This is a genomic window from Acidovorax sacchari (genome assembly GCF_042847045.1).
Taxonomy (GTDB): Bacteria; Pseudomonadota; Gammaproteobacteria; order Burkholderiales; family Burkholderiaceae_C; genus Paracidovorax; species Paracidovorax sacchari.
Map to the genome: position 1 here is coordinate 1,563,493 of NZ_AP035783.1, position 113,443 is coordinate 1,676,935.

95 protein-coding genes and 3 pseudogenes (2 of these 98 running past the window's edge) are annotated in these 113,443 nt (G+C 68.1%); 42 read left to right on the forward strand and 56 right to left on the reverse strand.

Annotation, left to right across the window (positions count from 1 at the left end):
* The 6 genes and pseudogenes from ACGHC0_RS07060 to ACGHC0_RS07085 form a co-directional block, all read left to right on the forward strand.
* On the forward strand, positions 1-1,368 hold the 3' portion of the coding sequence (locus tag ACGHC0_RS07060; RefSeq protein ID WP_415267782.1) for a DUF3375 domain-containing protein. Its footprint begins 96 nt before the window's first position; the window shows 1,368 of its 1,464 coding nt (coding positions 97-1,464); its start codon lies beyond the left edge, outside the window; its stop codon occupies positions 1,366-1,368.
* Between the two features lie 4 nt (positions 1,369-1,372).
* Complete coding sequence (locus ACGHC0_RS07065; RefSeq protein ID WP_415267783.1) at positions 1,373-2,080, forward strand: DUF4194 domain-containing protein; 708 nt, start codon at positions 1,373-1,375, stop codon at positions 2,078-2,080.
* The gene (locus ACGHC0_RS07070; protein ID WP_415267784.1) at positions 2,077-5,433 is read left to right on the forward strand and encodes an ATP-binding protein; all 3,357 of its coding nucleotides are present in this window, start codon (positions 2,077-2,079) and stop codon (positions 5,431-5,433) included. The genes ACGHC0_RS07065 and ACGHC0_RS07070 overlap by 4 nt, the downstream gene beginning before the upstream one ends.
* On the forward strand, positions 5,408-6,661 hold the full coding sequence (locus ACGHC0_RS07075) for a Wadjet anti-phage system protein JetD domain-containing protein (RefSeq protein ID WP_415267785.1): 1,254 nt from the start codon (positions 5,408-5,410) through the stop codon (positions 6,659-6,661). The genes ACGHC0_RS07070 and ACGHC0_RS07075 overlap by 26 nt, the downstream gene beginning before the upstream one ends.
* A 161-nt stretch (positions 6,662-6,822) precedes the next feature.
* Positions 6,823-6,969, forward strand: a pseudogene (locus ACGHC0_RS07080) (DUF4236 domain-containing protein); the annotation flags it as partial.
* 114 nt (positions 6,970-7,083) lie between these two features.
* Positions 7,084-7,923 carry a hypothetical protein gene (locus ACGHC0_RS07085; RefSeq protein WP_415268465.1) on the forward strand — a complete coding sequence of 280 codons (840 nt, stop codon included), beginning with the start codon at positions 7,084-7,086 and terminating at the stop codon, positions 7,921-7,923.
* 34 nt (positions 7,924-7,957) lie between these two features.
* On the opposite strand, the pseudogene ACGHC0_RS07090 reads toward ACGHC0_RS07085, so the two are convergent.
* The 4 genes and pseudogenes from ACGHC0_RS07090 to ACGHC0_RS07105 form a co-directional block, all read right to left on the reverse strand.
* Positions 7,958-8,425, reverse strand: a pseudogene (locus ACGHC0_RS07090) (HAD domain-containing protein); the annotation flags it as partial.
* A 187-nt stretch (positions 8,426-8,612) separates the two neighbouring features.
* Complete coding sequence (locus tag ACGHC0_RS07095) at positions 8,613-9,119, reverse strand: HAD domain-containing protein (RefSeq protein WP_415267786.1); 507 nt, start codon at positions 9,117-9,119, stop codon at positions 8,613-8,615.
* A gap of 397 nt (positions 9,120-9,516) precedes the next feature.
* A complete protein-coding gene (locus tag ACGHC0_RS07100) occupies positions 9,517-10,308 on the reverse strand; it encodes a hypothetical protein (RefSeq protein WP_415267787.1) in 792 nt (263 codons plus the stop codon).
* Entirely contained in the window at positions 10,302-10,766 is a 465-nt protein-coding gene (locus ACGHC0_RS07105; RefSeq protein ID WP_415267788.1) for a hypothetical protein, read from the reverse strand. The genes ACGHC0_RS07100 and ACGHC0_RS07105 overlap by 7 nt, the downstream gene beginning before the upstream one ends.
* 136 nt (positions 10,767-10,902) lie before the next feature.
* Here ACGHC0_RS07105 and ACGHC0_RS07110 point away from each other — a divergent pair, with 136 nt between their 5' ends.
* Entirely contained in the window at positions 10,903-11,268 is a 366-nt protein-coding gene (locus ACGHC0_RS07110) for a helix-turn-helix domain-containing protein (protein WP_415267789.1), read from the forward strand.
* Between the two features lie 103 nt (positions 11,269-11,371).
* Here the strand turns inward: ACGHC0_RS07110 and ACGHC0_RS07115 are convergent, their stop codons facing one another.
* A complete protein-coding gene (locus tag ACGHC0_RS07115; protein WP_415267790.1) occupies positions 11,372-12,022 on the reverse strand; it encodes a hypothetical protein in 651 nt (216 codons plus the stop codon).
* Positions 12,023-12,669: 647 nt separating this feature from the next.
* Between ACGHC0_RS07115 and ACGHC0_RS07120 the strand changes: the two are divergent.
* The 3 genes and pseudogenes from ACGHC0_RS07120 to ACGHC0_RS07130 form a co-directional block, all read left to right on the forward strand.
* Positions 12,670-14,418: pseudogene (locus tag ACGHC0_RS07120) on the forward strand (DNA internalization-related competence protein ComEC/Rec2); the annotation flags it as partial.
* Positions 14,419-14,511: 93 nt separating this feature from the next.
* Entirely contained in the window at positions 14,512-16,068 is a 1,557-nt protein-coding gene (locus tag ACGHC0_RS07125) for a circularly permuted type 2 ATP-grasp protein (RefSeq protein WP_415267791.1), read from the forward strand.
* A 1-nt stretch (position 16,069) separates the two neighbouring features.
* Complete coding sequence (locus ACGHC0_RS07130; protein ID WP_368354572.1) at positions 16,070-17,044, forward strand: alpha-E domain-containing protein; 975 nt, start codon at positions 16,070-16,072, stop codon at positions 17,042-17,044.
* 71 nt (positions 17,045-17,115) lie between these two features.
* Here ACGHC0_RS07130 and ACGHC0_RS07135 read toward each other — a convergent pair whose 3' ends face one another.
* Positions 17,116-17,457 (reverse strand): DUF4148 domain-containing protein, encoded by a 342-nt coding sequence (locus ACGHC0_RS07135; RefSeq protein ID WP_107129015.1) that lies wholly within the window; start codon positions 17,455-17,457, stop codon positions 17,116-17,118.
* 259 nt (positions 17,458-17,716) lie between these two features.
* On the opposite strand from ACGHC0_RS07135, the gene ACGHC0_RS07140 reads away from it, so the two are divergent.
* From ACGHC0_RS07140 to ACGHC0_RS07150, 3 genes are read left to right on the forward strand one after another with little or no spacing between them, the layout of a single operon-like run.
* A complete protein-coding gene (locus ACGHC0_RS07140; protein ID WP_107129016.1) occupies positions 17,717-18,301 on the forward strand; it encodes an NUDIX hydrolase in 585 nt (194 codons plus the stop codon).
* Between the two features lie 6 nt (positions 18,302-18,307).
* Positions 18,308-19,450: an adenosylhomocysteinase gene (locus tag ACGHC0_RS07145; RefSeq protein WP_107129017.1), complete on the forward strand. Its 1,143-nt coding sequence runs from the start codon at positions 18,308-18,310 to the stop codon at positions 19,448-19,450.
* The gene (locus ACGHC0_RS07150) at positions 19,447-20,355 is read left to right on the forward strand and encodes an EamA family transporter (RefSeq protein ID WP_368354575.1); all 909 of its coding nucleotides are present in this window, start codon (positions 19,447-19,449) and stop codon (positions 20,353-20,355) included. Before ACGHC0_RS07145 ends, ACGHC0_RS07150 begins: the two co-directional genes overlap by 4 nt.
* Positions 20,356-20,413: 58 nt before the next feature.
* Here ACGHC0_RS07150 and ACGHC0_RS07155 read toward each other — a convergent pair whose 3' ends face one another.
* Entirely contained in the window at positions 20,414-20,683 is a 270-nt protein-coding gene (locus ACGHC0_RS07155; protein WP_368354576.1) for a VF530 family DNA-binding protein, read from the reverse strand.
* A gap of 93 nt (positions 20,684-20,776) precedes the next feature.
* Here ACGHC0_RS07155 and ACGHC0_RS07160 point away from each other — a divergent pair, with 93 nt between their 5' ends.
* Positions 20,777-21,484, forward strand: coding sequence for a methyltransferase domain-containing protein (locus tag ACGHC0_RS07160; protein ID WP_415267792.1), 708 nt, complete (start codon positions 20,777-20,779; stop codon positions 21,482-21,484).
* Positions 21,485-21,554: 70 nt separating this feature from the next.
* Here ACGHC0_RS07160 and ACGHC0_RS07165 read toward each other — a convergent pair whose 3' ends face one another.
* The 20 genes from ACGHC0_RS07165 to ACGHC0_RS07260 all read right to left on the reverse strand — a co-directional run bounded on the left by ACGHC0_RS07165 (position 21,555) and on the right by ACGHC0_RS07260 (position 38,818).
* Positions 21,555-22,805: a beta-ketoacyl synthase N-terminal-like domain-containing protein gene (locus ACGHC0_RS07165; protein WP_415267793.1), complete on the reverse strand. Its 1,251-nt coding sequence runs from the start codon at positions 22,803-22,805 to the stop codon at positions 21,555-21,557.
* 1 nt (position 22,806) lies between these two features.
* Positions 22,807-23,232, reverse strand: coding sequence for a hypothetical protein (locus ACGHC0_RS07170; RefSeq protein ID WP_415267794.1), 426 nt, complete (start codon positions 23,230-23,232; stop codon positions 22,807-22,809).
* 41 nt (positions 23,233-23,273) lie between these two features.
* Complete coding sequence (locus ACGHC0_RS07175; protein ID WP_415267795.1) at positions 23,274-24,500, reverse strand: beta-ketoacyl-ACP synthase; 1,227 nt, start codon at positions 24,498-24,500, stop codon at positions 23,274-23,276.
* Entirely contained in the window at positions 24,500-25,228 is a 729-nt protein-coding gene (locus ACGHC0_RS07180; protein WP_107129022.1) for a 3-ketoacyl-ACP reductase FabG2, read from the reverse strand. The genes ACGHC0_RS07175 and ACGHC0_RS07180 overlap by 1 nt, the downstream gene beginning before the upstream one ends.
* A gap of 55 nt (positions 25,229-25,283) precedes the next feature.
* The gene (locus tag ACGHC0_RS07185) at positions 25,284-25,760 is read right to left on the reverse strand and encodes a beta-hydroxyacyl-ACP dehydratase (protein ID WP_368354580.1); all 477 of its coding nucleotides are present in this window, start codon (positions 25,758-25,760) and stop codon (positions 25,284-25,286) included.
* 7 nt (positions 25,761-25,767) lie between these two features.
* Entirely contained in the window at positions 25,768-26,958 is a 1,191-nt protein-coding gene (locus ACGHC0_RS07190) for a beta-ketoacyl-[acyl-carrier-protein] synthase family protein (protein WP_415267796.1), read from the reverse strand.
* The gene (locus ACGHC0_RS07195; RefSeq protein WP_415267797.1) at positions 26,955-27,566 is read right to left on the reverse strand and encodes a DUF3261 domain-containing protein; all 612 of its coding nucleotides are present in this window, start codon (positions 27,564-27,566) and stop codon (positions 26,955-26,957) included. The genes ACGHC0_RS07190 and ACGHC0_RS07195 overlap by 4 nt, the downstream gene beginning before the upstream one ends.
* Positions 27,563-29,914 (reverse strand): MMPL family transporter, encoded by a 2,352-nt coding sequence (locus tag ACGHC0_RS07200; protein ID WP_368354583.1) that lies wholly within the window; start codon positions 29,912-29,914, stop codon positions 27,563-27,565. The genes ACGHC0_RS07195 and ACGHC0_RS07200 overlap by 4 nt, the downstream gene beginning before the upstream one ends.
* A complete protein-coding gene (locus tag ACGHC0_RS07205; protein WP_415267798.1) occupies positions 29,911-30,546 on the reverse strand; it encodes an outer membrane lipoprotein carrier protein LolA in 636 nt (211 codons plus the stop codon). Before ACGHC0_RS07205 ends, ACGHC0_RS07200 begins: the two co-directional genes overlap by 4 nt.
* Complete coding sequence (locus tag ACGHC0_RS07210; protein ID WP_368354585.1) at positions 30,534-30,959, reverse strand: acyl-CoA thioesterase; 426 nt, start codon at positions 30,957-30,959, stop codon at positions 30,534-30,536. Before ACGHC0_RS07210 ends, ACGHC0_RS07205 begins: the two co-directional genes overlap by 13 nt.
* Complete coding sequence (locus tag ACGHC0_RS07215; RefSeq protein ID WP_415267799.1) at positions 30,956-32,710, reverse strand: glycosyltransferase; 1,755 nt, start codon at positions 32,708-32,710, stop codon at positions 30,956-30,958. Before ACGHC0_RS07215 ends, ACGHC0_RS07210 begins: the two co-directional genes overlap by 4 nt.
* Before the next feature lie 8 nt (positions 32,711-32,718).
* Positions 32,719-33,087 (reverse strand): 3-hydroxyacyl-ACP dehydratase FabZ family protein, encoded by a 369-nt coding sequence (locus ACGHC0_RS07220; RefSeq protein ID WP_368354587.1) that lies wholly within the window; start codon positions 33,085-33,087, stop codon positions 32,719-32,721.
* Positions 33,065-34,429, reverse strand: coding sequence for an AMP-binding protein (locus ACGHC0_RS07225; protein WP_368354588.1), 1,365 nt, complete (start codon positions 34,427-34,429; stop codon positions 33,065-33,067). Before ACGHC0_RS07225 ends, ACGHC0_RS07220 begins: the two co-directional genes overlap by 23 nt.
* 3 nt (positions 34,430-34,432) lie before the next feature.
* The gene (locus ACGHC0_RS07230; RefSeq protein ID WP_368354589.1) at positions 34,433-35,011 is read right to left on the reverse strand and encodes a hypothetical protein; all 579 of its coding nucleotides are present in this window, start codon (positions 35,009-35,011) and stop codon (positions 34,433-34,435) included.
* 4 nt (positions 35,012-35,015) lie between these two features.
* A complete protein-coding gene (locus tag ACGHC0_RS07235) occupies positions 35,016-35,282 on the reverse strand; it encodes an acyl carrier protein (RefSeq protein ID WP_368354590.1) in 267 nt (88 codons plus the stop codon).
* A gap of 35 nt (positions 35,283-35,317) precedes the next feature.
* A complete protein-coding gene (locus ACGHC0_RS07240) occupies positions 35,318-35,584 on the reverse strand; it encodes a phosphopantetheine-binding protein (protein WP_107171941.1) in 267 nt (88 codons plus the stop codon).
* On the reverse strand, positions 35,565-36,347 hold the full coding sequence (locus ACGHC0_RS07245; protein WP_368354591.1) for a lysophospholipid acyltransferase family protein: 783 nt from the start codon (positions 36,345-36,347) through the stop codon (positions 35,565-35,567). The genes ACGHC0_RS07240 and ACGHC0_RS07245 overlap by 20 nt, the downstream gene beginning before the upstream one ends.
* Complete coding sequence (locus ACGHC0_RS07250) at positions 36,344-37,021, reverse strand: beta-ketoacyl synthase chain length factor (protein ID WP_368354592.1); 678 nt, start codon at positions 37,019-37,021, stop codon at positions 36,344-36,346. Before ACGHC0_RS07250 ends, ACGHC0_RS07245 begins: the two co-directional genes overlap by 4 nt.
* A gap of 63 nt (positions 37,022-37,084) precedes the next feature.
* Positions 37,085-37,774, reverse strand: a complete 690-nt coding sequence (locus ACGHC0_RS07255; RefSeq protein ID WP_368354593.1) for a 4'-phosphopantetheinyl transferase family protein — start codon at positions 37,772-37,774, stop codon at positions 37,085-37,087.
* 114 nt (positions 37,775-37,888) lie between these two features.
* Positions 37,889-38,818, reverse strand: coding sequence for a LysR family transcriptional regulator (locus ACGHC0_RS07260; RefSeq protein ID WP_368354594.1), 930 nt, complete (start codon positions 38,816-38,818; stop codon positions 37,889-37,891).
* Between the two features lie 164 nt (positions 38,819-38,982).
* Here ACGHC0_RS07260 and ACGHC0_RS07265 point away from each other — a divergent pair, with 164 nt between their 5' ends.
* From ACGHC0_RS07265 to ACGHC0_RS07290, 6 genes are all read left to right on the forward strand, one after another.
* Positions 38,983-39,831: an alpha/beta hydrolase gene (locus tag ACGHC0_RS07265; protein ID WP_415267800.1), complete on the forward strand. Its 849-nt coding sequence runs from the start codon at positions 38,983-38,985 to the stop codon at positions 39,829-39,831.
* Positions 39,832-40,067: 236 nt separating this feature from the next.
* A complete protein-coding gene (locus tag ACGHC0_RS07270; protein ID WP_415267801.1) occupies positions 40,068-41,324 on the forward strand; it encodes an efflux RND transporter periplasmic adaptor subunit in 1,257 nt (418 codons plus the stop codon).
* A 32-nt stretch (positions 41,325-41,356) separates the two neighbouring features.
* On the forward strand, positions 41,357-44,602 hold the full coding sequence (locus ACGHC0_RS07275) for an efflux RND transporter permease subunit (protein ID WP_415267802.1): 3,246 nt from the start codon (positions 41,357-41,359) through the stop codon (positions 44,600-44,602).
* A 14-nt stretch (positions 44,603-44,616) separates the two neighbouring features.
* Complete coding sequence (locus ACGHC0_RS07280; protein ID WP_415267803.1) at positions 44,617-46,089, forward strand: efflux transporter outer membrane subunit; 1,473 nt, start codon at positions 44,617-44,619, stop codon at positions 46,087-46,089.
* 204 nt (positions 46,090-46,293) lie between these two features.
* The gene (locus ACGHC0_RS07285) at positions 46,294-47,733 is read left to right on the forward strand and encodes an NAD-dependent succinate-semialdehyde dehydrogenase (RefSeq protein WP_368354599.1); all 1,440 of its coding nucleotides are present in this window, start codon (positions 46,294-46,296) and stop codon (positions 47,731-47,733) included.
* 232 nt (positions 47,734-47,965) lie between these two features.
* Positions 47,966-49,228 (forward strand): hypothetical protein, encoded by a 1,263-nt coding sequence (locus ACGHC0_RS07290; RefSeq protein WP_368354600.1) that lies wholly within the window; start codon positions 47,966-47,968, stop codon positions 49,226-49,228.
* Positions 49,229-49,264: 36 nt separating this feature from the next.
* On the opposite strand, the gene ACGHC0_RS07295 is transcribed toward ACGHC0_RS07290, so the two are convergent.
* From ACGHC0_RS07295 to bfr, 7 genes are all read right to left on the reverse strand, one after another.
* A complete protein-coding gene (locus ACGHC0_RS07295) occupies positions 49,265-51,502 on the reverse strand; it encodes a TonB-dependent siderophore receptor (protein WP_415267804.1) in 2,238 nt (745 codons plus the stop codon).
* Between the two features lie 110 nt (positions 51,503-51,612).
* Positions 51,613-52,332: a DUF4198 domain-containing protein gene (locus tag ACGHC0_RS07300; RefSeq protein WP_368354602.1), complete on the reverse strand. Its 720-nt coding sequence runs from the start codon at positions 52,330-52,332 to the stop codon at positions 51,613-51,615.
* Between the two features lie 125 nt (positions 52,333-52,457).
* Positions 52,458-52,814 carry a DUF3325 domain-containing protein gene (locus ACGHC0_RS07305; RefSeq protein WP_415267805.1) on the reverse strand — a complete coding sequence of 119 codons (357 nt, stop codon included), beginning with the start codon at positions 52,812-52,814 and terminating at the stop codon, positions 52,458-52,460.
* 5 nt (positions 52,815-52,819) lie between these two features.
* A complete protein-coding gene (locus tag ACGHC0_RS07310; protein ID WP_415267806.1) occupies positions 52,820-54,508 on the reverse strand; it encodes a PepSY-associated TM helix domain-containing protein in 1,689 nt (562 codons plus the stop codon).
* Positions 54,505-54,813, reverse strand: a complete 309-nt coding sequence (locus ACGHC0_RS07315) for a DUF3649 domain-containing protein (RefSeq protein WP_368354604.1) — start codon at positions 54,811-54,813, stop codon at positions 54,505-54,507. The genes ACGHC0_RS07310 and ACGHC0_RS07315 overlap by 4 nt, the downstream gene beginning before the upstream one ends.
* 19 nt (positions 54,814-54,832) lie before the next feature.
* The gene (locus tag ACGHC0_RS07320; protein WP_415267807.1) at positions 54,833-57,007 is read right to left on the reverse strand and encodes a TonB-dependent siderophore receptor; all 2,175 of its coding nucleotides are present in this window, start codon (positions 57,005-57,007) and stop codon (positions 54,833-54,835) included.
* 341 nt (positions 57,008-57,348) lie between these two features.
* A complete protein-coding gene (gene bfr, locus ACGHC0_RS07325; RefSeq protein WP_013593857.1) occupies positions 57,349-57,825 on the reverse strand; it encodes a bacterioferritin in 477 nt (158 codons plus the stop codon).
* Between the two features lie 252 nt (positions 57,826-58,077).
* Here bfr and ahpC point away from each other — a divergent pair, with 252 nt between their 5' ends.
* The 3 genes from ahpC (at position 58,078) to ACGHC0_RS07340 (ending at position 60,929) form a co-directional block, all read left to right on the forward strand.
* Positions 58,078-58,653, forward strand: a complete 576-nt coding sequence (gene ahpC, locus ACGHC0_RS07330; RefSeq protein ID WP_011794518.1) for an alkyl hydroperoxide reductase subunit C — start codon at positions 58,078-58,080, stop codon at positions 58,651-58,653.
* Positions 58,654-58,809: 156 nt separating this feature from the next.
* Positions 58,810-60,378: an alkyl hydroperoxide reductase subunit F gene (ahpF, locus tag ACGHC0_RS07335; protein WP_415267808.1), complete on the forward strand. Its 1,569-nt coding sequence runs from the start codon at positions 58,810-58,812 to the stop codon at positions 60,376-60,378.
* A 191-nt stretch (positions 60,379-60,569) separates the two neighbouring features.
* Entirely contained in the window at positions 60,570-60,929 is a 360-nt protein-coding gene (locus ACGHC0_RS07340; protein WP_368354607.1) for a hypothetical protein, read from the forward strand.
* Positions 60,930-60,971: 42 nt separating this feature from the next.
* Here ACGHC0_RS07340 and ACGHC0_RS07345 read toward each other — a convergent pair whose 3' ends face one another.
* The 3 genes from ACGHC0_RS07345 to ACGHC0_RS07355 all read right to left on the reverse strand — a co-directional run bounded on the left by ACGHC0_RS07345 (position 60,972) and on the right by ACGHC0_RS07355 (position 63,377).
* The gene (locus ACGHC0_RS07345) at positions 60,972-61,364 is read right to left on the reverse strand and encodes a hypothetical protein (RefSeq protein ID WP_368354608.1); all 393 of its coding nucleotides are present in this window, start codon (positions 61,362-61,364) and stop codon (positions 60,972-60,974) included.
* A 63-nt stretch (positions 61,365-61,427) separates the two neighbouring features.
* A complete protein-coding gene (locus ACGHC0_RS07350) occupies positions 61,428-62,324 on the reverse strand; it encodes a restriction endonuclease (protein ID WP_415267809.1) in 897 nt (298 codons plus the stop codon).
* Positions 62,325-62,555: 231 nt separating this feature from the next.
* Positions 62,556-63,377: a pyruvate, water dikinase regulatory protein gene (locus ACGHC0_RS07355; protein WP_013593864.1), complete on the reverse strand. Its 822-nt coding sequence runs from the start codon at positions 63,375-63,377 to the stop codon at positions 62,556-62,558.
* Positions 63,378-63,650: 273 nt separating this feature from the next.
* Here ACGHC0_RS07355 and ppsA point away from each other — a divergent pair, with 273 nt between their 5' ends.
* The 4 genes from ppsA to ACGHC0_RS07375 are packed head-to-tail and all read left to right on the forward strand — an operon-like array spanning position 63,651 to position 69,128.
* Entirely contained in the window at positions 63,651-66,041 is a 2,391-nt protein-coding gene (gene ppsA, locus ACGHC0_RS07360; RefSeq protein ID WP_415267810.1) for a phosphoenolpyruvate synthase, read from the forward strand.
* 16 nt (positions 66,042-66,057) lie between these two features.
* A complete protein-coding gene (locus ACGHC0_RS07365; protein WP_415267811.1) occupies positions 66,058-66,447 on the forward strand; it encodes a DUF4212 domain-containing protein in 390 nt (129 codons plus the stop codon).
* A complete protein-coding gene (locus ACGHC0_RS07370) occupies positions 66,440-68,533 on the forward strand; it encodes a VC_2705 family sodium/solute symporter (protein WP_415267812.1) in 2,094 nt (697 codons plus the stop codon). The genes ACGHC0_RS07365 and ACGHC0_RS07370 overlap by 8 nt, the downstream gene beginning before the upstream one ends.
* A gap of 49 nt (positions 68,534-68,582) precedes the next feature.
* Positions 68,583-69,128 carry a hypothetical protein gene (locus ACGHC0_RS07375; protein WP_415267813.1) on the forward strand — a complete coding sequence of 182 codons (546 nt, stop codon included), beginning with the start codon at positions 68,583-68,585 and terminating at the stop codon, positions 69,126-69,128.
* A 2-nt stretch (positions 69,129-69,130) separates the two neighbouring features.
* Here the strand turns inward: ACGHC0_RS07375 and ACGHC0_RS07380 are convergent, their stop codons facing one another.
* From ACGHC0_RS07380 to ACGHC0_RS07395, 4 genes are all read right to left on the reverse strand, one after another.
* Positions 69,131-70,219: a TIGR03118 family protein gene (locus tag ACGHC0_RS07380; RefSeq protein WP_368354614.1), complete on the reverse strand. Its 1,089-nt coding sequence runs from the start codon at positions 70,217-70,219 to the stop codon at positions 69,131-69,133.
* Positions 70,220-70,367: 148 nt separating this feature from the next.
* Positions 70,368-70,727: an FKBP-type peptidyl-prolyl cis-trans isomerase gene (locus ACGHC0_RS07385; RefSeq protein WP_368354615.1), complete on the reverse strand. Its 360-nt coding sequence runs from the start codon at positions 70,725-70,727 to the stop codon at positions 70,368-70,370.
* A gap of 61 nt (positions 70,728-70,788) precedes the next feature.
* On the reverse strand, positions 70,789-71,127 hold the full coding sequence (locus ACGHC0_RS07390; protein WP_368354616.1) for a winged helix-turn-helix transcriptional regulator: 339 nt from the start codon (positions 71,125-71,127) through the stop codon (positions 70,789-70,791).
* Positions 71,128-71,279: 152 nt separating this feature from the next.
* Complete coding sequence (locus ACGHC0_RS07395; RefSeq protein ID WP_415267814.1) at positions 71,280-72,209, reverse strand: LysR family transcriptional regulator; 930 nt, start codon at positions 72,207-72,209, stop codon at positions 71,280-71,282.
* Positions 72,210-72,323: 114 nt separating this feature from the next.
* Here ACGHC0_RS07395 and ACGHC0_RS07400 point away from each other — a divergent pair, with 114 nt between their 5' ends.
* The 3 genes from ACGHC0_RS07400 (at position 72,324) to ACGHC0_RS07410 (ending at position 75,728) form a co-directional block, all read left to right on the forward strand.
* The gene (locus tag ACGHC0_RS07400; RefSeq protein WP_415267815.1) at positions 72,324-73,301 is read left to right on the forward strand and encodes a hydroxymethylglutaryl-CoA lyase; all 978 of its coding nucleotides are present in this window, start codon (positions 72,324-72,326) and stop codon (positions 73,299-73,301) included.
* A 52-nt stretch (positions 73,302-73,353) separates the two neighbouring features.
* A complete protein-coding gene (locus ACGHC0_RS07405) occupies positions 73,354-74,577 on the forward strand; it encodes a CaiB/BaiF CoA transferase family protein (RefSeq protein WP_415267816.1) in 1,224 nt (407 codons plus the stop codon).
* A gap of 80 nt (positions 74,578-74,657) precedes the next feature.
* Positions 74,658-75,728, forward strand: a complete 1,071-nt coding sequence (locus tag ACGHC0_RS07410) for a Bug family tripartite tricarboxylate transporter substrate binding protein (RefSeq protein WP_415267817.1) — start codon at positions 74,658-74,660, stop codon at positions 75,726-75,728.
* A gap of 31 nt (positions 75,729-75,759) precedes the next feature.
* Here ACGHC0_RS07410 and yddG read toward each other — a convergent pair whose 3' ends face one another.
* Entirely contained in the window at positions 75,760-76,671 is a 912-nt protein-coding gene (gene yddG / locus ACGHC0_RS07415; protein WP_415267818.1) for an aromatic amino acid DMT transporter YddG, read from the reverse strand.
* Positions 76,672-76,961: 290 nt separating this feature from the next.
* On the opposite strand from yddG, the gene ACGHC0_RS07420 reads away from it, so the two are divergent.
* On the forward strand, positions 76,962-77,402 hold the full coding sequence (locus ACGHC0_RS07420; RefSeq protein ID WP_415267819.1) for a VirK family protein: 441 nt from the start codon (positions 76,962-76,964) through the stop codon (positions 77,400-77,402).
* Positions 77,403-77,426: 24 nt separating this feature from the next.
* Here ACGHC0_RS07420 and ACGHC0_RS07425 read toward each other — a convergent pair whose 3' ends face one another.
* Entirely contained in the window at positions 77,427-78,413 is a 987-nt protein-coding gene (locus tag ACGHC0_RS07425; protein ID WP_368354623.1) for a LysR family transcriptional regulator, read from the reverse strand.
* A 144-nt stretch (positions 78,414-78,557) separates the two neighbouring features.
* Here ACGHC0_RS07425 and ACGHC0_RS07430 point away from each other — a divergent pair, with 144 nt between their 5' ends.
* From ACGHC0_RS07430 to ACGHC0_RS07450, 5 genes are all read left to right on the forward strand, one after another.
* Positions 78,558-79,496 (forward strand): dihydrodipicolinate synthase family protein, encoded by a 939-nt coding sequence (locus ACGHC0_RS07430; RefSeq protein WP_128098698.1) that lies wholly within the window; start codon positions 78,558-78,560, stop codon positions 79,494-79,496.
* A 54-nt stretch (positions 79,497-79,550) separates the two neighbouring features.
* Positions 79,551-80,519 carry a Bug family tripartite tricarboxylate transporter substrate binding protein gene (locus ACGHC0_RS07435; RefSeq protein WP_415267820.1) on the forward strand — a complete coding sequence of 323 codons (969 nt, stop codon included), beginning with the start codon at positions 79,551-79,553 and terminating at the stop codon, positions 80,517-80,519.
* 22 nt (positions 80,520-80,541) lie between these two features.
* Positions 80,542-81,243, forward strand: coding sequence for an SDR family NAD(P)-dependent oxidoreductase (locus tag ACGHC0_RS07440; protein ID WP_415267821.1), 702 nt, complete (start codon positions 80,542-80,544; stop codon positions 81,241-81,243).
* A 55-nt stretch (positions 81,244-81,298) separates the two neighbouring features.
* Positions 81,299-82,468, forward strand: a complete 1,170-nt coding sequence (locus ACGHC0_RS07445) for a mandelate racemase/muconate lactonizing enzyme family protein (RefSeq protein WP_415267822.1) — start codon at positions 81,299-81,301, stop codon at positions 82,466-82,468.
* Between the two features lie 462 nt (positions 82,469-82,930).
* Positions 82,931-86,932: a hypothetical protein gene (locus tag ACGHC0_RS07450; RefSeq protein WP_415267823.1), complete on the forward strand. Its 4,002-nt coding sequence runs from the start codon at positions 82,931-82,933 to the stop codon at positions 86,930-86,932.
* 399 nt (positions 86,933-87,331) lie between these two features.
* Here ACGHC0_RS07450 and ACGHC0_RS07455 read toward each other — a convergent pair whose 3' ends face one another.
* Complete coding sequence (locus ACGHC0_RS07455; protein WP_415267824.1) at positions 87,332-89,101, reverse strand: hypothetical protein; 1,770 nt, start codon at positions 89,099-89,101, stop codon at positions 87,332-87,334.
* Positions 89,102-89,463: 362 nt separating this feature from the next.
* Here ACGHC0_RS07455 and ACGHC0_RS07460 point away from each other — a divergent pair, with 362 nt between their 5' ends.
* Positions 89,464-90,723: an MFS transporter gene (locus tag ACGHC0_RS07460; protein ID WP_415267825.1), complete on the forward strand. Its 1,260-nt coding sequence runs from the start codon at positions 89,464-89,466 to the stop codon at positions 90,721-90,723.
* A gap of 66 nt (positions 90,724-90,789) precedes the next feature.
* Here the strand turns inward: ACGHC0_RS07460 and ACGHC0_RS07465 are convergent, their stop codons facing one another.
* On the reverse strand, positions 90,790-91,770 hold the full coding sequence (locus ACGHC0_RS07465; RefSeq protein ID WP_415267826.1) for a ketopantoate reductase family protein: 981 nt from the start codon (positions 91,768-91,770) through the stop codon (positions 90,790-90,792).
* Between the two features lie 372 nt (positions 91,771-92,142).
* Between ACGHC0_RS07465 and ACGHC0_RS07470 the strand changes: the two genes are divergently transcribed.
* Both ACGHC0_RS07470 and ACGHC0_RS07475 read left to right on the forward strand, forming a co-directional pair.
* The gene (locus ACGHC0_RS07470; protein WP_415267827.1) at positions 92,143-92,640 is read left to right on the forward strand and encodes a hypothetical protein; all 498 of its coding nucleotides are present in this window, start codon (positions 92,143-92,145) and stop codon (positions 92,638-92,640) included.
* Positions 92,641-92,675: 35 nt separating this feature from the next.
* A complete protein-coding gene (locus ACGHC0_RS07475) occupies positions 92,676-93,161 on the forward strand; it encodes a hypothetical protein (protein WP_415267828.1) in 486 nt (161 codons plus the stop codon).
* A gap of 47 nt (positions 93,162-93,208) precedes the next feature.
* Here the strand turns inward: ACGHC0_RS07475 and ACGHC0_RS07480 are convergent, their stop codons facing one another.
* The 3 genes from ACGHC0_RS07480 to ACGHC0_RS07490 form a co-directional block, all read right to left on the reverse strand.
* Positions 93,209-94,855, reverse strand: a complete 1,647-nt coding sequence (locus tag ACGHC0_RS07480) for a methyl-accepting chemotaxis protein (RefSeq protein ID WP_415267829.1) — start codon at positions 94,853-94,855, stop codon at positions 93,209-93,211.
* A gap of 299 nt (positions 94,856-95,154) precedes the next feature.
* On the reverse strand, positions 95,155-97,575 hold the full coding sequence (locus ACGHC0_RS07485; RefSeq protein ID WP_415267830.1) for a glucose/quinate/shikimate family membrane-bound PQQ-dependent dehydrogenase: 2,421 nt from the start codon (positions 97,573-97,575) through the stop codon (positions 95,155-95,157).
* A gap of 223 nt (positions 97,576-97,798) precedes the next feature.
* A complete protein-coding gene (locus tag ACGHC0_RS07490; RefSeq protein WP_368354640.1) occupies positions 97,799-98,590 on the reverse strand; it encodes an RNA polymerase sigma factor in 792 nt (263 codons plus the stop codon).
* 56 nt (positions 98,591-98,646) lie between these two features.
* Between ACGHC0_RS07490 and ACGHC0_RS07495 the strand changes: the two genes are divergently transcribed.
* On the forward strand, positions 98,647-99,246 hold the full coding sequence (locus ACGHC0_RS07495) for an ATP-dependent Clp protease proteolytic subunit (protein ID WP_405045332.1): 600 nt from the start codon (positions 98,647-98,649) through the stop codon (positions 99,244-99,246).
* A gap of 75 nt (positions 99,247-99,321) precedes the next feature.
* A complete protein-coding gene (locus ACGHC0_RS07500) occupies positions 99,322-99,930 on the forward strand; it encodes a LysE family translocator (protein ID WP_368354641.1) in 609 nt (202 codons plus the stop codon).
* Here ACGHC0_RS07500 and ACGHC0_RS07505 read toward each other — a convergent pair.
* Genes ACGHC0_RS07505 through ACGHC0_RS07515 form a run of 3 tightly spaced genes read right to left on the reverse strand, consistent with a single transcriptional unit; the run spans position 99,860 to position 105,770 of the window.
* Positions 99,860-101,413 (reverse strand): efflux transporter outer membrane subunit, encoded by a 1,554-nt coding sequence (locus ACGHC0_RS07505; RefSeq protein ID WP_415267831.1) that lies wholly within the window; start codon positions 101,411-101,413, stop codon positions 99,860-99,862. The genes ACGHC0_RS07500 and ACGHC0_RS07505 overlap by 71 nt on opposite strands.
* Positions 101,406-104,567 (reverse strand): efflux RND transporter permease subunit, encoded by a 3,162-nt coding sequence (locus ACGHC0_RS07510; RefSeq protein ID WP_415267832.1) that lies wholly within the window; start codon positions 104,565-104,567, stop codon positions 101,406-101,408. The genes ACGHC0_RS07505 and ACGHC0_RS07510 overlap by 8 nt, the downstream gene beginning before the upstream one ends.
* Before the next feature lie 12 nt (positions 104,568-104,579).
* A complete protein-coding gene (locus ACGHC0_RS07515) occupies positions 104,580-105,770 on the reverse strand; it encodes an efflux RND transporter periplasmic adaptor subunit (RefSeq protein ID WP_415268390.1) in 1,191 nt (396 codons plus the stop codon).
* A gap of 116 nt (positions 105,771-105,886) precedes the next feature.
* Between ACGHC0_RS07515 and soxR the strand changes: the two genes are divergently transcribed.
* Positions 105,887-106,369 (forward strand): redox-sensitive transcriptional activator SoxR, encoded by a 483-nt coding sequence (gene soxR / locus ACGHC0_RS07520; RefSeq protein ID WP_405045357.1) that lies wholly within the window; start codon positions 105,887-105,889, stop codon positions 106,367-106,369.
* 221 nt (positions 106,370-106,590) lie between these two features.
* On the opposite strand, the gene ACGHC0_RS07525 is transcribed toward soxR, so the two are convergent.
* The 5 genes from ACGHC0_RS07525 to rpoD all read right to left on the reverse strand — a co-directional run.
* Positions 106,591-107,271 carry a TetR/AcrR family transcriptional regulator gene (locus ACGHC0_RS07525; protein ID WP_368354646.1) on the reverse strand — a complete coding sequence of 227 codons (681 nt, stop codon included), beginning with the start codon at positions 107,269-107,271 and terminating at the stop codon, positions 106,591-106,593.
* Positions 107,272-107,281: 10 nt separating this feature from the next.
* Positions 107,282-107,731, reverse strand: a complete 450-nt coding sequence (locus ACGHC0_RS07530) for a hypothetical protein (RefSeq protein WP_368354647.1) — start codon at positions 107,729-107,731, stop codon at positions 107,282-107,284.
* Positions 107,728-109,329 carry an ATP-binding cassette domain-containing protein gene (locus ACGHC0_RS07535; protein WP_415267833.1) on the reverse strand — a complete coding sequence of 534 codons (1,602 nt, stop codon included), beginning with the start codon at positions 109,327-109,329 and terminating at the stop codon, positions 107,728-107,730. Before ACGHC0_RS07535 ends, ACGHC0_RS07530 begins: the two co-directional genes overlap by 4 nt.
* Positions 109,326-110,927, reverse strand: coding sequence for an ATP-binding cassette domain-containing protein (locus tag ACGHC0_RS07540; RefSeq protein WP_368354649.1), 1,602 nt, complete (start codon positions 110,925-110,927; stop codon positions 109,326-109,328). The genes ACGHC0_RS07535 and ACGHC0_RS07540 overlap by 4 nt, the downstream gene beginning before the upstream one ends.
* A 400-nt stretch (positions 110,928-111,327) precedes the next feature.
* Positions 111,328-113,443 carry the 3' portion of an RNA polymerase sigma factor RpoD gene (rpoD, locus tag ACGHC0_RS07545; protein WP_415267834.1) on the reverse strand. The gene runs 233 nt beyond the window's last position, so only the last 2,116 of its 2,349 coding nucleotides appear in the window; its start codon lies off the right edge, out of view; its stop codon occupies positions 111,328-111,330.

Consider the following 113,443-nt stretch of genomic DNA (forward strand, 5'->3'; position numbering starts at 1 on the left):
ATGTTGCAGTCATTGTTCGTTGAGTCTGGGCAAACGCTTCCAAGTTCGGTGCTTCATGAACGCTTGACCCGGGATATCGAAGCGCTACGGGCTGTTGGGGAGGAGCTTCCGCAAACGCCACAGGCATATGTCGCAGAGTGGCTCAGTCAGGGGTGGTTGACGCGTCGATTTCCTGCGGGGGCTCCCGAAGAGGAGTACGAGCTGTCGGTTGACGCGCTGACGGCACTGCGCTTTGTGACAGGGCTTTTGAAGCCTCGTACCACTGCGACGGAGAGCCGGCTATCCGTCGTGATTCACCAGCTGTCACGGCTGGCGGAGGAGACCGATATCAATCCGCAATCGCGCCTGGCTGCCCTGCGCGCCGAGCGCGACCGGATTGACCGGGCGATTGCCGAGGTCGAACGCGGTGGGGTCAAAGCGCTTGCCCCGGACCGCGCCGTGGAACGGGCGCGCGAAGTCATCGCCTTGGCACAAGAACTCGCGGCCGACTTCCGAAGCGTTCGTGATGAATTCGAGAGGTTGAACCGAGGTCTTCGTCAGAGCTTGATGGAAAACGAAGGGAGCCGTGGTGATGTGCTGGAGCAGCTCTTTGCCGGGGTCGACCTCATTGGTGAAAGTGATGCCGGCAGAACTTTCCATGCGTTCTGGCGGCTGCTGACGGACAGCGAGCAGGCCGCGACGCTCCGCGAGTCGTTGGATGAGGTGACTAGTCGGCCCTTCGCGCGACAGCTGGAATCGCAGGAGCGCAAATTCTTGTTGGGACTGACTGGGGCCTTGTTGAACGAAGGACGAGGGGTGCACGATGTCCTGCAGCATTTCGCGCGTAGTCTCAAGAGCTTTGTCCAGAGCCGTGAATTTCTCGAACATCGGCGACTGCATGGCCTCCTCAAAGCGGCGACGCAGGCTGCGCTGAGCGCCAAGGACGACGTGCGGCCAAACGAACAGGTGGGCTTCGAGCTTATGCAGTCCAGCAGCCGTATCAGGTCAGTGTCCCAGTGGGCGCTGTATGACCCGGCGGAGCGCGTGACCGACTCCTCGATGCAGGCGGCCGAGCCGTCCGAATTGGACCTCGAAACGGTGAGCGAGCTGGTTCGGCAATCGGAAATCGACTTTCGAACGCTCAAAGCCCATGTGCGGGCCATCTTGGAGCGGCAGTCTCAGGTTTCCATCGCGCAGGTCCTTGCTGAGTACCCTGCGGAGCAGGGTTTAGGAAGTGTTGTCGGCTACGTTGCCCTGGGCTCCAAGCATGGGGAAGTGACCGACGGGACAGAGCTTGTGGTCTGGGAAGGGGATGACGAGGTGCAGCGCCGCGCCAAGGTTCCCACCATCTATTTCATGAGGGAGCGCTATCTTGAACTCGTTGACTGACGCGATGGATGAGTCCTTCGTAGGCGATGCGGCGGCAGATTCTGCTGTTGCCGAAGCTGCAACCTTCCAAGGGGATACGGGGGCATTGCCCATTGATACCCGACGGGTCCTGGTTCAACTCCTTCTCGGACCCTCGGTAGACGCCCGGCGCCAGTCGAAGCTCTGGCCAGTCCTGCTGCGCGACGAGGTCGCTATCCGTTCGCGTATGCATGACCTCTTTCTTGAAGTCGTCATCGACCATGAGCAGAAGGTCGCCTTCACGAGGCAGGTCGTCTCTGAAGACCTGGATGTCCCTATCTTGTTGCGCAAGGCGTCCCTCACATTCTTGGAAACGGCGCTGCTGCTTTTCCTGCGGCAGCGGCTGACGCAGGCCGATGCGCAGGGCGAGCGGGCGGTCGTGTCGCGCGAAGACATGCAAGAGCATCTGGCGGTGTTCGAGAAAGAGAACAACCCTGACCACGCCAAGTTCGCACGGCAGGTCGTCAATGCTGTCGACAAGGCGAAGAAGCTGAGCTTGCTGCAGTCCATCCGCGGGTCGGGGGAGCGCTACGAGGTCTCGCCAACACTCAAGCTCCTGTTCTCCGCCGAGGAAATTCAGGAACTCACGCGCACCTATGCCACGCTGGCAACCTCTCCAGGAGGAATCGGTCGCGGTGGGAAATCTGATGGCGATGACGACGAACAGCCGGCAGATGAGGAGGAGGCCCAATGAACCCGTTTGCCCAAGCCGACCTGCTGGGCGGCAGCAGTGACCAATTCCGTCTCGCGCGGATTCAAACGTTCAACTGGGGGACGTTCTCGAATGTCTTCGACTTCCCCATCCCGAAGGAGGGCTACCTCTTTGTCGGTCCTTCGGGTTCCGGCAAATCGACAGTCCTGGATGCACATGCAGCGCTGTTGACGCCTCCGAAATGGGTGGACTTTAACGTTGCCGCCCGCGAGGCCGAGCGCAATGGCCGGGACCGCAGCGTCATGACGTACCTTCGAGGGGCTTGGGCGCAGCAGACCGGCGAGGCCGGTGAATATGTGTCGCAGTACCTGCGTAGTGGCACGACATGGTCGGCCATCGCGGAAACCTATCGTGATGAACTGGGGCGTGTGGTGGTGCTCGCCCAAGTTCTGTGGGTGAAGGGAAATTCGACCGCCCCGGGTGATGCCAAGCGTGTGTACCTGACGCTTGAACGTGAGTTTGATGTTCAGGAACTGGAGTTCTTCGCGAAGAACGAGTTCGATGCTCGACGTTTCAAGCACGACTTGCCCGATGCAAAGGTGCATACGGAATTCAGCGCCTACCAAGAGCGTTTTCGCCGGCTGCTGGGCATCGAGAACGAGCGTGCATTGCGCTTGCTGCACAAGACGCAATCCGCCAAGAACCTGGGCGACCTCAACGTGTTCCTGCGGGACTTCATGTTGGATGAGCCCGAAACCTTCGGCATCGCCGCGAGCTTGGTCAATGAGTTCGGGGAGCTCAACGAAGCGCACCAAGAGGTCGTCGCTGCGCGCAAGCAAATTCAGACCCTGGTTCCGGCCCGTGAAGAGCATGCGGAACTGGACCGGGTAAAGCTTGAAAGCAATGGCTTGCAGGCCATACAGACCGCCATCGACCAGTATCGAGAACACCGGCGCAAGCTTCTTCTCGATGAGCGCATTGTCGAGCTTGAAGTGGACAGGGAGGGGTCGAGGCAGGAGGCGTTGCGCCTCGCGTCCATTGTCGATAACGAGTTCCAGAAGCTGACGGACCTTCAACGACAGAAGCTCAACATGGGGGCAGACGTCTTGGTGCGGCTCGAAGATGACATCAAGGCCGCTGAACTTGAAAAGCCCATCCGTATCGGCAAGCGGGACATGGCCGCAGCGGCATGCGAAGCCATGGGCTGGGCTGTCCCGGATTCCGTTGTGTGGTTTGTTCAGCGTGTCGAAGCCGCCAAGCAGCGGGTGTTGAAGGCCCGTGACTTGAAGAACGAGGTCGAGGAACGGAAAGACGGTGTCAAGGAAGAGCTGCGCCGGGCAAATGAGGGCTTTCTGAAGGTTGTCGCTGAGGTCAAGGCGCTCGAGCGCCAGAAGTCGAACTTGCCGGCACGACTGGTCGACCTGCGTGAGCGCATGGCTCGGGACCTCTCGATTCCCGAAGAGAAGCTGCCGTTCGTTGGCGAGTTGGTCGAGGTAAGAGCCGACGAAACGGCGTGGCGTGGTGCCATCGAGCGTGTCTTGGGTGGCTTCGCACGGTCCATCCTCGTGGACGAGAAGCACTACTCTGCGGTGTCGGCTTACCTGAATGAACGAAACATTGGTGAGCGGTTGGTGTACTTCCGTACCATCCCCCAGACCTCGGGGCGGTCCCCTGGGCCCAACTCCTTGGTGCGCAAGCTGAACATGGCATCGGGTAGTTTCGGGGACTGGGTGCGGGAGGAGCTCAAGCATTCCTTCGATTTCGAGTGCGCCGATAACCTGCAGGCGTTCCGCAATGCTTCGCGTGCGGTCACCCGGGAGGGGCAGGTCAAGCACAGCACGATGCGGCATGAGAAGAATGACCGCCACTCGGTCAACGACCGCAATCAGTGGGTTCTTGGGTTCGATAACAAGGAAAAGCTGGCACTCTTCAAGCAGCAGGCTGCGGAAATCGGTGGCCGTATCAGCGAGCTGGAAGAGACCGTTCGCAAGATTGGGAAAGAGGAAGATGCTCAACAGGCGCAGATGCTGCATTGCCAAAACCTGTCGAACCTGACTTGGAACGACGTGGATGTCGGGTCTCTGTTGACGCGCATCAACGACCTGACCGTCCGGTTGAAGGCTGAGCGTGAAGCTCGTCCGGACCTGGCAGCGTTGAACGACAGTATCGGGAAGCAAGAAGGCGTGCATTCCCAGGCTGTTGGTAAGAAGAACGCTGAAGATGGCAAAGGGCAATCCATTGCTGCAGACATCAATCGCTTGAAAGGGAAGCTGGAAGAGCTTGCCCGACTGTGGCCGACTTCGGACCGTTCACCTGCGTTCGCCGAGCAGATTGCTGTCCGGTACGAGGCCACGGAGAAGGTTGTCACTTTGGAGAGTCTCGACCATGTGACCAATCTGGTTGAGCGCGGCCTGAATTCGGAACTACGTGCGCTGGAAAGCCGGCTGTCGGACCTTCGCAATTCCATCGTGCAGCGCTTCGCGGATTTCAACCGCGTGTGGCCTGCGCTTGCTGGCGGCCTTGATGCGACGCTCGAAAGCGCCGACGACTATCTGGCGAAGCTCAAGCGGCTGGAGGACGACAACCTGCCTGCGTTCGAAGACCGTTTCTTCAGTCTTCTGCGAGAGCAGAGCGACCAGAACCTTACGCTGCTCACCACGAAGCTGGACGAGGAGCGCTCGGCCATTCGGTCGCGCATGGAACTCGTCAATGAAAGCCTGCAGACGGCGCCGTTCAATCCGGGGACGCACCTCGTCATCGATACGACCGACAAAGCTATCGAGGATGTGCGCCTGTTCCGTGCGAGTCTCAAGGAATCGCTCAGCCACTCGTTCTCCAACGACCGAGACTTGGCCGAGGAGCGCTTCAAAGCGTTGGCAGCACTCGTCAAGCGTCTCGCGAGCCAGGAAACCGCAGACAAGAACTGGCGGAATTTTGTGCTCGACGTGCGGCAACACGTGGAGTTCGTTGCCCGCGAACTGGACGAGGACGACCTGGAGGTTGAGGTCTACCGCAGTGGCGCCGGTAAGTCCGGCGGCCAGCGTCAGAAATTGGCGGCAACTTGTTTGGCGGCTGCACTTCGGTACCAGCTTGGTGGCCAGGACAGGGCACTTCCCCGCTACTCGACCGTTGTTCTAGATGAGGCTTTCGATAAGGCTGATGCGGAATTCACGGCCATGGCCATGAACATCTTCAAGACCTTCGGATTCCAGATGATTGTGGCGACACCGTTGAAGTCGGTGATGACGCTGGAGCCGTTCATCGGCGGCGCATGCTTTGTGCACATCAAGGACCGAAAGAAGTCGGCGGTCATCCCCATCGAATACGACAGCGAGTCTCATCGACTGAAGCTGACCCAGGACGTGCGCAATGTCGAAGAAACTACTGTCTCCTGAGGCTGCGCGCGATTTCCTGGTTCGTCGCTTCAACAATCAGCATCAGAACTGGCTGGCCGGAGAAGGCATCTGGCCACTGGACGTGACGCTGGGCGTTCCAACCGATAAGGACATCGCGGAGGATGCTTCTGCGGTCAGGGCGTGGGCAGCCGCTTGGCAGTCACGGACTGGCCCAGGAGAGGTCCTGTTCGAAGAACGCCAATTTGCAAGGTTCGGCAAGCATCGACTACCCAGCCGGTTGAGCTTTGAAAGCGCTGCCGTCGTGGCGGATGCGGTTGGACAGTCCAGGCGTTGGGGCATTGCCAGCGAACGATATCAGCGCCTGTCGAGTTTGTGGCCGGTGCTTGCGCAGGGCAATGCCTTGGCGTCTCGGTTCGATGTGCTCGCGGACTATTCGGCCGAGGATTTTGAACGCTTGGTGACCCTGCTGGCTTGGGTGACCACGAATTCCGTATCGGGCTTGTATCTACGGCAACTTCCGATAGAGGGGCTGGACACAAAGTGGTTGGAGAAGCGCACGGGGCTTGTGGCCGGTCTTCTTCGCGCGATACGTGGGATTGGAGATGAGGGCGGTGACTTCCATGCGTTGGTTGGCCTCAAGAAGCCCGCTCATCGAGTGCGCATCCGCTTGCTCTGTCCGACGCTGCGTAGCCTCGTCGGAGGGCTGGGTGACATTGAGGCTCCGGTAGTGGAGCTTGGCAGATTGCCCATTTCTCCGGCAGCTGTCGTGATTGTCGAGAACCTCGAAACAGGGCTGGCGCTTCCAGATGTCGCGAACACTGTGCTCGTCATGAAGCTCGGAAATGCTGTGAGCGCTTTGGGAGCTCTTCCCTGGTTGCAGAGTGCTGACGTTGTCTATTGGGGAGACATCGATTCCCACGGTTTTGCAATCCTGGACCGCGCCCGCAGGGCGGTTCCTCAGATTCGGTCCGTGCTGATGGATGAAGCAACGCTTCTGGCGCACCGACCGCTCTGGGTCCAGGAATCGGCGTTGTGCGCCAGCGGGCCCTACGAAGAGTTGACCTCTGGGGAGAAATCGGTCTACGAACACCTGCGTGCCGGCACATGGGGTGGCCGTGTGCGACTTGAGCAGGAACGGTTGGATTGGAGCGCCTCCTTGAAGGCATTGCTGGAGGCCCTGAAGTGTGGGCTCATCGAAAGCGATGGCGTGGTTCCAAGTGCTGACTTTGGGCCCGCTTGCTCCCTTGAGTCGGTGGTCCCAAATTGACCAGTGTTCGGGTATGCCTCAATCGCTTGAGAAGGCGAAGTCGTGGGGGGCTAGGAAGTGGCGCTAGGATAAATGGCTAGGTCATATGTAGTTCCGGCGCTGTGCTGGAGCTAGCCTCATTTTTATAACTACGGCGAGCGTGACCCTCGTGAGGGGATTTTGTGGGCCTTTCATTTTCCAGGAGCGTAAAGCTCGGCGCAGTTCGATTCAACTTTTCGGGCTCAGGCATCGGGGTGTCGGTTGGCATCCCGGGCCTGCGTATTGGTACGGGTCCTCGTGGGGCATACATCAGTGGGGGCGTCGCGGGCTTCCGGTATCGACAGAGCTTGGGCGGAACTGCACGTGCACGTCAACCCCCACAGGCGCTGCCAAAACTCGTCCCCGATGGTTCGGACGCGCGCTTGCCTGCCGACCCCAACATTGTGGCCACGGTCGACCATGAAACGAAGAGCGTTCTAGAACTGGAAGACTCGACAAGCGACGCACTGCTCCAGTCCATGAACGAGCAGCGCCACAAGTCCGATTTGTGGCCAGTCGCACTTGTGGTCCTTGGTGGGCTATTCTTGTTTCTTCTCAACCTGGGCTCAGCTTGGCCTAGAGCTGTTCTCTTAGGAATTTTTGCAGTCTTCGTCGCAGCAGTGTTGTGGGTGCGCTGGCGCGACAAGATGCGTAAGCTGACGGTCCTTTTTTATGAGCCCGACGCTACGACCAACGAGCTCTACTCTGCGGTAGTTTCGGCGCTTCAGCATGCGGCCGGGGCGGTCAAGCTGAAGGCTATTGCGAACACTTCGCGCTATGGAGACACGAAGTACTCGGCAGGCGCGGCGGAAGGGTTGAAGTTTGCAGGGGCTTCCCTGTTCTTGGGGCAAGCGCCTGGGGTCGTTGCGAATGTTGAAGTCCCGATTCTCAAGGCCGCGAAAACTACGCTGGCGTTCTATCCCGACCGCGTACTGGCTTTCCAGGGCAGTGCTGTCGGCGGAATTTCATACCAACGTCTTGAAGCGGTTAGCGTGGCAACCAGATTCATCGAACATGAAGCGGTTCCATCCGATGCCCGTGTTATCGACCGTACTTGGCAATACGTCAACAAAAAAGGTGGTCCTGATAGGCGGTTCAAAAACAACCGCGAGCTACCCGTATGTGCTTACAACCAATTCAACTTGTCGACACCTGATGGACTCGACGTCCGGTTCATCGGCTCCAAGGAGGGCGGGTTTGACGCGTTGGCTGCCGCTCTCGACAAAGTTCGCCGGTCAAGCTGAAGAGGCGTGCCGCAGCGTGACTTAGGGCGGGCGTTTATGCAGTTCGCAGAGCTTTCAGCACTGCGGGAACTTGGCAAGCGGTGAATCCGGTCTCTGGCTCGCAGAGGAACAACCGTCCTCGCCGGTTGTGGATTGAGCCGAGCAAGCCTGTCCCGCTGCACGCGTCGTCGAGAATCGCATAAGGGCCGGACCAGCGTTGGCTGAAAATCCAGGAATCTATCGCCTGCTGGCGGGTTTGACCGAGTACCTGAGGCGCTTCTCCCAAGGGATGCAGATGTTCCGCCAATGGCATGGCATTTGTCTTGCGGAAGAGTTCGCGGGCGGATGCAAGGTCTAGAAATCGTAGCCAAGTTGTCGTAAGAACCACGTACGGTCGCGCTTGCGCGATGACTTCGAGAACAGCATCCATCGCAGGCTTGTGCCAGAGACGGAGGTGGATGTCGTCTGGCTGCGGTGTTCGTAACAGGTGATGCCCGCCGTATGGTTTCCCGAGCGTAATGACGTCGTCGAAGTCTCATGCGCACCTCGCAAGGTGTTGCATTTGAAAGTTGCTAACTAGACAAGCGGCTGGAACCCTCCAGTTCACTGGATTTAATGGGGCAATGACAGTATTCGCTCCCGGAAAGTGGTTGAGATGCAAGCCGATAAATCACGGGGCTGCGGCTAAGCCTCAGGGCGGTCAGTAACAGTTATCGCAAGTCCGTCGAAAGCCAGGCGGCAAGCTTGGTCTGCGGTGAGGGGTCATTGAGCCCTCGCACCATATCTGTTTTTATGAGGCACGCACGCGCTCTACCCGGCCAGCCCCTCGCGTCATCATCTAGCGCTACCCAATCTGACACCCCGTTGCGCCTCACATGGTCAAGTATTTGATGGCCGCGCGCCACAGAGCCAAATTGCGGTCCGTGTAAATTGGGGTCGAATGTCGCATCCACAACGCGGTTCGCGAGCTCAGGTGGCAGCCGCGCGGCGGCTTCTGCGAGGCCGATGACAGGTACCCATGACGTAGACAGAACAATGCGAACGTCATCGTAAGGCCCCAGTAGGGCAGCCAGGAAATTGGCGTGCTCGAAGAGAGCGTGACGGTCGGCGTAGCCGGCGCCTAGTCGGAATCCCTGCTCCGGGCTGAACCACACGTCCGCCGGATGTAGCACTCCATCAAAATCGAGATACAGAATCCGCAAGCGCTGAGTCGTCATGTAAGCCTTTGGCAAGCGATGGGATACATCACCGCAACGGATGTGTGTGTCGTAGAGGATTCGGGGCGTTGGTCAGCATGTCGGTACTGACACAGGTGTCGGTTCACTACTGTTTTTAAGGCAACATCCGCTGACGGTAGGGTCGCTTTAGACGGCTACACCAACTGCAACACTCCCCGATTTGCAAAGACAACGGCCAACACGTCGTCCCCAGCTAAAACCAAACGCAACGGCGAACAGGTGCGCTTAAAAAATCGAGAAACAGCACCGATTTCCCTGGGACGGCCAACGGGGACATCATGGCTTCCTCAGCCCGTCTGGTGTAAGCGAAGGCTGGTCTCGATGTGTTTGGCAAATGACATCAGGCTTTCGCGGGGTGCGCCAGGCGAGTTGTCTGTCATGCGCCGGAAATCCGAATAAGCAACTCTGGGTCATAGCGGTTGGAGCCTTGAGCGACCGAGTAGGGATGACGATGGTCGGATGGCGCTCCGACAGGGTTGCAGATGACCCGGCAGTCGCGGATGCGGTAGTCGCATGCCACGTGCGCACTTCCGTGGAGCCAGTAGTCGGCTAACTTCATGAGTTCCGTCAGTCGGGTCTGGCTGGCGGCTGCGAAAGGGTCGTCGGCTCCCTGCCGTGGAATGGATTTCGGATGCGGGATGTGGTGGGAAATCACCACTGTGGGGCCATCGAACGGCTCCGCAAGACGCTGGCTTAGCCAAGCTACGGCAGCTTGATGACGCGTCCAAAGCCCCTCGTAGGTCATTGGCTTGCCGTTATCCTGGAGGCTGCCGTAGCCTGCCATTGCTACTTCAATACCGACTCGTTCGGGCTCTCCAGGCGGTCGGGGCGCCCCAAAGTTTGGCCACAGCGTCGTTCCGAGAAGCCGGATGCCGTTGATGACCACTGCATCATTCTGCAAGACGCGAACCTTTGTGCGTGAAGAGTCCAGCTTCATCAGGGGTGCGGCCACTTCCGGCTCGAGCCCCGCGTGTTCGAGAACGCCTGGGACATAGAGCGTCGGCACGTCCAAAGCGCGTGCGAAGTCCATTCCTTGGAGTCCGGTGTCGATGTCACCGGCGAGGATGAGCAGGTTCGTCTGAGGTTGGACGCGAAACGGGATTTCCAAGCCCTCCGCCAGATACTCCCCGACATGAAGGTCCGAGGCCAGCTGGATGGTCGTCAACATGGGAGGGAGTGCAGTTCTGACTTGGCCCCGCGGCGCTCGTAGACCAAGTCGAAGTCTTGCGCGAGATGCGGTAATTCGCGGGTCGCGATGCCGGATTCAGCTATCAGGTGGCCAGAGGATAGGTGATACCAATGTGCCCCGGTGGTGCGGGACCGGTAGGCAGCGCTAAGTTCTTCGTAGGTGAGGTCTTGCTTGGCCAAGTCGCGAAATCGCAAGAAGAGCTGTACTCGGGACCAGCGGCATTCGGGCAAGCTCCTTTCGAGCCGGTAAGCCTCGGCTACATCGGTCGTCAGGAACTGAACGATTTCGATGTCTTTGCGTTGGTCGACGCATGCCTCGATGAGGAAGAACACCCGAGAAGAAAACTGAGCGAAACGCCAGGCCTTCCGGCCGCGTTCCTTTTTCCAGGCAGGGGGCAAAACCTGCGCTCCGCTGTGTGTGCGTATGAAGCTGTCCATGGAACTGTGATGGAGGCCTTCGTCATTGGGGCACGGCGGAGAACCAACCGGGCTCTGCGACAGAAGGCGCAGACTTAAAATGTATGCATCATAAATGATGCTTCATTTTATGTGCTACATAAAAGAGGTGTCTTTTATGAAGTTCCTTAAAAGTAGCATGTGTTCAACACTGCCGGTCATGAGGAAAGATTTGACCGAGCAGGAGGCAGAGTGGGCCGTTGCCGTGGGGCTAGTCCTGCGCAAAGCAAGAAAGCAGGCGAACTTCGTCCAAGAGGAACTTGCCTACAAGTCGGGTATGGGCCGGTTGACCATGCAGCGCATCGAGTACGGCGCGACCAGCCCGAATTTGGTGACTCTGGTACGGCTCTGCGGTGCGTTGAATATCCCACCATCGACGTTGCTCTTGGAGGCCGAGAAGTTGATGCAGCATCCAGAACTGCTTCGTGAGGCCATCGCGGCGAGGGAGGCGGAACTCCCTGCTGCACGGTCTGGCAGCAAGTAGCGGGAGTCCTTGGGGGCGAGCGAGGGGCCGTAGCCCCTTGGCGATTGTCTGGTCTGGCTCGGCCAAATGCATTGACAAAGCACTTGCCGGCGCACCTCCGTCGTCACATGATGACGCGTCCGCGGTCGCCGAACCCCATTGGCCGCACACTCAGCTCAGCAAGTTGGCTTAGAAGACTGCGCCGACAGTGAAACGACGATGTCGTCTGAATCCACGCTCCGTTTCGGCGCTCAAGCCATGTAGTACCGAATGCATCTCCCGCGTCAAACTTCGAGCTGAAATGTCGAACCGCATCGCCTTTCGGATTGACTGCTGCATGTACTGCAAGCTCATCAAACCCAGCCGTGGCGACGGAGCCGCGTGCAGCAAGACCATTGGGGAGCACGAAGTCGAAGAGATGCCCACGGCGTAGCGTGTCATCAAATCGGTCGTCCCCGGCCCGTAGGGTGAAGAGCTTTTGCTGCAGAGCTGCATTCACTGCACAGACCATCAGATTCCGCCAGGCACGGTCTCTGGGGGATTTGTACTCAATCTCATAGGCTGAGGTGGGAACAGTGGAGACGACGCCCTGCAAGTCCTTTCGGCCATGGATGGTCATCTCAAACTCAAACTCTGGGTCGTCGTCATACCCCAACTGAACCAGTCGTTCGACGAACAGCCTGGAGTCGAGAAGGTGGAACGGGCGGTCGAGTTCTGGGCCAACCATCTCTGCACGTAGCGACGCATACGTCTGAAATCCTAGGCTGTGTGCCATGGCTTCAGTTAGATGGGAGGACTTAACGTCCGGAAATTCGTCGCGAAGCGACTTCTTCAATGCTCCTAGCGGAGCCTCGCACAAGGGTGTAGCAGCCATACGGCACTCCAATCTACTTGGTCGAAGGTTCCCGATTACGCATCGACCCGGATTGAAGTCCGTTAGGTCACTAGAAGTCTGTTGTCTGCTTTAACCCGGGAACAGGTTCGGCCCAGACGCCTTGGATAGCATCATAGCTGTGTGCTGTTGGTTCGTGTAGCCCATACGAGGTGCGATGCTCAACCGCCCTCTGTCGGGTGCTACACGGCTTACAGGCAGACGACATGTCTCGGGGTTGAACAGCATGAAGCAGGGTGGAGTAGCACCATTTGTTCAAGGCCGGGTTTGAGCGTAGTAGCCATTGTCTAAACAGCAGAAAAGCGTGGTTTCCATCCGAGCTGCGCCAGCTTTTCGGCCAAGGTTCAAGCAAACGCGTCCCCCAACTGGTGCCCAGTGGCATATCGGATGCTTGTCGCTTCCTTCGAGGGTAGGACCTTTTGTCTCTGGCTACAGGCACGGTTTCTATGCTTTGGCGTAGGACCTATTGATGAAAAGTCGCTGAAGTAGGACCTATTGTTCGGGAGTAGGACTTGTTTGTTCTTTTCCACCGGGCCGACTGGGATGTGTTCCGCGCCACGGGCGTGGCGCATCTGGTGAGCATTTCCGGGCTGCACATCACCCTGTTCGCCTGGGTGGCCGCGGCAGTGGTGGGCTGGCTGTGGCGGCGCTCGGCGCTGCTGTGCCTGGCGGTGCCGGCGCCCTGGGCGGCGCTGGCGGGCGGGGTGCTGCTGGCAGCGGCGTATGCGCTGTTCAGCGGCTGGGCGGTACCGGCGCAGCGCACCGTGTGCATGCTGGCGGTGGTCGGCGCGCTGCGGCTCTCGGGGCGGCGCTGGCCCTGGCCGCAGGTCTGGCTGCTGGCCTGCGCGGCGGTGGTGGCGGCCGATCCGTGGGCGCTGCTGCAGGCGGGCTTCTGGCTCAGCTTCGTGGCGGTGGGCGTGCTGTTCGCGTCCGACGCCGCCACGCCGCCCGAGGTGGTGCCGGCCGCGCGCGCGGCCGGACGCCTGCGCGCACGCGTGCTGGTCCTGTTGCGCGAGCAGTGGGTGGTGACGCTGGCGCTGACGCCGCTCACGGTGGCGCTGTTCGGGCAGATATCGGTGGTGGGCTTCGTGGCGAACCTGGTGGCGATCCCGTGGATGACGCTGATCGTCACGCCGCTGGCGCTGCTGGGCGTGCTGTGGGCGCCGCTGTGGTCGGCGGCGGCGGCCTGCCTGCGGCCGTTCGCGGAAGGGTTGCAGTGGCTGGCGGCCTGGCCCTGGGCCACGGTTTCGCTGCCGGCGGCGCCGCTGTGGGCGGGTGTGGCCGGCATGGCGGGCGGCGTGCTGCTGGTGATGCGCCTGCCCTGGGCGTTGCGCCTGATGGGCCTGCCGCTGCTGCTGCCCGTGCTGTGGTGGCACCCGGCGCGGCCCGGGGCGGGCCAGTTCGAGCTGCTGGCACCCGATGTGGGCCAGGGCAGCGCGGTGCTGGTGCGCACGGCGGGCCATGCGCTGCTCTACGACGCGGGGCCGCGCTACGGCCCGCAGAGCGATGCCGGCGACCGCGTGCTGGTGCCGCTGCTGCGCGCGGGCGGCGAGCGGCTGGACCGGGTGATGCTCAGCCACCGCGATACCGACCACACGGGCGGTGCCGCGGCGGTGCTGGCCGCGCATCCGGGCGCGGACCTGTGGGGATCGCTGGAGCCCGGCCATCCGCTGGAGGCGCAGGGCGCACGCGCCATCACCCGCTGCGAGGCGGGCCGGCAATGGACATGGGACGGGGTGCGCTTCGAGGTGCTGCATCCGCCGGGGGGCGCACTGGACGGCGACAGGGCGGGGACGGGCGTATCGGGCCCGTCGGCCGGCCGCGAGGACCGGACCAATGCGGTGAGCTGCGTGCTGCGCATCTCGGCACCCGGCGCGTCGGCGCTGCTGGCCGGCGACATCGGCCGGGTGGAAGAGGCCGCCCTGGCCGCGCGGGGCGCACTGGTGCCGGCCGACGTGCTGCTGGTGCCCCACCACGGCAGCCGCACATCCTCCAGCCCGGCGCTGCTGGACGCCGTGCGGCCGCGCACCGCCGTGGTGCAGGCAGGCCACCGCAACCGCTACGGGCACCCGGCGCCGGACGTGGTGGGGCGCTATGCGGAGCGAGGGGTACAGCTGGTGGATTCGCCCTCCTGCGGCGCCTGGTTCTGGCACTCCGCGCGGCCGCTGCGCTGGCGTTGCGAGCGCGATGCCGCGCGGCGCTACTGGCACCATGCGCCGCCTTCCGCGGCCTCCGCGGCCTCCGCGGCAGCCGCCGTGGGGGCCGCGGACCCCTTCTGACCGCGGAATCCGGCCGCGCCCCGCCCCCCGCGGGTGCTTCCAGCGGACGAGCAGGCTTGCAACTTGCTATGCTGGCTGCAGGAGGCACCACTGATGCAGAAGTTCGACGAGATGTACGAGATGCTGCCCTTCGATGGCAGCGATGTGCGCCCCCACTACCAGCGCTACGGCCAGTGGCTGTCGCGCCAGCCGGCCGAGGCGATGCAGGCGCGCCGCGCCGAGGCCGAGATGATCTTCCGCCGCGTGGGCATCACCTTCGCGGTCTATGGCGCCAAGGACGAGGACGGGGCCGGCACCGAGCGGCTCATCCCCTTCGACCTGATCCCCCGCATCATTCCCGCCCACGAGTGGGCGCGCATGCAGCAGGGGCTCGTGCAGCGGGTGACGGCGCTCAACCGCTTCATCCACGACATCTACCATGGCCAGGACATTCTGCGCGCGGGCATCGTGCCGTCCGACCTGATCGTGGGCAATGCGCAGTTCCGCCCCGAGATGGCGGGCGTGGACGTGCCGCGCGACGTGTACGCCCACATCGCCGGCATCGACATCGTGCGCGCGCCGGACGGGCAGGGCAACGGCATCTACTACGTGCTGGAGGACAACCTGCGCGTGCCCTCGGGCGTGTCGTACATGCTGGAGAACCGCAAGATGATGATGCGGCTCTTCCCCGAGCTGTTCCGCAACCACCGCGTGGCGCCCGTCGCCCACTACCCCGACCTGCTGCTCGACACGCTGCGCGCCAGCGCGCCGGCCGGCGCGGCCGAGCCCTCGGTGGTGGTGCTCACCCCGGGCATGTACAACAGCGCGTACTTCGAGCATGCATTCCTCGCGCAGCAGATGGGCGTGGAACTGGTCGAGGGGCAGGACCTGGTCGTCAAGGACAACTTCGTCTACATGCGCACCACCCGCGGACTGCAGCGCGTGGATGTGATCTACCGCCGCGTGGACGACGACTTCCTTGATCCGCAGGTGTTCCGCCCGACCTCCACTTTGGGTTGCGCCGGCCTCATGGCCGCGTACCGCGCGGGCAACGTGGCGATCTGCAATGCCGTGGGCACGGGCATCGCGGACGACAAGTCCGTCTATCCGTACGTGCCGGAGATGATCCGTTTCTACCTGGGCGAAGAGCCCATCCTGGCGAACGTGCCCACGTGGATGTGCCGCAAGCGGGACGACCTGCAGTACGTGCTGGACCACCTGCACGAGCTGGTGGTGAAGGAGGTGCACGGCGCGGGCGGCTACGGCATGCTGATCGGCCCCGCCGCGACGAAGGCGGAAATCGAGGAGTTCCGCGGCGCGCTGCTGGCGAACCCGGCGGGCTACATCGCGCAGCCCACGCTGTCGCTCTCCAGCTGTCCCACCTACGTGGAGTCGGGCATCGCACCGCGCCACATCGACCTGCGGCCCTTCGTGCTCTCGGGCCAGAAGGTGCAGATGGTGGCCGGCGGCCTCACGCGCGTGGCGCTGAAGGAGGGCTCGCTGGTCGTCAATTCGTCGCAGGGCGGCGGCACGAAGGACACCTGGGTGCTGGGCGACGGCGATGCCAATGGCGCGCCCGCCACGGGCCTGTCGCAGTCCATGGGCGGCATGACGCAGGCCCTGGGCGCCCCGGGCACCATGGCCATGTCGCAGTCGATGGGAGGGAACTGAGATGCTGAGCCGTACTGCCGATCATCTGTTCTGGATGTCCCGCTACACCGAGCGGGCCGAGAACACCGCACGCATGCTGAACGTCAGCTACGAGACCTCGCTGCTGCCGCAATCGGCCGACGTGGCGCAGGAGAGCTGGCTGGGCCTGCTGTCGATCAGCGAGCTGATACCGGCCTATACCGCGCGCCATGGCGAGGTCACGCGCGAGGGCGTGCTGGAGTTCATGGTGCGCGATGGGAACAACCCCTCGTCCATTCTCTCGTGCCTGCGCGCGGCCCGCGAGAATGCGCGTGCCGTGCGCGGCGCGCTGACCACCGAGATCTGGGAGACGCAGAACCAGACCTGGCTGGAACTGCACCGGCAGCTGCAGGGCAGGGATTTCGAGCGCGACCCGGGGGCGTTCTTCGAATGGGTGAAGTACCGCTCGCACCTCTCGCGGGGCGTGACGCTGGGCACCATGCTGCAGGACGAGGCCTTCCACTTCCTGCGCCTGGGCACCTTCCTGGAGCGGTCGGACAACACGGCACGGCTGCTGGACGTGAAGTTCCATGCCGTGCAGAGCGACTTCCACGGCTCGGCGATGCGCGAGCGCGGCCGGGCGTCGCCGCAGGAGTTCGACTTCTACCACTGGAGCGCGATCCTGCGCAGCGTGTCTGCGTTCGAGGTGTACCGCAAGGTGTACCGCGACGTGATCACGCCCGAGCGCGTGGCCGACCTGCTCATGCTGCGGGCCGACATGCCCCGTTCGCTGCACGCCAGCCTGCGCGAGGTGGTGGACAACCTCGCCGTGGTCGCCAACGACCAGTCGGCGGAAACGCAGCGCAAGGCCGGGCGCCTGCTGGCCGACCTGCGCTACGGCCGCATCGACGAGATCCTGGCCACCGGGCTGCATGCCTACCTCACGCAGTTCCTGGACCGCGTGAACGACCTGGGCGCGGGCATCAGCCGGGATTTCCTGGTGCCGGTGCCCGCCTGAAACGGCCCGCCGGCCCGGCCTGCGCGCGGCGTCCCCCCGTGGGTGGGGCGGCGCTGCTGGCGGGAGCCGGGTCAGCGGGACTGCGGCGTGTCCCCCGAGGCGAGCACGCGCTGCTGCGCGCATTCGGGAACGCTGCGGTCGATGGGCCGGCCCTCGACGCCGTAGCCCTGCAGCGCCATGGACTCCAGTTCGCCGGAGGCCCGGGCGCAGGCCAGTTCCGCGACCACTTCGGCACGCGTGCGGCCCTGCTGCCCGGCCGAACCATCCGTGCCGGCCTGGCTTGCGGCTCTTGTGCCCGACGGCGCGGGGGCCGAGGGTTGCGCGATGGCGAACGTGGCGGCCAGCAGTGCGCCTGTGCAGAAGGTGGCGGTGCGCAGCAGCGTGCGCGCGGGAAGATGAAGGGGGTTGGCCATGGTTCGGGCTCCTGCGGAGAATGCGACATGCTCTCCATGCCTTCACTGTGCGCGGCCGCCTTCGCCCGGGCGAGGAGAAAGCGACGGAACGCCGCAGCCGCGGCGTGAACGGCCCGGATGGCGGAGCCGGAGGTGATGGCGCTGCATCCATTCGCATATTCATAAATTTTGTTTACCGGGAATATGAATGGCTTTCGGCGGTCCCGGCACTGTGGCCTGCTAGATTCCAGGGCTGCTCAAATCTGGAAATGGTCTGCCAATGAACGAGAGGCTGGAAAGCGATGGTCGCCATGGCGTGCCTTCGGATCTGGGATATATCGTCGATGAATATCTCCGGGAATATCCTTCGGAATCCGGCGCGCTGATTCCGCTGACGGAGCAATTGGGCAGGGGCGGGGACATCACCCTGCGCAGCGCATCGCCCGGCCACGTGACGGCCAGCGGCATCGTCCTCTCGCGCGACGCCGTGCTGCTCGTGTTCCACCCCTACCTGAAGCGTTGGCTGCAGCCCGGCGGCCATGTCGAATCCTCCGAGGCGCCCCTCGACGCCGCCATCCGGGAAGTCCAGGAAGAAACGGGCATCTCCACCTTGGCCCATCCATGGCATCTCAGGGCGGGCATTCCCCTGGATATCGACATCCATGCCATTCCCGAAAATCCTGCGAAGGGAGAGCCGGCGCACATGCATTTCGACTTCCGGTACCTGCTGGTGAGGGATGAATCGAAACCCATCCTCCGCAGTGCGGAAAATCACCAGTGCCAGTGGACGGAGATTTCCGCGGTGTCCGGCGAAGGCTTGTCCCGTATCGGGCAGAAGATTTTCCGCCACGGCCTGGCTGCCTGATCCGCCATGGATTCCAAGGCATTCTTCCAGGCGGTTCTGGACAGCAGCATTCCCGGGCGGGCGGGCAAGCTGGTCCTCGTGACCCATATCGTTCCCGGGAGCGAGAATTTCGTCCTCGGCATCCACGGACGCCTGCCCCTGGCAGCGGTCATTCCCAAGCCCAGTTCCCTGCATGCACCCACCTGCCGCATGATCGAGGAGCACGTACCGGTGATCCACTACACGCGTGACGGGATCCAGCAGAACGCGCTCGGCTTCATCGCCCACCTGCGCAGCCTGATCGGGGAGGCGCCTTTCGCGGCCATCGACACCGGAGGCTATTTCTCGGGCATCCTGGCCGCCCTGAAAAAGGCGTTTCCTTCGCAACTGGTGGGCATCATCGAGGACACCGAGAACGGACACCAGAAGTACGACGCCGCACTGCGCAGCATCCGGGCGGGCGGGGGGGCCATGTTTCCCTGTCCCGTCATGTCCGTCGCCAGGAGCAAGCTCAAGGAGCCGGAGGATTTCCTCGTCGGCCAGGCCATCACGTTTTCCGCCGAGGCCCTGCTGCGGGAACTGGGGAACATCCTGACCGGCCGCAGGGCGCTGGTGCTGGGCTACGGGAAGATCGGATCGAGCATTGCCCGGCACCTGCATGCCAAGGGCGTCCGCGTCGATGTGTACGACACCAACCCGATACGCCAGGTGCTGGCGCTGGCGCACGGATACCACACCGGGCCGAAGCACGAATTGCTGAAATCGTCGGAACTCATTTTCGGCGCGACCGGCAACCGGTCCATCGTGACGTCCGACCTGGGCGCCATCCGGCGCAATGCCTACATCTTCACCGCCACCTCGGCCGACGACGAGATCGAGAACCACCAGGACATGATCGCCAGCGCGAGCCCTGGCGGGCACCGGCACGTGCTGCAGGTGAACGCGCAGGGCAACCAGTTCTTCCTCTGCAACGAGGGCAAGTCGGCCAATTTCATGCACGGAGGCGTGGTCGGGCCCTTCATCGACCTCGTGCAGGCCGAGCTGCTCTTCGCGCTTTCCAGGATCGGCGACGCCCCGCGGGACCGGGTGGTGGAGCTGGGAGACGATGCGAAGAAATTCATTTCCGAGCTGTGGATCACGCGCTTCTCGCGCCAGGGCGCGGTGCATTGAACACCTTGTCCGCGCAGGAGGTCATGGCGGTGGCGTGGGCTTCCGCCCTGTGCCGGGCCAGCCTGAACCTGATAGACCGGCAGCAGATCGGCAGGAAGGGCCTGTCGATCGTCCGGGTCAATTTCCTCAACAACGCATTGCCCGCCCTCCTGCTGCTGTGCGCTGCAGGGGTGTACCTGCGTTCCTGGGAGACGCCGCTCGGCTGGCTGCTGGACTGGAAGGCGATCGTCTTCAGCGGGCTGGCCCAGCTCGTCGCGTATGCCTATTCCCATGCGTTCCGTGCACTGACCGTGAACCAGGTGACCGTGTCCGGCAAATTGTCCGACCTGTTCATTCCCCTGGGCATCCTGTGGCTCACCGGGGAATGGAGCGCCGCCACCTATGCCTTCGCCGTGGCGACCACCGCGGCCTGCGTGCCCCTGCTCTGGCAGCACGGCGCCGTCGAGAAGCGGCGCGGGTTCATCGCGAGCGCTGCGATCATCTGTGCGGCATTGACGCTGCAGGCGACCCTGTCGCCATGGCTGTTCTCGGCAGGGGAGGGCCCTTCTGCCCGGACTTCCGGAAACCTGCTCGCGTTCGCGGTGGCCGTGATGGCATGGCGTGCGCTGTGGTCTTCGCTGCCCCTGCTCTTCCTCCAGCGCGCACGGGCCCCGACGGGGCCAGGACAATCGATGGATGTGCTGTTCGGCGTGCGCGCCCTGCTCACGGTGGCCACCCAGGTGACTTTCATCTACGCCATCACCAGTGCCGCATCCGCCGTGGCCTGGCCCATCCTGAACACGACGGGGTTGATGGCCATGGCGCTTTCCTCCCTGCTGCTGCGGGAAAGGCCCGATCGCCTGGAATTCCTGGTCATTCTCGCCATCACGCTGCTGTCGGTGGCCCGGTACCTGACATTGCCATGATGCCTGCGGCGCGCCGTCCCGGGGCACGGCAGGGCGTTGGCCGCCACGCGGCCAGGGTTCAGCGGCCTTTCGCGGGCGGATGGCCACGCTTGCGGTCCCGCAGCATGAAGAGGTAGAGGCTTTCCACCTTCTCGCGCGCCCAGGGCGTCTTGCGCAGGAACTTCAGGCTGGACGACACGCTGGGTTCGCTCTGGAAGCAGCGCACGGGAACGCGCTCTGCCAGGCCCTTCCAGCCGTATTCCTGCTGCAGGGCGATCACGATGGCCTCCAGCGTGATGCCGTGCAGAGGGTTGCGGGGCTGGGCAGGCGGTGTCGCGGGCATGTTCATGCCGCCAAGCATAGTGATTTCGCGGCCGGCGGAAGAGCTTCCGCGGCCCGCATCCTAAAATCCGGGCAATCCGTTAGAAAGAATCTCGATCCCATGGCAGCAAGTCCGGCTTTCGTCGAAGAAACGCGGTTCGGCAACTGGTTCCTGAAGTCGGCCACGTGGCGGGTGCACGTCCTGCGCCGTGCGCTGGACGACCTGCAGCGCCTGATGCCCGCGCCGGCCCCGCGGGTGCGCAAGGTGATGGACGTGGGCTGTGGCTTCGGCCATTCCTTCGACGAGATCGCCGCGCGCTTCGCCCCGGACGTGATCGTCGGCATGGACGCGGACCCGGGCCTCGACGAACGTGCGCGGGAGGCAGCGTCGCAATGCGCGTGCGAGGTGCGCCTGCTGGCCGGCAACGCGGCGCGCATGGCGGCGGTGCCCGATGGCGAATTCGACCTGCTGCTGTGCCACCAGACGTTCCACCACATCGTGGAGCAGGAGGCCGCGATGGCGGAGTTCTTCCGCGTGCTCAAGCCCGGCGGCATGCTGCTGTTCGCGGAATCGACGCGGCGCTACATCCATTCGCTGCCGATCCGCCTGCTGTTCCGCCATCCGATGGACGTGCAGCGCACGGCCGGCGAATACATCGCCATGGTGCGTGCCGCAGGCTTCGACGTGCCGGACGCCCGCATTTCGATGCCTTATCTCTGGTGGAGCCGGCCCGACCTGGGCTTTCTGGAATGGATCGGCCGGCCCGTGCCGCGCGAGCGCGAGGAAACACTGGTCAACCTCGTCGCGACCAGGCCGCGGACGGGCTGAGCGCTGCGGCAGGCACGCCGTTCCCGCGCATGGGCTGCCACCGCGGCGGAGGTGCAGGCCGCCGCGCGGCTCAGTCGCCGCGATAGCGGCGCAGGATGAGGCTCGCGTTGGTTCCGCCGAAGCCGAAGCTGTTGGACATGATGGTGTCCACCGTGCGGTCTGCGCGGTGCATGAGCAGCGGGAAGCCTTCCGTGTCCGGGTCGGGGGTGTCGATGTGCGCGTTGCCGGCCAGGAAGCCGCCCTGCATCATCAGGAGGCAGTAGATGGCCTCCTGCGCCGCGGCGGCGGCGATGGAGTGGCCCGTCAGGCCCTTGGTGGAGGAGAGCGGCGGAATATCCGCGCCGAACACGTCGCGCAGGGCGAGGAGCTCGCCGATGTCTCCCAGGCGCGTCGATGTGCCGTGCGTGTTCACGTAATCGATGGGGATGCGGCCCGCTTCGTCCCATGCGAGGCGCAGGGCGCGGGCGCAACCCGCCTTGTCCGGCGTGACCATGTCCAGGCCGTCCGAGCAGGCGCCGTAGCCCACCAGTTCGGCATGGATGCGTGCGCCCCGGCGGCGGGCGTGTTCCAGTTCTTCCAGCACCAGGATGCCGGCGCCGCCGGCGATGACGAAGCCGTCCCGGTCCTGGTCGTAGGGCCGTGACGCCGCCGCGTCGTTGCGCGCCGCTGCGAGCGCGCCCATGGCATCGAAGAGGGCGGTGCTCGTCCAGCGGACTTCCTCCGCCCCGCCCGCGATGACGCGGTCCTGCTTGCCCCACTGGATCAGCTCGGCCGCATGGCCGATGCAGTGGGCCGAGCTGGCGCAGGCCGAGGTCAGCGTGTAGCTGGTGCCCTGGATGCCGAACGCGGTGGAGAGGTTGGCCGAGGCGGTGCTGCCCATGACGCGCGGCGTGGCGTAGGGCGGTATCTTGGAGGCGCCCCTGGTGCGCAGCGCGTCCATGGCCGCGGCGTGCTCCGCCAGCGAGCCGACGCCGGAGCCCACGATCAGGCCCGTGCGGGGGTGCTCCACATCTTCCGCGCCGAGCGCGGCATCGTCGATGGCCTGGCGGGCGGCGTGGTAGGCATAGCGGGCGGCGTCGCCCATGAAGCGGCCCAGCTTGCGGTCGATCGGAGGCGCGCCAGAAAGATCGGGGATGCCCGCCACCTGGCTCCTGAAGCCCAGTTCGGCGTATTCCGGTACGTGCCGCACGCCGGAGCGCCCGCCGTGCAGCGCCCGGGCGACGGTGGGCAGGTCGTTGCCCAGGCAGGAGACGATGCCCATGCCGGTCACGGCGACGCGGCGCAGGGCGCGCGGGGGCGCTGCGGTGTGCGGGGTCTGCACGTCAGAGCGGAGCGGTTCTGAGCAGTTCCTGGTCGATGGCCGTGCGCAGGTCCTGGGTCCAGCGGTTGTAGTTGGGATGGATCACGGCTTCGCCATTCAGCTGGCTGTATTTCATGTTGGCGCTGTCCCGGTAGAGCAGCGAATAGGACTTGCTGTCGTAGGGAATGTCCACCATCACGGTGTGCTTGCCGCGCACGTTCAGCGTCGCGACGAGCTTGCCGGCCTCCGGTGCGGCGACGGTCCAGCCCTTGGCCTGGGCGGCCATGGTGATGGCCTGCCGGACCTGCGCGTCGGTGCGCTCCTGGGAGGCAGACGCCGGAATGGCGATATGGAGCAGGTTGATGACCGGCACGGGCGTGCGGGCCTCTGCGGGAAGGGAGGCCAGCGCCGCCACGGCGATGGAGGCTGCGATCGCGAAGTGTTTCATGGGAAGTGCAGGAGTGGAGGAAGTGTGGGGAGAAAGGAGGATCAGGCGGGGCGCTTCAGGACGATCGAGGTGTTGATCCCCCCGAAGGCGAAGTTGTTGCTCATGACGTGCCGCGCATCAATGGCTGCGCCCTCGGGTGCGATGTGCCCGAGCGCCGCGCAGGCGGGGTCGGGATGCTGCAGGTTGAGGGTGGGTGCGAACCAGCCCCGGCGCATCATCTCGATGGCCCACCAGACCTCGATGGCGCCGCAGGCGCCCAGGGTGTGGCCCAGGTAGCTCTTCATCGAGCTGATCGGCACGCGCGGGCCGATCACGTCGGCCGTGGCCTGGCTCTCGGCGATGTCGCCGCGCTCGGTGGCAGTGCCGTGCGCGCTCACGTAGTCGATGTCCGATGCCGCGAGCCCTGCGTCCTCCAGGGCCTGGCGCATGGCGACGGCCATGGTGCCGGCCTCGGGCTGGGTGACGTGGACTCCGTCCGAATTGCAGCCGAAGCCGATGACTTCCGCATGGATGGTCGCGCCGCGCGCCTTCGCATGCTCGTACTCTTCCAGCACGAGGGTGGCGGCCCCCTCGCCCACCACGAGGCCGTCGCGGTCGCGGTCGAACGGCCGCGGCGTCTCCGATGGCGCAGCGTTGCGCGTGCTGGTGGCGAACAGCGTGTCGAACACCGCGATGCCGGGCGCCGAGAGTTCTTCGGCGCCGCCGCAGAGCATCAGGGCCTGGCGGCCGTAGCGGATGGCCTCGTACGCATAGCCGATGCCCTGGCTGCCGGACGTGCAGGCGCTGGACGTGGGAACCACGCGCCCCTTGAGGCCGAAGAACAGCCCGATGTTCACCGCCGTGGTGTGCGACATCATCTGGATGTAGCTGGTCGAGGTGACGCCCAGCATCGATCCGGTTTCCAGCATGCGCCCGAATACCCGGATCGGCTCGGTACTGCCCGACGACGATCCGTAGGCGATGCCCATGCGGCCGTCGGTCACGGCGGGATCGGCGAGCAGGCCCGCGTCTTCCAGCGCCATCTCGCTGGCGCGCACCGCCATCTGCGATACGCGGCCCATCGAGCGCAGCAGCTTGCGTGGGTAGTGCGTGGGAGCCTGGAAGTGCGTGACAGGCGCGGCGAGGCGGGTGTGCAGTTCGGTGAAGGTGTCGAGCTCCGGCATGCTGCGCACGCCGCTGCGGCGGGCGCGCAGCGCCGCCTCGATGTCCGTCCAGCGCTCGCCCAGCGCGGTGATGCCGGCCATGCCGGTGACGACGACCCGCTTCACTAGACGATGCCCCCGTTGACGCCGATCACCTGGCGGGTGATGTAGCCGGCCGCGTCGGACATCAGGAACGACACCGCCGCCGCCACTTCCTCGGGCCGGCCGACGCGGTTCATGGGCACGACGCGCAGCGCTTCCTCGAGCGGCAGGTCGCCGGTCATGTCGGTCTCGATGAGGCCGGGGGCCACGCAGTTGACGGTGATGCGGCGGCTGGCCAATTCCACGGCCAGCGCCTTCGTGGCGCCGATGAGTCCGGCCTTGGCAGCGCTGTAGTTCACCTGGCCGCGGTTGCCCATCAGGCCCGACACCGAGGCGATGGTGACGATGCGGCCCCCCTTGCGGGTGCGCACCATGGGCATGCACAGGGGGTGCACGACGTTGAAGAAACCGTCCAGGCTGGTGTCCAGCACGCTGTCCCAGTCGTCTTCCGACATCGCGGGGAATGCGTTGTCGCGCGAGATGCCCGCGTTGCAGACGATGCCGTAGTAGGCCCCGTGCGCTTGCAGGTCCTGCTCCAGGGCGGTGCGGGCGCCAGCGCGGTCGCGGACATCGAAGGCCAGCACCTGCGCCGTGCCGCCCTGCGCCGCGATCTCGTCGATGGTGCGCTGCGCCTGATCCAGGCCGCTGCGGCAGTGCACGGTGACGGCGAAGCCATCGCGCGCGAGCTGCAGGGCGATCGCCTTGCCGATGCCGCGGCTGCCGCCGGTCACGAGGACGCGGCGCGCGCTCACGGCCGGCCTCCTGTGGCGCCGTGCGGAGTCTTCGTGGAGCGTGTCCTGTTGTTTTTCATGCGGGATTTTCCTGGACAAAGGCGTGGAAGTCCTCCGGCTCGAAGACCTTGAGCGTGGCCTCGGCCAGGAGGGTGGGGTTGCCGGGTTGGGAGATCGTGCATTCGTAGGAGCCCAGGCCCGAAGGATCCCGGAACGCCATCGCCGCATGCACCACCAGCGGCACGCCCGCGGGAAAGCTCGCCACCGCGCTGCGGTAGCTGCGGGTGCCGAGCAGCACGCCAGCTTTCTGCGGCAGCCCCTGGTAGTGGTGGGCCAGCCCGACGTGCACGCCCACGGCCTGCGCCATCAGCTCCAGCCCGATCCATGCGGGCATGCTCCCCTGCGCGTCCGCGTACCAGGCGCCCGTCTCGGGCGTGGCCTGCACCGTGGCCGCATCCTCGGTGAAGCCGGTCACGCGATCGAGCAGCAGCATGGTGCCGCGGTGGGGCAGCAGCTCCGCGACGTCCGGAAACGGGAGGGTGGGCGCGTTCATCGGGCGATTATCTTTCCGGGCAGAGGCCCAGCAGCAGGCTCGCGTTGCTGCCGCCGAAGGCGAACGAATTGCTCATGGCGATGCGCCGCGCGCCCGGCGCGAAATGCTCGCCGGGGCCGGCCAGACGCAGGGGCGCGAGCTCCGGGTCCGGCTGCGCGTCCCAGATGTGGGGAGGGATGAATCCGCGCGTGACGGCCAGCCAGCAGAAGGCCAGTTCGGTCGCGCCGGCCGCGCCGAGCGTATGGCCCGTGAGCGGCTTGGTGCCGCTGGCGCAGACCCCGTCCGCGAAGACGCGCGCCACCGCGAGGCTTTCCATCTGGTCGTTCTTGGGCGTGGCGGTGGCGTGCAGGTTCAGGTAGCCGACGGCGGCGGGCGGCAGTTGCGCGTCCGCGAGCGCGGCCCGCATCGCCAGTTCGGCGCCCAGGCCCTCCGGATGGGGCGCGGAGATGTGGTGGGCGTCGCTGGACTCCCCGATGCCCAGGAGTTCGACGGGGGCCGGCTCTCGGGTCATGAGGAACAGCGCGGCGCCTTCCCCGATGTTGATGCCGCAGCGGTGCCGGCTCATGGGGTTGCAGACGTCGGACGAGGTGGATTCGAGCGAGGTGAAACCGTTGACCGTCAGGCGGCAGAGCGAGTCCACGCCACCCACGAGCACCGCGTCGCACAGCTTGTGGCGCAGCAGCCGGCGCGCGCTGGCGAAGGCCTTGGCGCTCGATGTGCAGGCCGTCGAGATGGTGTAGGCCGGACCGGACAGGCCCAGGCAGCGCGCGAGGAAGGGCCCGGGCATGCCGATTTCCTGCTGCGTGTAGGCGTAACCGCGGGGCAGGCCGGCATGGGCGCGGTGGTGGGCCAGGGCCGCCTCGCCTTCGGCCACGCCCGAGGTGCTGGTGCCCAGCACCACGCCGATGCGCGGGCTGCCATGGCGGGCCACGGCCTCGTTCACCGCCGGGGCGATCTGCGCGAGCGCCTGCAGCAGCAGCCGGTTGTTGCGGCAGTCCCAGGCCGCGAGCGACTCCGGGACGGCGGGCAGGTCCTCTGCGCGTGCGCGGCCCACGCGGGCAGGGCGATTGGGAATCCAGCCATCCTCCAGCACCATGCCGGTGGTGTCGCCGCGGAACAGTCCGTCCGCCACGGCGTCCACGGAGTGCCCGAGGGCATTGACCAGGCCCAAGGCCGGGAGGTAGATGCGGGAGGTCATGGCGAAGGCTCCGCGGCATCCGGAGCCGGCAGGGTGTCCAGGGCGAGCGCGAGGCCCGGGCCGGGCAGGTCGATGTCCGCACGGTCGTAGGGCGGGGCGCTTCCCTCGCGGCGCACCGCTACCGCCGTGGCGCCGTCCCGGTCCTGCACGCGGACGTGATGGGGATCGGCCGCATCCAGCGACAGGCCGGCAGACAGCCCGGCCCGCACGCTGTCCGCGGGCCATTGGGCGATCTGCACGAGCGCCAGCAGCAGCCGTGCGTCCAGGCGCCGGTCGGGCAGCGCGTGGACCCGCACGGCGCGGTTGTCGTATTCCACGTCCACCACCTTGTGCCCGAACGGCGTCAGTCCGACGAAGCGGATGCCCTGCGCATCCACTTCCATCTGCACGATCATGGTTTCGGCATGGCCGCGGAATCGCACCGTCGCCTTCTGCTGGACGTCGAAGGGCACCACATCGGCCGTGGGCTGCAGGCAGTACTGCCCGCCGCCGGGCAGCGGTGCGCAGCGGCCGTCGTCCGGGCCGCAGCCGGCCAGGGCCGCAGCCACGGCCGCCAGGCCAGCCAGCCGGGCCGGATTCACGGCGATCCATGCCCTGCGCGGCGTCATCGCGGCCTCCGCGCATCCAGGCTCAGCACCACCGGCGACAGCAGCACGGACATGCCGATGCCCACGAGCAGCGTGGCGCCGAACCCCGACAGGGCGGGCATCGAGCTGAAGGCCAGCAGGCCGAACGAGAGCAGCGTGGTACCCGCGGACAGCAGCACGCCCGAGAGGGTGGCCGCTTCGTTGCCTCCGCCTTCCAGCAGGAAGATCGGGTAGTTGACGCCCACGCCGAGCACCAGCATCAGCCCCATGAGGTGGAACAGCGTGAGCGGCACGTGCGCGTAGCCGAAGCAGGCCAGGGCCAGTCCCATGGCGAGCACGGTCGGGGCGAGCACCCCGGTGGCCTTGCGGGCGCCGTAGCGCAGGCACAGCACGCCGTACACGAGCGCCAGGGCGCACACGAGCCATTGCACGCTGCCCAGCCGGTACTGGCGGAACAGCGCCGAGATGCTGCCGGCCTTGTCCACGAACGCCACGCCCGGAAGCACGTCCACCGCCCGGCGAACGTCGTCAGGCCGCTGCAGCCCCTGCGGAAGCACGATGCTGGCATAACCGTGCGCGGTCGTACCCAGCCACAGGTGGCGGAACGGGGCGGAGACGGGTGCCTGCAGCCAGTCCTGCAGCGAGAGCGTCCGGCCCTCGGCCGCCAGGAACTGCGGCTTCTGCCGGGCGGCGATGTCGTCGCGCACGCCCGCGTCGTCCAGCAGGGTGCTGAGCGCGGATTCGTCGGCATAGACGTGCGCGGCCAGCAGCGCATGATTGTCTTTCTGGCGCTGCGCGGAGGGCACGAACGACGAGAGCGCCTGCCACCCGCCCAGGGCGCCGTCTGCCACCAGCGGTGCCAGCCGCGTGGCAAGCGCTTCTTCGCGGGCCAGGACTTCGTCCGGACTCGATCCTTCGACGAGTATGAACTGGCCGGTCTGGCCCAGGCCCGCCAGCTCCCGGAGTTGCCGTTCCTGCGCGAGCAGGGCGGCCGGCCGGTCGATGAGCAGGCGGATGTCGTCGTCGCCGCGCAATTGCCACCACCCCGGAACGGCGGCGATCAGCAGCCCGCCCATGAGCAGCAGGCAGCGCCGCAGGTCCATGTGGGCCTGCCACCAGGCCAGCAGGCGCCGGGGCAGCTGGAAGGCCGCGGCCGGGTCCCGGGTGCTGGGGCGCCGCAGCAGCGCCGGCAGCAGCAGGAACACGCTCAGCCACGCCGCGGACAGTCCCGCCAGGGCGAACAGCGCGATCTGCGACAGCGCGGGGAACGGCGCGAACCACAGGGCGCCGTAGCCCAGCAGGCTGGTGGCGAGCGCCATGGCGAGGCCCGGCGTGATGCGGCGCAGTGCGCCCAGCGGCTCCCACGCCGGGCCAGCCCCGAGGTGGGCCGCGAAATACTGCACCGAATAGTCGATGGCCTCGCCGATCAGGCTGGCGCCGAAGACCAGGGTGATGAGGTGGATCTCTCCGTACACCTGGATGGTGGCCACCAGCCCGGCGCAGATGCCGAACGCCACTGACAGCAGGCCCAGGGCCAGGGGGCGCGGCGAGCGGAACACGAGGTAGAGCAGCACGAGCATGCCCACCAGCGACCCCGCGCCGATGAGGTGGAATTCGGTTTCGGCGCTGGAGCGTGCGGCCTGGGCATAGAAGACGGTGCCGGCGCGCAGCAGCCGCACTTCAGGGAATGCGCGGGCGAGTGCCTGTTCGGCGCCGGTGGTGGCGCGCAGCACCGGCCGCTGGATGCGGTCGTCGTACGCCGATCCCTTCAGTTCGGCCGTGACCAGCACCCAGGCGGCGCCGTGGTCGCGCACCACCAGCAGGCCGTCGGCGGGCTGGAGCCGGAGGTCGGCCAGCGGCAGCGCGGACAGCCACGCATCGGCGAAGCCGAAGGGGTCGTCCGCCAGCGGCAGCGACAGCCCCAGGCGCAGGGGGGCGTTCAGCTTGGCCTGCAGGCGTGCGGCGAGCGCCGGGCGGCCTGCCCGGAGCGCCTCGCGGTCCGCCGCGGAAAGCAGGCCGTGGCGGTGCTCCCGGTAGATGGCCGTGAGCCGCCCCAGGTCGGTGGGCGGGATGTCGGAAGTAACCTGGCGGAAGGCGCCCGAATCCTGGAGCGCCCGGGCGAATCCGCGTGCGGCGCGGGCCGCGGTCTCCAGCGGCACGCCGCCCACCAGGAACACCGCACGGTTGCCCACGGTATCCGCCAGCCGGTTCACCGCGTCTTCCGCCACGGGGTTGCGCTCGGTCGCGGGCAGCAGCGTCAGCAGGTTGGTCTGCAGGCGCGCGGAGTGCGTGAACTGCAGCACGCACGCGGCACCCAGCAGGACCGCGATGGCCAGCCAGATCCACGCGCGCAGGCGAACCGCGTTCATGGGGTGCGGGGCACGCCGTTGAAGCGCTGCAGCTCGGCGTCCGAGAGCGCGGCCGCGCCCTGCGTGCCGCGGAACCGCAGGGACGTGCTGTCGCCGCCCGCTTCGTCCATGCGCAGCGTCTGCACGAACTGGTCACCGGTGATCTGGATGCGCTCCATGACCTGTGCCATCTGCGGCTGGCGCGGCTTCAGCTCCAGGGTCCACTGCGCGGTGGTTCCCCGCACGGCAATGTCGAAGTAGCCGGCCAGCGCCTGCGCGTCGGCGCTCAGCACCGCGCGGAAGACGCGGCCGATCTCTGCCAGGCCCTGTACCTGACGCTCGCGCCGCTGCCCGTCGGCGCCGATCTCCACCACCTTGTCGTCCTGCAGCACGTAGGTCATCGCGTAGGGCTTCTCGATCTGCCACAGCACGCCGCGTTCGCGCGAATAGACGATCTTGCCGGTCGTGACCACAGGGCGCTTGAGCGCCGCCATCTGCCGGGTCTGCGTGAAATCGGCACGGACCACCGGGTACTGCGCGACGTGCTCCGCGAGGCCGGACAGGGTGGCAGTGTCGGCGGTGGCCGCGTGGACGGGCAGGGCCAGCCACAGCGCGAGCGCCGCCAGGCGCAGGGCGGCGGTCAGCGTGCGCATGCGCGCTCCAGGTTGGCGAACACGATGGGCGGCGAGACGAACTGCAGCTCCCGGGTGGCTGCATCCACGGCCAGCTGCACCGTGTGGCCCTTGGTGAGGAGGGTGTCGCTGGCCGTGTCGCGGATCTCGTAGCGGATCTTGATGCGGTTCTCGTATTCGGCCAATGCCGCCTCGACCCGCACGCGCTGGCCATACAGCGCGGGGCGCACGTATTTCAGGTGGCATTCCACGACGGGCCAGAGATAGCCCGAAGCCTTCATCTGGGGGTAGTCGTAGTCGAAGCGGCGCAGCAGGGCGCAGCGGGCCAACTCGAAATACTTGACGTAGTGGCCGTGCCAGGCGACGTCCATGGTGTCCACGTCGTGGAACGGGATCTCCACGTCGATGCTGGCGGAAAGCAAAAGCGGATTCATTCGGTACGGGTGTGGATGGGCGCCTCGCCGGCGGGCTGCTGCGTTGGCAGGGCGGCGGGCGTCGCGGTGTGCCAGAAATCGAAGAAGTTGAACCATTGCAGCGGCGCGGCCAGGCAGTAGGACTCCAGCCGGCGCGCATAGGCGCGCACGTAGTCCTGCAGGCGCTGCTTACGTTCGCGGCGGGGCAGCTCGATGCGCTCCGCGAACGGTTCCAAGTGGATGGTATAGCCGTCGGGGCCGGGCAGGCAGAAGAACAGGTAGACGGGGCAGTCCAGCAGGCTCGCGAGGATGAACGGACCTTCCGGGAAGAGGGCGGGCTGTCCGAGGAAATCGGCCGTGCAGGTGCGGGAGGCCTGCCCGGGGGAGCCCGGCGGCGTGCGGTCGCCCACGATGACCAGCAACTCGCCGCGGTCGATCTTCTCCTGCAGCAGGATCGCCGTGTCGGGCCCCAGGCTGGAGACCTGCAGCAGGTTGAAATCGAAGCCGCCGTTCACGCGCGACAGCATCCGGTGGAACCGCTGGGCATGGTCCGTGTACATCACGGCGTTCACCGTGACCTGCTGCCCGGCGTGGGCCATGGCACGCGCCATCTCCAGGTTGCCCAGGTGCGCGCTGACGAGCAGTGCGCCGCGCCGGGAGGCGACCAGTTCGTCGAACAGCGCCTGCTGCGGGAAGTGCACGCGCGTGGCCGTGGCCTTGCCGCTCCATGCCGCCAGCTTCTCGACGCTGGAGCGTGCGAAGGCCATCATGTGCCGGAAGCTGTCGCGGGCACGGGGCGGCCGGGGCAGCCCGCCACAGGCATGCACTCGTGCGAGGTAAGTCTGCGATGCGCGGCGTGCGGGCCCGGCGGCCGCATGGAAGTACGCGATGATCGGATAGAGCATCCAGCCGACGGCGCGGGGGCCGAGCAGCCGGTAGGTGGCCGCCACGATCGCCAGGCCCAGCGAGCTCCCGCGCTCGGCGATCCGCGTCCAGTGTGGCTGCGATGCCTGCGCCGGGGCGGATGCGGGGGCGCCGCGCAGACGGCGCGCCACGATCCACGGAAACCGAGGGAGCATGCCCAGGCTGAGGCGGGTGTGCATCCACGAGATGCGCAGGTTGTCCCGCAGCATGTCGAAATGCGACAGGCCGCCCTCCGGGTAGGTGACCCGGGTGCGGATGTTGCGCACCGGCAGGCCGGCCCAGCAGAGGCGCACGATGATCTCGATGTCGAAAGCCATCCGCGCGGGAATGCGGTGCGTGTCGATGAGTGCGCAGGTGGGCGCCAGGGGATAGAGCCGGAAGCCGCACATCGAATCGCGGACGGCGAACGACAGGGTTTCCACCCACACCCAGAAATGCGTCACGTAGCGGCCGTAGAGCCGCTTCCTGGGCACCGAGGCGTCGTAGATGGGCTGGCCGCACACCACGGCGTCCGGATGGCGTTCGCCGCATGCGAGAAAGCGCGGAACGTCTCCGGTGTCGTGCTGGCCGTCCGCATCGATCTGCAGCGCGTGGCTCATGCCGTCGCGCAGCGCCCGGCGCATGCCGTCCATCACGGCAGCCCCCTTGCCCTGGTTGGCGGGCAGGCGCGACAGGCGCACCTGCGGGCACGCGGCGGCGACGGCGGCCAGCGCTTGCTGCGTCGGGGCGTCGCTGCCGTCGTCCACGATGTAGATGGGCAGGCCGTGCACCGCGAGCCGGGCGACCGTGGCGGCGATGGTGTCCCCGTGGTTGTAGATGGGGATGATGAGGCAGGGGCGGAATGCCATGGCATGCGTCATGGCGCGGGCCCGAAGGCGATGCGGCCCGAGGAGCACGGCCGGTCGCCGGCCGCATAGGCGAATGCGAGCCGCTGGCGGTCCCGGCTCCACGACAGGTTCAGTTCCAGCTCCTTTCCCGGCAGCACGAGCGACTGGAATTTCACCTGCTCGAGCGCTCGGAACGCCCCGCGCTGCGCGAAGCCGGGCAGGTGATCGTCCGCGAAGCGCACGGCCCAGTCCAGCTGCACGATGCCGGGCAGGATCGGGAAGCCCGGGAAATGGCCGGCGAAATGCGTGATGCCGCCGGACACGTGCATCGCGATCACGGCTGTGTCGTCATCGGGGCGCCGCACGGCGCTGACTTCAGGCAGCCATTGCTCGGGCATCGGAATCCTCGTCGGCGTGGAACAGCGCGGCGACCGCCGCCGCCGGCAGCTTGCCGCGCTCGTTCACCGGAAGCTGCGGCGGGAACCGCCAGTGGCGCGGCAGGACGACCGCGTCGAAATGGCCGGACAGGTGCAGCCGCAGCGTCCGGGAAAGCAGGCGGTGGCCTTCCCGCTCGAGTACGTCGCGCCCCTCGGGCGTGAGCACCGCCGCGGCACCGATGCGCAGCCGGCCGCGTTGCAGCAGCACGGCCGCGGCCTGGGCGATCCACGGGTGGGATGCCAGGCGCGCTTCGAGGTCCGGCAGGGACACGCGCTTTTCCTCGATCTTCACGGTGCGGTCCAGCCGGCCCAGCAGCCGGAAGCGGCCGTCGGGCGAAAGGGCCACCGCGTCGTCCATCTCGCAGACGACATCCGGATCGGGCAGGAATGGCGAGCGCAGCTGGAGCGCGCCCTGATCGCCGCGCGTGATGCGCATGCCGGGCATGGGGGTCCAGGCGTCGCCCTCCACCTGCTGCCGCCAGCCGATGCCGCCGGTCTCCGTGCTGCCGAACACTTCGGTGGGCGCTTCGCCGAACTGCTCCCGGAACACCAGGGCCGTGCCGGACGGCAGGGGGCCGCCGGAAGAAAAGACGTGGCGCAGCACGGGCCGCAGGCCACCGAGCGGCAGCAACTCGGGCAGCCGCGTGAGCTGTGCGGGGCTGCTGACCAGCACGGCCGCCGGCGCGAAGCACGCCAGCCGCTCGTGCAGCAGGCTCGGCGTATCGATGGTGGCCGCGTCGAACATCCGCCCGGTGGCGAGGGGCCAGAGCACGCGGAACAGCAACCCGTAGAAATGCGCATGCGGTGCGGTCGCGATGAAGCCCGCATCGCCGATGGTTTCGCCCCAGAGCGCCTCCAGCGTCGCCACCTCGGCCTGGAACTGCCCGAGTGTCTTGCGCACCGGCTTCGGCTCGCCGGTGCTTCCGGAGGTGTAGATGTGGATGGCGGGGCGGTGGGGATCGATCGGCGCGAGACCGGAGGCGTCGCCGGGGCCATCCGGCACATCGGCGAGCGTGGCGTCGTAGGCGCTCGCCAGGCGCGCCAGGGTGCCGGGCTGGGTGTTGGGCGGAATCACGGCCTGTCGGCCCGCATGCAGGATGGCCAGCAGGCCGGTGGCGAAGCCGCAGGCGTCGTCCGCGGCCAGCAGCCAGCGTTCGGCCCCATGCCGGCGGATGCCTTCGCTGCGCCGGGCGACGCCTTCCTGCAAGGCGCGCCAGGTGACGGTGAGCGCGCCGCGGCGGCACACGGGGGCATCGCCTGCGCGCGGCATGGAAGGCAGCGCATGGAGTGGCAGCACCTGCATGGGTCAGGACCCGGTGCGGCGCGCGGTGCGCGCCTGCATGCGCTGGCGCACCAGCCACTCGCCCGCGAACAGCGCACCCATCAGCACATAGGCGATCAGGCCGTTGTAGAGCGACCAGACCTCGCGCGAGGTGTAGAGGGCCGTATAGCAGGCGACGGCGCTGTTGAGGACGAAGAACCCGCACCACACCTGGGTGACGTGCCGGGTGTACCGCACGCCCGCGGGCGGCAGGTCGGGCTCGCGCAGGCGAGCGAAGCGTTCCACCATGGAGGGAGGCTTCACCAGCGACGCCCCGAAGAGACAGAGCATGCCCAGCCCCGCCACGCAGGGGTAGAGCCGCACCATGGTCTCATTGTTGGCGACGCCCGTGGCGAGGGACCATGCCAGCAGTCCCGCCGGGACCAGCAGTTCCGCACGGGACAGTCCCGAGAGGAAGCGTGCCGCCGCCTCGCGCTGGCGCAGCAGCAGCGTCGCCGCCAGCAGCAGGGCGACGTACCGCGGCTCCAGGTATTGCAGGCCGAAGTAGATCAGGCCGGGATAGGCGATCCATGGCAGGGCCTGCCACAGGGGGGCGAGGGGCATGGCGTCAGGCAGTGGCGGGCGTTTCCGCCGTCGCCAGCAGATGCTGCACGGTGGTGACGAGGTCGCTCACGGTGCGCACGCTCTTGAAGCGGTCCACCTGGATGCGCCGGCCGGTCATCTCCTGCAGCTTGATCGCGAGATCCACGGCATCGATGCTGTCGAGATCGAGGTCCTCGAACAGGTTCGCGTCCGCCGTGACGCGGGTGGCATCGATTTCGAAGGTCTCCACGAGGATGTCGCGGACTTGGTCCAGGATGTGCTGGGTATTCATGGGGCGTTTGCGAAAAAGGCGATGGGGGAAACGGGTCAGGCGAACTGGCGCCGGGATTCGATCAACTCCGCCAGGCTGCTGACCGAACTGAAGTGCCGGCGGTTCTCGGCATCGCCGGCCTCCAGCTGGATCTGGTAGCGCTTGCGCAGTGCGACGCCGATCTCCAGGGCGTCGATGGAATCCAGCCCCACGCCGTCGGCGGCGAAAAGCAGGGCGTCGTCCGCGATGTCGTCCGGGGCGGTGCCCTCCAGGTCGAGCGTCTCGATGATGAGGCGCTTGATCTCAAGCTTCAGTGAATTCATGGCGCTGTATTTCTCGGGTGAAATGGGTTTCCAGGGATTGGGTCAGGTGCCGGGCGGCGAGGGCCGGCGGTGCGCCGCCGGCATCGGCATGCAGCGGGGCCAGCGGCTCGAGCACCTCCACCCGCAGTTCGAAGCGCCGCGGGGGGATGCGGTACCACTTGTCCTGCTTGGTGAGCGTCGATGGCCGGCAGCCGATCAGCACCGGAACGATGGGAGCCCCGCTCGCGATGGCGATATAGGAGGCGCCGCGCAGGAAGTGCAGCGGCTGGCCGGGCTGGCTGCGCGTGCCCTCCGGGAAGATGATGAGCGGCTGGCCTTCCGCCAGGGCGCGCGTGCAGTCGCCCACCAATGTTTCAGGCTCCGAATTGCTGATGTAGCCGGCCGCCCGCACGGCGGCGCCGAGCACGGGGTTCTTCCAGAGGGCCTGCTTCACCACGCAGCCCGCCGTGGGCATGAGCGAGAGCAGCACCACTACGTCGATCAGCGTGGGGTGGTTGGCGAGTACCAGCGTGCCGCCGCAGCCGCGCAGCCGGTGCGCGCCGGAGACATGCAGGCGCATCACGCCCAGGGCTTCGGCGAGCCGCAGGAAGCCCGCGAACACGCGCTGGATGAGCCGGCGGGCATGCCGGATGCGGTCGGCTTTCCTGAAGAGCAGCAGGGCGGGAAACACCGCCACCGTCAGCAGCAGGCCGCCCAGGCCGAAGGCCGCGAAGCACAGGGCCGTGGCGAACAGGCGCCAGCCGTAGTCCCAGGTCCGCGTCATGCTGCGGGCCTCCTGTGCCATGTCCACCCCTGGCGCCCGTCCGTCCAGTGCGACTCCTCCGGACCGAGCAGGCACGGCAGAAAGGCTTCGGGCTGTGCGGTGGCGCTCGCGGCGCCAGGGGCGTCCGCCGTCTGCATGAACAGGCTTTCGGTCGCCTGCGAATCCAGCAGCAGCGCCAGCACCAGGGGGCGGGAGAGATCGCCTGCCACGGGCCCGTAGACGGGCGATGCCGGTTCGTCCGCGTACAGCAGCAGCACGGGGGACGCAGGGTCGTCGGCCCATTGCAGGCCGGCTTCCAGCAGTGCCATGCCGAACGTGCCTTCCGCGGCGGACACCGCGGTGGCGGGGGCGCGGTCCTGCCGGGCGATCGAATAGACGCCCGCGATGGCATTGAGCACCGACATGCTGAACGCCATGGGCGACAGTTCCTGCTCCTCGGCGAGCCCCTGCAGCATCTGCGTCGTGCGGCCCAGTTCGCCATGGCGGGATGCGAAGACGATGCGCACGCTGGGCAGGTGCCCCGCGCAGTCGTGCGCCACCTGCAGCGCCGCGCGGGCCAGCGCGCCTACCCGCCGCCGCATGGCGGGCTCGAGGAAATCCGCGCGGGGAGCGTCCTGCGCCGCTGCGTCACCCGGCGTGGGCCAGCAGGCCCAGCGCGCCAGGGGAACGTGCATCCTGAGAGCACCGGCGGCCGGCGCCGCATGGGAAAAGGCAGACATCGACATGCGGTGACCGACTCAGCGCCATGCAGCCGCCATCACCGCACCCGAGCGCAGGACCCGGGTGTGGAAGTTCCATTCACCCACGTCGCCGCACCGGTCAGGTGCCTCGATCAGCAGGCCTTGCGGTGAAAAGCGGATGCATGGAAAGGGCACGCTGTCGTGCATTCCCAGGCCGAGCGCCTTGACCAGTGCTTCCTTGCGGCACCAGTGCAGCAGCCCCTGCAGGGATTGCTGCTCCGGGTTCTCCCGCATCCAGGCGATCTCGGCGGGGTGCAGCGCCCATGGCGCGCCGGCCAGCCAGTCGCGGTGTTGGGGCTGCTCGATGTCGATCCCCACGCAGGCTGAAGGGGAGGTGGCGCAGGCGACCCAGCCGCCACTGTGCGCGATGCTGATGCGCAGATCCGGCACGCCCTCCAGGTAGGGCGCGCCCAGCGCGGTCTTGCAGATGCGTGGCGCCCGGCGGCCGGGGCAGGCGGGCAGCATGGCCCGCAGCACCCTGCGTGCGGCGCGGGACTGGGCGCTGCGCTGGGCCATGCGCGTGCGGAGCGTGGTGGCGCCCAGGTGCATGACCGCGATGTCGATGGCGGGGGCGGGCTGCGTTGCCGGGGAGGTCTGCGCGACAGGATGCGGCAGGACGGATCCGAAAAGCTCGAATCGAATGCGTGCGGACGACGGCGTGACGAATGTTGTTGTCGAATGGATCACAGCTTCGCCCCTCCCCTGTTATGCGCGCGAAGCTCTCGATTATCTTTTCAAATAGGTAATTTATTACAAAAAGTTAACAATATGGCTGAAATGCAACATTTGATCGGCTGTTGCTCAGTGCCGGTCGGCCGTTGAAACCACCCCCTGCGGCGCTTTGGAGAAGATCTCCGCCGCCCAGTCCACGAACGCCCGCACCTTCGCGCTCAGGTGCCGGTTGGGCGGGTACACCACATAGACCGGCAGCAGTGGATGGCTCCATTCGGGCAGCACGCGCACCAGGTCGCCGCGGTCCAGGTAGCGCTGGGCCTGCATGGTGGTGATCTGGCCCACGCCGCGGCCGGCGAGCAGTGCGGCCAGGTAGGCGTTGCTCTCGTTCACCGCGAGGCGCGAGGGCCCGCCGATTTCCAGCGATTCGCCGTCCCGGTGGAATTCCAGCGGGTAGCGCCGCGAAGTGCGCGGCGAGAAATAGATCACGCTCTGGTGGCCGCGCTCGAGGTCCAGCGGTTCGCGCGGCGTGCCGTGGCGCTCCAGGTAGGCGGGCGAGGCGACGGTGATGAATTCCAGCAGGCCGATGCGGCGCGCCACGAGCGACTGGTCGGTGAGTTCGCCGCCGCGTATCACGCAGTCCACGTTGTCGCTGAGCAGGTCCACGATGCGGTCGCTCACGCCCAGGTCGAGCTGGATGTCGGGGTAGCGCGCCTGGAACTCCTCCAGGTGCGGGATGATGAGCAGCCGCGCCATCGAGGTGCCCACGTCCACGCGCAGGCGGCCGCTGGGCGTGGCGCGCGCATGGGTCATGCTGGCCTCGATGTCGTCGAAGTCGGCCAGCAGGCGCACGGCGCGGTCGTAGTAGGCCGCGCCGTCGGGCGTGACGGTCACGCGCCGCGTGGTACGGTTGAGCAGCCGCACGCGCAGGCGCGCTTCCAGCGCCTGCACGTGCTTGGTCACGGTAGCTTTGGGCAATTGCAGGGAGTCTGCGGCGCGCGTGAACGTGCCGGCTTCCACCACCCGCGCGTAAATGCGCATGGCCTGGATCTGGTCCATGGCGTTCCTTCCTCGGTGCCTCTTCTCGGGCTGGCAAATTCTCACATGCGGCAAGGGCCCCGATTGTTCGTACTTTGGAAACAGTGAGGCCCGCATCGGCTGGTTTATCGTCGCTGTCCGCACGCCTACATTTGCAGCACCGGAATGTTTCCGGCCACACCACCATGCCTACCACCGCATCTTCCCGTTCCATGCCCGATGGCGCCCGTTCCGAATCCACCATTGCGGTGGCACCGGGGGGGCAGGACGTCGCCGTGCGGATGTACGGCCGCAGGAAAGCCGGCGAGACGTCGCCGCTGGTCGTGCATTTCCATGGCGGCGCCTTCGTGTCGGGCGACCTGGACAGCGGTTGCACCATCGCGGGGCTGCTGCAGGAAGCCGGGGCGCTGGTGGTGTCGGTGGCCTACCCGCTGGCGCCCGCGCATCCGTTCCCGCAACCGCTGGAGACGGGCTATGCCGTGCTGCAGTGGGCCTACCGCTACCGCACGCGGCTGGCCGGCACGGGCGCGCCGGTGTATGTGGCCGGGGAAGAGGCCGGCGGCAACCTGGCGGCGGGCGTGTGCCTCATGGCGCGCGACCAGTCCCATCCGCCGCTGGCGGGGCAGATCCTGGTGTCGCCGATGCTCGACCCCTGCGCCGGCACGCCGTCGCTGCGGGCCGCCACCGAAGGCAGCGACGCCTGCCGCTGGGCACAGGGCTGGGAGAAGTTCCTGCGCTGCGCGCGCGACGCGGAACACCCGTATGCCGTGCCCGGCACCGCACAGCGCCTGGCGGGCCTGCCGCCCACGCTGCTGCTGGTCGGCGACACCGACCCCATGCACGACGAAACGCTGGCCTATGCGGCACGGCTGAAGGCCGCCGGCCTGCCGGTGGAGCTGCATGTGCTGCGCAAGGCCGAGCGCTGGCCCGATGCGCTGCTGGAGCCCGGCACGCAGGCCTGTCCGTGCGCGGACGAGGCGCGCGAGCGGTTCCGACGATTCATGGAGGCCGGCCGATGTCCGGCTCCGCGCTGAATCCCCTGTTGGAAACCATACACCTCCGCCGCCACGGAAGGTATTGACCTCAACGATGGTTGAGGTTTGAGAATCCGGCCCCGTTGCCGTCTCCGCGCCTGGGCGCGGCTTGTCCCCCTCCGATGCATTTTTTCCGAGCCCGCGGGCCGGAGGGGGAAGGCTTTGCCCCGCCGGTGCGGGCCCCGCTTTTTTGCTTGCGACACCACCCGTTTTCAGACACATCCGAAGGATCTGCCATGCCGTCATCCCGACCCGTTTCCCTCTTCTCGCCCGCGCGCCGCTGGTGGACCGCTGCCGGCGCCGCGGCCGCCATCGCGGCCGGTGGCGGGGCCCTCTTCGGGCTCTCCGCCTCGCATGCCGAGGCGCCAGCCGCCGATGCCGCTCCCCCGGCCGTGCCGGTGTCCGTCGCGGCCGTGGTGCAGCAGGACGTCGCGCTGTGGGACGAGTTCTCCGGCCGGCTGGAGGCCGTGCAGCGCGTGGACATCCGCCCGCGCGTGGCCGGCGCCGTGCAGGCCGTGCACTTCCGCGAAGGCGCGCTGGTGAAGCAGGGCGACCTGCTCTTCACCGTGGACCCGGCGCCCTATGCGGCCGAGGTGGACCGGGCCGATGCGCAGGTGGTGGCCGCCCAGGTCCGCGTGTCGTACACCCGCAGCGAGATGGAGCGTGCCAGCCGCCTCTGGGAAGAGCACGCCATCGCCCAGCGCGAGCGGGACGAGCGCGTGAACGCCCAGCGCGAGGCCGAGGCCAACCTGCGCGCCGCCCAGGCCGCATTGCAGACGGCCCGCCTGAACCTGGGCTACACCCAGGTGCGCGCGCCGGTCGCGGGCCGCGTGGGCCGCATCGAGGTCACCGTGGGCAACCTCGTGGGCTCCGGTGCCGGCGCGCCGGTGCTGACCACGCTGGTCTCGGTGAGCCCGATCTATGCGAGCTTCGACACCGACGAGCAGATCGTGGCCCGCGCCCTGGAAGGGCTGCGCTCCGGCCAGAGCGCCCGCACGCTCATCGAGCGCATTCCCGTGCAGATGGGCACCGGCACCACCGGCGGCACGCCGCACGCCGGCCGCCTGCAGCTCATCGACAACCAGGTGGATGCGAGAAGCGGCACGGTGCGCGTGCGCGCCGTGTTCGACAACGCCGATGGCGCCCTCATGCCGGGCCAGTTCGCCCGCATCCGCATGGGCCAGGCGAAGAGCACCCAGGCCGTGCTGATCAACGAGCGCGCCGTGGGCACGGACCAGAGCAAGAAGTTCGTGATGGTGGTGGGCGAGGGCAACAAGGCCGAATACCGCGAGGTGCAGCTGGGCGCGCCGGTCGATGGCCTGCGCGTCGTCACCGCGGGCCTGAAGGCGGGCGAGCGCATCGTCGTCAACGGCCTGCAGCGTGTGCGCCCCGGCGCCGTGGTCGCCCCGCAGGAGGTGCCCATGGCCGCCAAGTCCGAAGTGGGCGGCGAGGGCGCGCAGGCGCGTGCCGCCGGCCGGCAGCCCGCGGCCTGAGCGCCGGGCTTCAGAGAGCAGAGAACGACACCATGAACCTCTCCCGTTTCTTCATCGACCGCCCCATCTTCGCCGGGGTGCTGTCGGTGCTCATCTTCCTGGCGGGGCTGATCGCCCTGCGGGCGCTGCCGATCTCGGAATACCCCGAGGTGGCACCGCCCTCCGTCGTGGTGCGCGCCACCTACCCCGGCGCCAACCCCAAGGTGATCGCCGAGACCGTGGCCACGCCGCTGGAGGAATCCATCAACGGCGTGGAAGGCATGCTCTACATGGGCAGCCAGGCCACGACCGACGGCGTGATGACGCTCACCGTGACCTTCGCGCTGGGCACCGACCCGGACAAGGCGCAGCAGCTGGTGCAGAACCGCGTCTCCCAGGCCGAGCCGCGCCTGCCCGAGGAAGTGCGCCGCCTGGGCGTCACCACGGTCAAGAGCGCGCCGGACCTGACCATGGTCGTGCACATGGTCTCGCCCAACGGCCGCTACGACATCGACTACCTGCGCAACTACGCCGTGCTCAACGTGAAGGACCGGCTCGCCCGCATCCCCGGTGTCGGGCAGGTGCAGATATTCGGCGGCGGCGACTACTCCATGCGCGCCTGGCTGGACCCGCAGAAGGTCGCGCAGCGCGGCCTTTCCGCGGGCGACGTGGTGGCCGCCATCCGCGGGCAGAACGTACAGGCCGCCGCGGGCGTGGTGGGCCAGTCGCCCGGCCTGCCGGGCGTGGACATGCAGCTGTCGATCAATGCCCGGGGCCGCCTGGCCACGGTGGAGGAATTCGGCGACATCATCGTCAAGACCGGTGCCGACGGGGCCGTGACGCGCCTGCGCGACGTGGCCCGGCTGGAGCTGGGCGCGGCCGACTACTCGCTGCGATCGCTGCTCAACAACGACCCGGCCGTGGGCATGGGCGTGTTCCAGGCGCCCGGCTCCAACGCGCTCGACATCTCGGCCAACGTGCGCGCCACCATGGCCGAACTGCAGAAGCACATGCCCGAGGGCGTGGAGTTCCGCATCGCCTACGACCCCACGCAGTTCGTGCGCGCCTCCATCCACTCGGTCATCCAGACCTTGCTGGAGGCCATCGCGCTGGTGGTGATCGTGGTGATCCTCTTCCTGCAGACCTGGCGCGCTTCCATCATCCCGCTGCTGGCCGTGCCGGTGTCGGTGGTGGGCACGTTCGCGGTGCTGCACCTGCTGGGCTTCTCGATCAACGCGCTGTCGCTCTTCGGGCTGGTGCTGGCCATCGGCATCGTGGTGGACGACGCCATCGTGGTGGTGGAGAACGTCGAGCGCAACATCGAGGCGGGCCTCTCGCCGCGCGAGGCCACCTACCGCGCCATGCGCGAGGTGAGCGGGCCCATCATCGCCATCGCGCTGGTGCTGGTGGCCGTGTTCGTGCCGCTGGCCTTCATCAGCGGGCTCACGGGGCAGTTCTACCGCCAGTTCGCGGTGACCATCGCCATCTCCACCGTGATCTCGGCGATCAACTCGCTCACGCTGTCGCCCGCGCTCAGCGCACTGCTCCTGACGGGCCACCACGAGCCCAAGGATGCACTCACCCGCGGCATGGACCGCGTGCTGGGCGGCTTCTTCCGGCGCTTCAACCGCGTGTTCCACCGGGGCTCCGAGGCCTACAGCGGCGGCGTGCGCCGCGTGATCGGCCGCAAGGCGCTGATGCTGGCCATTTACCTGGTGCTGGTCGGCGCCACGTGGGGCCTCTTCAAGGCGGTGCCGGGCGGCTTCGTGCCCGCGCAGGACAAGCAGTACCTGGTGGGCTTCGCGCAGCTGCCCGACGGCGCCACGCTGGACCGCACGGAAGACGTCATCCGCCGCATGGGCGAGATCGTGAAGAAGAACCCCAACGTGGAAGACGCCATCGCCTTCCCGGGCCTGTCGATCAACGGCTTCACCAACAGCTCCAACGCGGGCATCGTGTTCGTCACGCTCAAGCCCTTCGCCGAGCGCCGGCGGGCCGACCAGAGCGGCGGTGCCGTCGCGGGCCAGCTCAACCAGGCCTTCGGCAGCATCCAGGACGCGTTCATCGCCATGTTCCCGCCGCCGCCGGTGGCCGGGCTGGGCACGACGGGCGGCTTCAAGCTGCAGATCGAGGACCGCGCCTCGCTGGGCTATGGCGCCATGGACGCGGCCGTGAAGGCCTTCATGGCCAAGGCCTACCAGACGCCGGAGCTGGCGGGGCTGTTCACCAGCTGGCAGGTCAACGTGCCGCAGCTGTACGCCGACATCGACCGCACCAAGGCGCGCCAGCTCGGCGTGCCGGTGACCGACATCTTCGAGACGCTGCAGATCTACCTGGGCAGCCTGTATGCCAACGACTTCAACCAGTTCGGCCGCACCTACAGCGTGCGCGTGCAGGCCGATGCGCCCTACCGGGCGCGGGCGGAGGACGTGGGCCTGCTCAAGGTGCGCTCCGCCACCGGCGAGATGGTGCCGCTGTCGGCGCTGATGAAGATCGAGAACAGCTTCGGCCCCGAGCGCGCCATGCGCTACAACGGCTTCCTCTCGGCCGACGTGAACGGCGGGCCCGCGCCCGGCTTTTCGTCGGGCCAGGCGCAGGCCGCCGTCGAGCGCATCGCCGCCGAGACGCTGCCCCCGGGCATCAGCTTCGAATGGACGGAGCTCACCTACCAGGAGATCCTGGCCGGCAATTCCGCCGTGCTGGTGTTCCCGCTGGCCATCCTGCTGGTGTTCCTGGTGCTGGCCGCGCAGTACGAAAGCCTGACGCTGCCCATCGCCATCATCCTGATCGTGCCCATGGGGCTTATGGCCGCCATGGCCGGCGTGTGGCTCACCCGCGGCGACAACAACGTGTTCACCCAGATCGGGCTGATCGTGCTGGTGGGGCTGTCGGCCAAGAACGCGATCCTGATCGTGGAGTTCGCGCGGGAGCTGGAATTCGCCGGCCGCACGCCCGTGCAGGCCGCCATCGAGGCCAGCCGCCTGCGGCTGCGCCCCATCCTGATGACCTCCCTGGCCTTCGTGATGGGCGTGCTGCCCCTGGTGCTGTCCACCGGCGCCGGTTCGGAGATGCGCAGCGCCATGGGCGTGGCGGTGTTCGCCGGGATGATCGGCGTCACGGCCTTCGGCCTGTTCCTCACGCCGGTCTTCTACGTGGCCCTGCGCCGCCTGGCCGGCAACCGGCCGCTGCAGCAGCATGGCAGCCACGTGGCGCCGATCACCGACGCCGGCCAGGGCGCGCCGGGCCATGGGGCTTCGGCCCACCCCGTGATCGCCGCGCCGCGCGGCCTGCACGAATGAGACGGAGCTTTGCCATGACGATGTTTTCTCCTTTTGAATCCCTCTCGCGGCTGGTGCCGCTGGCCGCTGCCCTGGTGCTGGCCGGCTGCATGAGCACTCCGGCGGTGCCGGAGCATGCCGGCGTGGCCGTGCCTGCCGCCTTCAGCGAAGCCGCCGGCGCGGCATCGTGGACCACGGCGCCGCCCGCCGAGGCGCAGCCCCGTGGCGCGTGGTGGCTGGGCTTCCGCGATCCGGTGCTGGACGACCTGGTGCAGCGCGCCGGCAGCGGCAACACCAGCGTGCAGGAGGCCGCCGCCCGGCTGGCCGAAGCGCGGGCGCTGCTGCGCTCCGCCGATGCCAATCGCGCGCCGCAACTGGGCGCCTCGGCCGGCGTGGCGCGGCAGGCCGGCGCCAACACGGCCACGGGCGGCCCGGTGCCCGCCACGCTGGCCACGGCGGGGCTGAACGTGTCCTATGAACTGGACCTGTTCGGCCGCCTGTCGCAGGCCAGCGATGCCGCGCGGCTCGACGCCCGCTCGCGCGAGGCGCTGCTGCAGAGCGCGCGCCTGATGGCGCAGGCGGATACCGCCCAGGCCTATCTGCAACTGCGTTCGGTGCAGGCCGAGCAGGCCCTGGTGCAGGAGGGACTGGCCGCCTACCAGGGCACCCTGCGCCTGACCGAGCGCCGCTACCAGGCCGGCGATGTGGCCGAGCTGGACGTGGCGCGCGTGCAGGCCGAGGTGGCCGCCACCGAGTCCGATGCCCTCGCGCTGGAGCGCCAGCAGGCCGTGCTGACCCATGCGCTGGCCCTGCTGGTCGGCGAGGTGGCCACCGGCTTCACCGTGCCCCCTGCGGCCGGCGAGGCGGCGCTGCCCGTCATTCCCGCCGGCGTGCCGGGCACGGTGCTGGCGCGCCGTCCGGATGTCTCGGCGGCGCAGGCGGCCGTGCTGGCGGCGCAGGCCCGCGTGGGCGTGGCCCAGGCGGCGTGGTTCCCGGCCGTCACGCTCACGGGCAACGGCAGCTATGCATCGCCGGAACTGGGCGACCTCTTCAAGTGGTCGGCCCGCTCCTGGGGCATCGGTGCACTGCTGTCGCTGCCGCTCTTCGATGGGGGCCAGCGCCAGGCGCAGGAGGACGGCGCCCGCGCCCGGCTGGAGGGCGCGCTGGCTGCCCACCGCGGCCAGGTGCTCACGGCATTCCGCGAGGTCGAGGACCAGCTCAGCGCGCTGCGCCTGCTGGCCGGCCAGGCCGATGCCCAGGGCCGCGCCGTGCAGTCGGCGGTCCGCGCCACGCAGCTGTCGGATTCGCGCTACCGCAACGGCATGGTGAGCCAGCTGGAACTGCTCGATGCCCGCCGCAGCGAACTGCGCAACCGCCGCCAGGCCCTGCAGGTGCGCACCGCGCAGTACACGGCCACGGTGGGCCTGATCCGCGCGCTGGGCGGCGGCTGGGGAGACGATGGAGCGAAAATGCGGGAAGCAGACCGGCCGGTTGCACGCAACGGTTGAAAATTCCCGCAAGTTGGGTAACCCGGCGTAGCAAAGCGGGCCCGTGCCGGCGCTGGGGCGCCAACCGGCCTATAGTGCTTCTTTTTGTTGCCGGGCCGTGTCATAGGTCGCGGCTAGGATACGGGTCGCCGCCCGCCATGTCCGCGGCACGACCGGCCCGCCCCCCATTTCCATGTCCCTATCAGCTATCGCAGGAGCACACGCATGACGTATCCGAGCACACGCCTTTTCATTGCCGGTGAATGGCAGGATGCCGCCGATGGCAAGACCATCGCCGTGCACAACCCGGCCACGGGCAAGGAAATCGGCCGCGTGGCCCATGCCGGCCGTGCCGACCTGGACCGTGCCCTGGAGGCGGCCCAGAAAGGCTTCGAGGTCTGGCGCGACATCCCCGCCGTGGAGCGCGCACGCACCATGCGCCGCGCGGCGGCCCTGATGCGCGAGCGCGCCGAATCCATCGCCCGCATCCTCACCCAGGAGCAGGGCAAGCCGCTGGCCGAGGCGAAGATCGAGGCCATGGCCGCCGCCGACATCATCGAGTGGTTCGCCGACGAGGGCCAGCGCATCTACGGCCGCATCGTGCCGGCCCGCGGCAGCCTCGCCGTGCGCCAGCTCGTCCTGAAGGACCCCGTAGGCCCCGTGGCCGCGTTCACGCCCTGGAACTTCCCGATCAACCAGGTGGTGCGCAAGCTGGCCGCCGCCCTGGCGTCCGGCTGCTCCATCCTCGTGAAGGCCCCCGAGGAAACGCCCGCCAGCCCCGCCGAACTCATCCGGGCCTTCGCCGATGCCGGCGTGCCGGCCGGCACCGTGGGCCTGGTCTATGGCAATCCCGGCGAGATTTCCAGCTACCTCATCCCGCATCCGGTCATCCGCAAGGTCACCTTCACCGGCTCGACCCCCGTGGGCAAGCAGCTGGCGGCGCTGGCCGGCCAGCACATGAAGCGCGTGACCATGGAACTGGGCGGCCATGCCCCGGTGATCGTCGCGGACGACGCCGACGTGGAACTGGCCATCAAGGCCGCCGGCGGCGCGAAGTTCCGCAATGCCGGCCAGGTCTGCATCTCGCCCACCCGTTTCCTGGTGCACGAGAGCATCCGCAAGGACTTCGTGGCAGCCCTGGCGCGCCACGCCCAGGGCCTGAAGGTGGGCGACGGCCTGGCCGACGGCACACAGATGGGCCCGCTTGCCAACCCGCGCCGCATCGCGGCCATGGCCGAACTGATGCAGGATGCCGTGCAGCACGGCGCCCAGGTGGCGGCCGGCGGAGAGCGCATCGGTGGCGACGGCAACTTCTTCCAGCCCACGGTGCTGGACGACGTGCCCGTGTCCGCGCGCATCTTCAACGAGGAGCCTTTCGGCCCGGTGGCCGCGGTGCGCGGCTTCGAGAAGATCGAGGACGCCATCGCCGAGGCGAACCGACTGCCCTACGGGCTGGCCGGCTACGCCTTCACGCGCTCCCTCAAGCACGCCCACCTGCTGTCGCAGCGGCTCGAAGTGGGTATGCTGTGGATCAACCAGCCCGCGTCCCCGTCCGCCGAACTGCCGTTCGGCGGGCTGAAGGACTCCGGCTACGGTTCCGAGGGAGGCCCGGAGGCGATCGAGGCGCACCTGAACACGCGCGCGGTGTCCATTACCAACGTGTGACCGGACCGGCCATCGATCCCGGGGCAGCGATGCCCCGGACAGCCCCCGCGGACACCCATCCCGGGGGCTTTGTCGCATGGTGGGGCCTCCGGCAGGGCGGGCCGCGGCGGCGTTGTTTGCAAGAGGCGTTCCATCCTGCGGATTTGCAGGGGTGGAACCTGACGATACCTTGAAGACCGGTTGCCGGTCATGCACAGTGGGCCACTGTCACTCAGAATTCAGGCGGGAGAACATGTCAAACCACGGCGACGCAGACGATGTGCTGCACGTGGCCATCGTCGGCGGCGGGGCCCTGGGCCTCGCGTCGGCATACCACCTCATGCAGCGTGCGCGGCGCCTGGGGGCATTCCTGGACGTGCATGTCTTCGATGGCCGCGAGGCCCCGGAGGCGCACGGCCAGGGTGTCCTGGACGGCCCGGGGATGGCCGCTGGCCAGGCTCCGGCCGGTGGGGGGGATGGCGACCGCACGCCGCCGGATGGCAACGGGCTCGCCGTGCCGCTGATCCGTACCGTGCACCGCGCCGCCATGGCCCTGCGCGGCCGCATCCGGCTCGACTACTCCTGCGGGCGCTTCTTCGACGACTGCCTGCGCGACCCGGAAGCGATGCTCGACGAGGCGGCGCGCACGCTGTCGCTGTCCATCGACTGGCGCGATGCGCGCGTGCTGGATGCCCTCGTGCAGGTGCGTGACGGCTATTACTACCCCCTCATCTCGACCATGTTCCTCTGCGACCCTTCCGGCCCGCAGAACACGCCGGTGCAGGCGGCCCTGGAATACATCCGCTGGAAGGAAGACGGCCGTTCCCTGCCCGAAAACGATTTCACCGACGACGCGTCGCGCAAATGGGCGGAATCGCTGGCTGCGCACCTGGAGGAGCGGTCGGACGAGCAGGTGTCCGTCACCATCCGCTCCGGCGGCCGGCTGCTGGTGCGCGTGATGAGCGACATGGTGGAGGTGCTGCGCGGGGGCGAGTCCCGGATCTTCGATATCTGCGTCATGGCCAATTCGCCGGGCGACGCCCTGCGCGTGCTGGCCTTCGACGCCGCCACCGCGGCCTTCGGCGTACGGGTCGGCCGCATTCTGGACAGCGTCTGCGAGACCGACGACGAATCTGCCTGGTACGAGAGCGAGGGCATGCCATTCCCCCGGCCATCGGGCACGTCCCCGGGAGGCGCCAGCTGGCGGCCTGGAGAGTGGAACAGCGAGGTGCCCGGGAGCCCGTCCGCGCGGCCGCCGCCCACGCGGCCGGGGCCGGAAGACAAGGCCTGGGCCGCCTTCCGGCACCACGTGTTCGACGTGTCCGTGAAGGCCCGGACCGACATCCGGGCGTTGAACGAAGCCTTCGTCGAAGGCTGGCGCGAGGGGGAAGGGCGTGTCCCCTGCGCCGAGATACCGCCGCTGCTGTTCGTGGGCGGCTGGCCCTATGGCGCCGTGCTGCAGGAGCAGTGCATGGAGCAGGCCGAGGAACTGGGCAACTGGCTGTTGCCCGAGTAAGGCCCCCGCGGGGCGCGCGCCCCGGGGGAAGTTCCGTCAGAAGCGGTAGGTCGAGGTCAGCATGTAGGTGCGCCGCTGGCCGTAGAAGCAGTCGCCGCGCGCCAGGCACTGCGTGACCTGCACCTTGTCCGTCAGGTTCACCACGTTGAAGGCCAGCCGCCAGTCGCCGGCGTCGTACGACACCATGGCATCGGCGATGGTGGAGGACGGCGTGGTGATGGCGGTCGTGCCGGTCCACTGCGAGCCCGTGTAGCGCAGCCCGCCGCCCACCGTCCACTGCCCGCGGCCGCCCGTGCCGAAGCGGTGCGACAGCCAGGCGGAGGCCGTGTGCTTCGGCACGCCGGCCACCGGCTGCCCCTGGTCGCCCGCGTTGCTGCGCGAGATCTCGGCGTCGGTGTACGCGTAGGCCAGCGTGGCGTCCCAGCTGCGCGCGATGCTGGCCGTGAGTTCGGCCTCCAGGCCGCGGGCCTTGGTTTCGCCGATCTGCAGGTTGTTGCGCGGGTTGGCGGGATCGGTGGTCTTGCGGTTCTTCTCGCGCACCTGGTAGATGGCCGCATACGCCGAGATGCCCCGGCCCTCGGGCTGCCATTTCACGCCGGCTTCCCACTGCTGGCCGCGCTGGGGCTTGAACGGCGTGCCGTAGAAGTCCACGCCGCCCAGGGGCTGGAACGACTCCGAATAGCTCAGGTAGGGCGCCCAGCCGCCGTCCATCTGGTAGGTCGCGCCCAGGCGCTTGGTCCAGGCGCTGTCGTCCACGGCTGCCGCGGGGCGGCCCTCGGTGTCGGTCTTGGCCCGGTCGTGGCGCAGGCCGAGCGTGGCCGTCCAGCGGTTCCAGCGGATCTGGTCCTGCGCGTAGAAGCCCATCTGCTTCTGGCGCACGCCGGGCTGGCGTGCCAGGTCGGATTCGGATGGCGGCGTGAAGTTGCCGTACACCGGTGCATAGACATCGATGCCGCTCACGGTCTTGAACCACGAGGACTGGCTGGTGGCGTTGCGCTGCGCGTCCATGCCGAACAGCAGCGTGTGTTCGGTGGCGCCGGCACGCAGCTTGCCTTCGAGCTGCGTATCGACCATCAGCAGGCGGCTGGCGTTGCGCTGCCAGGAGGCATCGCGCAGCAGCGTGCGGTTGTCCGCCTCGAACACCGGGCGTGCCGGCCGGCCCGTGGCGCGGTTGGCGGTGAAGCTGGTGTACATGCTGCGGTAATCGACGTCGCTCACCGTGCGGCGCAGGTTCTGCCGCAGCGTCCAGGCGCCGTTCAGCTGGTGGCTGAAGAGGTAGCCCCAGGAATTGTTCTCGCTGTCGTAGGCGTCCCAGCCGGGCTCGCTGATGAAGGCCGAGGTCGGGATCTGGCCGTACGGGCTGGGCAGTTGCGTGCCCTGCCACGGGAAGAAGCCGATCAGCGAGCCGCTCTTGTCCTTCTGGTGCGTGAACTGCAGCGTCAGCGACGTGGCGGCGCTGGGTTTCCAGGTGAGCGTGGGTGCGAACACCTGGCGGTCGTCACCCACGTGGTCCACCTGGGAATCGCTGTCGCGGCCCACCGCCACCAGGCGGTAGAGCCATTGCCCATCCTGCGTGAGCGGGCCGGTCAGGTCGGCCGCGATCTGCTTGCGGGCGTAGTTGCCCAGCTGCACCTGCACCTCGCGCAGCGGCTCGGCCTGGGGGCGCTTGCTCGTGAGGTTGAGCACGCCGCCCACGCTGCCCTGGCCGTACAGCACGGACGACGGCCCGCGCAGGAATTCCACGCGTTCGAGCAGGTAGGGATCGGCCTTGATGTTGTTGTAGGTGCCATAGGTGCGCAGCAGGCCGTCCAGGTACTGCGTCACGTCGCCGCCGCGGGCCTTGAAGCTGTCCACCCGGCTGTCGAAGTAGTTGGACACCATGCCGGCGGTGTAGGCCGTGGTCTGGCGCAGCGTTTGCGCGCCCTGCGCCTCCATCTGGTCGCGCGTGACGACGCTGATGGCCTGCGGTGTCTCGATCAGCGGGGTATCGGTCTTGGTGGCCGAAAGGGCGCGGCGGGCTGCGAAGCCGGCGACGGGCCCCACGGGGTTTTCCTGCTGGCCATCGGCGCTCACCGTCACCGGGGCGAGCGTGGCTTCCGTGGCCGGAGCGCTGCCGGTGGCGGCGGCCTGCTGTGCATGCGCGGCGGTGGCGGCGCCCAGGGTGCAGAGTGTGGCGGCGGCCGCCGACAGGGACCGGACGAGCGCGCGCGGAGTGGCGCCGGGGCGGGAAGCGCGCCGGTGGGCGGAAGGGAGAAGGTCGAGGGATTGCGTCATGGCAGGCAATAAATGGGTCGCCCGCGCCACCGGTGCGGCGTGCGGGAGGAATGGCGGAAAAACGGGGAGGCGCACCGCGCCGGGCGGCGTGGCGCGCGGCGCCGCAGGGGTCAGCGCGCCGGGGCGGCCGGCAGGGCGGGCGATTCCATGCCCTCGGCCTGGGCGAAGGTGAGCGTGGTGAGGTAGGACGTCTCGCCGTACTTCTCGCCGTTGCGCTCGCCGGCGGCCGGGTCGGAGTGCTTCACCTCGGCCACATACTGGCCCTTCCACGGCAGGGCGAACCGCACCGTGCCGTCCGCGCCGGTCACGGCCTCGCGGGCCCATCCCGAGGGCGCGGCCAGCGTCACCTGGGCCTTGGGCAGCGGCTGGCCGTTGAACACCACGCGCAGTTCGCCCGCGCGGCCCGTGGGCACCACGTCCAGCGGCGCCGTGGCCGCGACGGGGCGGGACAGGTCCGCGACCCAGCGCGCGGCGGGGCGCCAGAGCAGCGCGGGCTTGCCCCCCTTGCTGCGGTCGATCACTGGATAGGGGGCTTCCGCGAACAGTGTCTCGGCGGCGCCGGGCAACGCATAGGCGAAGGCCGTGGCGGTGCGCCGGCCTTCCACGGGCGTGGCCGACGCCGCACCCGGCGCATGGGCCTGCAGCACCGGAATGCCCTGGAACTTGTCCAGCGCGCCCGGCGATTTCTCGAGCAGGTTGTCGGCATATTCGCCGAACTGCAGCCGTGCCTGGCCGTTGCCGGCTTCGAGCCACACCTGGTGGGCCTGGGCACCGGCAGCGGCGCAGGCGGCGAAGAGGGCGGTGGCCCAGGGGCGGAAGGACGATGGCATCGGTTGGCTCCTTGAAAGGTGGAAGGGTCGATAAAAAAATGCGGCGGCGCGCCGGAGGCGCCCCCGGCTGCGGGGACTGGCGGCGAGGCGGGGGACTGCGGCCGGACCGTGGCGGCCGGTGCCGGTCAGCCCGTGGCGTGCGGCCCCAGGGCGGCCGTCAGTGCCGCCCACAGCACCGCCAGCGCCAGGGCCGCGGCCCAGAGCCTGGGCAGGCGCCGCGGCCACCAGGTGGCCGCTGCAGTGGCGCCCAGCGCCGACACGGACAGCGCCACGGCCCACCAGGTGACCGACAGCGGCACGCTGGCCATGCGCGGCCATGCCACGGCCAGAACCAGCGACAGGCCCAGCACGGCCCATCCGCCACGGCGCAGGGCACGCAGCCGCGCCGGGGTGCCTTCGCGCCCCCAGGCGTCCTCGTGGTGCCGGTCCATGCCCAGCGCGATGCCGGCCCAGCCGGCGAAACACAGCAGCAGTTCGAGCATGGCGGTCAGGCTCCCTGCGCGGGCGTGGTGCCGGACGCTGCCCCCGGCTGCGCGGCGGCGCGCGCCGCCTTCGGCGCGGCGGTCGCGCGGCGCCGCAGCAGATGGCGGGCCAGGGCGCCGAACACCAGCCCGGCGGCCAGGAACGACAGGTCCATGCCGGCCCAGGCCCATTCGCCCGCGGGCAGCGTGATGCCCAAATGCGCCGAGGTGGTGGCCGCGTTGATCACCGGCAGCGCCGCGAACAGCGCGCCCGCGGCGCCCAGCAGCAGCGCCCAGCCGCGCCGGTCGGGCCGCAGCAGGCCCACGGCCAGGCCCGCGCCCCACGTGCCGAAGAACCAGGCGAGTTCCGCGTCGGCGCGCCCGGGCGTGGACAGGGGCAGCAGCCGGTTGGCCGCGAGGAACGCGGCGACCGCCAGGGGCAGCCCCCCCATCAGGCCCACGTTCAGGCTGGCCACCAGTCGCTCGCCGAAGGGCAGGCCGGCATCGCCCGGCTTGCGCTGCGCCTGCGCGCGCCGCTTCACCGACCAGAGCACCAGCCCGGAAGCGATCATCAGGCTGCCCAGCACGCCGAAGCCGAACAGCGCCCAGCGCATGCCCGGTCCCGCGAAGCGGGCGAGGTGCAGCCCGTAGAGCACGCGGTAGGTCTTGATCGCGGGTGTCTGCGGATCGATCAGCGCGAGCTGCCGCGCCGTGGCACCGTCGAAGCGCAACCGCGCGGGCCCGTATTGCAGCCGGTCGCCATCGTGCCGCGTGACCTCCACCACCGTGCCGTCCGCGTCGCGGCGCGCCGAAATGTTGCCGATGCGGGCATCGCCCCAGGTGCGATGCGCCCCCGCCACCATCGTGGCCAGGTCCAGCGCCGGCAGGGGGGCGGCCGCTTCTGCCGCCCCGCGGGCCCGCCGCGCGCTGCGTGCGCCCGGCTCGTCGCCCTGCATCTCCGCGAAATAGGCCTGCGAATCGGTACCCTTGGGCGTCGCGTAGGCGGCCGCGATGCCGGCGGGCATGTAGAGCGTGTGGAAGATCATCAGCCCGCTGAAGGTGATGACGAGGTAGAACGGCAGCGCCAGCACGCCGGAGACGTTGTGCGCGTCCAGCCAGGCGCGCTGGCCGCCCTTGGTGGGCCGGAAGGTGAAGAAATCCTTGAAGATGCGCCGGTGCGTGACCACGCCCGTGAGCAGCGCGATGAACATCAGCAGCGTCGCCACCCCCACGATCCAGCGCCCCTGCAGCGCCCAGCGGCTCTGGTGCGCCGTACGCAGTTCGAAGTGGAAGCGGTAGAAGAATTCACCGCCCATGGTCTCGCGCGTGCCGATGGATTGGCCCGTGGCCGGGTCCATGAGCAGGGTCTGGAAGCGGCCGTTGGCACTGTCGCGCCAGAGCACCGTCACGGCGGGCAGGCGCTCGTCCGGCAGGCGCATGATCCATTGCGTCACGCCCGGCGCATGGCGGTGCAGCGCCGCCTGCGCCCGGTCCGCCACGTCGGGGCTCGTGGCCGCCAGCCCGTGCATTTCCGGGCGCATCCAGAGATTGAATTCGCTCTTGAAAAAGCTCAGCGTGCCGGTGGCGAAGATGGCGAAGAGCAGCCATCCCAGCACCAGACCCGCCCAGGTGTGGACCCAGGACATCGCCTGCCGGAAGCCCTCGCGCGCGGGCGCCACGGCGGTGCGCGCGGTGTCGTTCGCTGCAGCCGTCATGCCGCGCCTCCCCACAGGCGCGGAGCGGCCACGCAGGCGCCCAGCAGCAGCGCGGGCACGGCCACCCCGGCCCATGCGGACCACGCGGTGCGCGCGTAGAACGCCCAGGCCACCGCGCCGGCATACACCAGCCACGAGAACATCGTCGCGGCCAGCACCGCCTCCACGCGCGGCATCGCCAGCGCGAGGGCGAGCGCGCCGGCCGCCGTGGCGGCGGCCGCGAGCGCATAGCCGCCGGCCGTGGCAGCCAGCGCGCGCGAAGCGATGGCCAGGCGGTACTTCCAGAAAGGACGGGTGGGTTTCATGGCAGCGGCTTCCGGGCGGTCAGAAGGCGTAATCGAGCGTGACCTGCAGCGCGCGCGCCTCGCCCGGCGTGACCGAGGTGAAGCCCGCGGCATTGCTGGTGCCGTCGAGGTAGTAGCGCTTGTCCGCGGCGTTCTTCAGGTTGGCCTGCAGCCGCAGGCCGCCGGCCATTTCGTAGCCCACGGCCAGATCGGCCACCGTGTAGCCCGGCAGGCGGCGCCGGTTGTCGTTGGCCAGGAACTTGTCGCCCTGGTGCGTGAGGCCGCCGCCCACCCACAGGCCGGGCACCGCGGCGATGCGGTACTGCGTCCAGAGCGATGCCGTGCGCTTCGTCGCCAGCGCCACGCGGTTGCCCACGTTGGCGCCGGCCACCGTGTCGGCCAGCACCTTCGGGTCCATGAAGGTGGCCTGGGCGGAGACCGTCCAGCCCGGCGCGATGCGGCCCTTGGCCTCCAGCTCCAGGCCGCGGATGCGCTGGCGGCCCGTGAGCACGGAATAGCCAGGGTTGGCGGGATCGCTGGCGGGACTGTTGGTGAGTTCCAGTTCGAACAGCGATGCCGTGGTCAGCAGGCGGCGGGACAGCCATTCCTGCTTCACGCCCACCTCGATCTGCTTGCCTTCGGATGGCGGTGCCGCCACGTTCCCCGCGAGCAGGGTGCCCACGTTGGCCTGGAAAGAGCGCGCATGGCTCACGTAGAGCATGCTCTCCGGCGTGGCCTCCCAGCTCAGCGCCAGCGAGGGCTGGGTCTTGCTCGCGTCCAGCTGAGGCTTGACGTAGCGGTCCTTCAGCCGGTCGTGGCGCAGGCCGGCGGTGAGCGCCCAGGGGCCCCAGGCCATGCGGTCCTGCACGTAGATGCCCGGGTTGCGCGTATCGCTGGCAACCGCGGGCGCGCCGGTGGACGCGGCGGGCGGGGCGATGCCCGTCACCGGGCGCGACAGATCGACGGCGGGCAGGGTGCCCGTGCCGCTCGCGCCGTAGCGGCTCTCCATCGCGCGCCAGTCCACGCCTGCCAGCACGCGGTGCTCCACCGCGCCGGTGCGCCAGCGGCCGCGCAACTCGGCCAGCACCGTGTCCGAGGTATAGCTCTGCCCCGGCGCCAGCCAGTAGCCGCGCGCCACCCGGCCGGCGGACACACCCGACAGCATCGGCAGCAGCACGTCGCGCTCCGTCTCGTTGCGCGACACGTACAGGCGCGCATCCAGCGCATCGGTGAAGCGGTGCGTCAGTTCGCTCGCATAAAAGCGCATGCGGCCCTGGGTGGTGAGCCAGGGCTCGCCGTAGAAGCGGCTTTCGTCCACTGCATCGGCGCTGCGCGGGTCGGATGGCACGGGCACCGGCAGCCCGGGGTATGAAGTGGTTTCCAGGCGGTAGGTTTCGGCCTGCACCCGCCAGCGCGTCTGCGGCGAGATGCGCCACTCCAGCGCCCCGCCCAGGCCGCGCTTTTCCGGGGTGATGCCGTCCACCGCGCTGCCGCCGCGACTGGCCCCGCCGGTCAGGCGGTACAGCAGCGTGCCTTCGGAATCGATCGGCCCGGTCAAATCGAACTCCCCGGAGCGCCAGCCGTAGCTGCCGGCGCCCAGGCGGACGGAGCGCAGCGCCTCGGCCTGCGGCTGCTTGCTCACGTACTGGATCAGCCCGCCCGGCGCCACCTGGCCGTATTCCAGCGCCGCGGGCCCCTTGATCACTTCCACCCGGTCGATGTTGAACAGCGGCGGGTCGATCAGGTGCATGAACTTGGCGCCGTCCCGCAGGTAGTTGTAGGTGTTGTTGGCCCACAGGCCGCGCACCGAGAACTGCGAATAGGAACCGTAGTACTCGCTGCGCGAGGCCACGCCGGAGGCGTTGCGCAGCACCTCGCGCTCGGTGGTGGCGCCCTGCTGGTCCAGCGTCTCGCGCTCCACCACGCTCACCGAGCGCGGCGTCTCCAGCACCGACAGGCCCAGCCGCGATGCGCTCTGCGCGCGGCGTGCGGGCGTGCCCGCCTCGCCGGAACGCTCCGCGTTCACCTGCACTTCGCCCAGCGCCGCAGGACGCTCGTCCCCGGCCGGCGCCTGCGCGCGTGCGGCCAGGGGCGCCGCCGTGAGCAGCACGGCACCGCAGTACAGGCCCGCCCGGGCCAGCGCGGTGCCGGAAGGGCCGCCCCGGCACGTGGCGCGGCGGGGCAGGGGAGGGGTGGAGACAGGGGAGGACAGCATGGCGGCAGACTTCGGGACGGCAAAAAGACCTGAGTGCGCTGGCTGCCGGGGCGCGACGGCCTTGTCCGGACTGGCTTGCGATGGGAGCGCCGGTCAACGCCTGCGGCGAAGGCCCGGACAGGGTGCGCGGGCGGCGGCTCCCAAGGCGATGGATTCTAATTATTTTTGATACGCATTCTCATTTGTGTTCGTGGAATTCTCCGAATTTCCACCATGGGCATGCAACTTTTTCCGCGGGCTTTGCACCGCTGCGCATCTGCCCGGATGCCGCACGCAAAAAAAACGGGCCCGCGGGCCCGTAGCTGTCTGCATCGCCGGCCGATGCGCCGGCGCTGCCGGCGTCAGTCCGCCTCGCCCATCTGCGACTGCAGGTAGTTCTGCACGCCCACCTGCTCCACCAGGCCCAGCTGCGTTTCCAGGAAGTCGATGTGTTCCTCGGTGTCCTCGAGGATTTCCTGCAGCAGGTCACGGGAGACGTAGTCGCGCACCGTCTCGCAATGGGCGATGCCTTCCTTGATGGTGGCCTGCGCGCCGCGCTCGGAGCGCAGGTCGCATTCGAGGATCTCCGGCACGTCCTCGCCGACCTGCAGCTTGCCCAGGTCCTGCAGGTTGGGCAGGCCGTCCAGCATGAAGATGCGGTCCATGATGCGGTCGGCGTGCTTCATCTCGCCGATGGACTCTTCGTACTCCTTCTTCGCCAGGCGGTCGAAGCCCCAGTGCTTGAGCATCCGGTAGTGCAGAAAGTACTGGTTGATGGCCGTCAGCTCGTTCTTGAGCTGGGCCTGCAGATGGGAAATGACCTGGGCGTCGCCTTGCATGGGGCTCTCCTCGTAATAATGGAATGGTGCGGTGTCGGCGCGATTGTCGTGATGCCCGCCCGCCACGGCAAGGCGAAGCCCCCACGCGCCCGGTCTGCCTGCGTGTGACACTGAGTTGTGTTCTCATTGGAGCGGCCTGCATTCAATAGTTCTATCCAATCGATTGCATGGAATCAATTAATTGGATTGATTGGGTGAACGCCCCTAAACTTCGTCTTGTCATTCAGCAACCCACCAACCGAGGAAACAGCAATGTCCCTGATCAATACCCAAGTCCAGCCTTTCAAGACCGAAGCGTTCGTGAACCGCAATGGCAAGGGTGAGTTCATTACCGTCACGGAAGAGAACCTGAAGGGCAAGTGGTCCGTGCTGATCTTCATGCCGGCCGCCTTCACGTTCAACTGCCCGACCGAGATCGAAGACGCCGCCGACAACTACGCCGAGTTCCAGAAGGCCGGTGCCGAGGTCTACATCGTGACCACCGACACGCACTTCTCGCACAAGGTGTGGCACGAAACCTCCGACGCCGTCGGCAAGGCCAAGTTCCCCCTGGTCGGCGACCCGACGCACCAGCTGACCAACGCCTTCGGCGTGCACATCCCCGAAGAAGGCCTGGCACTGCGCGGCACCTTCGTGATCAACCCCGACGGCGTCATCAAGACGATGGAAATCCACTCCAACGAAATCGCCCGCGACGTGTCGGAAACCCTGCGCAAGCTCAAGGCCGCCCAGTTCACCGCCGCCAACCCCGGCCAGGTGTGCCCCGCCAAGTGGAAGGAAGGCGCCAAGACCCTGACGCCTTCGCTGGACCTGGTCGGCAAGATCTAATCGCTGTTGCGATCCGAAGGCGCCCTGCGCGCCTTCCCGGCCGGACCCCCGCATGGCGCTCTCGCGCGCCGTGCCGTCCGGCTTTTTTTCGCCCGCTTTTCGCCCGTTCTCCGGCCTCCGGCGCTCCGCATAACTCGAAACCACTGAAGGACCTCCATGCTCGACGACCAACTCAAATCCCAACTTTCCGCCTATCTGGAGCGCGTGACGCAGTCGTTCGAGATCGTGGCTTCGCTGGACGGCAGCGACACCTCGGCCCAGATGCGCGACCTGCTGGAAACCATCCAGTCCCTGCGCAGCGACAGGATCAGCCTTCGCACCGACGGCACCGACGCCCGCAAGCCGTCCTTCACGCTGCAGCGCGCCGGCACGCAGACGAGCCTGCGCTTCGCCGGCCTGCCGCTGGGCCACGAATTCACCTCGCTCGTGCTGGCGCTGCTCTGGACCGGCGGCCATCCGCCGAAGGTGGAGCAGGACGTGATCGAGCAGGTGCAGGCGCTCGACGGCGACTTCGATTTCGAGGTCTACATGAGCCTGACCTGCCACAACTGCCCGGACGTGGTGCAGGCCCTGTCGCTCATGGCCATCCTCAACCCCCGCATCCGCACCACCGTGATCGAGGGCGGTGCCTTCCAGCAGGAAGTGACCGACCGCGAGATCATGGCCGTGCCCATGGTCTTCCTCAACGGCCAGGTGTTCGGCTCCGGCCGCATGACCATCGAGGAAATCGTCGGCAAGCTCGACACCGGCGCCGCGAAGCGCGAAGCCGCCAAACTGTCCGCCAAGGAAGCGTTCGACGTGCTGATCGTCGGCGGTGGCCCGGCCGGCGCCGCGGCGGCCGTCTATGCCGCCCGCAAGGGCATCCGCACCGGCGTGGCAGCCGAGCGCTTCGGCGGCCAGGTGAACGACACGCTGGACATCGAGAACTACATCTCGGTCAGCAAGACCGACGGCCCGAAGTTCGCCGCCGCGCTGGAGCAGCACGTGCGCGACTACGAGGTGGACCTGATGAACCTGCAGCGTGCCCGTGCGCTCCGGCCCGCGGCCACCGAAGGCGGCCTGATCGAGGTCGAGCTGGAGAACGGCGGCACGCTCTCGTCCCGCACCGTGATCATTTCCACCGGCGCGCGCTGGCGCAACATGAACGTGCCGGGCGAGGAGCAGTACCGCACCAAGGGCGTGACCTACTGCCCGCACTGCGACGGCCCGCTCTTCAAGGGCAAGCGCGTGGCGGTGATCGGCGGTGGCAACTCCGGCGTGGAGGCCGCGATCGACCTGGCCGGCGTGGTGGCCCATGTCACCGTGCTGGAGTTCGCGGGCGAGCTGAAGGCCGACGCCGTGCTGCAGCGCAAGCTGCGCAGCCTGCCGAACGTGGACGTGATCCTCAACGCGCAGACCACCGAGGTGAAGGGCGACGGCACCCGCGTGACCGGCCTGAGCTACAAGGACCGCACGAACGACGAGCACCATGTGCTCGCCCTGGAAGGCATCTTCGTGCAGATCGGCCTGCTGCCCAACACCGACTGGCTCAAGGGCACGGTGGACCTGTCGCGCTTCGGCGAGATCGTGGTGGACTCCCATGGCCGCACCAGCGTGCCGGGCGTGTTCGCGGCCGGCGACTGCACCACGGTGCCCTACAAGCAGATCATCATCGCGGCCGGCGAGGGCGCGAAGGCGGCGCTGGGCGCGTTCGACCACCTGATCCGCACGACGGCCCCGGCCTGACGGCGCACCGCGAAGCGGATGGAAAGAAGGGAGCGGCCATGCCGCTCCCTTTTTCGTTGGTACTCCTGCGAGGCACCTTTCCCTGCGTCCCTGACCGCAGGCAGGGTTCGCCGTGGTGTTTTGCGATTGATATTCATTCTCATATACTTGTCTGCAGCGAGCCACACCAACGCACCCAGGAGTCCCCCTGCATGTCCGACGCCTCCCGTCCCTCCGCCAACCCGCTGCTCCATCCCTCCGAAGCCGAACCGGGCCTGCCCTGCGCCGAGGCGCTGCTGGCCGGCACCCTGGCCCTCATGACCGGCTACGCGCACAGCGACCGCGCGGGCGACCGGGACGCCATGGGCCGCAAGATCGCCGCCCACCTGGAGAGCCTCGCGCGCATGGACGGGCTGTCCCCGCACTTCCGCACCATGGCGGGCAACCTGAACAACCGCTGGTCGCGGCGGCTGGGCCTGGCGGCGGGGGAGGGGACTGCGGTGCCGGCCGGTCCGAGCGCGGCGGAACTGCAGCGGCGGCTGTGGCATACGGCGCCGGAAGCAGTGCAATAGCCGCTGCCCTGCAGGGCCGTTCGCACGCCGGCCTGCGCGTGCCTACCGCAGTTCCGGACCGGGCGGCACAGGCTTGCCGTCAGGCAGCGCCCATTCCGCGATCAGCGGGATCTCCACGCTGTGGGACGTCCAGCGAACCTGCTCGACCAGTTGCACGGCCTCCACGTCCAGCTCCTGCAGCACGCCGCCCGCGCGGGTCGTGAGCCGCACGAAACCCGGTGCGTCGCCCGCGGAGCCCGGCGCGACGGGCCATGGCTGGCTGATTCGGAACACGGCCACCTGGAAGCGCTGGTCCGGGCTGCTGAATGTCTTGTAGATGCTGGAGCAGCACAGCTTGCGGCCAGCGAGCGTCAATGCAAGCCAGCCGGAAATTCCCAGCACCGCGGCCGTCAGCAGCACAGCGATGCGATAACGAAAATTGCGCAAATCAATCATGTATCGGATTCCGCCGGGCGCTTCATGCATGTTCTGCAGCAAGTGCCTGTGCATGCATTCGGTTCACAAGGGCCGCGTACCCCGACAGCGCGGATAACCCGAGCACCCCCAGAACCCTTGCCCCGCCGAAGCCCCGCGCCGGGCGACCCGGCGCACCATCGGCTGCGCGCAGACGGGGCAAGCGGGCGGTGCCTCGGCCCCGGAGGCCGGACCGGGGGCGGGCGCAGGGCCGTTGCCTGCCGGCTTCTCCGCAGGCTGTGCCTGCATCCGTGGCTGCGGCTCCGGCGCAGGCCGCCCCTGCCGTATCAGCCGCAGCAGCGCAGGGCCGTCGATCAGGTGGATATTGCGCCCGCTGGCGAATTCCGTGGCCTCCTGTGTGAAGCTGCCCGACGTCACCACGAACCCACCCGCGGCGCCGCGGGCGGCCATGACGCCGTACAGCTCGCGCACCACGGTGACGCCGACCTTGAACGCCTTCCATTGCTTGCATTGCACGAGAAACTTCTCGCCAGCCTTGCCCAGCACGAGATCGACGCCCCCGTCCGCGCCGCCGCCGCCCGTTTCGGCCACCAGGTAGCCCTGCCGCCGGAAGCCTTCGCCCACGAGCCTTTCGAATTCCTTCCAGTCCATGCCGTGCAGCGCGTCGGCCGCCGTGCTGCGGCATGCCGTGTCGATCAGCCGGCGCCGCTCGCGCCGGCGCACCGCGGAAGCCAGGGCGCCCATGGCGCAGATGAGTGGCACGATGAACTGCCCGGCGTAGGCCAACCCCCGCCAGATGCCGTGGGTGGTCATGTGCGCGATGTCCTGCGGCGTGCTCGCCGCCGGCAACGGGGCGTTGGCCAGGCGATGGAGCACCACGTAGCCCACGATGGCAAGCAGCACGCCCACCCACCAGGGCAGCAATGCCACCAGCTCCATCAGGTCCTCGAGGACGGATGTCTTCCCTCTTCTTCTCGCCATGGCGGCGCCTCCCTTATCCTCTCTTCTGCGGAGATTCTGCAATATTTCCCGCCGCGCGCCAGCCCGGCCGCGTGTGCCCCTTCCACCCTGGCTCCACGATGAATGCGGCGCTGCTGGAGTCCTTTCGCCTGGTCGCCGCTCACCTCCGCGACGTTCAGCGCGGCGGTGCTGGTGGTGTGCCCCGCCGTGGCCACCTGCCTGCTCGTGGAGGGCGAGGATTGACGGCAGGGGTCAATACACCAGCCGCTCCGGCCGCACCTCCTGCAGGATCGTCGTCGCGATCTCCTCGATGCTCTTGGTGGTGGTCGAGAGCCACCGGATGCCCGAGCGCCGCATCATCGCCTCGGCCTCGGCCACCTCGTGGCGGCAGTTGGCGAGGTCGGCGTACTTCGAGCCCGGCCGGCGTTCGTTGCGGATCTGCGAAAGCCGCTCGGGCAGGATGGTCAGGCCGAAGATCTTCTTGCGGTGCGGCTCCAGCGCGGGCGGCAGTTGCCTGCGCTCGAAATCCTCGGGGATGAGCGGGTAGTTGGCCACCTTCAGGCCGCACTGCATGGCCAGGTAGAGGCTGGTGGGGGTCTTGCCGCTGCGCGACACGCCCACCAGGATCACGTCCGCGCCGTTCAGGTCGCGGTGGCTCTGGCCGTCGTCGTGGTCCAGGCTGAAGTTGATGGCCTCGATGCGATCGGTGTATTCCTTGCTCAGGCTCACGTCCGCGAAGCGGCCCACGCGGTGCAGCGACTTGATGCCCAGCTCGCCCTCCAGCGGGCGGATGAAGGTGCCGAACATGTCCAGCAGCATGCCCTGGCAGTTCTCCTGGATGATGCGCAGCACGCTCATGTTGACCAGGGTGGTGAACACGATGGGCTTCTTGCCCTCCAGCTCGGCCGTGTGGTTGATGCGGCGCACGGCCTGGTGGGCCTTGTCCTCGGTGTCGATGAAGGGCAGGCGCACGTGGCGCGGCTTGATGTCGAACTGCGCCAGGATGGCGTTGCCGAAGGTCTCGGCGGTGATGCCGGTGCCGTCGGAGATGAAGAATACGGTGCGCGTGTGCATGGATGGGGCGGGGCTTTCCGCGGTGATCGTTCGCTGGGTGGGCTGCTGGCTGGACCGGAGGCCGGCCGTGTCCCACAAGCGCCTTGCGGCCGGCCGCCCTACAATCGCGCCCATTATTCCCATTTCCACCATGCACGCGCCCGGCCCACAACCAGAACAGCCAAGCCACAGCGCGCCGTGCATGCGTGATGATGGCGCCCCCGCCGGCCCGCCCTCGCGCGCGGGCGGCCCCGTGGGGCGCGCAGACCCGGTTTCAACTTCTGGAGCTTTCCCATGTCTGCACTGTTCGAGTCGACCGCCCTGGTCGTTCCGTTTGAGAACCTGAGAATGACCGACGTCGAGTCGGTGGGTGGCAAGAACGCCTCCCTCGGCGAGATGATCTCCCAGCTGCCCGACGGCGTGCGCGTGCCCACCGGCTTCGCGACCACCGCCCACGCCTTCCGCCAGTTCCTCGCCCACGACGGCCTGGCGCAGAAGATCAGCGACCGCCTCAAGACCCTCGACACCGAGGACGTGCGCGCCCTGGCCGCGGCCGGTGCCGAGATCCGCGCCATGGTCGAGGCCCAGCCCTTCCCGGCCGACCTCGAGAAGGCCATCCGCGACGCCTTCTCCACCCTGTGCGGCGGCAATGCCGAGGCCTGCTTCGCCGTGCGTTCCTCCGCCACCGCGGAAGACCTGCCCGACGCCTCCTTCGCCGGCCAGCAGGAAACCTTCCTGAACGTGGTGGGCATCGAGGACGTGCTGCACAAGATGAAGGAGGTGTTCGCCTCCCTCTACAACGACCGCGCCATCAGCTACCGCGTGCACAAGGGCTTCGCGCACGACGTGGTGGCCCTCTCGGCCGGCGTGCAGCGCATGGTGCGCTCCGACAAGGGCGCCGCGGGCGTGATGTTCACGATCGACACCGAATCCGGCTTCGACCAGGTGGTGTTCATCACCTCCAGCTACGGCCTGGGCGAAACGGTGGTGCAGGGCGCCGTGAACCCCGACGAGTTCTACGTGCACAAGCCCATGCTGGCCGCCGGCAACCGGGCCGTGATCCGCCGCAACCTGGGCAGCAAGCTCATCCAGATGGTGTTCGCGTCGCCCGAGGAGAAGAAGGCCAGCGGCAAGCTCGTGAAGACCACCGACGTGCCCACCGAGCAGCGCAACCGCTACTCCCTGACCGATGCCGAGGTGGAACAGCTGGCGCGCTACGCCCTGCTCATCGAGAAGCACTACGGCCGCCCGATGGACATCGAGTGGGGCAAGGACGGCACCGACGGCCAGCTCTACATCCTGCAGGCCCGCCCCGAGACGGTGAAGAGCCAGCAGCAGGGCCAGGCCGAGCAGAAGTTCAAGCTCAAGGGCACGGGCACGGTGCTGGCCGAGGGCCGCGCCATCGGCCAGAAGATCGGCACGGGCCCGGTCCGCCTCGTGAGCGACATCGCCGAGATGGACAAGGTGCAGGCGGGCGACGTGCTCGTCACCGACATGACCGACCCCAACTGGGAGCCCGTGATGAAGCGCGCCAGCGCCATCGTCACCAACCGCGGCGGCCGCACCTGCCACGCGGCCATCATCGCGCGCGAACTCGGCATTCCGGCCGTGGTCGGCTGCGGTGACGCCACCAGCCTGCTCAAGGACGGCACGCTGGTGACGGTGAGCTGCGCCGAGGGCGATACCGGCCGCATCTACGACGGCCTGCTGGAAACCGAGGTGACCGAGGTGCAGCGCGGCGAGATGCCGAAGATCTCCACCAAGATCATGATGAACGTGGGCAACCCCCAGCTGGCCTTCGACTTCTGCCAGCTGCCCAACGAGGGCGTGGGCCTGGCGCGGCTGGAGTTCATCATCAACAACAACATCGGCGTGCACCCGAAAGCCATCCTGGACTACCCCGCCGTCGATGCCGACCTGAAGAAGGCCGTGGAATCGGTGGCGCGCGGCCATGCCAGCCCCCGAGCCTTCTACGTGGACAAGGTGGCCGAGGGCGTGGCGACCATCGCCGCGGCCTTCTGGCCCAAGCCCGTCATCGTGCGCCTGTCGGACTTCAAGTCCAACGAGTACCGCAAGCTCATCGGCGGCAGCCGCTACGAGCCCGAGGAAGAGAACCCGATGCTGGGCTTCCGCGGCGCGGCGCGCTACATCAGCCAGGACTTCGGCGAGGCCTTCGCCATGGAGTGCGAAGCGCTCAAGCGCGTGCGCAACGACATGGGCCTGACCAACGTGCAGGTGATGGTGCCCTTCGTGCGCACGCTCGGCCAGGCCGACCGCGTGACGAAGCTGCTGGGCGAGCACGGCCTCAAGCGCGGCGAGAACGAGCTCAAGCTCATCATGATGTGCGAGGTGCCTTCCAACGCGGTGCTGGCCGACGAGTTCCTGCAGTTCTTCGACGGCTTCTCGGTGGGCTCCAACGACCTGACCCAGCTCACCCTGGGCCTGGACCGCGACTCCGGCCTGGAGCTGCTGGCCGCCGATTTCGACGAGCGCGACCCGGCCGTGCAGGCGCTGCTCTCGCGCGCCATCGAGGCCTGCAAGCGCCAGGGCAAGTACGTGGGCATCTGCGGCCAGGGCCCCAGCGACCATCCGGACTTCGCCCTGTGGCTGGCAGGGCAGGGCATCTCGTCGATCTCGCTCAACCCCGACAGCGTGATCGCCACCTGGCAGAAACTCGCCGGCTGACGGCGCGCGCCGGACCATGCCCGCGCCGCCGCCACCCCCTGCGCCGCGGGATGCGGACGGCCGCGAGCGCGCGGCCGCCGACCCGTATGGCGACGGGAGCGGGGCCGCGGCGCCGTTCGCCCCGGACCTGCACGATGCGCGCCACCTCTGGCTCAAAGCCGCGCTGCTCCTGGCGTGGGCGGCGGTGTCCTTCGGCGCCTGCTACTTCGTGCGGGACCTGACCTGGCGGGTGGGCGACTGGCCGTTGGGCTACTGGATCGCCTCGCAGGGCGCGGTGCTGGCCTTCATCGCCATCGTGGTGGTCTATTGCGTGGCGATGGACCGCTTCGAGCGCGTGGACGCACGTGAGGCGGCCGCGGCGGCTGGCGACCCGGCCGGTAGCGGCGCGCCACGCTCCCATGGCTGACGGGCGCTCCGGCGGCTCCGAGGCCACGGGGAACGGGCGCCTGCACCGCCTCCTGGCGCTCTACACCGTGGGCGTGCTGGCCTTCCTGGCCCTCATGGTCTGGGCCGAGCACCGGGGCCTGTCGCGGCAGTGGATCGGGCCGATCTTCCTGTTCTTCTCGGTGATGGTCTATGCGGCCATCGGCGTCTATGGCCGCACCACCGACCCGGAGGAATACTACGTCGCGGGCCGGCGCATCCCGCCGTTCTACAACGGCATGGCGGCGGCAGCCGACTGGATGAGCGCGGCCTCGTTCATCAGCTTGTCGGGCGCGCTCTACCTGCAGGGTTTCTCGGGCGGGCCGGGGCAGGCCGGGGGCCTGGCCTACCTGCTGGGCTGGACGGGCGGCTTCTGCCTCGTCGCGCTGCTCATCGCGCCGCACCTGCGCGCGATGAACCTCTACACGATCCCGGAATTCTTCCAGGTGCGCTTCGGCGGGCGCTGGCCGCGCGTGATCGCGGCGCTGGCGGCAGTGCTGTGCTCGTTCACCTACGTGGTGGCGCAGATCTACGGCGTGGGGCTGATCGCCTCGCGGCTCACAGGCGTGCAGTTCGAGATCGGCATCATGCTGGGCCTGGGCGGCGTGCTGCTGTGTTCCTTCCTGGGCGGCATGCGCGCCATCACCTGGACGCAGGTGGCGCAGTACGTGGTCATCCTGCTGGCCTTCCTGATCCCCGTGTCGTGGCTGGCATACAAGCAGCTGGGCAACCCGCTCGCGGCCGCCGTCTATGGCGGGCAGATCGGCAAGATCGCCGCGCTGGAGTCGCAATTGCTGCAGTCGCCCGCCGAGCGCGAGGTGGTCGCCGCGCACGAGCGCCGCGCGCATGAGCTCCAGGAGCGGCTGCGCGACGTGCCCGCAGCCCTGGAACAGGAGCGCGAAGCGGCGCGCGAGCGCGTGCACCGGCTGCGCGACACGCATGCCGACGTCGCACTCGTGGTGGCCGCCAGCCGCGAACTGGCCCTGCTGCCGCGCGACGCCGAGGCCGCGCGCGAACTCTGGACGCGCGAGATGCGCGAGGCCCGGGAGCGCGCCCGCCCGCTCGGCGGCCTGCCGCCCCACGGCCTGGCCTATGCGGGCGACCCGGAAGGCACGCCTGCGGAGCGCGAGGCCTACGGGGTATCGCGCCGCAACTTCCTGGCGCTGATGTTCTGCCTCATGGTCGGCACCGCCGGGCTGCCGCACCTGCTCACGCGCTACTACACCGTGCCCACGCCTTCGGCCGCGCGCGCCTCGGTCGCGTGGTCGCTGTGCTTCATCGCGCTGCTTTACCTGAGCGCACCGGCCCTCGCCGTGCTGGTCAAGTTCGAGGTCATGCAGAACCTCGTGGGCAGCCGCTTCGATGCGCTCCCGGGCTGGATCGGGCAGTGGTCGCGGGTCGATCCGTCCCTGCTGTCGGTGCAGGACGTCAACGGCGACGGCATCGTGCAGTTCGGCGAGATCCGGCTCGGCGCGGACCTCATCATGCTGGCCACGCCGGAGCTGGGCGGGCTGCCCTACGTGATCTCCGGGCTGGTGGCCGCGGGCGGGCTGGCCGCGGCCCTCTCCACCGCCGACGGGCTGCTGCTCACCATCAGCAACGCCCTGGTGCGCGACCTCTACCTGCACGGCGGCAGCCGCGGCCGGCCGGTATCTCCCGAGCACCGCGTGATCCTCACCAAGTTCGCGCTGCTGGCGGTGGCGCTGTGCGCCGCCTTCGTCGCCGCGCTCAAGCGCTCGGAGATCCTGCCCATGGTGTCGGCGTCGTTCTCCATCGCCGCATCGGCCTTCGTACCCACCATGGTGCTGGGCATCTTCTGGCGGGGCGCCACGCGCCAGGGCGCCGTGGCGGGCATGCTCTGCGGCCTGGGCACGGCGCTCTACTACCTCGCCGCCCCCACCGAGGCCGTGCAGGCCGTGGTGCCGGCCTGGCTGCTGCCGGACGGCCTGTGGTTCGGCATCGACCCGGTCTCCGCAGGGGTGTTCGGCGTGCCCGCGGGCCTGGCCGCGGCCTGGCTGGCGAGCCTCGCGACGCGGCCTGCCCGCGCGCCGGACCGGCCGCCGGTCTGACGGCGCGCCCCATATGGACAGAAACCCGGATTCACAAACCCGGGGGCGCATGCGACTCTGCAACGCACATCGCCACTCGCGGCCGCGTGCCGGATCCACCGTGCTTCTCGTCAAAACCCCCGCCGGCCAGTTGGCTCTCAAGGATCGCCATGGCGGCCTCACGCCGCGCCAGCGTTCCGCGTTCATCCTCTTCGACGGCCGGCGCACCTTGGGGCAGGTGCTGGCCGCCACGGCGGCCGTGGGCATCACCATGGACGACGTGCAGGCCATGATCGACCAGGGGCTGCTGGAGAGCCCGGACGGGCGTCCCCTGGCGCGCCCGCAGGCCGCGCCGGCCGGCACGGGGCCGGGCACGTCCGCCGCGCAGCCGGACGCGGGGCCCGCCCCGGCCGCCACCGCGATGGCGGACCGCTACCAGGGCGCCTACCGGGTCGCCACCGAACTCACCTCCGGCGCCGGCCTGCGCGGCTTTCGCCTGAACCTGGCGGTGGAGGGCGCGCGCAACGTCGAGGAACTCGCCGCGCTGGCCCCGAAGATCCGCGAACTGGTCGGCGATGAAAAGTACCGCCGGCTGCAGGACGCGCTGTTCGGCTGAAATCAGTTCTGCGGGTCCACCCGGCCGTAGGCGCCGTTGGCGCCCTGGTTCGGCCCGGCGATGTAGAACAGCGTGTTGAGCGGTTGCTGGTTCAGCCCGTTGCCGAACGCGATGCCGCGCACCCCGTCCACGCGCAGCACGGTGCCGTCGCTCCGGGCCAGCACGCCCTTCGTCACGCCGGTGGCCATGTCGAAGGCGCCGATGGTGCCGTCGCCTTCATTGGCGATCAGCAACTGGCCGGAAGCACCGCCGAAGTTCGCGGGCGCCAGGGCCACGCCCCAGGGTGCGTTCAGCGGGGCCCCGGGCTGCAGCAGGCGCTGGGCCAGCGTGCCGTCGGTGTTGAACAGGTTCACCGCGCCCGTGGCGCTGGCGTGCACGGCGTTGCGGCCGCTGGCGTCCTGGCGCGCATAGGTCACCACGATGCGCGAGCCGATGGCCTGGATGCCGTAGGGGGCGTAGTCGGCGGGCAGTTGCGGGTCGGAGAAGTCGCCGGCCAGCCGGACCTTGCGGAAGCTGCTGTCGAACACATCCACCTTGCGGTTGCGGAAGTCGGTGGCGTAGAGGAAGTTGGCATTGCCGCTGGCGGCGATCGCCAGGCCCTTGTACACCGCGCCGCCGGCGCCGTCGCTGTAGGTGACGATGGCATTGTTCAGGTCGGCGGCGGGGCTCCAGCCGGAGATGCTGCCGTCTTCGCTGGAGAAGATGAAGCGGCTCGGGCCGGTCACGCCGCCCTTGCTGACCTGGAAGTCGCTGCCGCCGCTGAACACGATGCCGGTCGGGTTGGCCGGCACGCTGCCCGCGGGCGGCACCGTGACCACCAGCGACTGCGGCACGCCGTTGCCGTCGTAGAGCGTGGATTTCTGGGTGGCGGTGGCCGTCACCCACACGAAGCCCTGCGGGTTGAAGGCGATGCCCCAGCCGTTCCTGAGGTTCGGGTCCGTCTGCGTGGACGGAACGCTGCCGTCGGACACCACGGTGCGCGCGGTGAACGCCGTGGCGACGGACGGCGTCGGGCTGCCACCGCCTCCGCAGGCGGCCAGGAAGAGGGCGGCTGCGGGCGCAAGGGCCAGCAGGTGACGGGAAATTTTCACGGGACAAGACTCCACGGGTTGCGGCAGGATGTTCTGCGCGTCGTGGGTACCCGTGGACGGATGAAAGGTTGCCGTGCTGCGGAATCTGCGGCACGGCGGCCGCGGACCGGCGCGGCCGCCGGTGCGGGAAAGGCCTCGGAAAAGGGGCTCAGCGGCCGACGCCGAGCAGTTCCACGTCGAACTTCAGCGTGGCGTTCGGGGGGATCACGCCGCCCGCGCCGCGCGCGCCGTAGCCCAGGCCGGCGGGGATGATGAGCGTGCGCTGGCCGCCGATCTTCATGCCCTGCACGCCTTCGTCCCAGCCCTTGATCACCATGCCGGCGCCGAGGTGGAACTCGAACGGGGCATTGCGGTCGCGGCTGGAGTCGAACTTCGCGCCCTGCTGGCCATCGTTGTAGAGCCAGCCGGTGTAGTGCACGCGCACCGGCTGGCCGCTGGTGGCCTCGGTGCCTTCGCCGACGGTGGTGTCTTCGTACTGCAGGCCGGACGGGGTGGTGGTGAATGCCATGGGGGGGAAACTCCTGGGTGGTGGTGAAAGGGGAAAGCCGCAGGGCCCGCCGCCTGCCTGGTCAGCTCCGGGGGGCTGCGGGCGCCGCGGCGGCGGCCCTGGCGGCGCGGGCGGCGACCCAGCGGGTGGCGAAGGCCTGCACGTCGCTCAGGCGCTTGAGCAGGTCCACGCCCGAGGGCGTGACCGTGTAGCCGTCGCTGCCGTGGTCCAGCAGGCCGGCCTCGCGCAATTCCTTGATGCGCGTGTTGAGGGTGTTGGGCGTGATGCCGCCGACGCTGTCCTGCAGCAGCCGGAACGTCTGCGGATGGCCGTCGCGCAGGGCCCAGAGCACGCGCAGCGCATAACGGCATTCGAGCTTCTCGAAAAGCTGGTTGATGGCGGCGTTTTCCTTGGAACTCATGGCGGGTTCTCCTTGGCGCGGTGGGCACGGACGGCGGGACGACGGATGGGCACCCGGGCGCCGGGGGAAATATAGCGTGGAAATCCGTTTGCTACAAGTTTAATAGCTCAAAATTCATGTCTGGCAGGGACCTCGCCCAAATAACTCAGGTGTTACCGGCCTGTTGCACTCGCTGCGTGCCCATCGCCCCCGCGAAGGGCCAGGTAATCTGCCAGCAGTGCCGAGGCGGCGGGCAGGCCGTCGCCCGCCCGGGCGCACAGTGCGAAGCGCCGGCGGGCCCAGGGATCGGCCAGCGGCACCACGCGCACGCCGCTGGCGGCGGCGAACGGCTCTGCCACTTCGCGCGCCACCACGCTGATGGCCAGGTTGGCGCGCACCACGCGCAGCGCGGCGTCGAAGTTGGACACGAACACCCGGTGCAGCAGACTGCGGCCTTCCAGCGCGGCCGCGCGCGCCAGCAGCACCTGCACCGCGCTCAGGGCGGGCATGCTGACGAACTCGTAGCCCAGCACGTCGGCGAAGCGCACGGTCTCCAGGGCCGCGACGGGATGGGACGGGTGGGCCGCGATGGCCAGGTGGTCGCTGCGGTAGGCGCGCGTGTGCAGCCCCTGCAGGTCGGCCGCGTCCCAGCAGATACCGAGCGAGGCGCTGCCCTCGCGCACGCCGCGCACCACCTCCGGGCTCACGCGCTCTTCCATGCTCACCTGGATGTCGCGGTGCGCGGGCTCCTGCAGGAAGGCGGCCACGTCTTCGGCCAGCGATTCGGCCATGACCGAGGCCGTGACCAGCATGCGCACGTGGCCGCGCACGCCCGTGGCGAAGCCGGCCATGTCGCGCTCGATGCGGCTTGCGGTGGCGAGCATCTCGCGCGCGTGCTCCAGCAGCGTCTCCCCGGCGGGCGTCGGGGCCACGCCATGGCGCCTGCGCACCAGCAGCCGGGTGCCCAGGGTGTCCTCCAGCTGAGCCAGGCGTTTGCTGACCGCCGAGCCCACGATGGATTCGCGCTCCGCCGCGCGCGCGATGTTGCGTTGTTCGCAGACGGCCACGAACAGCCGGAGCGTCTGGAGATCGAGGGAGCGCATGGTTGAGGTATTCCTTTTAGGAAATTCTGGGCTTCCAAAATTGAGATCATGGAGTGTGTGGGAATTTCTAGAATGGGGCACACGGCTCCAAGGGCCGGGAACGAGGAGACATCCATGACCCCATCCACCCATGCGCCCGCCACGGCGCACGGCCCTGCGCCGCGCGCACAGGTGCGCGAGGTCGGCCCGCGCGACGGCCTGCAGAGCATTGCCGCCATCCTCCCCACGGAGCGCAAGATCGCCTGGATCGCGGCGGCCCACGCTGCCGGGCAGCGGGAGATCGAGGTGGGCTCCTTCGTGCCGGCGCGGCTGCTGCCGCAGCTGGCGGACACGGCCGAGGTGCTGGCGTTCGCGCGGACGCTGCCGGGGCTCGTGGCCTCCGTGCTGGTGCCCAACCTGAAGGGCGCCGAGCGCGCCCTGGAGTGCGGCGCCCACCTGCTGGTCGTGCCGCTCTCGGCCAGCCACGCGCACAGCCTGGCCAACCTGCGCAAGACCCCCGACGAGGTCGTGGCCGAGGTGGCGCGCATCCGTGCGGCGCGCGATGCCTCCGGCAGCCGCACCCTCATCGAGGGCGGCGTGGGCACGGCCTTCGGCTGCACGCTGCAGGGCGACGTGGACGAAGCCGAGGTGCTGCGCCTCCTGCAGGCGCTGCTGGACGCCGGGGCCGACCGCGTGAGCCTGGCCGACACCGTGGGCTATGCGGATCCGGTCTCGGTCGCCCGGCTCTTCGGCAAGGCCCGCGCCCGGGTGGGCGACCGCCTCGCCTGCGCGCACTTCCACGACACGCGCGGCATGGGCCTGGCCAACGCCTGCGCGGCCTGGCAGGCCGGCGTCACGCGGTTCGACGCGAGCCTGGCCGGCATCGGCGGCTGCCCGCATGCCCCCGGCGCCAGCGGCAACGTGGCCACGGAAGACCTCGCCTTCATGCTGGAGCGCATGGGCATCGCCACCGGCCTGGACCTGCCGGCCCTGCTGTCCCTGCGCGGGCGCGTGCAGGAGTGGCTGGCGGGCGAGACCCTGCATGGGACACTCTGGCGCGCCGGCCTGCCCCGGGGCGGCCTCGTGGTACGGCCCGAGCCGGCGCCCGCCTGAAGCGGGCCGGCCGTTTGTCCTTGTTCCGTCCGATCCTTCATTTCTGCTGTCCATGACTGCCCTGACTGCTTCTCCGGCCCCGTCCCCGCAATCGCCCCTGCCGCTGGCGGGCCTGCGCGTGGTGGAGTTCACCCACATGGTCATGGGGCCGACCTGCGGCATGGTGCTGGCCGACCTCGGCGCCGAGGTCATCAAGGTCGAGCCCGTGGACGGCGACCGAACGCGCCACCTGCTGGGCGCGGGCGCCGGCTTCTTCCCCATGTTCAACCGCAACAAGAAGAGCATCGCCATCGACCTGCGCAGCCCCGCGGGCCTGGAGGTGGCGATCCGCCTCGCGTCCTCCGCCGACGTGGTGGCGCAGAACTTCAAGCCCGGCGTCATGGCCAAGTACGGCCTGGACTACGCCGCGCTCTCGCGCCTGAACGAGGGGCTGGTGTACGTGAACCACACCGGCTTCCTGCCGGGGCCCTACGAGCACCGCACGGCGCTCGACGAGGTGGTGCAGATGATGGGCGGCCTCGCCTACATGACCGGCCGTCCTGGCGACCCGCTGCGTGCCGGCACCAGCGTGAACGACATCATGGGCGGCATGTTCGGCGCCATCGGTGCCATGGCGGCGCTGATGCAGCGCGCGCACACCGGACGCGGCCAGGAAGTGGACTCCGCGCTGTTCGAGAACAACGTGTTCCTGGTGGGCCAGCACATGATGCAGTACGCCGTGACCGGGCAGCCGGCGGCGCCCATGCCGGACCGCATTTCCTCCTGGGCCGTGTACGACGTGTTCAGCGTGAAGGACGGCGGCCAGATCTTCCTGGCGGCGGTGAGCGACGCGCAGTGGCAGACTTTCTGCGATGCCATGGGCTACGCCGACCTGAAGGCCGACCCGGCCCTGGCCACCAACAACGACCGCGTGCGGGCCCGGGGCACGCTGCTGCCGGAGCTGCGGCGGCGCCTCGCGGAGCACACGGCCGACGCGCTCTCCGCCGTCTTCGAGCGCCACGGCCTGCCGTTCGCTCCCATCCTGCGGCCCGAGCAGCTCTTCGACGATCCCCACCTGAACGCCACCGGCGGCCTGGCCGAGGTCACGCTGCCCGACGGCGAGCACGCTGGCGAGCGCGCGCGCGTCACGCTCCTGCCGCTGCGCATGGGCGGCGAGCGCCTGCCCGTGCGCGCCGATCCGCCCCGCCTGGGCGAACACACGCGCGAACTGCTCGAAGGGCTGGGCTACGCGCCGGATGCCATCGACGCGCTGCGCGAGGCCTGTTCCGTGGCCTGACCGGCCGACCGAATTCCCCGGGGCCTCGACGAGCGCGGCGCCAGTCCGCGCGGCCCCACCACAACGATGGAGACATGCGCATGCCGAACCCTCACCTTCCGAAGGCGGCCCCCGGCCGCAGCCACCCCGATGCCGCGCCTGCGGTGCCTGCCGGCCCCGCCGGTCCTGCTGGCGGGGTGACCCGCCGCACGGTGGCTGCATGGGGCGCGGCTGCCCTGGCCGCCTGGGCCGGCCTGCGGCCCGCACGCGCGCAAGGCCACCCGGACAGGCCGCTGCGCGTCATCCTGCCGCTCTCGGCCGGCTCCGGGGCCGACGGCGCCATCCGCGCCATCAGTGCCAGCCTCGCGAAGGCGCTCGGCCAGCCGGTGGTGATCGAGAACCTGCCCGGAGCGGGCGGCATCACCGGCACCGCACAGATCGTGCGTGCGCCGAAGGACGGCTCGGTCATCGGCGTGGTCTCCAACAACCATGTGGTGAACCCCAGCGTGTACCGGAACATCCCCTTCGACTCGCTGGCCGACATCACGCCCATCACGATCCTGGGTGCGACACCCTTCGTGCTCGTCGCCCATCCGGCCGTGCCGGCCGCGAACGTGCGCGAACTGATCGCCCATGCGAAGGCGAAACCCGGCGTGCTCAACTACGGCTCCTCGGGCAACGGCACCATCCTGCACCTGGGCGCGGCCATGTTCGTGGACCGGGCCGGCCTGGACATCAGGCACATCCCGTACAAGGGCATGGGGCCTTTGATGAACGACGTGCTCGGCGGCCAGGTGCAGCTCGCCGTGGTGGCCGCCGCTCCCGCCGCGCCCCACATCCAGTCGGGCGCGCTGCGGGCGCTGGGCGTGACCACCGCGGCGCGCGTGCCCACGCTGCCGGGCGTGCCGACCATCGCGGAGCAGGGACTGCCGGGCTTCGAGCTCGAAGGCTGGATCGCGCCCGTGGGGCCGGCCGGCCTGCCGAAGGCGGAGATCGCGCGCCTCTACGGCGGCTTCAAGGCCGCGATGGACATGCCCGCGGCGCGCGACGCGCTCGTCGCCCAGGGCTACGAGATCAAGCTCACCCCGCCCGAGCAGGCCGCGGCCTTCTTCCGCAGCGAGGCCGCGCGCATGGCGCAGGTGGTGAAGAACGCGCACCTGACCATGGACTGAACCCTCCGCCCCGTGCCGCCCGAGCCGTCCGTCAGCAGGCCTCGGGGCGGGGCGCACGCGGCCGGCCGCGGGTGGCGAGCCAGCACAGCACCGCGCCGCCGCACACCATGCACGCTCCCGCCCAGAAGGCGGCCGACAGCGGTACGCGCAGCAGCAGCGCGGCCAGCGCAGCCGACAGCACCGGCGTGAAATACGACGCCCCGGCCAGCACCGTGACGTTGCCGTGCAGGATGCCGACGTTCCACGCCGCGTACCCGAAACCCATCGCCGCCGCCGCGAACGCCAGCTGCACCGCCGTGGGCACGCTCCAGTGCATCGCGGGCGCGCCGCCGGCCAGGTACTGGGCCCACAGCACCAGCGCGGTGAGCAGGAAGAACAGCGTGATCCCGTTCGTGCCGCGGGCCAGGCGTGCCGTCACCGTGCAGTACGCGGCCCAGACCACGGCCCCGGTGAAGGCCAGGCCGTAGCTCAGCGGGTTGTCCTGAATGTTGGCGGCCATGCCGGGCAGGCTCACGCCGTTGCCGCCGCCCAGCACCGTGCAGATGCCCGCCAGCGAGACGGCCAGCCCCGGCGCCACCAGCCAGTTGGCGCGCTGGCCGTTGAAGGCGATCGCGGCCAGCATGGTGAAGGTCGGCCACAGGTAGTTCACCATGCCCACCTCGATCGCCTGCTGGCGGCTGCGCGCATGGCCGATGGACAGCGACAGGCACAGCTCGTAGCCCACGAACAGCACGCTGCCCCAGGCGAGGTAGCGGCGCGGGAAGGCGCGCAGCGGCGTGAAGCCCACCGTCGCCCACAGCAGTGCGGCGGCGGCGCTGTAGATCATCGCCGCGCCGCCCACCGCGCCCAGGCCCTCGCTCACGCCGCGGATCAGGCCCACGATCGAGGCCCACAGAACGATGGCCACCAGCCCGATGCCGGTGGCGCGGTGTCTCTTTTCCATCACCGGATTATCGAAGCGGCCTGCCGGCATCCCGCTGAAAGCTAATGCAGTGGATGAAGTTCATCAATGCCGCGCCGCCCGGCGGGGCCCCCCGGCCGGCGTCGATCGGCGCGCAGGCCTTGCGGGGCAAGGGTTTCCCCGTAACGAGGGCCCGTCGCCGCCGCCACCGGGCCCGCCCGGATGGGAGTGGCCACCATCCGGGGCAGGGGTGTCACGGACGCGACGCCTGCCTACCATGGGCGCGCTTCTGGCTCTCGCCTCCAACCCCCTGCATCGAAAGGTTCGCACCCATGGTCCGACTGCTGCCCTACCGCACCTACTGCCTGCTGCTCGCACCCGCCCTCTGGATGGCCGCCGCCCACGCCGGCGACGTCCTTCCCACCCATGCCGCTATCCAGCAGGCGCTGGAGCAGGGCGAGAGCGTCTCCGTCGCCATCGATCTCTCGCAATGCGTGCCCCAGGGTGCGGCGGCACCTTCGCAGACGCGCGGGGGCCTGCGCATCGGCGCCTACCGCATCGTGCAGGACGGCACCGTCTCCTTCAGCGATTCGCACGTCACCGTGGCCGGCGACGGCCAGCCCATCGTCCAGTTCATGCGCTACCAGGTGCGCCCCGACCAGTCCGTGGACTTCACCACCTGGATGTTCAACCTGCCGGGCTACGACCTGCGCACGCCGTCCGTGGCCTACCGCTGCACCGTCGGCCAGGGCACGCGCTTCCACAAGGACTGACCGCCCGCCGCCAGGCGGCGCGCGTCAGGGCAGGGCGGTGCCCACGGCCTGCCCGGCCTGCCCGCCCGTGGCGAGGCGCCAGAGCGTCTCCGCCGCGTCCGACATCTCCGTGCGCTGCCGGTACAGCCGGATCTCCACCGGCACGTCCCAGCCGGCCGGCCCGGCGGCCACCAGCGCGCCCGACTGCAGTTCCTCCGCGATCAGGCTGCGCGGCAGCCACGCCATGCCGCGGCCTTCGAGCGCCATCGCCTTGAGCAGCGCCGCATGGTGGGCGGTGAACACCACCTCCACTTCGCCCGGCATGCCGGCCACGCCTCCCGCGTCGAACACCCCCTTGCGCAGCGCGCGCATGATCCGTCCCAGGCCCGAGGCATCGCTGTACGCCAGCACCGGCAGCGGCGGCCGCGCGCCATGCGCCTCCGGGCCCGGTATCGCATGCAGCGGCGTGCCGTCTGCCTGCGGTGCCGACACGGGCTGCAGCACGTCGTCCGCCAGGCGTGCCGCCGGGTAGCCCGCCTCGTCCAGCCGCCCCGGTACGGCCGCATGGCCATGGCACAGCACGAACTGCACGCGCCGCTGCATGGCCAGGTCCTCGCAGGCCTGGTAGCTGTCGGAAACCGTCTGGATCGGCCCCAGCCGCAGCTGCGACTCCAGGCCCCCGAGCCAGCGCGGGAAGAAGGTGAGCGAGAGCACGTGCGTCGCCGCGAAGCGCAGGCTGGCCGCCGCCTGGGCCTGCGCCGCGCAGGCCTTGATGCGCGCCGCCTCCAGCCGCGCGAGCACGTCTTCCAGCAGCGGCTGGAAGCGCTGCCCCGCCGCCGTGAGGGTGGCAGGGTGCGCGCTGCGGTCGAACAGCTCGGCGCCCACCCAGTCCTCCAGCGCGCGGATGTGGCGGCTGAACGCCGGCTGCGCGATGGCGCGGGCCTCGGCCGCGCGCGAGAAATTGCCGCTCTCGGCGAGGGCGAGGAAATCCTCCAGCCACTCCAGATCCAGCGGTCGGTTGCCGGGGCCCATGGGTCTCCTGGCGCGTGGCGGCACGCGCGGATAGTTGTATGCGATTCGGGTATTGGACAGCCGCGGGCAGGGGGGGAATCATCCGCTGCGTTCCATCCAACGATCCAACCACGGGACCATCCCGGAACCACGGAGACAGCCTACATGCCTTCCATCGCGAATTATCGCGGCATCATCCCCGCCATTTCGTGCCCCTTCACGCCCGACCACCGCATCGACGAGCCCGCCCTGCGCAAGCTCGCCTCCTGGCTCGCCGGCCACGACGGCGTGGTCGCCATCATGACCAACGGCCACACGGGCGAGGTGTTCTCGCTGACGCCCGCCGAGCGCGCCGAAGTCACGCGCATCGTCGCTGACGAACTCAAGGGCCGCTGCCCTGTCATTTCCTCCATCGTCTGCGAGGGCCTGAAGGACGCCGCCGACCATGCCCGCGCCGCCGTCGCGGCCGGCGCCGTCGCCCTCGACGTGATGCCCCCGCACCACTGGCTGCGCTTCGGCTTCACCTCCGGCCATGCCCTGCAGTACTTCGAGGCCATCCACCAGGCCGCGCCGGAGGCCGACCTCGTCTGCCACGTCTATCCCGCCTGGACGCGCGCCTCCTACTCGTCGCAACTGCTCGCCGACCTCGCGAAGCTGCCCTACCTGCAGGCCTTCAAGGTGGGCCAGCGCGACATGAACAAATATGCCCGCGACATCCAGGCCATCCGCGAGGCCGACGCCTCCAAGGCCATCCTCACCTGCCACGACGAATACCTGCTCGCCTCCATGGTGCAGGGCGTCGATGGCGCGCTGGTCGGCTTCGCCACCTTCATCCCCCAGCTCATCATCGACCTGTGGAACGCCGTCAAGGCCGGCGACCTGAAAAAAGCCATGGAAGTGCAGGCCGTCATCACCCCGCTGAAAGACGCCGTCTATGGCGGCGGCGAGCCCACGGGCGAGGCCCATGCGCGCATGAAGGGCGGCATGTACCTGGCCGGCGTGATCGACGACGCCACCGTGCGCCCGCCCACCGAGGCGCCGAACGCGAAGGAAATGGACGCGCTGCGCGCCGCCGTGAAGCAGGCCGGCCTGCTCCAGCGCTGAGCGTTGCTCCCCCCGGGTGGCCTCACAAGAAACAACGACAGGAGACAAGACACCATGCAACGCAAGCACTTCCTCCGCGCCGCCCTGGGCGCCGCCGCCCTCGCGGTGGCGGCCAGCGCCGTGGCACAGCCGCAGACCTATCCGAACAAGCCCGTGCGGATGGTGATCCCCTTCCCGCCGGGCGGCACGCTCGACGCTGTCGGCCGCATGCTCGCGCAGAAGCTCGGCGAGCAGATGGGCCAGTCCTTCGTCGTGGACAACAAGCCCGGCGGCAGCGGCGTGATCGGCGGCGATACCGTCGCCAAGGCGGCGGCCGACGGCTACACCCTGCTGTTCAGCGCCTCCACGCACACCACGGCGCCGATGACGCTCAAGTCCGTGCCCTACAACGTCACGCAGGATTTCATCCCCGTGGCCCTGGTCGCGAAGGCGCCTCTCTCGGTCGCGATCAACAAGGACCTGCCCATCACCGACATCAAGAGCCTGATCGCCTACGCCCAGGCGCGCCCCGGCAAGATGACCTTCGCCGTCGGCTCCATCGGCTCGGCCGGTCATCTTTCCACCGAACTGCTCAAGCGCGCCGGCAAGATCGATTATTTGATCGTGCCGTACAAGGGCACGGCCCCGGCCTTCCAGGACCTGATCGGCGGGCAGATCGACGGCTTCATCGACCCCATCCTCGGCTCGCTCCAGTACCACAAGAGCGGCATGCTGCGCGTGGTGGCCGTCACCTCGGCCCAGCGCGTGCCCAGCCTGCCGGACGTGCCCACCGTGGCCGAGACCATCCCCGGCTACGAGTTCTACAGCTGGTACGGCCTCTGGGCCCCGGCCAAGACCCCGCCCGCGCTCGTGCAGCGCCTCAACGCCGAGGTCAACAAGGCCCTCGCCGAGATCGGCCCCAAGCTCAAGGAGCAGGGCCTGCTCGTCACGCCCGGCAGCGCGGAGGATTTCGCCAGATTCCAGCGCGAGGACATGGAGCGCTCCCAGAAGATCGTGACCGAGGGCCGCATCCGTGCCGAATGACGTTCTTCCGGCGGCCGGCCCCATGCCCCATGCCGTCGTCACCGGCAGCAGCAGCGGCATCGGCCGCGCCATCGCCGAATCCCTGCTCGCCGCCGGCTGGCGCGTGACCGGCATGGACATCGCCCCGCCCACCATCGTCCATCCGGACTTCGCGGCCATGCCCGTGGACCTGGCCAGCGGCGATGCCATCGCCCGTGCCGCGTCCGCACTGCTCCAGGCAGAGGCCGCGGTGCCCGATGCGCTGGTGCATGCCGCGGGCGTGCTGCGCGTCGGCCCGCTCGGCCAGCTCGACCACGCTGGTGGTGAACTCATGTGGCGCCTGCACGTCGATGCCGCCACCCGCCTCGCCGACGCCCTCGTGCCCGCCATGGCCGCGCGCGGCCGGGGCCGCGTCGTCTTCATCGGCAGCCGCGTGGCCCAGGGCATGCCCGGGCGCGGCCAGTACGCCGCCACCAAGGCCGCGCTCATCGCGCTCGCGCGCAGTTGGGCGGCCGAAGTGGCGGGGCAGGGCGTCACCGTCAACGTCGTCTCGCCCGCCGCCACCGCCACCGGCATGCTCGCCGACCCGGCCCGCGCCGGCAGCGCGCCGCGCCTGCCGCCCATCGGCCGCCTCATCGACCCCGCGGAAATCGCCGCGCTCACGGGCTATTTGCTCTCGCCGGCGGCCGCCGCCATCACCGGGCAGGACATCGCCATCTGCGGCGGCTCCTCGCTTGCCCGCTGAACCGCCTCCTTCATCCATCCCGTTTCATCCCACACGGCCCGCGCCTTTGACCACCATGCGAATCGTCAACATCCTCGAATCCACGCGCCCCATCAAGTCGGACATCCGCAACGCCTACATCGACTTTTCGAAGATGACGCTCAGCCTCGTCGCCGTCGTCACCGACGTCATCCGCGACGGCCAGCCCGTGATCGGCTACGGCTTCAATTCCAACGGCCGCTACGGCCAGGGCGCGCTCATGCGCGACCGCTTCATCCCGCGCGTGCTCGAGGCCGACCCCGCCTCCCTGGTCGATGACACGGGCGAAAACTTAAGCCCCCACAAGGTCTGGGCGCGCATGATGACCAACGAAAAACCCGGCGGCCATGGCGAGCGCTCCGTCGCCGTCGGCACCATCGACATGGCCGTTTGGGACGCCGTGGCGAAAATAGCCGGCAAGCCCCTCTACCAACTGCTCGCCGAACGCTACGGCAACGGCACGCCCGCCAACCCGCGCGTGTTCGTCTATGCGGCCGGCGGCTACTACTACCCCGGCAAGGGCCTGGACGGCCTGAAGAAAGAGATGGAGAGCTACCTCGCGCGCGGCTACTCCGTCGTCAAGATGAAGATCGGCGGCGCCACGCTCGCCGACGACTGCGAGCGCATCGAATCCGTCCTGAAGATCCTCGGCCCCGGCCAGCAGCTCGCCGTGGACGCCAACGGCCGCTTCGACCTGCAAACCGCCATCGACTACGGCAAGGCCCTCTCGCAATACCCCCTGTTCTGGTACGAAGAAGCCGGCGACCCGCTCGACTACGAACTGCAGGCCAAACTCGGCGAGGTGTACCAGGGCCCCATGGCCACGGGCGAAAACCTGTTCTCCATGCAGGACGCCCGCAACCTCATCCGCCACGGCGGCATGCGCCCCGACCGCGACTGGCTGCAGTTCGACTGCGCCCTCAGCTACGGCCTCGTCGAATACCTGCGCACGCTCGACATGCTCAAAGAGAACGGCTGGTCCCCCAGCCGCTGCATCCCCCACGGCGGGCACCAGATGTCCCTCGCCATCGCCGCCGGCCTGGGCCTGGGCGGCAACGAGAGTTACCCGGATCTGTTCCAGCCGTATGGCGGGTTCCCGGACGGGGTGAAGGTGGAGAACGGGTATGTGACGCTGCCGGCGTTGCCGGGGATTGGGTTTGAGGGGAAGGGGGATTTGATTGGGGAGATGCGGGCGTTGGTGGGTTGATGGGGGAAGGTGCTGGCGCCCAGGGAAGGGCGTCAGCAACGATCAATGTGAAATGGCCGCCAGTGGCCATTTCACATTTCTGTATGGCTCGGGGTTGTCTGTTGCTGGTTTTGGAGATTCAACACAGACTGGTTTGCAACGAAAGCGGGCATCTAACCCACAGACTAGACGGGCAATTCCCGCTGTAGAACCGACCTCAGCGGTGACAGCTTCAGGATGATTGCGGTTTTCACCAAGGGCCGCTTTACGGGCCCCCAGTCATTAGTGAAACGATGGACATGAGGGTAAGACCCGGAGCACCCCCAACTGGCGTTGGACCGCGGGTCTTGCGCTCCGGTGTATACGGGCTTTACCAGAGATTGCTTGTATGTCGACGGAGTACCATATGATTTATTAGATTAAGCGCCCATCCTCTGAGCTATCAGAGCGAATCTTCGGCGCTAAAGCGAGGGAGCAAGGTAGATGAAAACGAGGCAAGAGGCCCTGGAACTGGTGGTTGTGGCCTTTCTACATGCGCAGAGAAAGCTTGGCCCCGAGGCGAAGACGATGTCGATCGCCGAACTGAAGAACAGGCTCCTACAAATCACAGATCGGCGATTTGATGCCAGAGACTTTGGCGTGGCCGATTTGCGTGCTTTTTTGGCGATGCTCGCGCCAGAGCTGATCGTCGTCAAGGCGACCGGGCATGGTGTGGTAAAGCTGACGATAGCCTCAGAGTCGGTACAGGCGACTAGGGGTGGCTCCGGTGAGCCTCGCGCGAGCGAGGCTTCATCTAGAGCGATGGTGTCGGCAGAGGTCCCTCAGGATCTCCTCAATCCTGATGGGCGGACGCGTCCTGACCTTTGGCGCGCCATCATGGACTATGCGAGCAGACAGACCTTCGTCTGGGACGAGCGTGCAGGCGAGGCGAGACCAAGGCAGGGCAAGGAGGACTTGCCGGTGATGCCCACCGTGACAGCTGTCGAGCTCGGTGAGTGGCGTCGAACTTTCGTGGGCGAGCACAAGGCTGAGCTCGAGGGCAGTGACTTGGCTAGCGCTCAACGTTGGCAAGAGCAAGGTCTTGCTACGGTGTACCTCCCAGCAAAGCTAAGGCAGCCGTGGAATCGTGAACTGGGGTTGCGCGTAAGGCTGCGGCTCCAAGAGTTCTTCGTGCAACTGAACCCCAAGGCCTCAAGCATCGGGGGGACGCCTACGGCCACAGTTGAACCGGAGCAGGCCGCTGACATGCTTGGAGCCATGCTCATGGCGGCGAGAGATAGGGGAGATGGGTTCACGATTGGCGAACTCTTGTCCCAGCAGTTGCAAACGGCATCGGAGGAGCAGTCCGAGGAAATCATCGCCAAGGTCGTTAATGCGTGGGCGTCGCCGCGAGCCGTGCCCGCAGACCCAGGCTCGCTCACTGACATGATGGAGCGGCTGGAGTCTTACTCGCGCAAGAACCTGGCTACTGCCTTCATCAATGCGATTCATCGTGTGGATGCCGTCGACCCCGAACTGAGTGCGTCGGAGCGCGACTTCGCCTTCAAGATAAAGGACGATATCGCCGCAGCTTATAGTGTTGACGCTCGGTCGCCTGTCGAGGTATGCCGAGCTTCGCTGGCAAAACTTGAAGAACTGCTTGCCAAAGGCGCCTCGATCGTCACGCGATTCTTGCGGGCAACGCCTGCAACGGCTCGGATCGCTTCGAGCGATCTTTTGCCTCTCGCTCACCGTTTACAGCCATTGCTTGTGGCCGCAGAACAAGAGTTCTTGGGCGACCTTGATGTCCTGATTGGGCCGGCCTTCCGCAAGCTGTTTGAGGCTTACGAAAAGAACCAAGACGCTGAGGTGTTGCGCCGGGCTCCTGAGTACCTGGAGAACATCGCTGGGCATCGCCCCTCCGCACCTGACCCGCGATTGCAGAGCCAAGTGTGGCTGAACATTGTGCAGCCTGTCCTCGATCACCTAGTCACACTCGTCGAAGACGCGACGTCGCGAGGTGAAATTGCTCTAGCGCCTTCGTTGGCGCTAAGGAACCCGCGAACAAAAGCCGACCTTCGTGCTGCAGGTGCGGACGTTTTCCTCTCTTTCTCGCTGGTGAATCAAGGGAAGGGCTATGCGCGTGACGTCTCATTGCAGCGAGGAGGAGATGAGGCGGAGACTACGGCCTACGATCTGGTTGTGTATGAGCCGAATGGACCTTTCGCGGTCCCGCCTGGCGGAGAGCAACTCGTTCGGCTTCGTCTAAGGCTGGCGGAACCTTGTGCGGAACTTCGCATCCCGTTGCAGTGGAGCTGTGTAACGAGCACGGGGAGGCCGGTCGCTGCCATAGGCGAGCTAGAAATCTCGCAGCAGGTTACAGAACCGAACTGGGAGGCTCTCTTATCCGACCCGCCATACACGTTGAACCCAATCAAGCGGGCTGACAGGCTGTACGGCCGCGGCACCATCCTTCAGAGCTTGGTTCTGAACGCGATGGCGGGTACATCAACTTTTGTTTGGGGGCAAAAGCGCATCGGCAAGACTTCGCTTCTGCAGGTTCTAGCGGGGAATTTATCCGCAAGGCCAGATACCACGTGCGTTCTGCTGCGCATGGGCGAGTTGACCTCGCTTCATGAAGGGCAGCTTGCGCATCGCATAGCCCGTCGATTGTTGGACAAGGTGGACACGAAGATCGAGGCGCCTCAGGAGACTGATTTCGGTGCTGGCATCAGCCTTCTTGTGCCATTCGTTGAGCGGCTGGCCGAGAAGATGGAGCGGCACAAGTTCGTGGTCATCATCGACGAGTTCGATGATTTAGACCCCGCTTTTTACACCGGCGAGCGTGGGCGCCAATTTATGAAGGGGTTGCGCTCAGCTTCAGAGGCGGGTCTGACGTTTTTCTTCGTTGGTAGCGAGAGAATGGACGCCATCTTCGAGCGACACCAAGCTGACTTGAATAAGTGGACGAATGCGCGACTAGACAGGATCGACAATCGCGCTGATTGCCAGGCACTTATTCGAACCCCTGTTGAAGGTGCCCTGGAATTCGATGCAACGGCCGTCGACTTCATCGTCGACTACACGGCAGGCAATCCCTTTTACATTCACAACTTTTGTTTCCAGCTTTTCCAGAGGTGCCTGCTTGAGCATCGGACGTTCATAGATGCCAACGACACCTCTGCGGTTCGACACCAACTGCTTAAGTCCCTTGGTGCAACAAACTTCGCGCATCTTTGGGAAGACAACCCTGTACTGGACGCTCAAGACAAGCGACGCGAGGCTGCCGAAAACTGCATTGCGCTTGCTTGCATCTCCGCGCTTGGTGGTCGCTTCGAGGACGTTGAAGAGTTAGTTGAAGCTCAGCAAGGACTCCCAATCGTTGTGGAGGACCGAGCCAGCGCTGGGACGCTCAGAAAAGCTTGTGCGAGACTGCATAAGCGCGGTGTTTTGTACGATCGTGGTGGTCATGATGAAAAGGTCATCTCGTTGCAGATCTTCCGGGAATGGCTCGGCGAGAACGCCCGATCGAAGCTCCTACCTATGTGGACCAATTACCTGGAACTCCAGCGAGCGTCTGCTGAAGACGAGCCGATGCCGGCCGTCCAGCTTGAAGCTACCGATGCAGCATTCCCAGTCGACGAAGATGATCTGCTGGCGATTTCTCAAAAGCTCACGTACTGCGGAAAGCAGAAGGACGTCGCTGAGATCAAGCAGTGGCTGCGGCAATTCGATGACGACGCGCGTATCGAGACCGCCTACCAATTGCTGAAACGCATTTCCGAGCAGGGGTTTATCACCGAAGGCATGCGCGCGACCATGCTTGCCAGGGTGGATGAAATGATTGTTGCCAAGCGAGTTGCTACGGGCAGCGGCAAATGGACGATCGTCAAGAACCGCAGGACGAACCTTGCCATCAGCTACCTAGATGTCGACCACAAGAGTGGCGCGACCATGGCTCGCGAAATGAAAACTCGCATGCAAGCAGGCAAATGTGCCTCGGCCAGCGAGATGGAGCCTTGGATGCGTGCTAACCTTGAAAATGAAGGCTTTGTGGCCCTCGTCGACGACTTTGCCGGAACGGGGCAAACACTGGTTGGCGGCCTCAAGAAGGCACGTACGAAAGTTTCTCCAGCGCTGTGGGATCGCTACGTTGCCGAGGGGCGGCTGTGTCTCTTCCTGATGTATGCCTTTCCAGACGCGGTCAGGGCTGTCGAAGAGGCGTTCCCTGGCATTCCAGTGCTGGTCGCGCACCACTTTGGCGATGAATTGCGCGCGTGCGATGAAGAGTCGGGGATCTTCGAGACTTCGGCGGAGCGAACTTTTGCCCAGGACATCTTGCAGCAGATTGGTCGTGAGTTGTCGCCAAACTACCCTCTCGGTCACGGGGACATGGGTGCGTTAGTCGTGTTCTACAACACGACGCCAAACAACACACTGCCAGTCTTTTGGTGTAGCGGTACCGTGCAGGAGCGGTCATGGAAACCGTTGTTCCCGCGGGCCTGAGCCCCGAAATGGCTCTGCTACGCGGCGATTGCTGGGAGTGGAGTGAAAAGTTGGACACTTTAGCTTGGCGGCCTAATGGCGGCTGGTGATTGCCTTGCTACTCGTGCGCGCCGCCTGGGAGGTACTGCATCTTGCCAATAGCACGTCGCAAGCGCGGTCCAGACGTCGGACCAAGCTCAACCGCATGCCTCGCGCCGCCCGCCGTCGGAGCAGGGGCGCGCTGTTCGCCGGCTTGCGTTGGTTCTAGAACTCGCGGCTACTGACCAGTGCAGAAGGCCGTAGCCCCAAACACGCTCGCAAGTCAACTTCAACGTCGAGTGACTACTTTCAGACCTCGCGTTTAGCAAGGTGAGGGACCGCACCGCTGCAAAGCGGCCTCTCTCAACCTGACCGAGCGCGTCAGGTTAGCGGTAGGCAGAGCTCAAGCGGCTTGGCAGGCCAAAGCTTTAACCTCCCCAAGTACCACGACGATCTCGTCTCAAACACGAGCCGCGCTGTTGTCAAAAACGCCCATTGATTCGATGGGCTGAAACGGTATCCCGTAGGCATGGCCTTGTCGAGCCAATCCCACCAGCGCTCCATCGTTTGAACAGGGTTACTGAGGTCGATCTCAAGTTCGGTTGACTTTCGCTCTCCACCATTATTGGAGATGAATACCGCGCTTCCTTTCAGCAAATTTCTGAGGGTGTTCCATTCGTACATGGCCACCCCTTCGCTCGTACAGAAGTCGAGACTCTCGATGGTGTGAATAAGCATGAAGCGAGCGCGCGAACCCAAGTCCTCAGCGGTCAATCTCTTGTTGCGGAGGCTTTGGCGAACTCGGGTCAACACACCGTCGGTCGCGATCAACTCACGCAGGCGCTTGATCTGGAACAGTCCGTGTTGGATGTCATCGTTGTTGAAGTACTCTTTCGTTTCATCCCGAAGGTGAGGATGCAATGTGGTGCTGCGGTGCTTGACCTGGCAGAACATCAACGCCCGGGTTCGCTTGTCCACGATGATGACGTCCGCGTCGTACTTCTGCTCCTCATCGTTGACTCCCGGGTAGACGCTGTACCTGTCCGCTGAGATGCGTTCGCGAATGTAGTTGGCGACGTAATCCTTCTCGAACCACATCCCGCGGCCTCCCATGCGCTTGAGGGCCGGACGGCAGTAAAGTTGAAGCGCGTACTTCAAAGACACATCGCCGATATGGAGTTGACCTTGCTCTGTGGCCTCTAGCAAACGGTCGCCGATCAAGCGCGCATTGCATTCCTCAACGAGCGCGCTAATTTCACCGTCCTCGAAGCCGGCGAGGCGAAGCTCGCTTCGGTCGACAACTAGAGGAAGCATGCGATCGTGGCGAAGATTTACTGCTGACTGTCTTCTTTCAAGCTGCTGCCTGAGCGTCCATAGATGTAGATACACGATCAGAGAGCTCCGGCGCTTCATGGCTGCTATGGCTGGTTTGTCCGTTTCCCTCATCAATTCGACATAGTCGGTGTGCAAAGAAAGGTACTTGTCGATGAAGAAGTCGTTGACAGTCTGCAATGCTCTTGATTCGGCCTGAAACATGACTGACAGCGCGACGCCATCGGTCGATAGGTTTTCGAGAAGCTGAGTCATCAGCGCACGGTCGGCCATCAGACTTTGACTGGACAAGTAATGCGCAAACCAGTAGAGCCTGTGTGCCTCGAGCGCCTGCGGATTCCTTTGCGTAGCTAACGAGCTCGCATGTCCGGCTGAGGGAATGTGCACCTCGCCAAGAAGGAAAACGCAGGCGTGTGCTAGGGTGTAGAGCAACAGGAAGGCTGCTTGGTCGGCTTGGCCGAAACGCCGACTTTGGTAGCCGCATTCTTCCAGATCCTCGACGACTTGAGCCCAAATATGGTCGACCCACTCGGCGTCGTTGCCGCTTGCCCGCTGGCTTGTACCGTCTGGCCCGACAACGAGTACGCCTACCGCGATTGCGCCAAGGCGTCGATACACCAATGGGCGTCGACTCAGCCGCTGTGCGCCGAGCCTGACAAGAACGTCAGACCTGGCGCGATCGAACTGGCGGGCAAACTCAGCGGGAACATGACCGCTCAACGCCCCTACGTCGATATTCCACGGCTTGTTGAGAAGCTTGATGAAGAGGTCTCTCTTTGCCGGGTCCAGGTTCAGTTGTACGTATTCGAGAAGATTCATCGGAAGCTGTTGAGGCGTCGACGCTCTGTCATTGAGGGAACCTGATTTTGCGATGCTTCTTACTGAACGACGGACAGACTCACCTTGGCTTCAGAGGCGCATACCTGTCAGTGGCTTTGTCGGTGTCACCAATCGTCTATGGTCGCCGTTCGTGGCCATTTCAAATCATCAGAATCCGACGATGACATTTGCAGTGCTCTGAAGAGCCGACTGCTTCGTAGAGGAAGCGGTCGGACACGGTGAGGGTCGAAGGAAAGCCTGCAGCCTGAAGCCGTTGGCCGTCACAAGCCCGAATCGCACGTCCGCATCCGGCCAGCACCCCCGCGCCACCCCGCTGATCATCGGTCATTTGGACCCCGACCATGACCCCTCAGCTTCCCCGTTCCTTGGCCACGCTCACCGGCGCGAACCTCATGGCGCACTCGGCCGAGCAGTTGAGCCTGGCTGCCGTGCCCATGGTGGCCGTGCTCCTGCTCGATGCCGGGCCCGGCGACATCGGGCTCCTGGCGGCGGTTCAGACCCTGCCTTTCCTGTTGCTGTCGCTGCCCCTGGGGCTGATGGTCGATCGCCTGCCGCGGCGGCGGCTCATGATCGCGGCGGAGGTGTTGCGGGCCACCGCACTCGCTGCATTGCTGGCGGGCATGCTGATGGGGCTGTTGTCGGTGGGCTACCTGGCGTTCCTGGGTTTCCTGGGCGCGGTGGGCACGGTGGCTTTCAGCGTCGCGGCGCCGGTGCTGGTGCCGTCCCTCGTGCCGCGTGCCGCGCTGGCGCGGGCCAACGGACGGCTCGAACTGGCGCGCAGCGCGGCGTTCGCCGCAGGGCCTGCGTTGGGCGGGGCCTTGGTGTCGTGGGCTGGCGCATCCGCGACCTTCGTGCTGGCGGCGGTGATGTCCGTCACGGCGATCGCGTTGCTGTGGCGCTTGCGCGAGCCGCCGCTCGAGCCGCGCGCTGCACGCCATCCCTTGCGGGAGGTGCAGGACGGCGCACTGTTCGTCTGGCGCGACGCCATGCTCCGGCCCATCCTGCTGACGGCCGTGGCGTGGAACATCGCCTGGTTTGTCCTGCAGGCCGCGTATGTCCCCTATGCGATGCGCATGCTGGGGCTGGGAGCCGGCGTGGTCGGGGTGACCCTGGGGGCCTTCGGCGCGGGCATGGTGGTGGGCGCGCTGCTGGCGCCGCGCATCGTGCGTGCCATGCCCTTTGGCCGTGCGATCCAGCTGGGCCCGCTGTGCTCGATGCTTGCTGCCGCCGTGATGGTGGCGACGCTCATCGCACCCAGCGCCTGGGTGGCGGGCACGTCCTTCTTCCTGTTCGGTGCCGGCCCTGTCGTGTGGACCATTACATCCACCACGCTCCGCCAGAGCCTCACGCCGGCCGCGATGCTGGGCAGGGTCGGCGCGCTCTTTCTTACGGTGAATGCCGGGGCCCGTCCGGTGGGTGCGGCCCTGGGCGGGGTGATCGGTGAGCGCTGGGGCGAGCCTGCCTGCCTGTGGGTCGCGCTGGCCGGCTTTGCGCTGCAGGCGCTGTTGATCATGCGGTCACCCGTCAGCGGGCTCCCGTGCCTGCCCGACGCCGCGGTGCATGCAGCGCCCGGCACGCCCGGACTCCGCTCTCCGGGATGAGATCGCGGCGCGCGGGCCGGCCGTCGCCTCCGCGCGGTATCGAGGCGGCGCGTTGCGGACGAGGGCCTAGGGGCCCTTGCCCGCCTCCACCACCTTCACCAGTACCCACAACGCCCGATTCACCGGCGTCGCCACCCCCACCGCCTTCCCCCGCGCCACCACATACCCATTGAGGTGATCGATCTCGCTCGGCTTGCCCCGCGCCAGGTCCTGCGCGGTGGACGACATCTGCCCCGGCATCGTGGCCGCGATGCGGTTCACCGCCGCCCCCACGTCGCCCGGAATCTGGATGCCGTCCGCTTCGGCCACGGCCAGGCATTCGGCCACCACGTCGGCGATCACGTCCGCGACGCCGGGCGTCTGCACCAGCCGGCCGTAAGGCTGCTGCGCAAGGGCAGAAATCGCGTTGTATGCGCAGTTGAGCACCAGCTTGGCCCAGAGTGCCCCGCGCACGTTCTCTGAAATCTCCGTGGCGATGCCGGCGGCGCTGAACTGCTGCGCCACCGTGGCGCTGCGGGGCGAGGGCGCGATCACCAGTTCGCCGCGCCCGTGGTGGCGCACGTGGCCGGGGCCGGCCATTTCGGTGGCCACATAGACCACGGCGGCGGCGACGGGGTGGGCGGCATCACCACCCAGCACGCCGCGCACGCGCTCGTCGTTGTCCACGCCGTTCTGCAGCGTGAGCACCAGCGCGCCGGGCGCGAGGTGCGGCTGGATATGGCGTGCCGCGTCCTCGGTGTCGGTGGATTTCACGCAGAACATCACCACGTCCGCGCCGCGCACCGCGGCGGGATCGGTGTCGGCCGCCATGGGCACCTGTTCGTCGAGCGTGGCGGTCTGCAGGCGCAGGCCGTTCGCGCGGATGGCCTCGACGTGCGCGGGCCGGCCGATCAGCGTGACCGCATGGCCGGCGCGCGCGAGCAGGGCGCCGAAGTAGCAGCCCACGGCGCCGGCGCCCATCACGGCGATGCGCAGGGGTGGGGCTGCCGGATCGGGCGGCGATACAGGCAGGCCTCCGGCAGGGGCTGCAGATGGGGATGCAGTCATGCGGTTTTTTCTCTCTCTGTCTTCTCTGTCGAGCATGTTACGGCCGGCGGGGGCGGCTGCCTCCAGGGGTTTGCGAGATGGGGAGGGCGAATGTGTCGCTGCCGCTGGTTCGGAGTCGAAAACTGCCGACTTACCCCCTTGTCAAGCACATTGATCGCCGTCGCGCTTGGCGTTCCGATCGGTGGAACGATTCCTGGAAAACGTCGTTTTGTTAACGCATTGTTGCAATGGGACCGAGGGGGGCAAAACTAGGATTCGCCCCCATCGAAAACGCGACAGCAAGGGGAGGAAGCATGAGCGCGGAGCTCGCAGCGACGTTTTTCAACATGGGCTATGCCCAGTCCGTGGCGCGTCCGCACCCAGGGCCCGTCCATGTTTGACGTTGCCAGAATTCGAAAAACTCTGATCTGGGGTATCCCGCTGTACCTGGGAGTGGCTATAGGTTCAATCCTAATGGTCGCCTACATCCTGGTTCCGACGATGGAGGGAGTTTCCGAGCGTGCCCCAGTAGTTCGCATCGGACCGGCCGTGCTGGTAGCGCCATTTGTCGCTGCGTTTTGTCTCCTCGGCGTCGTCGTCGCTTCCATGCGCGCGATGCCCTGTAGCGATCGCGTCATCAAGCCTTTCGAGCGTGCGTTCATCGCCACAGTGCTTGCGAGTGTAGTGGCGATGCTGTTGATTCCGGTCACCGCTGCGTTGGCACGATCTCGGATGCCGAGCATCGGCTACACCCAATGCCATGTCCTGCAGGGCCAGCCCACGCTGTGGTTCACGGATTGGGTTCGCGACCCGACATGGTGTGTGAAGGGCAAGAGCCTGGAATGGGTCAACAGGCAGGCGCAGTTGTCGAAGTCACCCGCAACTCCATGAGCCGTGGCGCTGTGCTCTCTCTACCCCGGCCATCCATGCACGACATCCATCACATCCGAAAGCTTATCCGGTGGGGTATTCCGCTGTATCTCGGCCTCGTGGCAGGAGCGTTGCTGATGACGCGCCATGCCTTGGTGCCGATGGTCCAGGACATCGTGTTGAAAGCGCCCGTGGTGCGGATCACGCCGGGCATGCACCTGATGCCGTGCGTCGTCGCTTTCGGCTCACTGGCCATCGTCGTCATGGTGATGCGGGCGATCCCCTGCCGTGCCAGCCTCATCAAGCCATTCGAGCTTACGGCCAACCTGGCGGTCGCAGCCAGCGCGATTGCGCTCTTTCTGGTCCCCGTGGTCTCCATCGCCCAGCACTACTACATGCCCGGCATCGGCTACACCCCATGCCACGCCCTGCAGGGCCAGCCCACGCGGTGGTTCACGGACTGGGTTCGCGATCCTGCGTTTTGCGTGAAGGGCAAGAGCCCGGACTGGGTGAACGAGCAAGTCCGCCGATCGCCTCCATGAGGCACTGAGCGGCCCCGGAAGGGACCGCCGCTGCCGGATCCGCCCACTCAGGCGGCGGCCAGCAGGAGACCGTCCCGGGCGCCCGCAGGGTCGCGCCGTGCCGGGGCTGCCGTGGCGCCCGCCACGTCCGCACCCGTCGGCAGCCGGAACTGCGCCACGGTGCGCGAGAGCGTTTCCGCCTGGAACTTCAGGCTGTCGGCGGCCGCGGCGCTTTCTTCCACCAGGGCGGCGTTCTGCTGCGTGACCTGGTCCAGCTGCTGCACGGCGTCGCCCACCTGGCCGATGCCGCTGGATTGCTCCGCGCTGGCGGCGCTGATTTCCGCGACCAGGGTGGACACCTCGGCCACCTGGGTCACGATGTCTTCCATCGTGCGGCCGGCCTGGGCCACGAGTTCGCTGCCGGCGTTCACGCGCGACACGCTGTTTTCGATCAGGCCCTTGATCTCCGCGGCGGCCTGCGCGCTGCGCTGCGCGAGGCTGCGCACCTCGGACGCCACCACGGCGAAGCCGCGGCCCTGTTCGCCCGCGCGCGCGGCTTCCACCGCGGCGTTGAGCGCCAGGATGTTGGTCTGGAAGGCGATGCCGTTGATGGTGCCGATGATGTCGGCCATGCGGTCCGAGCCCAGGCGGATCGAATCCATGGTGCGCACCACGTCCTGCACCACCGCGCCGCCCCGGGCCGCGACGGACGAGGCGCCCGAGACCAGCTGGTGGGCCCGGCGGGCCGATTCGGCGTTCTGCTGCACGGTGGAGGTCAGTTCCTCCATCGAGGCGGCGGTTTCCTCCAGGTTGCTGGCCTGTTCTTCCGTGCGCTGGCTCAGGTCGGCATTGCCGTTGGCGATCTGCACGGTGCCGGTGGCGATGGAGTCGGAGCCCGCGCGCACGCTGCCCACGATGCGCACCAGGCTGTCGTTCATGCGTGCCAGGGCCGAGAGCAGCTGGCCCACCTCGTCGCGCCGCCCCGTGGGGATGTGCGAGGTCAGGTCGCCGCCGGCCACGGCCTCGGCCACCTGCACGGCGGTGTGCAGCGGGCGGGTGATGGAGCGGGAAATGAGCCAGCACAGCGCCACGGCCAGCACGGCGGCCAGCGCGCCGATGGCGATGACGGTGACGCGGCCGGTGCTCACCTGTGCGTCGGCCCGGTCGCTGTCCTCGGCCATCACCTTCTGCTGGTGATCGGACAGGCGGTTGAGTGCGTCCAGGTACTTCTGCTGGACGGGCCGCAGACGGGTTTCCAGCAGACCGCGGGCATCCGCCGAGTGGTCCTCGCGCATCAGTTGCAGCAGCCGGTCCATTTCAGCGACGTAGTCCGCGCGTGCCGCCTCGCAGGCCTTGAGCATCTGGACGCCCGAGGCGGAGCGGACCAGCGGCGACAGCTGCGAGAACAGCTTGTTGACGGCCTCGCGGCTTTCCTGGATTCGGCGGGTTTCCTTCGCGCGGCTGTCCGCGCTCTCGAAGATCAGCATGTTGCGCGTGTAGCGCGACTGGGCTTCCGTCTCGTTGGCGATCTGCGTCAGCAGCCTGACTTTCGGGTAGGCGTCGCGCGTGACCTTGGTGAGAGCGCCGTTCACGTCGCCCAGTGCCCCGAGCGACAGGCCGGCCAGCAGCGCCAGCACGGCGATCACGGCGAGGAAGGCCAGACCGATGCGGTGGCTGATCCGCAGGTTGCCGAAGAAGGAGGTTGTTTCGTTCATGGCGGGAAGGTCACGGTGGGGCTGGCAGGAATGGACGGGCGCTTCTGGCGCCTTCTGCGGAACAGTGCCGGGAGACCACCTTTTTGGCCGGTCCCATGGTCGAGCACCTGTTGGGATCTTATTTTCTTATTGAAACTTTTGAAATCATTTATTTGCAAATTTAATGAAGTTGACACATGTTTGTGGCAGATGCGCACTGCCGGGCAGGTCGGTCGCCGGACCATGAAAAAAGCCCCGGCCGGTGGGCGCGGGGCTTTCGGTGATGCCAGGGCCGGAACATCCGCCGGCCCGGCACCGGTTCAACGCTGCGCGGGCAGCGCGTAGGCGATGACGTAATCCCCCCGGTCGGGCGACTGGCGCGCGCCGCCGGCGGTGATCACCACGTACTGCCGCCCGGTCTTCGGCGACTGGTAGGTCATCGGGCCGCCCTGGCTGCCCACGGGCAGGCGCGCTTTCCAGGCCTCCTTGCCGTTGCTGCTGTCGAAGGCGCGCAGGTAGTAGTCCTGCGTGCCGGCGATGAACACCAGGCCGCCCTGGGTGGCGAGCGTGCCGCCCAGCGTGGGCATGCCGATGGGGATGGGCATGCGCATCTTGACGCCCAGCGGACCGGTGTCCTGCACCGTGCCCACGGGCACCTGCCAGGCCACCTGGCGGGTCTTCAGGTCGATGGCCGTGAGCGTGCCGTAGGGCGGTGCCTGGCAGGGAATGCCGGCCACGGACAGGAAGCGGTTCTTGTTCACCGCGTAGGGCGTGCCCTTGAGCGGCACGGCGCCCATGCCGGTGTTCACGGCCTCGCCGCCGCCGGAAGCGGCACCCCGGTTGGCCGAGGGAATCATCTGCACCCACAGGCCCAGGCGCATGTCGTTGGCGAACAGGAAGCCGTGCACCGGGTCCACCGACAGGCCGCCCCAGTTCATGCCGCCCAGCGACCCGGGGAAGCTCAGCGACACATCCGTGCCCGGCGCGGTGTAGAGGCCCTCGTAGCGCATCTTCTTGAAGGCGATGCGGCACAGCATCTGGTCGAAGGGCGTGGCACCCCACATGTCGGATTCGGTCAGGGTCTGCGCGCCGATCTGCGGCATGCCCACCGAGCGCGGCTGCGTGGCCGAATACTGCTCGTTCGGGATGTCGGCCTTCTTCACCGGCTGCTCCTGCACGTCCGTCAGCGGCTTGCCGGTGGCGCGGTCCAGCACGTAGATCTGGCCGGCCTTGGTGCCGATGGCCAGCGCCGGCACGGTGCGGCCGCCGTCCACCGGGAAGTCGATGAAGCTCGGCTGCATCGGCAGGTCGAAGTCCCAGAGGTCGTTGTGCACGGTCTGGTACACCCACTTCTCGGCGCCGGTGGTGGCGTCCACCGCGAGCACGGAAGCGCCGTACTTGTGGTTCAGGGCCGTGCGCTCGGCGCCGTACAGGTCGGTCGAGGGGCTGCCCATGGGCAGGAAGACGGTGTTCATCGCCGCGTCGTACGACATGGGCGCCCACGAATTGGGCGTGCTGCGCACGTAGGTCTTGCCTTCGGCGGGCGCTTTCTTGTCCCCGGGGTTGCCCGGGTCGAACGCCCAGCGCATCTGGCCGGTCACCACGTCGAAGCCGCGGATCACGCCACCGGGCATGTCGGCCTGCACGTTGTCGGCCACGCGGCCGCCCACCACCACGGTGGTGCCCGCCATCAGCGGCGGGGATGTGAGCTGGTAGAACGGATCGGGCGATGCGCCCAGGCCGGCCTTCAGGTCCACCTGGCCGTTGGTGCCGAAGCCCTGGCAGAACTCGCCCGTGTCGGCATCGACCGCGATCAGTCGGGCGTCGATGGTGTTGGTGAGGATGCGGCGCTGGCAGTTGGCGCCGGCCGGCAGGGCCACCGGCTGCACGGGCGTGGCGCCCGCGGCGGTCACGGCCGGCAGCGGCGCGGCCGCGTCGAAATACGCCAGGCCGCGGCAGCGCTGCCACACGGACGATTGCGCATTGATCTCGCGCTTCCAGATCTCGCGGCCGGTGTCGGCCTCCAGCGCGATCAGGTTGTTGTGCGGCGTGCAGAGGTAGAGGCGCTCGCCGATCTGCAACGGCGTGGTCTGGTCTTCCGCGCCGTTGCCGTTGCTCACGGCGATGTCGCCCGTGTGGTACGTCCAGGCCACTTCGAGCTGCCCGACGTTGCCCCGGTTAATCTGGTCCAGCGCGGCGAAGCGGCTGCCGCCGTTGGTGTTGCCGTAGTGCTCCCAGTTCTTTTGGGCCTTCGCCGGGTCCACGGGCGTCAGGCCCGGGCCGCTGCCGTTCGCCACCACGGTGGGATGCGGCACGAACATGCCGCCGAAGGCCGCCACCAGCGCCACGGCCAGCGCGCCGGCCACGCCATAGGCGCGGCGGCCGCGCGGTGCGGCGAGGCCGGGATAGACCAGGGCCACCAACAGGCCGAGCACGCCCAGGGCGAAGAGGCGCGAGAAGAGCGGCCAGAACGACCAGCCCGCATCGGCGAGGGCCCAGGCCACGCTGGCGGCCAGCGTCACGGCATAGAGCCAGGCACCCGCCGTGCGCCCGCGCCACAGCAGGACGCCGGCCACCAGCATCGCCAGGCCGGCCGGCGCGAAGTACAGGCTGCCACCCAGGGTGGCGAGGGTGATGCCGCCCGCGAGGAAGGCGAGGCCGAACAGCACGGCCAGGGCGCCCACGAGCCTGCCGGCCCAGCGCGGTCGCCCGGGCCGCGCCGGATCGAGTTTTGCGGTCATTGGAATTCCTTGTTGATGAACGTCAATGGTATTTTCCCGCAAGAGGTGTAACTCTGCCGCAGGCAGGGCCACCCATGAAAAATGGCCCCCATGCTCTCCACTGCGTGGGTTCGCTGCCTCCCCGAAGGGGACGCTTTTTCCATCTTCCTCCGTACCCCGCCACGAAGGCTTCGAGCATGTGCAACCCGGCCCTGCAGGCCATGGGATGCGCCATGCCGGGCGCTCAATCGGCCAGCGCCTCGGAGCTCGGCTCGTCCAGCGTCAGGCAGGCGACGACGCCGTCCGAATACGTCAGCAAGGCCAGCAGGTTGCCGAAGCGGACCCAATATGCGCGCGGTGCCTGCGCCGGCCGGGAGGATCGAGGGGATGGTGCCTGCGCGAACAGCGCCATCGCCTGCGGCGTCGCGGTGCGCAGCACGGCCACCAGGCCCGCAGGATCGCGCCGGGCCAGGGCAAGCTGGCACAGCGCGAACAGGCAGGCGGCATCGTCATCTTCCGGCCCGCGTGCCGGCGCGGACCGGCGCAGGCGCTGCAGCGCACGGTGCAACTGCTGGCGTGAAGCGGCTTCGCTGCGCCCCGACAACGGGCCCAGTTCGGCATGGCCGAAACCGAAGACCTCGTGTAGCAGCACCGCTGCGACATCGCCGGCCGGCAGGACGCGGACCACGTGCCGTAGCGCCTGCTCGACGCGCTCGGCCTGCTCGGCCAGATCCGCGGGATGCGCCGGCGGGACGTCCTCCCCGGCCAGTTGCGCCAGCCCAGCCTGGTGCAGGCGCTGGCGTCGCCAGGCATCGATGCACAGGTGCCGCAGCACCGTGACCAGCCAGGCCTCCCGACCTTCGGGCGAGAGCGCCGGCATGCCCTGTGCCGTGCGCAGCCAGGCCTCCTGGACCAGATCCTCGGCGTCGTCGCCGAGGGCGAGCCAATGCCGGGCCAACGCGATCAGCCGGCGGCGCAGCGCGTCGTCGCCAGCCAGAGGATGCGGATCGGAAGGAAGTTCGGAGAAGGATGTCACGCAAAGCCCCGCTCGTTCGTCTATCGAATGAACTTAACACACCGGAGCCATGCCACATGATGCGTCAAGAGACTGAAACACCCCCGCGCCCGCTGCCCGCGCAGGACCACGCCTTCCTCGAGGAAAAGGCCTTCCGCTCCCGCACCGTCCTGGTGTTCGGCACCATCACCGATGCGCTGGCCGCCGAGACGGTGCGCAAGTTGCTGGCACTGGACGCCGAGTCGACCGCCCCCATCACGCTGGTCGTCTCCTCGCCCGGCGGCCATCTGGAATCGGGCGATGCGATCCATGACGTGGTGCGCTTCGTCGCCTCGCCGGTCAGCATGGTGGGCACCGGCTGGGTCGGCAGTGCCGCCACCCACCTGTACCTGGGCGCGCCGCGCGAGCGCCGCTTCTGCCTGCCGCAGACGCGCTTCCTGATCCACCAGCCCAGTGGCGGCGCCGGCGGCCCGGCCAGCGACATCGCGCTGCAGGCCGAGCAGATCATCAAGGCCCGCGAGCGCATCGCCCAGGTCATCGCGCGCGAAAGCGGCCAGCCCATCGAACGCGTCCGCCAGGACATCGAACGCGACCTGTGGATGCCGGCCGAGGAGGCGGTCGCCTACGGACTGGTCAGCCGCATCGTCCAGCGCCGGCATGAACTGGGCCTGGGCTGAGCGACTTTCGTGCCCACCTTGAGCCTGCTTCCCCCCGATACTCCATCTCATCTCCAAGGACGCACCCGAGCCCTCATGACGACCGATCTTCTGCTTGCCTTCACCGCCTATGCGTTCGTGACCTCGATCACCCCCGGTCCCAACAACACGATGCTGCTGGCGTCCGGGCTGAACTACGGCTTTGTGCGCAGCGTGCCGCATATCCTGGGCATCAGCCTCGGCTTCGCCGCCATGGTGCTGGGCGTGGGAGCCGGACTGGGGCGCCTGTTTCTCGTCTATCCCTCGGCGTTCACCGCATTGCGTGTGATCGGCGCGATCTACCTGCTGTGGCTGGCCTGGAAGATCGCCACCGCCGAGCCGATGCAGGAAGCGGCGGCGCCAAGCCAACCCTTCGGATTCTGGAAGGCCGCCGCCTTCCAGTGGGTCAACCCCAAGGCGTGGATCATGGCCATCGGTGCGATCGCCGCCTACGTGCCGGCCGACGGCGGCCTGCTGGCGGTGGCGGTCATCGCACTGCTGTTCGCGGCGGTGAATGCACCGAGCGTTGCCGTCTGGGCCGCCTTCGGCACTACGCTGCGCCGCTGGCTGACCGACGCGCGCCACCTGCGTACCTTCAATGTGGCGATGGCGGTCCTGCTGGTGCTCTCGTTGTATCCACTGCTCTCGGGGCACGGGCAGGCTTAAGGTCCTCCGAGGCGACGGTTGCCTGCAGCGGCCAGCCGCCAGCCAGTGCCTGGTGCAGCGCCACCGCCGCGCGCAGGCTGCGCATGCGGCTGTCGGCCCAGGCATCCTGCGCGGCGAGCTGGCTGCGCTGGGTGTCCAGCACTTCGAACAGGCCGATATCGCCCGCCTGCATGCGCGTGCGTGCCAGTTGCAGGGCGGCGTCGCTCTCGTGCGCGGCCTGTGCCAGATGGCCGTCCTCGGCACGGGTCCGGCTGTATTGCACGAGGGCGTTCTCGGTGTCTTCCAGCGCGCGCAGCACGGCCTGCTGGTAGGCGGCCAGCGCAGCCCCGGCATCGGCCTCGCTCGCGGCGATGCGCGCCCGCACCCGGCCCACATCGAGGAAGGACCAATCGATGCCCAGCAAGGCGCTGTGGGTCTCGCTCACTCCGTGCCACAGCCCGCTGCCGTGCGGCGCGAAGGTACCCACCAGACCGCCCAGGCTGAGGCGCGGGAGGAGATCCGCCGTGGCCACGCCGACGCGCGCCGTGGCTGCGTGCAGGCGCGCCTCGGCCGCGCGCACGTCGGGCCGGCGGAGCAGCAGCGCAGCGGGCGTGCCGGGGTCCACATCCGGGGGCAGAGACAGCGGCGGGGCAGGCTCATCCAGGAGCGCGATCAGCGCCTGCGGGGTGCGGCCGGTGAGCACCGCAAGCCGGTGCTGGCGTACGGCGATCTGCGCTTCCAGGGCCGGCAGGCGCGCAGCGGTTTCTTCCATCTGCGCACGGGCGCGCGCGGCGTCGAAGTCGGTGCCGCGTCCCGCGGCAAGCCGTGCCACGACCAGATCCAGCGTGGCTTGCTGGGTCCGCAGGTTTTCGCGCGCCACGCGCAAGCGCTCCTGCAGGCCGCGCAACTCGACGTAGGTGGCGGCTACTTCGCCTGCGATGGCGATCCGCAGCGCGTCGAGATCGGCCGCACTGGCCGCGGCGTCGGCGCCATGCGCCTCCACATTGCGGCGCACGCGGCCCACCAAGTCCAATTCCCAGCTGGCCTGGATGGCGCCGCCTACGCGCTCAACGGTGCGCGGCTGGCCCGCGGCCTCGCTGGCGGTCCGGCGGGTGCGGCTGGCCTGCGCGTTGGCAGTCACCGTGGGCAGGCGGTCGAAGCCGGACTCGCGCAACAGCGCATTCGCGCCGTCGTAGCGCGCCAGGGCACTTGCCAGATCGAGGTTGCCCGCCAGCGCCTGTTCGAGCAATGCAGTGAGTCGCGCATCACCCAGGCTGCGCCAGAACGCGAGGTCCGATTCGGCAGGCGTTGCGGCCGTCGCCGCCATCTCATCCTTTGAATCGCCTGCCTGGGAGGCATTCGCCCCGGCGCCCGCCCGCGCGAACCGCGCCGGCAGGTCGGCCGGCGCAGGCGGCGTGCGATGGTCCGGGCCGACCGCGCAGGCGGCCAGCAGCAGCGCGGGCACAGCGGCACCGAGGGGACGCAACAGGGATGGCTTACGCATGGTCCACCTCCACGTTGCCATGCCGGGCGAGCCGCGTACCCGCCAGCTTGCGCAGCGCGACGTAGAACACCGGGGTGAGGAACAGGCCGAACAGGGTCACGCCCAGCATGCCGGAGAACACCGTCACACCCGTGGCCACGCGCACTTCGCTGCCCGCGCCGTTGCCCAGCAGCAGCGGCACCGAGCCGGCGATGAAGGCCACCGAGGTCATGATGATGGGGCGCAGCCGCAGGTGGCAGGCCTCCAGCGCCGCGGCCACGGTGTCCATGCCGCCCATCTCCAGTTCGCGCGCGAACTCGACGATCAGGATGGCGTTCTTGCACGCCAGCCCCATCAGGACCACCAGGCCGACCTGGACGAACACGTTGTTGTCGCCGCCGCTGAGCCACATGCCCAGCAGCGCGGCGCACAGGCACACCGGCACGATCAGCACCACCGCCAGCGGCAGGCTCCAGCTTTCGTACAGCGCGGCCAGCACCAGGAACGCCAGCACCACCGCCAGCGGAAACACCACCAGCGCCGCCTGGCTCTGCGTGACCTGCTGGTAGCTCAGGTCGGTCCACGCCAGGGTGATGCCGCGCGGCAGCGTCTTGTCGGCGATCTGCTGCAGCTTCTCGATCACCTGTGCCGAGGACAACACCCGCGGATCGGAATCGCCGATCAGGTCCGCGGCCGGGAAGCCGTTGTAGCGCACCACCGGGTCGGGGCCGTAGGTCGGCGTGACACTGGCCAGCGCGGCGACCGGCACCATCGCGCCCTTCGCGTTGCGCACCTGCAGGCTGCCGATGTCGGCGGGCTGCTGCCGGTGCGCGCTGTCGGCCTGCACCATCACGCGGTAGATGCGGCCGAACAGGCTGAAGTCGTTCGCGTAGACCGAACCCAGGTTGGTTTGCAGCGCCTCGAACACATCGGTGAGCGACACGCCCTGCGCCTTGGCTTTGGCCCGGTCGATATCGACCGCCAGCTGGGGGATGTTGGACTGGTAGGAACTGACGGGGTAGCGCATGCCCGGCGTCCTGGCGACCTCGGCCTGGAAAGCCGACAACGCGTCCTGCAACGCACCATAGCCCAGGCCGGCGTGGTCCTGCAGATAGAGCGAATAGCCCGACCCATTGCCCAACCCCTGGATCGGCGGCGGCATGAGCGCATAGGCAAAACCGGCCTGCACGTCGCCGAAGCGCTGGGCCAGCTCGGCAGTGATCTGCTGTGCGCTGCGCGTTCGCTCGCCGAAGGGCTTGAGGGTGATGTAGGAATTGGTGACGTTGGGGGTGTTCACCTGCTGCAAGGCGTTCAGCCCCGCGAAGGCGGTCACGCTGTCGACGCCTTCGACCTGCAGCGCCAGATCGTTGAGCTGCCGGGTCACCGCCTCGGTGCGCGCGAGCGAGGCACCCTCGGGCAGCTTGGCGCCCGCAAAGAGGTAGAGCTTGTCCTGCGTGGGAATGAAGCCGCCGGGCACCGTCTTGAACAGCAGCGCGGTGGCGCCCAGCAGCAGGGCATAGACCACGAAGACCCACCCGCGCCGCGCCAGCGTGCGCGAGACCGTATTCTGGTAGCCACCGGCCGTCCGCGAGAAGAAGCGGTTGAAGGCGCCGAATGCCCCGCCGAGCATACGCTCCATGCCACGTGTCAACGCATCCTTGGGCGCTCCGCGGGCGCGCAGCAGCTTGGCCGCGAGCGCCGGCGAAAGCGTCAGCGAGTTGACCGCCGAGATCACCGTGGAAATGGCGATGGTGACCGCGAACTGCTTGTAGAACTGCCCCGTGATGCCGCTCATGAAGGCCATCGGCACGAACACCGCGCACAGCACCAGCGCGATGGCGATGATCGGGCCGGAGACTTCGCGCATCGCGCGGTGGGCCGCCTCGCGCGGCGGCAGGCCATGCTCGATGTAGCGCTCGACGTTCTCCACCACCACGATGGCGTCGTCCACCACGATGCCGATGGCCAGCACCAGCCCGAACAGGGTGAGCGTGTTGATCGAATAGCCCAGCAGGTACAGGCCCGCGAAAGTGCCGATGATCGACACCGGCACCGCCACCAGCGGAATCACCGAAGCGCGCCAGGTCTGCAGGAACAGCACCACCACCAGCACCACGAGCACCACGGCCTCGATCAACGTGTGCTGAACGGCCTTGATCGATTCGCGCACGAAGACGGTCGGATCCCACACGGCGCGATAGGCCACGCCCTCGGGCAGCGCCTTGGCCACTTCGTCGAGCTTGGCATATACCGAATCGGCCACCGCCAGCGCGTTGGCGCCGGGTGACAGGTAGATGCCCACCGTGGCCTGCTGCTTGCCGTTGTACAGGGCCCGCAGCGAATAGTCGCCCGCACCGAGTTCGATGCGCGCGACGTCGGCCAGCCGGACCAGTTGCCCGGCGTCGCCGCTCTTGAGCACGATGTCGCCAAACTCGGCCTGGCTGCGCAGGCGGCCGCGCACGTTGATGGACAACAGAAAGCTGTTGTCCTTCGGCGCCGGTTCGGCACCGAGCTGGCCGGCGGAGACCTGCACGTTCTGCTCGCGCACCGCGCGCACCACGTCGCCCGCCGTCAGGCCGCGCGCGGCCAGCCGGTTGGGGTCGAGCCAGATGCGCATCGCATAGTCGCCCGCGCCGTACACGCCCACGTCGCCGATGCCCGTCAGCCGCGACAGGGCATCCTTGACGTTCAGGTTGACGTAGTTGCGCAGGTAAAGCGAGTCGTAGCGGCCATCGGGCGAATAGAAGCTGACGTACATCAACGGCGTCGGAGACTGCTTCTGCGTGGTGATGCCGAACTGCCGCACCGCCTCGGGCAGGCGTGCCTGCGCTTGACTCACTCGGTTCTGCACGCGCACCGCGGCGGCATCGGCGTCCACCTCGGGCTTGAAGGTCACCGTCAGCGCGAGGCTGCCGTCGGAGCCGGCGACCGACTTCATGTACATGATGCCTTCGACGCCGTTGATCGCCTCTTCCAGCGGCGTGGCGACCGACTCGGCGATTTCCTTCGGGTTGGCACCGGGGTAGTTGGTGCGTACCACCACGCTGGGCGGCACGACCTCGGGATATTCGCCCGAGGGCAGGATCGGGATGGCGATCAGGCCCAGCGCGAAGATGAGCACCGAGAGCACGATGGCGAAGATCGGCCGGTCTATGAAGAATTTGGAGAAGTCCATGCGGTGGTCCTCCTACTTGCCGGCCGGTGCCGCAGGCAGGGCGGAGGCTCCGGGCCCGGACGGCGAGGACTCCATCGCCACCTTCACCGGCTGCACGGCCATGCCGGGGTAGAAGATCTTCTGCAGGCCATCCACCACGACCTCGTCGCCCGCTGCCAGGCCTGCGCGGACCACCCGCAGCCGGCCGACCGAGCTGCCGAGTTGCACATCCTTGCGTACGGCCTTGTGATCGGCGCCCACGGTGTAGACGTACCGCCGGTCCTGGTCGGTCAGCACAGCGCGTTCGTCGATCAGCACGGCATCGGGCAAGGCGCCGCCATCGAATTGCACGCGCGCGTACAGCCCGGGCGTGAAACGCCGCTCGGGGTTGGGTAGCACGGCGCGCGCGCGGATGGTGCCGGTCGCGGAGTCCACGCGGTTGTCGATGAAATCCAGCCGACCCTGGTGCGGAAAGCCTGACTCGTTGGCCAGGCCCAGGCGAACGGTCTGGCCGGTGCCGGTGCGCGCCTGTTCAAGGTAGCGCAGATAGCTTTGCTCGTCGGGCTCGAAGGAGACTCGCACAGGATCCTGCGAGACCAGCGTGGTCAGCAGATCCCGGTCGGTCTGGACCAGGTTGCCCGGCGTGAACAGCGCGCGGCTCGCGCGGCCGGCGATCGGCGCGCGCACCTTGGTGAAATCCAGGTTCAGCCGCGCGGTGGTCACGGCCGCAGCCGCCGCGCGCTCCTCCGCGAGGCTTTGCTCCTGTCCCGCCATGCGGTTGTCGAAGTCTTCGCGCGAGATGGCATGGCTGTCGATCAGCGTCTGCGCACGCCGCGCCTGGGCTTGCGCCAGGCGCGCGGCCACGCGGGCGCGCTCGAGCTGCGCCTGCGCGCCGGCGAGCGCCGCGCGGAAGGGGCGCGGGTCGATCACGAAAAGCAGGTCGCCGCGCCGAACCTCCTGCCCGTCGGCGAAGGCGACACGCTCGACCGTGCCGCTGACGCGTGGGCGTACGTCCACACTCTGGACCGCTTCGATGCGGCCATTGAAGGCGTCCCACTGCTGCACCGGCCGCACCAGTACGGGCGCCACGCTGACTTGCGGCGGCGGAGCGGCCGGGGTTGCCGCCGTGCCGTGCGGATCGCAGCCCGCAAGAACGAGGCATGCCGCCATCGGCAAGCCCATCGCAACACCCAGGCCCCCTCGACGTCGGGTAGATCTGACCATCTTCATTTCTCCGAAAAGTGCGCCGCGCGGTGCGGTCCGGCGCAGACCGCTTCCAACGTCCGCCAGGCGAGTGGTCACAAAATATAAAAGTTGAAGTAAGCTTTAAGTCAAGGAGTATTGGCATGAAGACATCGGCGCCCGACCCCCTGGTCACCATCGGCTGGATTGCGCAGCGCAGTGGCATCGCGACGTCGGCGCTGCGCTTCTACGAGTCACGCGGGCTGATCGAATCGGTTCGCGTCGACAGCGGCCACCGGCGCTATCCGCGCTCGGTCCTGCGGCGCGTGGCCTTCATCGTGTTCGCGCAGAAGATCGGCCTGAGCCTGGACGAAGTGGCGGCCGAGTTGGCCGGCCTGCCCAAGGACCGCGTGCCTGTGGGTGAGGACTGGAAGCGCCTTTCGCGGCAATGGAAGCAGCGGGTGGCGCAGCAGATCGCCAAGTTGCGGGCGCTCGACATCGGCCTGGACGAATGCATCGGCTGTGGCTGCCTGTCGATGAGGAAGTGTCAGCTGGCCAACCCCGGCGATCGCTCCGGCCTGAATGGCCCGGGCCCGCGCCGCTGGCTCGGCGATGCGCCGCCGAAGCCGGGGGGGCGGTAACTCCCGGACACCCTGCAGGCGCCGGAGTCCCGCGGTTCGATCCGCTCATGCTTGGACGTCTCGCCCAGCAGGCAGCACAACAGGCAATCCGATCAACAGGATTCGCCTCTCCGCTGCCGCAGCTTGACGCCGGGCATGGAGAAAACGCCAAGCAGCGTCAGGGACAGGGGCCCCCTGCCACGACGGGACGGTAAGAACGCATGAAGGCCGGCGGTACGGTGTCATGGTTCTGACTCATTCATTCGCAGGGCGCGGGAGAAGGTCCGCGTCAGCAACTGCACCATCGGCTTGCGCCGGCGCGCGGTCCCGCACGCCACGGCGTCGTCGGCCAGGCCGTGCATGGCATAGAACATCATCACCGCCATCGCCCGTGCATCGGCCACCTGCCACGCGCCGGCCCGCGCGCCGGCTTGCACCAACTGCGCCAGTTGATCGAGCACCGGGTTGCCCATCATGAATTCCCGCTCGTCCGGGCGCACGTCGTGGAACAGCATGTCGTGCAGCATCACCTGCCCCAGCAGACCATCGAGCGCGGCCTCGAACCATGCGCGCAGGCGGCCGTCCCAGTCGTCGGCCGCCGGGCGCGCCAGGGCCTTGTCCAGGCGCTCGCAGAATCCCTGCATGAAGCGCTGCTGCAATGCGCCAAGCATCGCGTCGCGCGAGGCGAAGTAGAGGTAGAAGGTGCCCTTGGCCACCTGCGCGGCGGCGACGATGTCGTCCACGCTGGTGGCGGCCACTCCCTTGGAGAGGAACAGCTGCTCGGCCGCATCCATCAGCGCCGCGCGCCGGATGTGCGGCGCGCGGGTGCGGCGGCGCGGCGGCGCCTCGTCCGGCCGCGCGGCCTGGGCCAAAGGAGAAGCCACGGTCTTGGCGGCGGGCTGGGACCGGCGGTCTCGGGTCATGGTGTGGGGATCAAGGTGTGGGAGTCAGCAAGGCATCGGCCGCGGCGCGCAGCGCCGGGCCATCGAAAGACAGATTGTGCGGACGGTAGACGCGCTCGTGCAGCCAGTCGATCGCGGCGGGCAGCTCGGCGAAGGTGGATGCCGGCACGCCAAACAGCTTCTCGGCGTTCATCTTGCGCAGGCGCTCGTACTCGCTGGCCGGCACCACGGTGGCCATGCCCAGCACCTGCCGGCGGATGGCCTCGCCTTGCTGCTGCAGCCACTGCTTGGCCAGCGGCCCCGATCCGGCCGGGTGCTCCAGCGATGGCGCGTCGGCGAACACGCGCAGCGTGGCGAAGGGCTCGCCGCGCGCAAGCCAGCCGGCCCAGTCGTCGATGAAGCGCTGCATCTCGGGCAGGGAGGAGGGCCCCTGCGCCACGGTGAGGACCAGCGGCCAGTGCGAGAGATCGTGACGGATCATGCGGATGCTCCTTGAAGAGAACAAGTGGAAACGGCGCCCGCCAGCGCCAGGGTCTGGGTCGGTTGCCAGAGGGCGGGATCGCGGTGGGTGACGAAGATGACGGTGGCCGGCAGCGTGCGCACCACGGCGGCGATCTCGCGCTCGGTGGCCTCGTCGAGCGCGGCGGTGGCTTCGTCCAGCACCAGGATCGGCGCGGCCTTGAGCAAGGCTCGCGCGATCGCCACGCGCTGGCGCTCGCCGCCCGACAGCGCCGCGCCCTGGTGGCCCGCCGGCTGGTGGATGCCCTGCGGCGAGCGGTCGAGCACCGCGCCCAGCGCCGCCTGCCGCGCCGCCCGCTCAACTTCCCCGTCGCTGGCCTGCGGCCGGCCCAGGCGGATGTTCTCGGCCAGCGTGCCGGTGAACACCACCGCGTCCTGCGGCACGTAGGCGATGCGGTCGGCGAGGTCGGCATAGCGCATGCGGTCTAGCGGCACGCCGCCCAGCAGGATGCGGCCTTGTTGCAGATCGTCGAAGCGCATCAGCAGGCCCAGCAGCGTGCTCTTGCCGCTGCCGCTGGGGCCGGTGACGGCGATGCGCGCGCCCTCGGGGATGTCGGCGGCGATGCCCGCGAGCACCGGCGGCTGCGACAGGCCCTGCACGCTGAGGTGATGGCCTTGTGGCTGGGCGGCGTCGCCCTCGGCCGGTTCGGGCAGTGCCGGCGCCTCCGTGGCCTGACGGTATTCGGCGATGGCGGCGCGCAGGTCGTTGATGCCGAGTGCAGCCGCCGCCAGCCCTTCCAGCGGCGCGGCGGCACGCGCCATCAGCACGAGCAGCGCCAGCAGCAGGGCCGGATCACGGGGCGCGCCGAGCGTGAGCACCAGCGCCAGGCCGGCCAGCGGCAGCACGCTGCCCAGCGTCGCCACCAGGCCGGCGCCGGCGGCGGCGTTCGTCGTTCGGGCGGTGCTGCCTTCCTGGTGGCGCCAGCGCTGTTCGAGGCGGTCGAGCGCGCGCGCCGGCCCGGCGGCGGTGCGCAGCAGTTCGAGGTGATCGACCAGTTCCAGCGTGGCCTGTGCCGAGGCCTGCTCGGCCGCGTGGCGCCGGGCGTCGGCACGGCCCAGGGCGCGCTGGGCCAGCACCTGCGCCAGCAACGCCAGCGCCAGCAGCAGCGTCGCGATCAGCGCCACGCGCGTCCCGGCCAACAGGCCGATGCCCACGACCAGAAACAGCGGCAGCAGCGGCGCATGCAGGAAGGTCTGCAACTGGTGTGCCGGCACGCTCATGAAGCCGGGGATGCTGCGTCCCGCCAGCAGCGCTACCTGGGCGCGGTGCGCATCGGTGAACCAGGACAGCCGCGCACGCGCCAACGCATCGCCCAGCGCCTCGTACAGGCCACCGGCCAGCCGGGCGCCGGCGAAGAAGCCCGAACGCGTCACCAGCACGGTCGCCAGCAGCGCCAGCGCGGCCATGCCCAGCACCGGACCGGGCGATCCGTGCCAGGCGATGGCCGAGGCCAGCACTGCATAGGCGGCGGCTTCCAGCGCCGCAACGGCGATCCAGCCCAGGCCCACGGCCATGAGCTGGCGGCGCGGGGACGTCGGTTGACTGGGGGGACGGGTCATGGCGTTTCTCCTTCGGCACGGGCGGCCCGCAACAGCAGTTGCTCGTCGGCCGCGGCGGCCAGTGCGGGATCGTGGGTCACCACCACCAGGGTCTTGCCGTGCTCCTGCGCAAGCTGACGCAGCGCCGCCATCAGGCGCGTGGCGGTTGCCGCGTCGAGCGCGCTGCTGGGCTCGTCCAGCAGGATCACCGGCGCGGGGGTCAGGAAGGCCTGCGCCAGGCCCACGCGCTGGCGTTCGCCGCCGGACAGGCGCGTGGCGTCGGCCTCCAGCGGCACCTCGATCTGCGCCTGCCGCAGGGCCCACAGCAGGCGCGCATCGTCCGCCTCGGGGCAGCCCAGGGCCAGGTTCTCACGCACCGTCGCCTGCAGCACATCGCCGCCCTGCGGAATGAGCAGGACTGCCGCATGGCGCGCGCCTTCGTCGAGCTGGCCGATGGCGATGGCCCCGAGCCGGACCGTGCCGCCGTGCACCGGCTCCAGCCCGGCCAGAGTGCGCAGCAGCGTGCTTTTGCCCACGCCGCTGGGACCGGTGATGGCGGTGATCGCGCTAGCGCGAAAGCGGTGGGTGAAGCCCTCGATCGGCGGACGCGGGCCGAGCGCCAGCGTCACGCCGTCGGCATCGAGCAGGGGCTGCCCAATGGCCGGCGCCGTGCCGCAAGGCAACACCGGTTCGCGCAACACGGCCGCGATGCGTGCCAGCGCGGCGCGGCCCACCGCCACGTAGTCCAGCCCATGGCCGAGCCGCCGTGCCGGGTTCACGATGGCCAAGCTAAACAGCAGCGCCGCGGCCAGGGTGGCGGCGTCGTGGCGCCAGGCCACCGCATAGGCGATGGCGAAGGTGGCCACCGCCTGCATCAGCGCCGTCGCCAACGAGGCGGGCAGCGCCACCCGGGCGACCCAGGCGACCATGCCGCCGGTGAAGCGGCGTGCGGCTTCGCGGTACGCGGCCAAGGCACCCGACTGCGCACCGTAGATGCGGTTGACGCGGATGCCGCGCGCATAGTCGTCCACCGCCGCGGTGATGTCGTGCATCACCCGCATGCGCTCGGCGCCGTTGTACGCGGCCGCGCGCGGCATCAGCAGCAGGTAATAGAGCGCCGCCAGCACGCCGGGCAGCAGGGCCAGCAGCGCCATCGGCCCGGCCAGCGCCACGAGCAGCGCGACCGAGGCCAGCGGCACCACCGCGAAACTGGCCACCTCGGCCGGCAGGTGGGCCACCATGTGGTGCAGCGCTGCGATGTCGTCCGCGACCAGCCGGCGCAGGGCGTCGCCGCCATGCCGCGCCAGCGTGCTGGCAGGCAGCCGCACCAGATGGCCCGCCACCTGCCGCCGCAGCCGCGCGGCGAAGGCGGCCTCGGCCGCGTGCGAGAGCCAGGAACCGCCCGCGGCCAGCAGCGCACTGGCCACCCAGGCGCCGATCGCGGCCAGCACCCAACCGCTCGACGGCGCGCCGATCCAGCGCACCAGGCACCACAGCGCGCCCAGCATCGCCAGGCCGGACAGCACCGCCGCGAGCGTGCCGGCCGCCAGCCCCGGCAACACCGGGCGCAGTGCCGGCCTCACCGCGCCTGTGGCGGCGGCCGGATGGCCTCGTTCCATGCATCACCTCCTGCTCGACATGTTCCACAGTCGCACCCTTCAGATGCGGATGATAATGACTAACAGTCAGTATAGGCCTAAAAATGCAGGCTCGGACGGTCGAGGCGCCGGAACAGTTGGCCCATGTCCTCGCCGCTGATCAGGCGGGCCGCCTTGCCGCCGGGCCGGTAGCCCCACATTCCGGCCAGGTTGATGGATCAAGTTTCGGAAAGCACCGGCATGTCTTGGACTCGCCTAGGTTGTTGATAAACCTGGTAGCGCGTGTCCAGGCGTAGTCGAGCGGAGGACGGTGCGGGAGTCGTGATGAAATGAAAAAAGCCCCGGCCGGTGGGCTCGGGGCTTTTTTTGGGGGGCAGGGCGGCCGCAGGCGGCTGCCTTGTGCGGCGCGGTGCGGCGCGGATCAGAGCGAGTCGATGAAGCTGCGAAGCTTGTCGCTGCGGCTCGGATGCTTGAGCTTGCGCAGGGCCTTGGCCTCGATCTGGCGGATGCGCTCGCGGGTCACGTCGAACTGCTTGCCCACTTCCTCCAGCGTGTGGTCGGTGGACATCTCGATGCCGAAGCGCATGCGCAGCACCTTGGCTTCGCGCGGCGTGAGGCCGTCCAGGATGTCCTTGACCACGTCGCGCAGGCCGGCCTGCATGGCAGCGTCGATCGGGGCGGTGTTGGCACCGTCCTCGATGAAGTCGCCCAGGTGGCTGTCGTCGTCGTCGCCGATCGGCGTCTCCATGGAGATCGGCTCCTTGGCGATCTTCATGATCTTGCGGATCTTGTCCTCGGGGATCTCCATCTTCGCGGCCAGGATGGACGCATCGGGCTCGAAGCCGAACTCCTGCAGGTGCTGGCGGCTGATGCGGTTCATCTTGTTGATGGTCTCGATCATGTGCACCGGGATGCGGATGGTGCGCGCCTGGTCGGCGATCGAGCGCGTGATGGCCTGGCGGATCCACCACGTGGCGTAGGTCGAGAACTTGTAGCCGCGGCGGTATTCGAACTTGTCCACCGCCTTCATCAGGCCGATGTTGCCTTCCTGGATCAGGTCGAGGAACTGCAGGCCGCGGTTGGTGTACTTCTTGGCGATGGAGATCACGAGGCGCAGGTTGGCCTCGATCATTTCCTTCTTCGCGTCGCGCGAGGCCGACTCGCCCTCGTTCATGCGCTTGTTGATGTCCTTGAGCTCGGACAGCGGCACCACCACGCGGGACTGCAGGTCCATCAGGCGCTGCTGCAGTTCCTGCACCGGCGGGATGTTGCGCGCGAGCACGGCGCTCCAGGGCTTGCCGGCGGTGGCCTGCTTCTCGACCCACTGCAGGTTCAGCAGGTTGGGCGGGAAGTCCTTGATGAAGGTTTCCTGCGGCATGCCGCACTTGTCCACGATGATGCGGCGCAGCTCGCGCTCCTTCTTGCGCACGTCGTCCACCTGGGCACGGACCATGTCGCACAGCTTCTCGATGGTCTTGGCCGTGAAGCGGATGGTCATCAGCTCGGCCGAGATGGCGTGCTGGGCCTTCATGTAGGCCGGCGTGCCATAGCCTTCCTTGTCGTAGATCTTGTGCATCTTCTCGAAGAGCCCGCGCAGGTTGTCGAACCGGCGCAGCGCTTCGTTCTTGAGCTCTTCCAGCTTCTTGGTCAGGGCCTTGGAGCCGCCCTTGCCGTCGTCGTCGTCCTCTTCGTCGAACTCGTCGAAGTCTTCCTCGGCCACGTAGTCGTCGGCCTCGTTGGGGTTGGAGAAGCCGTCCACGATGGTGGAGATGACGACCTTGCCCTCGCGGATCTCCTCGCCCATGGCCAGGATCTCGGCGATGGTGGCGGGCGATGCGCTGATGGCTTCCATCATGGCCTGCAGGCCGCCTTCGATGCGCTTGGCGATCTCGATCTCGCCCTCGCGGGTGAGCAGTTCCACCGTGCCCATCTCGCGCATGTACATGCGGACCGGGTCGGTGGTGCGGCCGAATTCGCTGTCCACGGTGGAGAGGGCCGCCTCGGCTTCTTCCTCGGCTTCCTCGACGGTGGTGGCCGTGGGCGTGACGTTGTTCTGGAACAGCGTCTCGGCATCGGGCGTCTGCTCGTACACGGCCACGCCCATGTCGTTGAGCATGGTGACCACGACTTCCATGGTCTCGGCATCGACCAGCTTGTCGGGCAGGTGGTCGGAGATCTCGACCTGGGTCAGGTAGCCGCGGGTCTTGCCCAGCGTGATCAGGGCCTTCAGGCGCGAGCGGCGCTTGGCCAGGTCTTCCTCGGACAGGACGGTGTCGTCCAGGCCGAATTCCTTCATCAAGGCGCGTTCCTTCGCCTTGCTGATCTTCATGCGCAGGGGCTTGACCTTCTCGGCGGTGGGCGCCGCCTCGGCCGGCTCGGCCTCGACCTCGCCCTCGAGTTCGGATTCGATGTCCGACAGGTCGGCGTCGTCGCCCGCGGAATCGTCCTCGGCGGCCTTGGGCTTGCGGCCGCGCTTGGCGGGGGCCTTGCCGGCAGCAGCGGCGGTGGCGGCCTTGGCCGGGCGGCCGGGGCGCTTC

Excerpts from the sequence above, each read along its gene's own strand:
- ACGHC0_RS07505 (WP_415267831.1), bottom strand. The coding sequence starts at position 101,413 with ATGCGTAAGCCATCCCTGTTGCGTCCCCTCGGTGCCGCTGTGCCCGCG.
- ACGHC0_RS07205 (WP_415267798.1), bottom strand. The coding sequence starts at position 30,546 with ATGCGCACGCTGACCGCCGCCCTGCGCCTGGCGGCGCTCGCGCTGTGG.
- ACGHC0_RS07315 (WP_368354604.1), bottom strand. The coding sequence starts at position 54,813 with ATGAAACCCACCCGTCCTTTCTGGAAGTACCGCCTGGCCATCGCTTCG.
- ACGHC0_RS07465 (WP_415267826.1), bottom strand. The coding sequence starts at position 91,770 with ATGACTGCATCCCCATCTGCAGCCCCTGCCGGAGGCCTGCCTGTATCG.
- ACGHC0_RS07390 (WP_368354616.1), bottom strand. The coding sequence starts at position 71,127 with ATGAGTTCCAAGGAAAACGCCGCCATCAACCAGCTTTTCGAGAAGCTC.
- ACGHC0_RS07170 (WP_415267794.1), bottom strand. The coding sequence starts at position 23,232 with ATGAAACACTTCGCGATCGCAGCCTCCATCGCCGTGGCGGCGCTGGCC.
- ACGHC0_RS07425 (WP_368354623.1), bottom strand. The coding sequence starts at position 78,413 with ATGGGCCCCGGCAACCGACCGCTGGATCTGGAGTGGCTGGAGGATTTC.
- ACGHC0_RS07190 (WP_415267796.1), bottom strand. The coding sequence starts at position 26,958 with ATGACCTCCCGCATCTACCTCCCGGCCTTGGGCCTGGTCAATGCCCTC.
- ACGHC0_RS07280 (WP_415267803.1), top strand. The coding sequence starts at position 44,617 with ATGACGATGTTTTCTCCTTTTGAATCCCTCTCGCGGCTGGTGCCGCTG.
- ACGHC0_RS07540 (WP_368354649.1), bottom strand. The coding sequence starts at position 110,927 with ATGGAACGAGGCCATCCGGCCGCCGCCACAGGCGCGGTGAGGCCGGCA.
- ahpC (WP_011794518.1), top strand. The coding sequence starts at position 58,078 with ATGTCCCTGATCAATACCCAAGTCCAGCCTTTCAAGACCGAAGCGTTC.
- ACGHC0_RS07135 (WP_107129015.1), bottom strand. The coding sequence starts at position 17,457 with ATGGCCAACCCCCTTCATCTTCCCGCGCGCACGCTGCTGCGCACCGCC.
- ACGHC0_RS07240 (WP_107171941.1), bottom strand. The coding sequence starts at position 35,584 with ATGAATTCACTGAAGCTTGAGATCAAGCGCCTCATCATCGAGACGCTC.
- ACGHC0_RS07220 (WP_368354587.1), bottom strand. The coding sequence starts at position 33,087 with ATGCCCGAGCAATGGCTGCCTGAAGTCAGCGCCGTGCGGCGCCCCGAT.
- ACGHC0_RS07345 (WP_368354608.1), bottom strand. The coding sequence starts at position 61,364 with ATGATTGATTTGCGCAATTTTCGTTATCGCATCGCTGTGCTGCTGACG.
- ACGHC0_RS07405 (WP_415267816.1), top strand. The coding sequence starts at position 73,354 with ATGACTGCCCTGACTGCTTCTCCGGCCCCGTCCCCGCAATCGCCCCTG.
- ACGHC0_RS07410 (WP_415267817.1), top strand. The coding sequence starts at position 74,658 with ATGCCGAACCCTCACCTTCCGAAGGCGGCCCCCGGCCGCAGCCACCCC.
- ACGHC0_RS07440 (WP_415267821.1), top strand. The coding sequence starts at position 80,542 with ATGCCCCATGCCGTCGTCACCGGCAGCAGCAGCGGCATCGGCCGCGCC.
- ACGHC0_RS07235 (WP_368354590.1), bottom strand. The coding sequence starts at position 35,282 with ATGAATACCCAGCACATCCTGGACCAAGTCCGCGACATCCTCGTGGAG.
- ACGHC0_RS07155 (WP_368354576.1), bottom strand. The coding sequence starts at position 20,683 with ATGAACATGCCCGCGACACCGCCTGCCCAGCCCCGCAACCCTCTGCAC.
- ACGHC0_RS07145 (WP_107129017.1), top strand. The coding sequence starts at position 18,308 with ATGGATTCCAAGGCATTCTTCCAGGCGGTTCTGGACAGCAGCATTCCC.
- ACGHC0_RS07215 (WP_415267799.1), bottom strand. The coding sequence starts at position 32,710 with ATGGCATTCCGCCCCTGCCTCATCATCCCCATCTACAACCACGGGGAC.
- ACGHC0_RS07470 (WP_415267827.1), top strand. The coding sequence starts at position 92,143 with ATGTTTGACGTTGCCAGAATTCGAAAAACTCTGATCTGGGGTATCCCG.
- ACGHC0_RS07300 (WP_368354602.1), bottom strand. The coding sequence starts at position 52,332 with ATGCCATCGTCCTTCCGCCCCTGGGCCACCGCCCTCTTCGCCGCCTGC.
- ACGHC0_RS07495 (WP_405045332.1), top strand. The coding sequence starts at position 98,647 with ATGATGCGTCAAGAGACTGAAACACCCCCGCGCCCGCTGCCCGCGCAG.
- ACGHC0_RS07130 (WP_368354572.1), top strand. The coding sequence starts at position 16,070 with ATGCTGAGCCGTACTGCCGATCATCTGTTCTGGATGTCCCGCTACACC.
- ahpF (WP_415267808.1), top strand. The coding sequence starts at position 58,810 with ATGCTCGACGACCAACTCAAATCCCAACTTTCCGCCTATCTGGAGCGC.
- ACGHC0_RS07210 (WP_368354585.1), bottom strand. The coding sequence starts at position 30,959 with ATGAATCCGCTTTTGCTTTCCGCCAGCATCGACGTGGAGATCCCGTTC.
- ACGHC0_RS07065 (WP_415267783.1), top strand. The coding sequence starts at position 1,373 with ATGGATGAGTCCTTCGTAGGCGATGCGGCGGCAGATTCTGCTGTTGCC.
- ACGHC0_RS07100 (WP_415267787.1), bottom strand. The coding sequence starts at position 10,308 with ATGTTGACGACCATCCAGCTGGCCTCGGACCTTCATGTCGGGGAGTAT.
- ACGHC0_RS07340 (WP_368354607.1), top strand. The coding sequence starts at position 60,570 with ATGTCCGACGCCTCCCGTCCCTCCGCCAACCCGCTGCTCCATCCCTCC.
- ACGHC0_RS07525 (WP_368354646.1), bottom strand. The coding sequence starts at position 107,271 with ATGACCCGAGACCGCCGGTCCCAGCCCGCCGCCAAGACCGTGGCTTCT.
- ACGHC0_RS07420 (WP_415267819.1), top strand. The coding sequence starts at position 76,962 with ATGGTCCGACTGCTGCCCTACCGCACCTACTGCCTGCTGCTCGCACCC.
- ACGHC0_RS07400 (WP_415267815.1), top strand. The coding sequence starts at position 72,324 with ATGACCCCATCCACCCATGCGCCCGCCACGGCGCACGGCCCTGCGCCG.
- ACGHC0_RS07370 (WP_415267812.1), top strand. The coding sequence starts at position 66,440 with ATGGCTGACGGGCGCTCCGGCGGCTCCGAGGCCACGGGGAACGGGCGC.
- ACGHC0_RS07200 (WP_368354583.1), bottom strand. The coding sequence starts at position 29,914 with ATGAACGCGGTTCGCCTGCGCGCGTGGATCTGGCTGGCCATCGCGGTC.
- ACGHC0_RS07395 (WP_415267814.1), bottom strand. The coding sequence starts at position 72,209 with ATGCGCTCCCTCGATCTCCAGACGCTCCGGCTGTTCGTGGCCGTCTGC.
- ACGHC0_RS07195 (WP_415267797.1), bottom strand. The coding sequence starts at position 27,566 with ATGACGCCGCGCAGGGCATGGATCGCCGTGAATCCGGCCCGGCTGGCT.
- ACGHC0_RS07530 (WP_368354647.1), bottom strand. The coding sequence starts at position 107,731 with ATGATCCGTCACGATCTCTCGCACTGGCCGCTGGTCCTCACCGTGGCG.
- ACGHC0_RS07230 (WP_368354589.1), bottom strand. The coding sequence starts at position 35,011 with ATGCCCCTCGCCCCCCTGTGGCAGGCCCTGCCATGGATCGCCTATCCC.
- ACGHC0_RS07375 (WP_415267813.1), top strand. The coding sequence starts at position 68,583 with ATGCGACTCTGCAACGCACATCGCCACTCGCGGCCGCGTGCCGGATCC.
- ACGHC0_RS07265 (WP_415267800.1), top strand. The coding sequence starts at position 38,983 with ATGCCTACCACCGCATCTTCCCGTTCCATGCCCGATGGCGCCCGTTCC.
- ACGHC0_RS07515 (WP_415268390.1), bottom strand. The coding sequence starts at position 105,770 with ATGGTCAGATCTACCCGACGTCGAGGGGGCCTGGGTGTTGCGATGGGC.
- ACGHC0_RS07095 (WP_415267786.1), bottom strand. The coding sequence starts at position 9,119 with ATGACGACTCAGCGCTTGCGGATTCTGTATCTCGATTTTGATGGAGTG.
- ACGHC0_RS07500 (WP_368354641.1), top strand. The coding sequence starts at position 99,322 with ATGACGACCGATCTTCTGCTTGCCTTCACCGCCTATGCGTTCGTGACC.
- ACGHC0_RS07275 (WP_415267802.1), top strand. The coding sequence starts at position 41,357 with ATGAACCTCTCCCGTTTCTTCATCGACCGCCCCATCTTCGCCGGGGTG.
- ACGHC0_RS07185 (WP_368354580.1), bottom strand. The coding sequence starts at position 25,760 with ATGAACGCGCCCACCCTCCCGTTTCCGGACGTCGCGGAGCTGCTGCCC.
- ACGHC0_RS07295 (WP_415267804.1), bottom strand. The coding sequence starts at position 51,502 with ATGACGCAATCCCTCGACCTTCTCCCTTCCGCCCACCGGCGCGCTTCC.
- ACGHC0_RS07305 (WP_415267805.1), bottom strand. The coding sequence starts at position 52,814 with ATGCTCGAACTGCTGCTGTGTTTCGCCGGCTGGGCCGGCATCGCGCTG.
- ACGHC0_RS07125 (WP_415267791.1), top strand. The coding sequence starts at position 14,512 with ATGCAGAAGTTCGACGAGATGTACGAGATGCTGCCCTTCGATGGCAGC.
- ACGHC0_RS07355 (WP_013593864.1), bottom strand. The coding sequence starts at position 63,377 with ATGCACACGCGCACCGTATTCTTCATCTCCGACGGCACCGGCATCACC.
- ACGHC0_RS07430 (WP_128098698.1), top strand. The coding sequence starts at position 78,558 with ATGCCTTCCATCGCGAATTATCGCGGCATCATCCCCGCCATTTCGTGC.
- ACGHC0_RS07225 (WP_368354588.1), bottom strand. The coding sequence starts at position 34,429 with ATGCAGGTGCTGCCACTCCATGCGCTGCCTTCCATGCCGCGCGCAGGC.
- ACGHC0_RS07480 (WP_415267829.1), bottom strand. The coding sequence starts at position 94,855 with ATGAACGAAACAACCTCCTTCTTCGGCAACCTGCGGATCAGCCACCGC.
- ACGHC0_RS07250 (WP_368354592.1), bottom strand. The coding sequence starts at position 37,021 with ATGCACGTTCCCCTGGCGCGCTGGGCCTGCTGGCCCACGCCGGGTGAC.
- ACGHC0_RS07455 (WP_415267824.1), bottom strand. The coding sequence starts at position 89,101 with ATGAATCTTCTCGAATACGTACAACTGAACCTGGACCCGGCAAAGAGA.
- ACGHC0_RS07320 (WP_415267807.1), bottom strand. The coding sequence starts at position 57,007 with ATGCTGTCCTCCCCTGTCTCCACCCCTCCCCTGCCCCGCCGCGCCACG.
- ACGHC0_RS07105 (WP_415267788.1), bottom strand. The coding sequence starts at position 10,766 with ATGGACAGCTTCATACGCACACACAGCGGAGCGCAGGTTTTGCCCCCT.
- yddG (WP_415267818.1), bottom strand. The coding sequence starts at position 76,671 with ATGGAAAAGAGACACCGCGCCACCGGCATCGGGCTGGTGGCCATCGTT.
- ACGHC0_RS07070 (WP_415267784.1), top strand. The coding sequence starts at position 2,077 with ATGAACCCGTTTGCCCAAGCCGACCTGCTGGGCGGCAGCAGTGACCAA.
- ACGHC0_RS07485 (WP_415267830.1), bottom strand. The coding sequence starts at position 97,575 with ATGACCGCAAAACTCGATCCGGCGCGGCCCGGGCGACCGCGCTGGGCC.
- ACGHC0_RS07075 (WP_415267785.1), top strand. The coding sequence starts at position 5,408 with ATGTCGAAGAAACTACTGTCTCCTGAGGCTGCGCGCGATTTCCTGGTT.
- ACGHC0_RS07445 (WP_415267822.1), top strand. The coding sequence starts at position 81,299 with ATGCGAATCGTCAACATCCTCGAATCCACGCGCCCCATCAAGTCGGAC.
- ACGHC0_RS07140 (WP_107129016.1), top strand. The coding sequence starts at position 17,717 with ATGAACGAGAGGCTGGAAAGCGATGGTCGCCATGGCGTGCCTTCGGAT.
- bfr (WP_013593857.1), bottom strand. The coding sequence starts at position 57,825 with ATGCAAGGCGACGCCCAGGTCATTTCCCATCTGCAGGCCCAGCTCAAG.
- ACGHC0_RS07350 (WP_415267809.1), bottom strand. The coding sequence starts at position 62,324 with ATGGCGAGAAGAAGAGGGAAGACATCCGTCCTCGAGGACCTGATGGAG.
- ACGHC0_RS07435 (WP_415267820.1), top strand. The coding sequence starts at position 79,551 with ATGCAACGCAAGCACTTCCTCCGCGCCGCCCTGGGCGCCGCCGCCCTC.
- ACGHC0_RS07385 (WP_368354615.1), bottom strand. The coding sequence starts at position 70,727 with ATGGCATTCACCACCACCCCGTCCGGCCTGCAGTACGAAGACACCACC.
- ACGHC0_RS07450 (WP_415267823.1), top strand. The coding sequence starts at position 82,931 with ATGAAAACGAGGCAAGAGGCCCTGGAACTGGTGGTTGTGGCCTTTCTA.
- ACGHC0_RS07365 (WP_415267811.1), top strand. The coding sequence starts at position 66,058 with ATGCCCGCGCCGCCGCCACCCCCTGCGCCGCGGGATGCGGACGGCCGC.
- ACGHC0_RS07245 (WP_368354591.1), bottom strand. The coding sequence starts at position 36,347 with ATGACGCGGACCTGGGACTACGGCTGGCGCCTGTTCGCCACGGCCCTG.
- ppsA (WP_415267810.1), top strand. The coding sequence starts at position 63,651 with ATGTCTGCACTGTTCGAGTCGACCGCCCTGGTCGTTCCGTTTGAGAAC.
- ACGHC0_RS07290 (WP_368354600.1), top strand. The coding sequence starts at position 47,966 with ATGTCAAACCACGGCGACGCAGACGATGTGCTGCACGTGGCCATCGTC.
- ACGHC0_RS07115 (WP_415267790.1), bottom strand. The coding sequence starts at position 12,022 with ATGGCACACAGCCTAGGATTTCAGACGTATGCGTCGCTACGTGCAGAG.
- ACGHC0_RS07475 (WP_415267828.1), top strand. The coding sequence starts at position 92,676 with ATGCACGACATCCATCACATCCGAAAGCTTATCCGGTGGGGTATTCCG.
- ACGHC0_RS07270 (WP_415267801.1), top strand. The coding sequence starts at position 40,068 with ATGCCGTCATCCCGACCCGTTTCCCTCTTCTCGCCCGCGCGCCGCTGG.
- ACGHC0_RS07285 (WP_368354599.1), top strand. The coding sequence starts at position 46,294 with ATGACGTATCCGAGCACACGCCTTTTCATTGCCGGTGAATGGCAGGAT.
- ACGHC0_RS07260 (WP_368354594.1), bottom strand. The coding sequence starts at position 38,818 with ATGGACCAGATCCAGGCCATGCGCATTTACGCGCGGGTGGTGGAAGCC.
- ACGHC0_RS07510 (WP_415267832.1), bottom strand. The coding sequence starts at position 104,567 with ATGGACTTCTCCAAATTCTTCATAGACCGGCCGATCTTCGCCATCGTG.
- ACGHC0_RS07460 (WP_415267825.1), top strand. The coding sequence starts at position 89,464 with ATGACCCCTCAGCTTCCCCGTTCCTTGGCCACGCTCACCGGCGCGAAC.
- ACGHC0_RS07310 (WP_415267806.1), bottom strand. The coding sequence starts at position 54,508 with ATGACGGCTGCAGCGAACGACACCGCGCGCACCGCCGTGGCGCCCGCG.
- ACGHC0_RS07535 (WP_415267833.1), bottom strand. The coding sequence starts at position 109,329 with ATGACCCGTCCCCCCAGTCAACCGACGTCCCCGCGCCGCCAGCTCATG.
- ACGHC0_RS07110 (WP_415267789.1), top strand. The coding sequence starts at position 10,903 with ATGAAGTTCCTTAAAAGTAGCATGTGTTCAACACTGCCGGTCATGAGG.
- ACGHC0_RS07160 (WP_415267792.1), top strand. The coding sequence starts at position 20,777 with ATGGCAGCAAGTCCGGCTTTCGTCGAAGAAACGCGGTTCGGCAACTGG.